Origin of the sequence: Spirillospora sp. NPDC048824, assembly GCF_043198455.1 — a bacterium.
GTDB lineage: Bacteria > Actinomycetota > Actinomycetes > Streptosporangiales > Streptosporangiaceae > Spirillospora.
The window spans coordinates 220,583-332,487 of sequence record NZ_JBICUS010000006.1; the positions used below are offsets into that span (position 1 = coordinate 220,583).

Below are 111,905 nucleotides of genomic sequence, written 5' to 3' on the forward strand. Positions count from 1 at the left end.
AACGCGGGCGTGGTGCGCATCGACGACGAGTCCGGCCTGGGCATCGCCCTTTCCCTCGACGGAAACGGCCGCTACACCCGCCTGGACCCGTACGCGGGCGCGCAGCTCGCGCTGTCCGAGGCGTACCGCAACGTCGCCGCCACCGGCGCACGGCCCCTGGCCGTCACCAACTGCCTCAACTTCGGCTCCCCGGAGGACCCGGGCGTCATGTGGCAGTTCGCCCGCGCGGTCGAGGGCCTGGCGGACGGCTGCCAGTACCTCGGCATCCCCGTCACGGGCGGCAACGTCAGCTTCTACAACCAGACCGGCGCCACGCCGATCAACCCGACCCCGGTCATCGGCGTCCTCGGCGTCCACGACGACGTCCGCCGCCGCGTGAACATGTCGCTCACCACCGACGGCGCAACGATCGCGCTGCTGGGGGAGACCCGCGAGGAGTTCGGCGGCTCGGAATGGGCCCACGTGGTCTACGGCCACCTGGGCGGTCTGCCGCCGCTGGTCGACCTGAAGGCCGAGACGGCACTGGCGTCCGTCCTGGTCAACGCCATCCGCGACGGGCTGGTGACCGTCGTCCACGACCTGTCGGACGGCGGCCTGTCCCAGACCCTCGTGGAGTCGTGCCTGCGCGGCGGCCTCGGCGCCCGGATCACCCTGCCGGGCGACCCGTTCGTGTCACTGTTCAGCGAGTCGGTGGCCCGCGCCATGGTCGCCGTCCGCCCGGGCGCCGAAGCGCGCCTGGCGGCCCTGTGCGAGTCGGCGGGCGTCCCCGTCACCCAGATCGGCGTGGCGGGCGGCGACTCCCTGAGCGTGACGGGCCGCGGCCCCGACGGCGACCAGCAGGAGCTGTTCAGCATCCCGCTGTCCGAACTCCGCGAGTCCCACGAACGCACCCTCCCCAGCTACGCCGACTGAGGACCGTCCAACAGAAGGGCGCCCTCCGCTGGGGGGCGCCCTTCGCGCTGGGTCACCCGCATCCAAAACGGTCTTCTGCTTGTTCCGAGCAGATGGTCTACTGATGTCATGGCCATTGTCCGGAGGCTGGTCCGAAACGTCCTTGGCGGACTGATCAACTAAACACCACCTCGCATCAGACGCGACATACTCGCATCTGACGCGATGTCATGCCCGGCGAACCCGGGAAACAGCAGGTAGAGCCGACCGCGGCCGCATACGACGAACTCGGCGTACGTCGCCGCTACAGGTGAATGACCCAGCTCAAACGTCTTCTTCAAGTGCGCGAATAGCCCATCAGATGCCATTCGTCCCCTTACTAGAAGACCGAGTTCTGAACCCCCCAAGATCACGACCTGCAACGATCCTCCGGACAACCGTCCTGACCTGCTGCCTGTCCCCTCGGTGGCTCTCATCGTCTCGTAGGTGATCGTGCCCTCATGTGCCCCCGATGTGCCCTGCCCGGCTATCGGGGGCGCGGTGCTGCCCTCGGCAGGGTGGAGTGACCAAGAAGACTGACCCCCACCTGACCAGCAAACGGACGGCCCCACACTGCAAAACCGGGGCCGTCCGTTCCGCGGTGGTTCCGCGGGGCGTCGATGTCACGGTGCTGGCGGGTCAGACCGGCCTTGTGCGTCATCGTCACTATCCGCTGGCGACCTACCTCTCGCGCGTGCCAAGATCGAGGTGGCTGTCTCAAGAGGAGGGCGGGATGGATGCTCTCGTAGTGTGGACGGCCGCCCTGCCCATGTTTTGGGGCGTGGCCTTCGGCCAATTGTGGCTCCAGCGAAGGTACTGTTCATGGCTGGTGTGCGTAGCGGGAAAGAGCGTTGCCGGGGCCGTCCTTCTCACGGTGGTTGTGCACCTGGGAGCCATGTCGCTGTTCGCGATCATTGCATTTTTGATCAACGATCTGGTAGTGCCAAATTTCCCGACTTGGTTCGCTGTCTTCCTGTTCGTATTGGCGGCTATGGTTTACTCGCCGCTGGTCGGCCTAGCGATCCCCGCGCGGAGCTGGCCTCCCTATGAGACCGTTCGGCCTGCTCTGGAAGAAGCCGGGGCGACACTCGGGCAGGAACGGGCGGTTGCTTGGATAGGTGGGCTGCTGACGTTTCCTGGAATGAGCGCCGTCGCGGGAGGAGCCGCGATCCTGTTCGGATGAACACACGCTTTGGCTTCCCGTCTGCCGTCGTCCCGCGTTTCACGCTGCTGGCCCTGGTCTGGTAGATCTCCGATCGGGACGGCGGCAGACGGGAAGCTCCTCCCTACCTGACCCCTCGGCGACCGTCACGGACACGCCCCGTGCTTCCCGGAGTCGGAGTGCCCCCGCCGGAGGCAAAGAAGACCTCGGCCACGTGAGACCGGATGACGGGCGGTGGCGCGACCCAGTGACTGCCGGCACCTGGCGGACGGGGCGGCGGTGGCAGGATGCGCGGTCCGGCGCGGCCGTCCGGTGACCGGCGCCCACGCCGCACGCTCCGGGCGGCCTGGCGCGGGGCCGCGCAGCGGCCTGAGCGCCGCCGCCCCTTGATCCAAAACAGCGGAATTCGGCAAGGTATCGCGTGCTTGTCCGTACTTAGCTGCGGGACTGGGCTTCGCTCGTAGTGCTGATCAGGGATCTGATGTCGTCGGCCAGTGCGGGAGTCGTAGCCACGGTGGCGGCCGAGGTAGAGGCGTGGTCGCTGCCGTCCTGGTCGGTGACCTTGGCTCCCGCTTCGCGGGCGATGATGACTCCGGCGGCCATGTCCTCGCCTCCCCGCGCTGACCTGGGCGTCGGCCCCTCGGTGACTCTCGACGTCTCGCGGCCGGTCATGAGGTCATGTGCCCTCGATGTGCCCTGAGCCTGACGCTGCCCAGCGAACGAACGGCGTCGCTGTGTGTAACCCGGGGTCGTCCAGGCTGCGATTGCTCCGCGCTACGCTTCGCCGATGGCAAGGGCGAACGCTGATCCAGGAGTCATCGCACGCTTTCGGGGCGGCCTGGAAGCCGGCTTGCTGCACGTGACCGACTCGGAGTCCCGGGAGTACTTCGATTCCGACGACTGCGCGAATGGCTTCGTTGTCGGCCGTACCTTCGTGATCGTTGGAGCGGCTTGCTTCGTTGACGATCTTGTGGATGTGCGCGTCCGTAGTGATGGCTCGCGTATTCCGTCACCACCGGTGTTCGCCGGACCTCTGGAGGTGGCGAGCGGTGCTCTGGTGGTCGGCGACCTCACGCGCGAAGAAGAACTCGGCGTCGTGGTGCCGGTCGATGCCGGAACCGTGCACGTGACGATCGTCCGCAATCACGACCAATTTGCTACTGAGGTCGATGTGACGCTGAGCCCTCCGAGGTGACGAACTGGCGTCACCCCGCGCCGCCAACCCGGCATCGCTCCGGAGTGCCCATTCGCGCGAACGGTGAGACGTTGTGACAGAGCTTGGCGCGCGAATGGGTGCTCCGGCTCCAGGAGGGGTCTGGGGAACCACGGGGTTCCCCAGTAGCGCACGCGCAACCGATCTTCCGGCTATCTTCCCCGCTGACTCCAACGGCGCTCGACCACAGTCACGCCCTGGTGCTCGTCGCCGAACGGGCTTAGAGCTTCGGTGTCGAATCGTCAGGGCGGCGGCGCGCCCTTGCGGTGAGCGGTCGGGGCGGGGCCGGCGGGCGTGGCACGACGTGCGGCCCCGCGCGGCCGTCCGGTGACCGGCGCCCACGCCGCACGCTCCGGGCGGCCTGGCGCGGGGCCGCGCAGCGGCCCGAGCGCCGCCGCCCCTTGAAGCCTGCGCTCTTGCGTGCCGATGTTTCGGCAACTCGGGACAACGGCTTTCACGCGCTGCGGCATCACTTCGCCAGCGTGCTCCTGGAGCAGGGTGTTGACATTCGGGCGCTGGCCGAGTTCCTCGGGCACGCTGACCCCGGTTTCACGCTCCGTACCTACACGCATCTCATGCCGTCCAGCCGGGATCGGATGCGCAGGGCGATTGATGACACGTGGGGAACGATTCCGGGCACGAGTGCCCTGGATGTGCCCTCTCGGGAGATCTCGTGAGCTGCGGCCCTGGTCGGAGGGCCTGCACGCCTAGAAGACCGAGATGTGGACGTGGTCGTAGTGGTTCGCGGTGTTGCCGCCTCGGTTCGACATTGAGCGCCAGCCGGGGCTGCGCATGTCGTAGATGCGCTGCCGCCAGATCACGTACTTGATGCCTAGGGCGCTCGCGTGGGAGATGGCGTACTGGGCGGCCTGGTCGCCTTGGGCTCTCGCGCTGCCGGAGGCCATCACGCCGCCGGTCGTCACCATGAAGTCGCAGGCGCGGCCGGTGCCGTGGTCCTGGGGGTCGCCGGTGCTGCGGACGCAGCCGATGGTCGGGAACGGGCCGAACTCCACGTCGATGGTGTTCTTGACCTTGAGCATGCGGGGGGTGACGCCGCCCATGCCGACGCTCGGCGACTCGGGCTTGTACTTCTTGACCAGTTGCTTGATCTTGGCCTGGCGGCTCTTCAGGTCCTTGATCTCGGCCTTGAGCTGCGTCATCTTCTCTTCGGCCTGCTTACGGGCCTTGATCTGGTCGTTGACGAGCTTCTGGATCTGCTCGACCTTCGCGGCCTGGTTCTGTGCCATGTGGCTGACGAGGCTGGCGTTGCTGAGGAGTTCGCTCGGGTCCGCGGCGGCCAGGAAGGTGACCGTGGGGTCCTCGCCGTTCGTCATGTACTTGGTCGCGGCGATCCGGGCGACGACGTTGCGGGCCTCGACGAGGTCCTTCTCCAGGACCTTCGACTTGTTGTGCGCCTTCTTCGCGGCGTACTGGGCGTCCTTGAGCTTGGCCAGGTCGCCGCCGTACTCCTTTTCGAGCTGTTCGATCTGCCCGTTCAGCTTGCGGAACTTGGCGCTGTCGCCCGGGTCGTACGGGGCGGACGCGGGTGCCGCGGCGCCGGCGGACGGTGTGGCGGTACCGAGCAGCGGCAGTGCGGTGGCGATCGCCACGAGAGCCAGGGCGGTGCGTCGTCCACTGCGCCTGCGTGTGGAGGCGGGGGTCTCCACCTGTTCTCCTCTCGTCACGGCCGTAGGTCAACGAACATTAAAAGAACCGTCTGTGCCTCGCCAAGGCTAAACCCCTGGTGTGGATGAGACGGCGCGAAGCGCGAGATGCCGGTTCCGTTGCCGGGAGCCGAGCCATCTTACGGGACACGGCTTACGGCTCCGCCTTGGGGCAAAGCCGGTTCGGCTGCAGCCGTGAGCACTTCAGGGTACGGGGTGGAGTTGTCGTTGGTTCACTGTCCGCGCTTGCGGGCACGTCGCCGACGTTCCGGGGGCGGCCGAGATCGGTATCTCGATCGCGAGAACCTTAGCGGAACTACCCAGATTTAGGGTGCAAATCGGGTGTTCCGCCCGGTCAGCTGCGGCTCAGCATGCCTCCGTAGGAGAGGTTCGTCCCGGGCCTGGTCCACGTGTACTGCAGCGTCCCGTCCGGCTGCCGGGTGATCTGGACGACCCCGGACGTGCACGGCTTGCCGATGGCCAGGGACATCTTTAGCGCGCTTTCCGTGCCCCTCGTCAGCCTGAGCGTGCCGTTGCACTTCTCCCGGGGGTAGACCGCCTGTGCGGTCGTGCCGCCCACCTCGAACGTGACCTCCACGGGGAACGACACGTTGCGGTTGGTGTTGACCACCGTCCCCTTCCATGTCCCCCCGAACGATGACGGGATCGTCGTCACCGGACGGTTGTTCGACGCGTTGGCGCTGTCGGGCGGTGGCCCTTCGTCGGCCTTGAGCTGGGGCCACAGCACCAGCGCGATGATGGCGATCCCCACGCCGACGCCTATGAACAGCGAGAGCGCCACCCCGAGCACGTGGTTGCTGGGGCGCCGCATCTTGCTCAGGGCCGCCAGCGGCGAGGAGCCCCTTCCGCCGCTTTCACGAACATCTCCCATGCCCGGGACGAGCGGGGACGGTTCCGTGGTGTTCGCGTACTCCAGGTCGATCGCGTCGAACGTGGCGGTCGGGTCGGGGCCGACCGCGTCGAACCTCGCGGTCTGGTTCGTCCGGTCGGGGCGTCGTGGCTCGAACGCGTTGAAGGTCGTGGTCTCCTCGAAGGCGCCCGGGTCGAGGTCGGCCGGGGGCGGTGCGGGCTCGGGCTGTGACCTGCGCGCGCGCGAGAGCTTGCCCAGCAAGGGCAGGGACGGCGACGGAGCGGTCTCCGCGGCAGGGGGCGAAGGGACGCCCGGGGGAGGCCCGGCAGGTGCGTTCGGGCCAGGCCCTGGCAGCCCCGGGGCGAACGTGGGCGCCACGCCGGGGTCGGGGGCCATGGGACGCGGCTGCGCACCCATGGGCGGCATCGGCGGAGGTGGCACGGCCGGGGGTGCGGGCGGCTGCGCGGCCGCGCCCGAGGCGAGTGCGAGGCCTTCGTCGACCATGGAGGACGGCATGCGGCCGGCCAGCGGGTTCGTCCCGTCCAGGAGCCGCTGGAGGAGATCCTTGGCCGTCGGACGGTTGGCCGGGTCCTTGACGAAGGCGCCGGCCAGCACCTCGCGCAGCGAATCGGGGACGCCGGTCAGGTCCACCTCGTCGTAGACGATCCGCTGCATCACCTCTGACGGTGAGCCGGTCCCGAAGGGCTGCCTGCCCGTCGCGGCGAACAGGATCGTCGACGCCCAGGCGAACACGTCCGCGGCGGGTCCGATGCCCCTGCCGCTGAGCTGCTCCGGGGCCTTGTAGGAGGGGTCCTCGGTGATGTGCCCGGAGAAGGCCACGTTCACCGCCTCCAGGGCGCGGGCGATACCGAAGTCGCTCAACCTCGGGCCGTCCCGTCCCAGGAGGACGTTCCCGGGCTTCAGATTGTGATGAAGGGCACCCGCCCGGTGGACGGCCGCGAGGGCGATCGCCATGCCGACCGCCAGACGCTCGACGACCGCGCCGCCGCGCACGCCCTCCTCGTCCACGAGCTGCTGGAGGGACGGCCCGTCCACCCATTCGCTCACCACGAAGGGGCGGTCGCCCTCCACATCGGCGTCCAGGATCGCCGCCGTGCAGAAGCCGGACACCTTCCGGGCGGCGGTGAACGCGCCGTTGAACCGTGTCCTGGCGACGGGCTCGCCGCTCAGCCGCACATGCAGGACCTTCACGGCGACCTGGCCGCCCGCAGGGTCCCTGCCGACGAAGACGGCGCCCTGCTCGCCGACGCCGAGCCGTCCCGTGATCTCGTACGAGCCGAGTCTTCGCGGGTCACCCGGCTGCAGGGGCAGCGCCTCGGGCATCTGACGAACCTCCGTGTCCTCCAGGGACCGCGTCCCTGGTCTCCCCGTTCCCTTCACTCCCCCATGCCTGGCGGGGTCCTTTTTACCGTCTGCGCGGTGTCCCGGGCGCCACCGCAGGGCGAATGGCCGTGGACCATGACCCGGTAACGTCGGTGGCGATGCCGCGAAAACCGCTTTCCCTCGCTGTCCTGAACGAGCAGCGCACCGCGCTCGGCTTGCCGGCGTACACCGGCGTGGACGAACCGGCCGCGCTTCGTCGCGCGGCCCTGGACACCGTTCTCGCCTGCATCGAGGCAGGGAACGACGAACCGTCCCGGCCGGTCGTCAAAGGAGCGGTGCGCTTCCTGCTCGACCGGCTCGCCGAGCTGGCGCCCGGCCGTTCTGTGGAGGTTCGCGTCCCCCCTTACGCCGCCGTTCAGTGCATCGACGGCCCGCACCATACCCGGGGTACACCACCGAATGTGGTGGAGATGGACGCCACCGCCTGGGTTGCCTTGGCCACAGGCCGATTGGCCTGGGCCGACGCCGTCGCGGACGGACGGGTCCGCGCCAGCGGCGCGCGCGCGGATCTGTCCGGTCATCTTCCACTGCCCATCGGCCTGCCCGTCGATCAGGGGACTCCGGAGCCCGGCTGAGAGACAGTGTCCGGGAGGACGGCCGAGCCGGGCTATTGGCCGATCGTCCAGTTCGGGTCTTGCCGAGACCGCCGGGCGCTGCCAGCGTGGTCACCACCGTCCGTTCGGGGCGCTGGAGGTGATCCCGTGCTGATCGCGCACTGGACGTTCGACGTCGGCACCGTGGACGGCCGCCGGGTGGCCGACGCGGCCGGCGCCGCACCCGCCGCCGAGCTGAACGACGACGCCGAGATCGTCCCGGGCAGGGACGGGGAGGCGCTGTCGCTCGGCGGGAGCGGCCGGGCCGTGATTCCCGCCACACCTCAGCTCGTCCTGAGCCAGGTGTTCGGGTTCAGCGTGACGTTCTTCGTCCAGGTCGCGGAGGAACCGACCGGAGAGTGGCGCAGTCTCGTCTACAAGCCGGTCGCCGAGAACGACGCGCGGGGCCTCGGGCTGTGGCTGTACCCGGACGCGATGCGGCTGCGGGTCCAGTTGTTCACCGTCAAGGGGCCGGACTACGCCGACAGCCGCGCCAGGCTGGCCCTGGGCGAGTGGGTGCACATCGCGTTCGTCGTTGACGCCGCCGGGATGTCCCTCTACATCAACGGCAGGCTGGACGTGACCGTCCCTCTGGAACATGCCGTCGTCACACCGGCCGGCCCCATCTACCTGGGCAGCGAACCCACCAAGCCTGGATTCGGCGGCCTCCTTGACGATTTCCGCGTCTACGCCTCGGCGCTCGGCGAGGAGGCCGTCCGCTCGCTCGCCGACTACCGAAGCCCCTAGGAGACCGTAGGAGCCCCGGAGCCCCCGGACCCCTTGGACCCTGCGAGCCGCCGGAGAGGCCTTAGGGAGTGGTTGTGCGCCCCGGGGGAGTGGCATCGGCCTTGGCGAAGGGGAACTCGCGCTCGACGCAGCCCCGCCGCGACGAGTCGTCCGGGTACCGCGCCTCGTCCCCGCACTCGGCCGCCTTGCTCAGCAGCCAGAAAAGAATTCCCGCACCGATGACGAGGGCGAGGGCCGAGCAGACGACGCCCACGACCGCGGGCCGCCGGTCGGCGTCGCGCCGGACGAGGGACATCGCCCCCAGAACCAGTCCGGCGAGCGCCGGGATCATCCCCGCCAGGCACAGGACAAGGCCCGCCAGGCCGACGATTCCGAGCACCTGGGAGGCCCTCGCCATGGTGCTCCGCTTGGGCGGCGCGGGCGGCGCATACGTCTGGTACCCGGGCAGCGTCATGCGTTCCTCCACGTGTCGGTCACCAGACTCCCCCGAGGTATGTGATGCCCGTGGTTCGGGGGAGTAAAGGTCCGTTAAGTACATGCCACCGATCGGAGCAGCTGAATCGGGCATCTAGACTGGCAAATGTGCCTCTCGGTGACGGACGTCTGAGCCACGACATCGACTCCTCTGACCGCCCCCCGCAGGATGCTTGCGGGGTCTTCGGCGTCTGGGTCCCCGCGGACCAGGCGTCGAGGGCGGAAGTGAGCAAGCTGACCTACTACGGCCTGTACGCGCTCCAGCACCGCGGGCAGGAGTCGGCGGGCATCGCCGTCAGCGACGGTTCACGCATCGTCGTGTTCAAGGACATGGGCCTCGTCGCCCAGGTCTTCGACGAGTCGGTGCTGAACACGCTCCGCGGCCACATCGCCGTCGGTCACTGCCGCTACTCGACGACCGGCTCGCCCACGTGGGAGAACGCGCAGCCCACGTTCCGGTCCAGCGACGCGGGAGGGCTGGCGCTCACCCACAACGGCAACCTGATCAACACCCCGGAGCTGGCCGCGCGGCTGGCGCCCGGCGTGCTGACCGCCACGACCGACACCGAGGTGCTGACGGCCCTGCTGTCGACCCACGGCGACGGCCCGCTGGCGGCGGCGCGGGAGATCCTGCCCGCCACCCGCGGCGCGTACTCCCTGGTCTTCATGGACGAGGGGACGCTGTACGCCGCCCGCGACCCGGAGGGCGTCCGGCCGCTCGTCCTCGGCGCCCTGGAGGACCGCGGCTGGGTCGTGGCGTCCGAGACGGCCGGCCTCGACATCGTCGGCGCCCGCTTCGTCCGCGAGATCGAACCGGGCGAGATGGTCGCGATCGACGCCGCCGGGGTCCGGTCGGAGCGGTTCGCCGAGGCGCGGCCGAAGGGCTGCCTGTTCGAGTACGTCTACCTGGCCCGGCCCGACACGTCGATCGCCGGACGCAGCGTCCAGGCCACCCGCGTCGAGGTCGGGCGCCGGCTGGCCCGCGAACATCCCGTCGAGGCCGACATGGTCATCCCGACCCCCGAGTCGGGCACCCCGGCCGCGATCGGCTACGCCGAGGCGTCCGGCATCCCCTACGGCCAGGGCCTGGTGAAGAACTCCTACGTCGGCCGGACGTTCATCCAGCCGTCCCAGACCATCCGCCAGCTCGGCATCCGGCTCAAGCTCAACCCGCTGCGCGAGGCGATCGAGGGCAAGCGGCTGGTCGTGGTGGACGACTCGATCGTGCGCGGCAACACCCAGCGCGCCATCGTGGGGATGCTGCGGGACTCGGGCGCCGCCGAGGTGCACGTGCGGATCTCCAGCCCGCCCGTGTCCTGGCCGTGCTTCTACGGCATCGACTTCGCGACGCGTGCCGAGCTGATCGCGGGGAACCTGTCGGTCGAGGAGATCCGCGACTCGATCGGCGCCGACTCGCTGGGCTTCATCTCCCTGGACGAACTGATCTCGGCGTCCCAGATCGCCAAGGACAACCTGTGCCGGGCGTGCTTCGACGGCGTCTACCCCATCCCGGTGGACGAGGCGGCCCGCGGCAAGCACCTGCTGGAGGTCACCTGATGGCCGGTCGCCCCACGCCGGTCTCGTACGAGGCCGCCGGGGTCGACATCGCGGCGGGCGAGCGCGCCGTCGAGCTGATGAAGTCCCGGGTGGCCCGGGCGCGGCGTCCGGAAGTGGTCGACGACGTCAGCGGGTTCGCCGGCCTGTTCGACGCCTCGGCGCTCCTGCGCTACAAGCGCCCCCTGCTCGCCACGTCCACCGACGGCGTCGGCACCAAGGTCGACCTGGCGCGTCGTCTCGGCGTCTACGACACGGTCGGGCACGACCTGGTCGGCATGGTCATCGACGACCTGGCCGTGTGCGGCGCCGAGCCGCTGTTCATGACGGACTACATCGCCTGCGGCAAGGTCGTCCCGGAACGGATCGCCGACATCGTCGGCGGCATCGCGGACGCCTGCGCCCTGGCGGGCTGCGCCCTCGTCGGCGGCGAGACCGCCGAGCACCCGGGTCTCCTCGAAGCCGACGAGTTCGACCTCGCCGGCGCGGGGACGGGCGTAGTCGAGGCCGGCGAGATCCTCGGCCCCGACCGTGTCCGCCCTGGGGACGTCGTCATCGCCATGGCGTCGTCCGGTATCCACTCGAACGGGTACTCGCTCGTGCGCCACATCCTGGCCGCGACGGACCTGACCCTCGAATCCGAGCCGGCGGAACTCGGCCGTTCACTCGGTGAGGAACTCCTCACACCCACGCGCATCTACGCCAGGCACTGCCTGGCTCTGATCCAGGCCGGTGGGGTACGTGCTTTCGCTCACATCACGGGTGGCGGGCTGGCCGCGAACCTTGCCCGCTCGCTGCCTGCGACGGTGGACGCCGTGCTGAACCGCTCGTCCTGGGAGACACCGGCCGTGTTCCGCGTCCTGCAGGCCCACGGGGACGTCCCGCAGGCGGAGATGGACAAGACCTTCAACCTCGGCGTCGGGATGGCGGCCATCGTCAGCCCGGACAGTGCCGATGCGGCACTGCGCCTCCTGACCTCCCAGGGCGTGCCGTGCTGGCACCTGGGCGAGATCACCGAAGGCACCGGCACCGCGGCCCTGGCGTGAGGGACGGCGGCCGGATCAGAGACTCCGCGCGCGGAACGCGGCGCGGACATTGCCTGTGAGGGCTGAGAGGGACGCTGAGCGTCTCTCAGCCCTCACGGGCCACACGGGACGCGTGCGCCGCCGAACGTGCCCTGCGGGCAATCTCGGCGGCCTTCGGAGACCATGACGAACCACACCCCCATGACGTACACCTTGGCGAACATCAAGAAGTCACGACAAACGCCACCGCCCTGTGCTGCGGGCAGTGGCGTCCTGTCGGCCGATCAACCGGAGGTGCCGTCCTTGCGCTCCTCGGTGCCGTAATCATCGGCGAAATCGGCGTACTTCTCGGCGAGCTCGTCGTAGGAGTCCTCGCCGGAGTCATCGACTCCCAGTTCGCTCTTCAGGCGGTCGAGGTCCGTGTTGCCGCTGTTGTACTTGAGCTGTCGGGCAACCTTTACCTGCTTGGCCTTGGCTCGGCCGCGACCCATTGGCTCGACCCCCTCGATGGTCAGGGCTTTCGTGGGCCCATCAACGCGCGCGTGTACCACACGAACCGGTGCCTGATGAGCCATGCGTCAGTCACGGGTACAACCGTACCCGTTTTGCGCCCGGCTCGGTACATCGACGGTACGTGGCGGCGCCCCTGTTGGTGCTAACAACAGTGTATCCCGTGGTCACGGGTACGCGCCAAAGCCGTCGTGGGACGGTCGTGCGGTGCCCCACGGCGGCTCTGGCAACGGTCTTGCAACGGTCTAATCAGTACAGCGAATCGTCCCGGCGCGGCCGGCTCAGAGCAGGATTCCGCGCAACCTTCCGATCTCGGACATTCGGCGCTCGGCGAGCCGGTCGGCGGCGACCGCCGGCGGGACGCCCTCGTCGGCGGCCAACGCGAAGATCTTGCGGGTGGTGTCGTAGATGCCGGTGGCGCGGGCCTTGGCGCGGTCGAAGTTGAAACCCTCGATCTCGTCCGCGACCTGGATCAGGCCACCGGAGTTGACGACGTAGTCGGGCGTGTACAGCACGCCGCGGTCGGCGAGGCTCTTCTCGACGCCGGCGTGGGAGAGCTGGTTGTTGGCGGCCCCGCAGACCACCTTCGCCTCCAGCGCGGTCACGGTGTCGTCGTTGAGGGATCCGCCGAGCGCGCACGGCGCGTACACGTCCAGCCGGGCGCTGACCATGGCGTCGGCGTCCGCGAGGACCTCGACCTCCGGGTGGATCGAGCGGACCCGGTCGACGGCGGCCTCGTTCACGTCGCAGATCACGACGTCCGCGCCGTCCTCGCGCAGGTGCTCCACCAGCCGGTGGCCGACCTTCCCGACGCCCTCCACTCCGACTCGCCTGCCCTGGAGCGTGGGAGAGCCCCACATGGTCTCCGCCGCGGCGCGCATGCCTTGGAACACGCCGAACGCGGTGAGGATGGACGAGTCTCCGGCTCCGCCGTGGGCGACCGTCCGGCCGGTGACGTACCGGCACTCGCGCGCCACGACGTCCATGTCCTCGCTGAACGTGCCGACATCGCACGCCGTGTAGTAGCGGCCGTTGAGCGATTGGACGAACCGTCCGTAGGCCCTCAGCATCGCCTCGGACTTGTCGATGGACGGGTCGCCGATGATGACGGCCTTGCCGCCGCCCAGGTCCAGCCCGGCCATGGCGCTCTTGTACGCCATGCCCCGGGACAGGTTGAGCACGTCGGCGAGCGCCTCGTCCTCGGACCCGTAGGGGTAGAAGCGTGTACCTCCCAGTGCCGGGCCGAGCGCGGTCGAGTAGATCGCGATGATGGCGCGCAGGCCGCTCGCCTCGTCCTGGCAGAAGACGACCTGCTCGTGACTTCCGAAGCGCGAAGCGCCGGAGGGTACAGGGGGGTTGGCCCCCTGTGTGACGGGGTCGGTGCCCTTGTGGGGCGCCCCGAAGACATTAGGCACGGTAGTGCCCTCCTCTCTGTCTCTAAGATCAGCGTAGGACGCCGGATGCCGCCACGCAGGGCCGGATCTCGTGTAACGATGCGATCGTGCTTCCGTACGCCGCGTACCTACGGGTTTATGAACCGGTGACCGCCTTCCCGGAGCCCGCACGGACCTTGTGGACGGTCTACGCCGACTCCAGGCGGCGCCCCCGGCGGATCCATGCGCTCGGGGTGGAGCACCGCGACGCCGCGCTGAGGGTGACGGGTTCGCCGCCGGAGGTCGCGCCGGAGCGGGAGAGCAGGGACGCCTACGTCAGGCGCGTGGAGGACATGATCTACGTGTGCCCGTGGGAGACGAGGCTGCGCTCCTGGCTGGCCCTTGAGCGCTTCAGGAACGAGCACGCCGCCGGTGTGGCGGCGGCGTTCGTCCCGCCGCCGCTGTCGGAGCGGGTCATGGGCGACTTCGAGCAGTGGAAGCGCAAGGGACGGCCGCTGCGTCCCCACATCCTGACGAGCACCTGGCATGTGCCGCTGGACTGGTTCGTGCCGTTCGCGCGGGGTGAGCGGTGCCTGATGCTGGGCACCCCCGGGACGGGGTACTGCAAGCCGGACGACGCGTCCGAGGACCAGGGAGGCAATGGCCCGGCGACGGCGGCGCCCGTCCGTACGCTGATCTACGTCACCTCCATGGGTGAGGCGCGCCGGCGGGTGTCGGCCGCGCTCCCCGTGGTGCGTGAGAACCTCGGTGACGGGACGGGCGACGTCTATCTCCTGTCGGCGGGACGCCTGGAGACGCTCGGCCGGTGGCTGGACGGCTTCCACCCGCGCGCGCTTGTGGAGCTCGACTACGGAGGGCTCGTCCATCTGCTGGACGACCGGGCGCTCCGGGCGGACGAGTCGGTGGCCGAGATGGCCGTGGCGCTCACCGGGATGGAGCGGGGCGAGGCCGAGCTGACCGTGGCGATGTACAAGCGGCTCCTCGCCCGCTGGCGGCCCGTCCGGGCACTTGAGACGGCGAACTAAAACAAATTTCCCGAATCCGCGCGCGATACGACTATACGTGTCGCTAGAATCACGCAGCGTGACTCAGTCGCCACCGTACAGCCACGGCACCCCGCATCCGCGGGGATGTTTGCACGCAACTACCGCCAGGAACTTGCTTGTTGCGCTGAGTGGTGGCAAGGTTACACGTTGTGATGTCATAGTGGCTCTTTCGGGCCATAGGGGACATCAGTGACCGCGCGAGGATCAATCGCAGGATCGCTGTCATCGGTCCACGGAGGAGAGGCCGCAAACATGTCAGCACGTACGCCAGAGGCCGAGCCCCTGCTGACGCCGGCGGAGGTGGCGACGATGTTCCGCGTCGACCCCAAGACCGTCACACGGTGGGCGAAAGCGGGAAAGCTCACGTCCATCCGGACACTGGGGGGGCACCGCCGCTATCGCGAGGCGGAGGTGCGGGCGCTGCTCGCGGGTATCCCGCAGCAGCGGTCGGAGTAACCGTGTTCGCTGCGCTGCCCTCGGCGCCGGGCGCCGAGCCGCCCGGGGCCGGGGGCAGCGCACGGCACCGTTCTGACGTGCGCGGAATTTGGGACACATGAGACCTTGTGTCCACATGAGGACACCGCCCGCTCAAGGGGACATTTAGTTCACGTTTGGACAAAGTGTCCAGCGATCGTCTTCCCTGGATGACGACCCGGTCCAAGAAGGCACGGCCCGGGGCTAGGAGTTCATCTCCTCCTGGGAGAGGCGGTCGAAGAGGTTCGCGGTGCCGGGGTCGTGGCGTCCGGCCGCGTGGAGCATGACGACCAGGTGGTCGACCAGCAGGCTTTCCAGCCCGGCGCGGGTCACGTCGCGGTTCTCCAGCCAGTCCAGGCCGGCGGTCTCCACGGCCGCCATCCAGGAGCGCAGCGTGATGCGCAGGATGGGCTGCGGGGTCTCGACGTCCAGCGAATGCAGGATCCGGTCCAGCAGCAGCCGCCGGATGCCGTCGACGATCTCGCCGACCTCGCCCGAGCGGTCGGCGGGCCCGCCGCGCAGCAGGGCCGTGTAGCCCGCCGCGTGGCGTTCCACGAAGTCGAAGTAGCGCCGCAGCGAGATTCGCAGGCGGTCCAGCGGCTTGCCCTCGGTGGGCGGTTCGAGCAGCACCGACAGCTGCTTGGCGGCGCTGCCGAGTGCGGCGATGTACAGCTCGTACTTGCCGCCGAAGTAGTGGTAGACGAGTGCGCGTGAGGCGCCTGCCGCGGCCGCGACATCGTCGATGGAGATGTCCTCGGGCGAGCGTGTGCTGAACAGCTGCAGCGCCGCAGCGATCAGTTCCTCCCGCCGTTCGTCGACGCTGAGCCTGCGGCGGCCTCGCCCGCCGCGCTGCCCGCCACCCTGCTGGCCGGCTTGCCGGCTCCGCGCCTTCCCACCGGCCACCGCACGATCTACCACCTGAGCAGCGTATCCGAGCGCGGGCGGCGGCAGGCCATGCCGGCGGCGGACGAGCCGGGCTTTCACCGGGTCGTGATCATCCTCCGGCACGGCTGTGATCCGGAACACCACAGGCCCGAACCACCATTGTCGGATGCCCGTTACTCCCTGTTGCGACGGTTCGGGGCGAAGGCGCGGCATCATGGCATCTCCTCCCGAGCGGAGGCCGGCGCGCCGATCCCCCAGCGGCGCGCCGCCGCGGCAGGTCCTGCAGGTCCCCCTGGACGGAGTGCCATGTCAGCTGAGCAAGCAAATCCCCCGCACAACGGGCGGGAGGAGGGTGCGGTCCCCCGGCCGCGCAACGAGCCCTCTCCCGCCGCCCGCGGTGAAGGGAGGGCCGTCCCCTCGCCGAAACCGACGATCCGCAACGTCGCCGAGCGCGCCGGCGTCTCCAAATCGCTCGTCTCCCTGGTGATGCGGGGGTCACCGCATGTGAGCGAACGCCGCAGGCAGGCCGTCCTGCAGGCCGCCCGCGAACTCGGCTACCGGCCGAACGCCGTGGCCAGGAGCCTGGTCGAGGGACGCACCAGGCTGATCGGCGCCATCGTCGCCGACCTGCACAATCCCTTCTTCGCCGAGTTCCTCGACGGGCTGCAGGAGAGCCTGCACGGCGCGGGCCTGCGGATGCTCGTCGGCAGCGGCCGCTGGGACCCGCTGTTCGAGGCCGAGGCCGTCGAGGCGTTCCTGGAGATGCGGGTGGACGGGCTCGTGCTGCTCAGCGTCGTTCCCGAGTCCCTCAAGGAGGCCGCGGCGAGCGTCCCCGTGGTCGTGGTCGGTGAACGCGACGTCGTCGGCGTCGACATCGTGGTCGACGACGACGAACTGGGCGCCAGCCTCGCCGTCGACCACCTCGTCGAACTGGGCCACCGCCGGATCGCCCACATCGAGGGGGCGCGCTCCACGACCGCGCGCTACCGCCGCGCCGGCTACGAGCGGGCGATGCGCCGGCACGGGCTGGCCGGTGAGACCGTCGTCGAGCCCGGCGACTTCACCGAGGACGGCGGCTACCGGGCCGCCCGCGCGCTGCTGCGCCGCGACCCCCGTCCCACCGCGATCTTCGCGCCGAACGACCTGGTCGCGACCGGTGCGCTGTCGGCGGCCGACGAGCAGGGGATCCGGGTACCGGAGGAACTGTCGATCATCGGCTACGACAACACCCATCTCGCCGCCATCCGGCACATCTCCCTCACCAGCGTGGACCAGCCGCGCCGGGACATGGGGCGGGTGGCCGCCGAACTGCTGACCGCGCGCATCGGCGACCCGTCCCGTGCGGCCCGGCAGAACCTGGTCGTCCCGCATCTGGTGGTCCGATCGACGACGGGTCCCGCCCCCGCCGCCTGAACCCGCCCGCGTGCCGTTCCCCCGCGTGGACGTCCCCCCGCCTCTCAACGCTCCCGCCAAGTCGTTCACCCGCCGGGCCCGGTCATGTCCGGGGTACGGAGACGGTCGATCGTTCCTTGAACCGGTGTGCGCCGGGTAAGGGGCTGGCCAAGTCTGCCGCATTCGCCAGCCCGTAACCCCTCCCCGGCGGGTTAATGGGACTCACCGTTCGGCGGCAGGGTCCGGGCGGCCTCGGGGGAGGCCGCCCGGACGGGGACACCGCCGCGCGGCACGGCGAAAGGGTCATGTCCATCAGGGGGGTTGATCTCGTGCGTGATCCGGAACTGGTGTCGTGCGCGCAGCGCGCGGCAAGCGAATTGGAACGCGCCTGGACGGAGTGGCGGCACGCGCGCGGCCTGGCCGAGGAGGTCTCGGAGTCCGTGGCCAGCTACGTCGCCCATTCGATCGACCACCCGTGGGGCCGTCCCCGCGTGGTCCTGGGGCTGGACGCGGAGGAGGCGCGCGCCCTCGCCGCGCTGCTGGGCAAGGAGGATCCGCTCGGCTGATCCGCACCCTCCGGGCGGCCAGCGGCACGGGACCTGTTTCCCGGACTTCGTTTGACGTACCCCCATCGGTGTGCAGACTGTGTGGGTCGTAACGAACTCATCACGGAGGAATCGGTCAGTGCGCATCCATCGAGGCGGCCCGCTGGCCGTCGGTATCGCGCTGTGTCTCGGCGCACTCACCGCGTGCGGGGGCTCCTCCGGGACGTCCCCCGGCGGGGGTGAGACCGCGATTCCGCCGAAAGCGGGCGCCCCGACGCCCGCGGGCAAGACGCCCGCGGCGGCGAAGGGCGACGCGTCCGCGCTGGACGGCAAGGTGATCGTCATCGATCCCGGGCACAACGGCGGAAACGCCGACCACCCGGACGCGATCAACAAGCAGGTCAAGATCGGCAACGGCAGCAAGGCGTGCGACACGACCGGGACCGAGTCCAACGCCGGCTACCCCGAGCACGCCTTCACCTGGGACGTCTCCAAGCGGCTCGCGAAGCTGCTGCGCGCCGAAGGCGCCGAGGTCGCGCTGACGCGCAAGAACGACAAGGGCGTCGGCCCGTGCATCACCGAACGCGCCGGGATCGGCAACAAGCTGAAGGCGGACGCCGCCGTGTCGATCCACGCCGACGGCGCCCGCGCGTCCGCATATGGCTTCCACATCATCGAGCCCGTCTCGGTCGGCAGGAACGCCGAGATGGTGCCCGGTTCCCACAAGCTCGGCAAGGCCCTCCGCGACGCCTACCACGAGGGCACCGGCATGGCCTACTCCAACTATCTCGGTGAAGAGGGCCGCGACCGGCGCGATGACCTCGGCGGCCTGAACATGTCGAACGTCCCCAAGGTCTTCATCGAGTGCGGCAACATGCGCAACAAGGACGACGCGGCCAAGCTCTCCAGCGCGTCCTTCCGTCAGCGCATAGCCGAGTCCCTCTCCCAGGGCTTCAAGACGTACCTGCAGTGACGCGCACCGTCCGCATCCTGGCGGAGGACCCCGTGACCCTCGGGCAGGGGGCAGGATGGGGGAGTGTCTGATCTTCGGGAGCCTCTTCTTCGCGTCCGCGACGTCCTGCTGGGGGCGGGTTACACCGTCGCCGGGGTGCGGGAGCTGCTCGGGCCGGTCGCGGGCGGGGCGCTGGCGCGGGACGAGATCACGCCGGCGCTGCGGGCGACCGGCGGCGGCTCGCCGGTGGAGGTCCTGACGCGGCTGTTCTGGCTGCAGGTGCCCGTGGACGCGGCGGCGATCGCGGCGGACGATCTGGTGGCCGCCGGCCTCGCCGAGGTGTCGGGCGGAGAACTGCGGGCCCGGCTGCGCGTCGAGCCCGCTGGAGGCGGTGAGCGGGGACGGGCTTGCCCGGGATCCCGGCCATGCCGGATATGTCGTGTCGGATCTCACGGTGCGGCCGGGGTCTGGAGCCGTCCCGGGGGCCGATCACGTGGTGGGTGCGGGCGGCGCGTCCGGCGGCCTGGCCCGGCTAGTTGTCCACAAGCCTGTGGAAAACGTGCTCGATCTCGGGACGGGCTGCGGTGTTCAGGCGGTGCATCTGGCGGGGCGTTCCCCCGCCGCGCGGATCACCGCGACGGACGTCAATCCGCGGGCTCTGGCACTGGCCGAAATGAGCTTCGCGCTGTCGGGCCTGAACGGTGCCGAACTGCTCCAGGGGTCGCTGCTGGAGCCCGTCCGCGGCCGCCGGTTCGACCTGATCGTGTCCAACCCCCCGTTCGTCGTCGCGCCGTCCGGCGGGCGGCACTTCACCTACCGGGAGTCCGGGATGCCGGGCGACGACTTCTGCCGGCGTCTCGTCGGGGACGCTCCACGGCACCTGACCGACGGCGGATACTGCCAGCTCCTGGCGAATTGGCTGCATATCGACGGTGTCCCGTGGGAGGAACGCGTCGGCTCGTGGGTGGACGGGTGCGACACGTGGATCGTCCAGCGGGACGTCCAGGACCCGGCGGAGTACGCCGAGCTGTGGCTGCGGGATTCCTGCGAGGCCGGGACCCCGGAGTACCGGGCGCGGTACGGGGCGTGGCTCGATCACTTCGAGCGCCTCGGTGTCACCGGCATCGGATTCGGGTGGATCACATTGCGTCGCAGCGAGCGCCCGGCCGTCCGGATCGAGGAACTGCGGCATGCCGTCGAGCAGCCCGTCGGCGCCTACGTGGACGACGTGCTGGACGGCCTCGCCAAGGCCGCAGAGTTTTCCACAGCCTGTGGACAGACTCTGGGGGTCGCGTCCGGCATCGTCCAGGAACAGATCGGCGCGCCCGGCGCCGAGGACCCCGAGCGGATCGTGCTGCGCCAGACCGGCAGGCTCCGCCGCGCCGCCGCCGTCGGGACGGTCGAGGCCGCCCTCGCGGGCGTCTGCGACGGCACCCTGCCCCTCGACCCGCTGCTGGGCGCGATCGCCCAGCTGACCGGCACGGACCCGGCCGAGGTACGCGCGCAAGCGGACGACGTCCTCCCGGACCTGATCGCCGACGGCTTCTTCGGTTAGCGGCGGGCGTCGTCCAGGGTGCGGAAGGTGCTTTCGCGGAGGCGGCGGGACAGGGCGCGGTTGACGCGGTGGGCCCACAGCGGCCCGCCGTAGATCATGCCGGTGTAGCCCTGGACGAGGGTGGCGCCCGCCCGGATGCGTTCCCACACGTCGTCCGCCGTCTCCACACCGCCGACGGAGATCAGCGCGATCCGGCCGCCGGTGCGGGACCGCAGCCGGTGCAGCACGTCCAGCGAACGCTCCTTCAGCGGCGCGCCGGACAGCCCCCCGGTCTCCTTCACCACGGCGGGCGGGCTGAGCAGGGCGTCCCGGCCGATGGTGGTGTTGGTCGCGATGATGCCGTCCAGGGCGAGGTCGAGGGCGAGATCGGCGACCGCGTCGATGTCGTCGTCCGCGAGATCGGGGGCGATCTTGACCAGCAGCGGGACGCGGCGGGCGGACGCGCGGTCCGCGGCCTCGCGCACCGCCGCCAGGAGCGGGCGCAGGTGCTCCACGGCCTGCAGGTTCCGCAGGCCGGGGGTGTTGGGGGAGCTGACGTTGACGACGAGGTAGTCCGCGTGCGGGGCGAGCCGCCCGGCGCTCGCCACATAGTCGGCGGCCGCCGACGCCTCCGGGACGGCCTTCGTCTTGCCGATGTTGACCCCGACGATCGTCCCGCCGCCCCGGCCGCGCAGCCGGCGCGCGGCGGCCTCCGAACCCTCGTTGTTGAAGCCCATCCGGTTGATGACCGCCCGGTCGGGGACGAGCCGGAACAGCCGCGGGCGCGGGTTGCCGGGCTGCGGACGCCCCGTCACCGTGCCGATCTCGACGTGGCCGAACCCGAACGCGCCGAGCGCCTCGTAGGCGACGGCGTCCTTGTCGAACCCGGCGGCGAGGCCCAGCGGGCTGGGAAAGTCCAGCCCGAGGGCGCGTACGGCCAGCGCCGGGTCTCGGGGCGCGAGCAGCCGCCGCAGGAGCGGCACGGCCCCCGGCGCCGACTGGATCGCGCGGAGCGCACGAAGCGTCAGGTGGTGGACGGTCTCCGCCGGGACGCGGACGATGACCAGTGAGAACAGGAGTCGATACATCGTCCGCAAGTATCTCAGCCGGGCCTGTCCGAAAACCCGTCGAGGGGGGCCGAACGTCCGGGCGGGACGAGCAGCGCGCGGTTCAGCGTCCGCGGAAGGTGCGGCGGAGCTGGAGCCGGACGTCCCGGCCCGCCTCCCGCATCGTCCGGCGGGCCGAGCTGACGGGATCACGCACGCAGACCCGCCACGTCTCCCGGACGCCCCGCCCGGCCGGACGCAGCACGCTGCTACCGACCCACCGCGCCGGAGCGACGATCAGGACCCGTCCCGGAGCGACGACGAGCGTGCGCCACAGCCACCGCAGGACGCGGGCCGCGAGCCGCCATGTCCCCGCGACCCCCGCCGCGATGGGCGCCAGGACGTACCGCCACACCGCCCGGGCGGGCAGCACGACCAGGACACGCGCGAGCCACGCCAGGCACCGGCCGATCAGCCGCCAGGACCAGGCCACGCCACCCGCGAACGCGCGCCAGCCGGCGGCGAGGACGCTCCCGACCGCACCGAGCAGGAGAAGGGCGCCGCGTGCCAGCCAGGCGAGGCCGAGCAGCGGCGGACGCAGCAGGTAGCGCCACACGAACACGGCCGGGATGACCACCAGCACGGCGATCAGCAGGCCGATGCCCTTGAACAGCAGGGTGAGCGCCTGGCCGGTGATCCCGGCGAGCCAGGCCAGCCCGCGTACCAGTGCCCGAAGCGGGCTGAGCAGAAGCAGCCCCAGAAGCCATCCCAGTCCGCGTCCGACCATGGCGAGGAACCGGCCCACCGGGACGATCAGCACACGGTAGACCCAGCGGGCCAGGTGCCCGATCCCGCCCCCCAGCCAGCGCAGCGGCCGGACGATGAGGAGGTGGAGCAGCGCGCCGATCCCTCGCGCGACGGCCGCGACCAGCCGCCCCACCGGGGCGAGCAGCCACCGGTACAGCCCGAGCCAGACCCACCGCAGCATCCGGCCGATGAGCCGGCCCAGCCGTCCCGGCGCCCGCATCAGCCCGTTCCACACCGCCCGCACACCCCGCGCGACCAGCACCACCAGGTCGTGGACGAGGCGGATCGGTACGACGACGATCAGTGCGACGACGCGCGCCGGGATCACGATCCACGCCGGGCCCGGCCGTTCCCGGACCGGCTCGTCCGGCCGCCGCTTGCTCAGATTGATCGGAGGGTCCGCGGGTGCGTCGTCGCCGGTGGTCACTGCTGTCTGCCTCGCGAAACGTCGATGTGAACAACTGTGCATAGGGACCCGGCCCGCGGCCGGTCGGTTCCGGTGGGTTCAGGTGGGTTGAACCCGTCCGGGTGCCACACCGTACTGCTCCTCGGTTCGGGAGAGCGGTGCGGCGGCTCGGACCCGGCCGACGTGCGGGAACCGGAACCGGAGCCGGGACCCTGGACGACCTGGAGGACACACGGCATGAAAATCCCACGTTGGGCGTTCCCCGCCGCGGCCGCCCTCACCGCCTCCGGGCTGGTGATCACGGCGTGCGGACAGGAGAGCGCCGGGAGCAAGCAGAACGCCGCGGGCACCCAGAAGCAGGCGCAGGCCGCCCCCTCGGCCCCGCCGGCCCCGACGCCGGCGGCCGCGCCCACCACGCTGGAGGTCGCCCGCATCGCCAGGCTCGGCACGATCGTCACCGATGGCGACGGCCGGACCCTCTACCGGTTCGACAACGACACCGCGCGTCCGTCCGCGTCCACCTGCGCGGAGGCGTGCGCGAAGGCGTGGCCGCCGGTGTGGGCGGGCCAGGCGCGGACGGAGGTCGAGGGCGTCCGGCAGTCCCTGGTCGGCAAGGTCAAGCGTCCCGACGGCCGGTGGCAGGTCACCCTCGCGGGATGGCCGCTGTACCGGTACGTCAAGGACAAGAGCCCGGGTGACGTGAACGGCCAGGGCGTCGGCGGCACCTGGTACGCCGCGTCCCCGACCGGCAGGAAGGCCGCCGCCCAGAACGCGGACGCACCCCCGAAGCGGGGCATGGTCATCAGGGCCAGGAACGACCCGAAGCTCGGCCGCATCCTGACCGACGGCCAGGGCCGCACGCTCTACCGCTTCGACAAGGACGACGACAGGCCGCCGACCACCACCTGCTTCGGCGACTGCAAGAAGGCGTGGCCACCGGTCGTCTTCAGGGGCTGGAAGGACGTCAGGCTCGAAGGCGTCAGCAAGAAGGTGGTCGACTTCATCGAGCGCAAGGACGACGGCGAGTGCCAGATCACCATTGACGGCTGGCCCGTGTACTACTACGCGAAGGACGGGCAGCCCGGCGACACGAACGGCCAGGGCGTCGGCGGCGTCTGGTGGGCCACCACCCCCACGGGCGACAGGGCCACCGCCATCGGCTCGTCCCCCGGCAACGGCAAGGGCCGAGGCAACGGCTATGGCCGGGGCAACGGCAACGGCTACGGCGGCTACGGGTCAGGCGGTGGTTACTGAAACCACGCCGCGCCACCCGCCCCACAGGCGAAGGCGCGGAGGGCTCGCGGGTCGGTCGGGGTCCGCGATCCCTCCGCGCCTTCTTCATGCCGTCCCGGGGATCTGACCGGGATCGGTCGTGGGCGTTGACACGGACTGTTGATCTTTCTGCGACGATTGGGGCATGTATGAGCGCTTTGCCGACGAGTACGCCTCCCACGCCGAGGACAGCGCCTACAACGCCCTCTACGACCGGCCGGCCGTGCTCGGTCTCGCCGGGGACGTCGACGGGCTGTCGGTCTTCGACGCGGCCTGCGGCCCCGGCCTCTACGCCCGCGAACTGCTGAGCCGCGGCGCCCATGTCACCGGCTGCGATGTGAGCCCCACCTTCGTCGAACTCGCCCGCGCCCGCTGCGAGGAACGCGCCGACCTGCGCGTCCATGATCTGTCCAGGCCGCTGACCTGGGTACCGGACGACTCCGCCGACCTGGTCGTCCTCGCGTTGGCGTTGCACTACATCGATGACCGGGTCGCCCTCCTGGAGGAGTTCCGCCGCATCCTGACGCCGCGGGGCGCTCTCGTCCTGTCGACAGAGCACCCGGTCATGGGATGGATTCGTTTCGGCGGCTCGTATTTCACCGAGGAGGCGGTGGAAGAGTCGTTGAGCCCGAAACGGAACTGGCCCATCCGGGCCTGGCGCCGCCCATTGACCGCGATCTGCGCCGAGTTCCGCGAAGCCGGGTTCCTCATCGAGGAGTTTCTCGAACCTCGTCCCGTCCCTGAAATGGCCGAACGCTACCCGCAGGACCACGCGACCCTTGAGCAGCTCCCGGCCTTCGTCGCCTTCCGGTTGGTCCCGGCGCCCGGCTGAGGGCTCAGACCCCGGCGTATCTGGCCGGGGAGACGCCGACGGTGGCGGTGAAGTCCCTGGTCAGGTGTGACTGGTCGAAGTAGCCGAGGTCGCCGGCCAATGCGGCCCAGTCGATGTGGACGCCCTGGTCGGCGCGCGACGCGGCCTCGTGGAGACGTGCCCGCCGCAGCACCCATTTGGGGCTCGCGCCCACGTACTCGGCGAACAGCCGTTGCAGGGTCCGGACGGAGACGTGCAGTGCATCGGCCGCCTGGTCGACGCGGAAGAGGGCGGGGTCGGCGATGATGGCCTCGACCATTCCAGCCACTTCCTCGGCGACGGGATCCGGGGCGGGAAGGCCGTTCAGGAGGAACTCCTCGGCCGATTCCACCATCGCGCCGATATCGGTGTGCCGGAGGACGGCGCGGCCGGCGTCCTCCACTTCCGGGCGCAGGACGTCCGCGGCGCGCACCCTGCGGTCGGCGAGGTCGATGACCGGCCCCGCCGCGAACGGCCGGAACGCGCCGGGCCGGAACTTCACGCCGAGGACCTGCCCCCGTCCTTCAAGGCGCCGGACGAACAGCGTCCGATCCACGCCATAGATCAGCGGGAAGGGTTCCTCGAAGACGAGGTGGACGTTCGGGTGGGACAGCACCTTCGTCTCGTACGGCTTCTCCGTCCGCCACTGCACGTGCCAGTAGAACTCCACGAAACGCGCCAGGGCGGGGCTGGGAGACGCCCGCTCGACGGTGGCGACGGTCGCCTGCTCGCGTGGGTACAGCACCCCTCGTCCAAGTTCGCCCACCTGACCAGGGTACTTGGCGCATTTGTCCAAGAGGTGTCCCCGCGGGCGCTCGTAGCGTGCTGCGTATGCATGAGAACCACGCCTACTTGAAGGAATGCGCCGCCGAGGCCGCACGTGTCGCCCACACCGTTCGGCAGGACCGGCTGACGGATCCGACCCCGTGCGGCGGGTTCGACCTCCGGACGCTGGTGAACCACCTGGTGCTCTACACGTCCCACGGCCTCGAACACCGTGCGCTGCGCAAGGAGCTTCCGGACGAGCTCATCGGGCACGACTTCACCGCCGATGCCGCCTGGCCGCAGGAGTACGCCGGGCAGCTCGACCGCGCGGTCGCGGCCTGGGCGGACCCGGCCGTGTGGGACGGCGACATCGCCGGCACCCCCGCCGCCGACATCGCCGCGATGATGATCCTGGAAATGGCCCTGCACGGCTGGGACGTCGCGAAGGCCACCGGCGACGAGTACAACGTCTCACCCGATACCGGCCGGTTCATCCTCCGGATCGTGGAGCAGAACGCCGAAATGTATCGCCAGTACGACGGTTTCGCCGCTCCCGCACCCGTGGACGAGGACGCGCCGCCCTTCGAGCGGGCACTGGCCGCGTCCGGTCGTGACCCCGGCTGGCGACCCGGCTCCCGCTGACCGTCACGTCTCGGCGGGCTCCTCGATCCGCCACTGCCCGACGTCGCTGTAGCCCGAGTCGTAGACGGCCGAGCCGTCACCGGGCTTCAGCGCGTAGTGGTGGAGGTTGCCGCCCCAGTACCGCAGGATGCGGCCCAGCTCGCGGGCGGCGTCCTCGCCCACCACGCCTTCGCTCATGTCGACCTCAAGGATGAACTTCACGTCCCTCAACCTTCCGATGAAGTGCCGTCCACCCTCAATTGTTTCATTGACGTTCCCTATGAAGGTTTGCCGACCTCACCCTCGGTAACGCGCGCTTCGCGTTGCGAAAGTCTCAAACCGCGGGCAAGGTCACGCGCTGCGTTTCGAGGAGCCGGCGTCCCCGCCGGATCAGGCCGGGGGGTTGCCGCCGGCGGTCGCCGGCTCTTGGTCCACGGAGGCGACGAAGGGCCGGCGTCCGCCGGGAACCCCCGTCCTGGTTTCGCCGCCGCTCTCGTACCGGAACGTGAACGGGAGCCCGGCGGCGGCCACGGGACGCGGACGGTCCATGAGGTGGAAGTGCAGGTGGGGCTCAGACGAGTTGCCGGAGTTGCCGACCTCGCCGAGCACGTCCCCGGTCCGAACCCGGTCGCCCTTCCTGACGCGGACGGACCCGCGCCGCACATGGGCGAACACCGCGTACACCCCGTCGCCGAGGTCCAGCACCACGGAGTTGCCGACGACGAACCGTCCCGCCGACAGTGTCAGGAAGGACAGCAACGCGCGGAAGACCATCCCTTCGACCATCAGGTAGAGGAACCCGGGCCACGAGTTGCGGCTCCAGTGGTCACGCTGCCACCCGCTGGCCTGGACGACGACGCCGTCGGCCGGGGCGAGGATCTCCTGCCCGAACGCGGGAAACGTCTCCGGCCGCGCCGCGAGCGGCCACCCGCGCATCGGCTGCCACCCCTCCGCCGGATCCGGCGCGTGCACGAGGTCGATCGCATACGTCTGCCCCAGCTCGTGGGTGCCGTGGCTGGGGACCTTGTCGGCGGGGCTGTTCACCGGGACCCAGCGTCCGCGCACCGGGCTGCGCACCACGACCGGCTCCCTTCCGGGTACGCCGCCCGGGATGAAGAACAGCACGAGGCCGCCGACGATCAGTGCGAGCCCGGCGTACGAGAGCGCGTCCGAGCCGTGCAGGGCTTCGCTGAACGTCAGCGCCATTCCCAGCAGGACGAACAGCGTCCGGAAGCGTGCGAGTGTCCTGTGCATCGTCCCTCCAAAGGGTTCAGCGGCGGGTCGCCGCGAGCACGGTGAGAATCGGCACCACCCGTTCACCGGGGACGCTGTACCGTCCCCGCGCCGTGGTGCGCAGCCAGCCGGCGGCCACCAGCTGGCGCAGATGGTGGTAGAGCTGCCCGGTCGTACCGACGTGGGCGCCCAGCTCGGCCGTCGTGCCGGCACCGTGCAGGATCTCCCGGAGCAGCAGCAGCCGCACCGGATGCGCCAGTGCCGACAGCGTCTCCGCCGCGCGCGACCAGTCGTCGGCCAGCAGGTCGTCCACCGGATGCCCCTGCTGCCACTCGTAGTGTTCGCCGGACGGCACCGTCACGGACCCGGTGAACAGCACGGCGCCGGGATCTTCGACGCGCCCCTTCAGGGCGTTCAGCGCCCAGAGCGCGTCCTCCGCCTTCGGCCCCTCGGCCGTCGCGTCCGCGCTCTCCAGCCGGGCCACGCGCTCCTCCAAGCGCCCGACCCGCTCCACCAGCTCGTCGTCTTCCACAACTCCAATACTACGTAACTACGTAATTTCCATCAAACGGCGCGGACGCCGCGAAGACGATCGACCCGCTGGAACGTCTCTAGGAGATGGCGCGCAGGAAGGTGTCGGCGATCCGCTGGTACCCGGCTGGTGTGGCGTGGCCGTCGTTGTGGCTGCACTGGTAGGTCCAGGCGCAGATGCGTGCCACGTTCAGCGGGATCGTCCCGTACGGGTCCATGGTGACCTGGGTGGCGAAGTCGTGGGTGGCGAACGTCGCCGCGACGTCCGCGATCCTGAACCCGCCGGCCAGGTAGACGCCTCGCTCCCAGGTGTTGAACACGTCCAGCAGCGGCACCGAGGCGATCGCCGTGGCCTGCCCGGCGGTACCGGACAGCCAGCCGGCCAGGCCGGGGTCGTAGTACGTCATCCCCGCGTAGACGGGGGAGTCGCCGCCGGCCAGCCGCAGCCTCGCGGTGATCTGCGGCAGGTTCGCGATGATCGCGCCCACGCCCTGCAAACCGCAGACGACATCGCCCTCCAGCAGGCAGCTCGTGTCGTTGGCGCCGATGTTCACGGTGACGTACCGCACCTGACCAGGATGCTTTTCGAGGAATGCGACCGCGGCGGCTATCTGGGAGCCCGTGGAGTAGGAACAGATCCCGCCGTTGAGCATCGTCGTGGTGGTCTCGCCCGGGCAGCCCATTTTCACCAGTTGAAGGTCGGGATGCTCCGCCTTCAGCGCGGCGTGAAGCCGGTCGGCATAGCCCTCGCCGGTAGGGCCCTGGCCTGGCTGGAAACCCACGGACAGCGAGTCGCCCAAGGCCAGGTAGTACTGCGGTCCAGCCGCATGGACGGGGGAACCGAGGCAGAGGACGACCATCACGGTGACGGCGAATGACGCGAATCGGGCCAGGCGCACGGGCGCTCCAGTGACTGGGGGACGAACACCAGGAAGCGTCTCGAATTATCACGACCGGACGCCGCCCTGTACATGCCGCCGCGTGAGCCTTCCCCCGCTCCACTCCTAACCCAACCCACACCAAGCGGTGAGCAAGCCTGGCACGACCTCGTCAGTCGCCCGACTCGGCCAGGTTGATGTCTTCTTTGAGCCCGTTGCCGACCTTGTATGTGAAGTGCCCCTCGTGCTGCATTCGGCCCACGACGATGCCCGGTGCGATACCGATTTCATCGGCGAATCGCTTCACATCGTCCAAGGTCTTGAGGCCAGGAAGAAGGGCTGCCTTCGCCGGTGGAATCAGGAGGTCCCGCGCGAACTCGTCCGCCTCCCGCTCGACGGGATCCTCGCGATCCGTGTCGCCCTCGATCCTGACCTCTTGCTTGCCGTGCCTGATGACGTGGCACAACTCGTGGAAGAACGTGAACCACAGTTGGTCGTTCTTCTTGTACCTGCCGCTGAGCATGACCATCGCCTTGGTGGGGGACAGCCACTTGGTGGCTCCGCAGGAGCGGGCACCGGTGATCTCGGGCACCACGACGACCGCGATTCCGTTGGCCGCACAGATGTCGCGGGTGAGCCGGAAGAACACCTCGGGCGGCTGGACGGTCAGTTGTCGCAGTCTCGGTAGAGCGGTCTCGATACCGGCCTTCGTGTACGGCTTGCATCGCACTTCCTGCGCCTTCAGTTCGCCGAGGCGAATCCACGCGGCGACGGCACCGGGGCCGGACTTGAACGCTTTGCTCTGCCGAAAGTTGACGGCGGTCGACTCGTACAGTTCCCGGTAGGTGTCCAGGTGCGCGACACCGAAGAATGTCAGAACCTGCTGGACGCGACTGCGTTCGTCCTTGGGGCCGTCCGGCAGGGCCCCCCGCTTGACCAGTTCTCGAACGGGGATCTCGTCCCTGACCCAGGAGGCGAGTTCGGCGAAGTCCTCGCGCTGACGCAGACGGCTCACGGTGGTCTGGTAGTCGGCCTCCAGCCGGTTCCACATCCGCGCGGGCATTCCGGTCACCAGTTCCAGGCGGGCCGCCACGTCCGGCGAAAGCGGAACCAGGCCCTGGATCAACTGATTGACATGCTTGGGGGTGAGGGCGAGGCGAACGGCCAGCTGCCGCTGCGTCATGTCCAGGTCGCCCAGAAACTCGCGGATCGTTTCGCCCGGCGGCGTGGCGTAGTCCGGCTCGGCGGCGGGATGCAACTCAGGGGGCGTCGCCATGGTCCTCACTCCCTTCCGAATTTCACCTGATCAACCCTGGTGGTAGTCGATGATCTCAACGACCAGCGCGGCCGTGTCATCCGGGATCTCTTGATCCTTTCTCTCCTCGTCCGTCATCAACCGGAAGACCAGCCGCAACCCGCCGTGCAAGCGGAAGGCGAAGCAGTCCCTGTAGTACTCGCCGTTGAGCGGATGGCAGTGGCCTGGTGCCCGCATGAGGTCGTCGATGGAGTCGGCAGCGTCCAGCGTTCGAAGCCGTGCCGCGATCCGTTTGGCGCACACGGCACCGTAGGTCTTGCGAAGAGCCCGGTCGGACGCGCAGAGGTCGCGCAGGTCCGGGTCCGCATACCGCACCTCCAATCGCGTCCGCCCTCCTTCAGTATTAACCAATCAGGTAAACGCTGAATCCTCGCGCGGGAAGAACTTTGCCACAGTCGGAGACGTGATCGCTTGCCGGAGGGATGTGGAGGCGCGAGTGCGCTGGGACATTGCGGTCAAGGTTCACAAACCGATGGCTGGATGTCCGGATCCGGACAGGCGACCTTCAGGAGACAGCGGGTCCGTACCGGCGGGCTCGACTGTTGCGGTGCGGGACGGTGGCAGGTCAGGTGAGTTTCTTCACCAGGAGTTCGAATTCCAGGTCGTCGCGCTTCGGGAGGCCGAATCGCTCGTCGCCGTACGGGAACGGGCTCGTCTCACCCGTCCGGGTGTAGCCGCGCCGGACGTACCAGGCGATGAGCTCCTCGCGAGCGGTGATCACCGTCATGTGCATCTCGTCCGCGCCCCATTCTTCGCGCGCCAGCCGCTCGGCCTCGGCGAGGACCCGCCTGCCGAGGCCGCCGCCCTGGAGGGTGGGGGAGACGGCGAACATGCCGAAATAGGCGTGGCCGTCGCGGTTCTCCAGCTGGCAGCAGGCGACCAGGGCGCCGTCCACCTCGGCGAGGAGCATCCGGCCGGCGGTGTCGTTCACCACGGCGGCGACGCCCTCGGGGTCGGTGCGCTGGCCGCCGAGGATGTCGGCCTCGGTCGTCCACCCGGCCCGGCTCGCGTCGCCGCGGTAGGCGCTCTCGATGAGCGTCACGAGGGCGGGGACGTCGGCCGCGGCGGCCGTCCGGAAAGTCGGCTCAATGGGATCCATCGAGACGAAACTAGCGCAGGCCGCGTGGTGCGCCGCCCGCCGGCCCGGAAGCGCGTCGAACAGGGCCGACGCGAGAGAGGGTGGATCATCGCGGTGGCCGTTACCATCGCGAGGGGCGGGGTCGCGAGGCTGCGGGGGCCCGGCTCCCGAGAGTGCGGCCGGCCGGGACCGGCCTGGTGCCGGTGCGAGAGCTGGGAGTCGGATGGCGGGCAAGGAGCAGCGGGGCGGCGCGGCGCCGGAGCGGGTGCTGTCCGCCGCCCTGAACCTGTTCTCCCGGCATGGTGTGAGCGGGACGTCCCTGCAGATGATCGCGGACGAGCTGGGAGTGACCAAGGCCGCCGTCTACCACCGGTTCCAGAGTAAAGAGGAGATCGTCTGGGCGGTGGTCGCGCCGGCGCTGGAGCGGCTCGCGGAGGTGGCGCGTGAAGCGGAAGCGCAGCCACGGCGTTCCCGGCAGGTCGGGACCGCCCTGGCGGGCGTGGTGGACCTGGTGGTGGAGCACCGGCGAGTGAGCGCCATCATCCTGACCGATCCCGCTGTCAGCAGGCTCGTTCGCGGGCATCCCGTCCTGTACGCGCTGGAGGAGCGCATCAACCGCGTTCTCGCCGGCCCGGAGCCGGACGCCGAAACGCTCGTCGGCGCCGCCATGCTCAGCGGGGGGCTGATGGCGGCCGGTCTGGATCCCCGGCTGGCCGACCTGGACGATGACACCCTGCGCCGCCATCTGCTGGACACCGCTCGCCGGCTGATGCGTCTGCGACCCCTTCCCCGCGCACGCACCGCGGCGGAGTTCTGATAGCCGATCGGCTATCGATTTACTAGCCGATCGGCTAGACGTTGGGGAGTCGGCTCGGTTACGCTCCTCCGCGTTGTGACCCGCCGGTAACCCACTGATCGGTGCCCATGTGAAGGCCTCGGGCACTGACCTTCCGCTCCCTGCCCGAACTGGAGGGCCCATGTCCGCGTTGAGCCGCCGTTCCCTGCTCGCCGGCGCCGCCGCCACCGCAGGGCTGGCCGCCGTCGGGCCGCCGCCCGTCCACGCCGCCGCGCGGCGCCGGGTGCCGGTGACGCGCGAGGAGCATCGCGTCGTGATCATCGGCTCCGGCTTCGGAGGGGGTGTGACGGCCCTCCGGTTCGCGCAGGCCGGGGTGCCGTGCCTGGTCCTGGAACGCGGCGTGTGGTGGCGCACCGGGCCGAACGCCGAGACGTTTCCGCACGCCATGTCCCCCGACCGGCGCATGTTCTGGCTGGGATCGACCCCGACGATCCTCGGTGTCCCGGTACGGCCCTTCCCGCCGTACACCGGGCTTCTCGAGCAGGTCCCCGGCAACGGAATGGACATGATCGTCGCAGCGGGCGTCGGCGGAGGATCACTGGTCTACCAGGGCATGACCCTCCAGCCCTCCGAGAGCGTGTTCAACGCCACGCTGCCCGAACAGCTCGACTACACCCGGATGGACCGCGTCCACTACCGGCGCGTCGCGCGCATGCTGCGCATCGAAACGGCGCCGGACGCCCTGGTGAACAGCGGCACCTACAAGGCGTCGCGGATCTTCGCCCGGAACGTCGAACGAGCGGGCCACCCCCTGTCGAAGATCCCGATGCCGATCGACTGGGACTTCGCACTGCGCGAGCTGAAGGGGGAGATGAAGCCGTCCTACACCAACGGCGACTGCGCCCTCGGCGTCAACAACGGCGGCAAGCACTCGGTCGACGTCACCTACATCGCCGCGGCGCTGGCCACCGGCCGGGTGACCGTCGCGACGCGGCACAACGTGACCGACGTCGCCATGACGGGGGACGGCCGCTGGCAGGTCTTCGTCGACCGCATCGGCACCGACGGGACCGTGCTCGAGAAGAAGATCATCACCACGAAGGGCCTGGTCATGGCGGCCGGTACCGCCAACACCACCAGGTTGCTGATGCGTGCGTCGGCCAAGGACCAGATCCCGGACATGCCCGACGGCCTGGGCACCGGCTGGGGCTCGAACGGCGACCGCATCTACGTCTGGACGAACTTCGCGGACGAGTTCGGCATGCCCCAGGGCGGGCCCGTCGTCTACGGCAGCAAGGAGTGGAGCGACCCCGCGTACGCCAACACGGTCATCCAGGCGTCCCTCCCGCCGCTGCCCGACATCAGGTCCACCATGATCGTCGGTTATGGCGTGAGCTCCGGCCGGGGCCGGTTCGTCTACGACTCCGCCAAGGACGACGCCGTGCTCCACTGGCCCCGCGACGCCGACGCCGCGCTGGCCGAACGCATCCACCAGCGGGTCGCGGACATCGCCGGCCCGGCGTCCCTGCTCATCGACACGACCGCGGCCTACCCCTCCACCTGGCACCCGCTGGGTGGAGCCTCGATGGGGACGGTGTGCGACCTCGCCGGCCGGGTCCGGGGACACCGCGGCCTCTACGTGCTGGACGGCGCGCTGATACCCGGCACCACCGCGGGCTGCAACCCCTCGATGACGATTGCCGCGGTGGCCGAACGCGCGACCGACGAGCTCATCGCCCGCGACGCGGGCGTGGTCTTCTGACCTGACGCCGCGGCGCGTACGACCGCGGGCAGCGGAGAAGCCGCACCGCGGAAGTCGCCGGCGGCGCTGCCGGTCATTGGCAGTGGAACGTCACCGGGTGCCGGTGGTCGGCGGAGCAGCCGAAGAAGCCGCCATGGCTGTAGCGGCCGATCTCCAGGCCGGTCGGTTCCTTGGCGGCCCAGTAGGCGTCGTCGGCGCCGCTGTCGAGGTCGGCGTCCTCGATGGGCCTCCAGCGGGGCGGGCCGCCGTCGTGGTCGGACTCGCCGCCCCATTCGGAGCTGTCGAGTTGCAGGATCAGGTGGGCGGGAGCGCCGCACTGCCCGCACGTCGGCGGGTCGCCCATGTCGGTGACTTCCCAGGACATGCCGCCGCCCAGTTTGCAGCCGGACGCGATCGACAGGCCGTACTGGTACGCGGGATAGTCCGTCCTCCAGTCTTCGAGTGCGTCCCGGAGCTCCCGGGGGAGCTCTTCGTGGTACGGGTACTCGGTGATCGGCTCAGGGTCGAGGACGCAAGGGGTCGGGACCAGCCACTCCGCTTCGACCATGTGAGGCGCCGGTGGGTCGGCGAGGACCGCGGTGACGTCGGCCGCGCGGCGCCATCGCACACTGATCGTTTCGTCCGGCCAATAGGCGTCGTGGTTGGGGCACCACAGGATCTGCAGAAGATCGCTTCCCTGCGGGAACGGGTAGGCGGTGACGTCGGCCGCGTACACCTGCGCGATCGGCACCATCGCGACCGGCGCCTGGGGGGACCCCCCACGGCCGTGCTGCTGGTCGCAAAAGGGCCAGGGCTCGTCGGCGGGCCACCGCAGCGGCCCCCCGATGCTGCTGTCGTCCGGGGTCGGGTTGCCTCGCCGAGGATGCAGGCGGACGGCGGTACGTGCGTAAGCGGCCAGCCCGGGAATGTCTTCGGTGATGTCCATGATCGGCGGACGAGTCGTGTGCGGCATGCGGACATCTTCGTACCCGGCCCCGACAGAACGGTCTGGTCCCTGAGCCTGGGTGCCGGAGTTGCGGGATACATCCTGGATGTTTAATATCCAGATTGTGCGGATGAGTGAAGGCGTCGAGTGGGCGCTCCACAGCTGCCTCAACCTGACCTGGCTGGAGCCGGGTGAGGCGGTGACGGCGGCGCGGCTGGCGAAGTTCTACGAGCTGCCCGCGGCCTACCTGAACAAGCAGCTGCAGGCGCTCGCCCGCGCCGGGATCCTCGCCTCCACGCCGGGGCCGCGGGGCGGCTTCCGGCTCGCACGAAGGGCGGAGGACATCACGATGATGGACGTGGTGACCGCGATCGAGGGATCGGACGGCGCGTTCCGCTGCGAGGAACTCGTCCGGCGGGGGCCGGGGGACCATGAGGGCGTCGACTACCGCCAGACCTGCGCCGTCTCCCAGAGCATGCGGCGGGCGGAACTCGCCTGGCGGAGGGAACTCGCCGGAGTGACCATCGCCGACCTCAAGAAGACCGTGGAGCGGCGGAACCCGGCCGTGCCCGGCAACACCCGCAACGGGTTCGCGAACCTGCGCACCTGATCTCCTGTTCTGCCCCACCCGGACCGTCGTCCATCCCAATTCTAGATATCCAACGTCCAGATCAAGGAGAGCATCATGCAAGCACGTATGAACATCGCGAAGACCGCCGCCGCCGGATACAAGGCGATGTTCGCCCTGGAGTCGTACGTCGCGGGCAGCGGCCTCCCGCAGACCACCCTGTACCTGGTCAAGCTGCGGGTCAGCCAGATCAACGGCTGCGCGTTCTGCGTGAACATGCACGCCCGTGACGCGAAGAAGGCCGGTGAGACCGACGAACGGCTCTGGTCGGTGGCGGCCTGGCGCGAGGCGCCCTTCTACACCGACGAGGAGCGGGCGGCGCTCGCGCTGGCCGAGGCGTCCACGCGGATCGCCGACAACCCGGCCGGGGTTCCGGACGACGTCTGGAACGAGGCCGCCGACCACTACGACGAGGAGTCCCTCGCCGGCCTGGTCATGGCGATCACCGCCATCAACGCCTGGAACCGCATCAGCGTCACCGTCCGCAACCCCGCCGCCTGATCCGGAACCGCCATGCCGCACTCCATCACCGGCCCCCGCCTATGATCGGGCGGCATGGTGCTACGGCTTGTTCAGGTGAACGTCAAGGCTCGCGATGACGCGGCGCTCGGCCGGTTCTGGGCGGAGGCGTTCGGCTGGGACGTCTCCAGCGAGGGACCCGGTGTGACCAACCTCGAACCAGAGGGCGTCGACTGGCCGGACCCCGCCGCCTTCTACATGGATCTCGTCTCCGTCCCGGATCCCGAAACGGTGAAGTACCGGGTGCACCTCGATCTGGCCACCACCTCGGCGGCCCATCAGGCGGAGTTGGTCGCGCGCCTGAAGGACCTCGGTGCGACGCCCGCGGATGTGGGCCAGGGCGACGTCCCGTGGACGGTTCTGGCCGACCCGGAGGGCAACGTGTTCTGCGTCCTGGAGCCGCGGGAGATGTACCGGGACACCGGGCCGATAGCCGCGGTGGTGGTCGACTGCGCCGATCCGCGTGCCATGGCCCGGTTCTGGGACCAGACGTTGAACTGGACCCTCCACGAAGTGACCGACGATCATGCGGTGCTGCGTTCCGCCGACGGTCCCGGGCCGTATCTGGAGTTCCTCCGCAAATCCGGCGCGAGGGCATGGTGGAACCGCGTCCATCTCGACCTGCTGCCGGATCCCATCGATGACAAGGAGGCGGAGGTGACCCGGCTGCGGGCTCTCGGCGCCGCCGACATCGACCTTGGCCAGGGCGACGTTCCGTGGACGGTTCTGGCCGACCCGGAGGGCAACGAGTTCTGCGTCCTCGGCCGCCACTGACCCTCTCGACCAAGGCTCCTTCGGTGGGCTATTCGTTTCGCCTCAGTTGGACGAGGAGGTCGGCGAAGGCCCGGGAGGTGAGGGTGAGGTGACCGGCGTCGGGCGCCTTGCTGTCCCTGATGGCGATGGCCTGGGGGAGTGAGGCCAGTTCCACGCAGTTGCCGTGGTCTTCTGACCGCGTGGACTTGCGCCACTTGATGATCATGAGAACGAGTCCAGTGTCTTGGCGATGAAGGCTCGGGATGCCTCGACGGTCAGTGAGGACATACCGATTTGGTCATACCGTATCGCCTGTTCCTGGATATTCGATCGGGCTTCCCGTCAACCCGGTCAGGCGCGTGACCATCTCGCTCTGCCGGGCGCTCTTCGCGGGGTTCAGCATCAGGTCGGTGCCGAACGCGATGTTCACACCGTGGTCGAGAGCCCACCGGAAGGTGCGCTCCACTCCCTTGCACACCTGGCGGTTCTTCTCGGCCGAGGCCGTTTAGAAAAACGTTTACAGGCCGCGGGAATCCTGCTGCTCGATGCGGCAGCCGTCGCCGATCGGACGGGTGATCGCCCAGAAACGGCGGAAATGGCATTTCGACATTTTCCAGCGGCCGTCCTCGACCACGTACTCGTCGTCGTACTCGCCGGTGCTGACCGTCTCGGTGCTGTCGAGCATGTTCACCTGGCGGAACTTCAGCGTCCAGCGGCCCGAGGCCCGGTCTTCGCCGTGGACGGTGATGTCCGGGTGCATTCCGTGATGCATGTCGAGGATCACGTGCTTCCCGTCGACCTGCCGCAGGGCGATCCGCTCGAACACCTCGGCGATGCCGTCCGCGTCGTCGAAGGTTCCGAGGCGGTCGAAGTCGATCGAGGCGCCGGACGCGATGAAGCAGGCCCGGAACTCCTTCGGGTCCTTGGTGTCGCAGGCCCGCAGGTAGCGATGCTTGAGGGCCTTGATCTCCTCGATGGCCTCCAACCGGGCGATGCGCGCGGCGAGGTCGGGGCTCGGTGGCTGCGGCATGGTGGCTCGACCCTCCGCCATGGGGGACGTCCCGTCCAGCGATGTCCCGGTGAACGGGAAGGCCGGCCACCGCACCGGGACCGGACGCCGATGATCGTTGCATCTGACTCCGGCGGAAGAGGTCGGCATGAGCCCTGGAGAAGGCCGCCACCACCTGGTGGACGCCGGTGACATCGCCCTTCACGTGGTCGAGCAGGGGCAGGGGCTCCCGGTGGTGATGTGCCATGGCTTCCCGGGCCTCTGGTACAGCTGGCGGCATCAGCTTCCGGCGCTGGCGGCGGCCGGGTACCGGGCCATCGCGGTCGACATGCGCGGGTACGGGCGGAGCGGCCGTCCCGCCTCGCCGGCGAGCTATGACCGGCGGCATACGGTGGCCGACATGGTCGGACTCCTGGACGGGCTGGGCATCGGCGATGCCGTCTTCGCCGGACACGACTTCGGGGCCGCCCTCGTCTGGGACCTGCCCCAGTGGGCTCCGGGACGGGTCAAAGCGCTGATGCAGCTCAGCGTCCCGCGCATGCCCGTTTCGGGGCGTCCGCCTACCGAGCTGTATGCGCGGATGGCCGAAGAGCACTTCGTCCACGTCCACTACTTCCAGGAGGAGGGGCCCGCCGATGAGGAACTGGGCTCCGACCCAGAGCGCTTCCTGGCGAACGTGTTCTGGGCGCTCAGCGGCGGATACCGGTACCTCGACATCTGGCGGCACTCAAGCGAAGGCAACGGATACCTCGACGTCTTGCCGGAAGCCCCACCCCTGCCATGGCCGTGGTTGTCGCGGGACGAGTTCGCCTACTACGTGGACGAGTTCCGCCGGACGGGCTTCACCGGCGGCCTCAACTGGTACCGCGCCTACGACCACGTCTGGAACGAGAAGCAGACGCGTCCGGACGAGCCCGTCACCGTCCCGACGATGTTCCTCGTGGGGGAGCGTGACCCCGTCCTGCAGATGATGGGTTCCGGTGCGTTGAACCAGATGGAGGAGCTGGTGCCGGGGCTCCGGCGAACCCACGTCATCGACGGAGCCGGACATTTCGTGCAGATGGAGGCCGCCGGCGAGGTCAGCGCCGCCATGATCGCTTTCCTTGCGGGCCTGGGGTAGGCCGGCGCCGAAAGGGTGGCGCGGCCCATGGCCGGCCGCGACCGGAGCCGCCGGGTCAGCAGGGGCCGTCGTTGAGTGACGTGATGATCGGATTGTTGAAGGGCTGGTCACCGCGGTGGTGCGGCTGGTTGTCGAACGTGAGGGTGAGGCAGACGGGGTTCTCGCCCTTGCGGTTCGTCAGTTCGTACTGGTCGTCGCCGACGGCACGAATCTTCACTTTGCCGTCGCCTTCGGCTTGCACGACCTCGTTGAGGTCGGATGTCGAGCCGAACGACGAGCGGAGATCGGCGATCGTGCCCTGGTCCAGGCGGGTCTCCAGGGTTTGTGCGACCACCCTCACTCGCGCGGTGGAGTAGTCGTTCGCGTTGTCGGCGGCCTTCACGATGCCCGCGATGCCCAGGAACATGATGGCGATCACGAAGAACGCGACGCGCTGCATACCGAGTGCGGTGTCGGACGGCTCGTTGGCCTCCGGATTCCGGTATCGCCAAGCGGTGGTCTTCCACCAGACCTTCTGCTGGTCCATGCATCCGAGGACGACCAAGCCGGCCGCGATGACCAGAGCGAGGATGAACAGAGCGGTCACGGCCGGCCCTCCCGTTGGTGGTTACACCGCAGGGACGCCGCGGAGCGCGATCCGGTTCCGTCAACGCGGCCTGTCCACCGGTAGCAGCCGGGGAGGAGGGCAGCCCTCGAAGGGAAGTCCGGATCTCGGCCTCGACCTCGTCGGCGGCTCCGATCGGCCGCAGGACGATGCCAGAACTGCTTCGATCGAGGAAGAGAAGCAGGGGGATCATGCCGCCGAGGTTTCCCGGCTCGCTGCAGGCTTTCCCGGATTGTCCCAGCATCGTCGCCCATGCCGAGCCTCTCGGGTACGGCGTCGAGTTCGCAACCGTCCCGGCTGCGCCGGGACGGTCCTGACCGAGTCCAGATTCCTCCCCGGCCTGAACTGAAGGCCGGAGCATCCTCCGGAGGATTAGGTGACGTGGGCTTACCTTCCCTCTCGCACGCCCAGGGCACCTGTTGAATTCAAGAAGCGGTCGACTTTGCGTCCTTATGTCGGTCCGGCTCCGGGGTCGGTCGCACAGAGGTGCGGTCTTTCCGTCAGCGGGCGGGGAGGATGTGGCCCTGGACGTCGCCGAAGCCGATGCGGGTGCCGGGCGGGCCCGGGGCGGTGGCGGAGATGGCCACCTCGTCGCCGTCCTCCAGGAATGTGCGGGGTTCGCCGTTGACCTCGACCGGTTCCTTGCCGCCCCAGGTGAGTTCGATGAAGGCGCCGCGCTGGTCTTTGGCCGGGCCGGAGACCGTCCCGGACGCGTACAGGTCACCGGTGCGGGACGAGGCGCCGTTCACCGTCATGTGCGCGAGCATCTGGGCCGGTGACCAGTACATCTCCCGGTAGGGCGGACGGGAGACGACCTGCCCGTTCCACGTGACCTCCAGGGAGAGGTCGAGGCCCCACGGGTTCTTCTCGCGCAGGTACGGGAGGGGTTCGGGGTCCTGCGGCGGGGTGGGGACCCGGGCGGCCTCCAAGGCGAGGAGGGGGACGACCCAGTGCGAGACGGATGTCGCGAAGCTCTTGCCCAGGAACGGGCCGAGCGGCACGTACTCCCATGCCTGGATGTCGCGTGCCGACCAGTCGTTGACGAGGACGACGCCGAAGACGTGTTCGGAGAAGTCGTCCGTGGTGACCGGGGTACCGAGCGGGGAGCCGGTGCCGACGACGAAGCCGACCTCGGCCTCGATGTCCAGGCGGCGCGATTCGCCGAAGTCGGGGGCGGTCTCGCCCTTGCGCTGGCCGGTGGGCCGGACGATGCCGGTCCCGGACGGCACGACCGTCCCCGCGCGGCCGTGGTAGCCGACGGGGAGGTGTTTCCAGTTCGGCATGAGCGGTTCGGCGCCGGGGCGGAAGAGGCGCCCGAGGTTGGACGCGTGGTGCTCGGACGCGTAGAAGTCGACGTAGTCGGCCACCTCGAACGGCATGTGCATGGTGACCGCGTCGACGGGGTGGGTGGCCGCGTCCGGCACGTCTTCGGAGACGAGGTCGAGGATCTGTTCGCGGACCTCGACCCAGCGCTCGTGCCCCTGCGCCATGAAGGGGTTGAGGGACGGCGCGGCGAAGACGTCGTCCAGGACGGTGAGGTCCACGACCGTGTCGGCCACGCGGACGCCTGCGCGGGGGGCCGTCCCAGGCGTGGAGAACACGCCGTAGGGGAGGTTGGCGAGCCCGAAGAGGGAGTCCTCGGGGATCGCGATGCGGGTCATCGGGAGGTCTCCTGGAGCGCGGACGCGAGCAGCCCGAGGTCCGCGAGTTCGGTGAGGGGGTCGGTGATGCTGCACGTCCCGAAGGACTGGAAGTACGCGCGGGCGGCGACCGTCCTGCGGTCGCCGAGCCGCGCCACGCGGGACGCGACGGACCGGGCGTCGCGGTCGGCGAGGATGGCGGCGAGGTCGCCCACCGGGCGGCCGTCGAGGGCGGCGTCGGTCGCGAGCAGCAGGTTGAGGAAGCCGTGCTGGTGGAAGCCGGTCTCCCGGTCGGTGTTGCGGACGGGGTGGTGGAGCCCCGCGGTCGCCTTGAACGGGACGCCGGCGTCCACCACGGCGAGGATCGCGGCGGCGAGTTCGTCGGGGCCCGGGTACAGGTTGGCCTTCACGCCTCCGGTGCGGAACTTCGCGCGGTGCCCGCGGGCGGCGATCGCGGAGATCATCGCGGGGCGGCGGGCGTCCCTCGGCACCTCGACGTAGAGGGGGACGTCGACGCGGCCGAGCACGCGGAAGAACTCGTCCGGCCCCATCCCGGTGGGGACGGCGACCTCCAGCCCGCGCAGGTCGAGGGGCAGGTCGGCGGCGGTCACGAGCGCCTTGGCCGCCTCGCACGGCCCGCCCGGCGCCGTGATCGACAGGTCGAACGGATCATTGTCGGTGAGCAGCCGGTCGAGTTCCCTCAGCGCGGTGGCCGGGAGGACGAGGGGGCCGACGAGCGCCGCGTACGGGGCCGACCGGTGGTGGCGGTGGGCCGGGACGGCTTCGGCGAGCGGCGCGAGGCCCGGCGGGAACACGGCCGCGTCGTCGCAGAGGCCGAGGGCGAACGCGGGGATCATGGCCGCCTCGCCCACGTCCAGGCGTAGGCCTCGTCTTCGCAGGCCAGGGCACCTTCGCCGAGTTCGAGTGGGTGGAACGTGTCGACCATGACGGCCAGCTCGTCGAAGAACTCGACGCCGATGCTGCGCTCGTACGCGCCGGGCTGCGGGCCGTGCGCGAGGCCGCCGGGGTGGACGGAGACGGAGCCCTGCGCGATGCCGGAGCCCTTGCGGGCCTCGTAGTCGCCGCCGCAGTAGAACATGATCTCGTCGGAGTCCACGTTGGAGTGGTAGTAGGGCACCGGGATCGACAGCGGGTGGTAGTCGACCTTGCGGGGGACGAAGTTGCACACGACGAAGTTGTGCCCCTCGAACACCTGGTGTGCGGGCGGCGGCTGGTGGACGCGGCCGGTGATGGGCTCGTAGTCGTGGACGCTGAACGTGAACGGGTACAGGCAGCCGTCCCAGCCGGCGACGTCGAACGGGTGCCGGGCGTAGGTCATGCGGGTCCCGGTGATGCCGCGTGAACCGCGGTGCTTGACCAGGACGTCGACGTCCGTGCCGTCGGACTGGAGGGGTTCGCCTGGGCCGTGCAGGTCGCGTTCGCAGTACGGGGAGTGCTCAAGGAACTGGCCGTAGCGCGACAGGTAGCGCTTCGGCGGCGCGATGTGCCCCACGGCCTCGATCGCGTAGGCGCGGAGGGGCTGGTCTCCGGTGGGCAGCCAGCGGTGGGTCGTGGACGTCGGGATGATGACGTAGTCGCCCTGCTTGGCCGACAGCGTCCCGAAGACGGTCTCGACCGTGGCGGTCCCGGACTCGATGTAGACGATCTCGTCGCCGGTCGCGTTGCGGTACAGCGGCGAGTCGGCGGCGGACACGACGTACGACAGGCGGACGTCGCTGTTGCCGAGGATGAGACGCCGCCCCGTGACCGCGTCGGTCTCGGCCCACGTCTCCTTGGGGAAGAGCTCGTGCAGCTTGAGGTGGCGGGGCTTGAGCGGATGATTCGGTGTCGTGGAGGCGTCCGGTATCTCCCATGCCTGCGAGTCGACGATCGCTGACGGGATCTCCCGGTGGTACAGGAGGGACGAATCGGACGAGAAGCCCTCCTCGCCCATCAGTTCCTCGAAGTAGAGCCGCTCGCCGCCGTCCCCATCGCTGTGGCGATGCTGGGTGTGGCGTTTCGGCGGGACGTGGCCGACCCGGCGGTAGTGGGCCATGCTCCTTCGCCTCCGATGATTAACGCATTAACTACTTTGTGCCGACACTACGACTCTTCTTCCGTCCAGGGAAGGGCCCAACCACTCGCCGGCCCCGGAGTCAGCTCCGTTCGCGGACGTCGAACCGGTCCCGGCCGGCGATGAGCTTGTCCAGCAGCATGATCAGCATCTGCCGCTCGGTCTCGGTGAGCACCCCGGCCCACTGCCGCTCCCGCTCGTTCTGCGCGGCGAAGATCTCCAGCATCGCCTCCCGGCCCCGCTCGGTCAGCGACAGGATCACCGAACGGCCGTCGCGCTCCCCCGGCGTGCGGACCATCATCCCGTCCGCGATCAGCGTCTTCGCCAGGTTGGACACCGCGGCCCGGCTCATCCCCGCCAGCGTGGCGGCCCGTCCCGGCTCCAGCGGTCCCGCGAGCCAGGTGACGAACAGCAGCCGGAACCCCGCCCACGAATGCCCGCGCGGCCGGTGCACCGTGGACTCCAGGTCGTAGGTGACGATCGCCGACGCCCGGTTGAGGGTCAGCAGCAGCCGGGTCGCGAGCGGATGCGGGAACCCGAACTCCTCCGAAAGCCGGCGACCCGCGAGATCGACGAACGACCAGAAGTCCAACCCCTCGCTCTCACCCTCCGTGGCCGTCACCGCGGACCTCCCGAATCTGGTTCATGGATTGACCATTTAACCCCGGCGGGGATTCGCGTGTCAGGGGGAGATCACCGGGCATCTCCCGGGGCGGGAAGCGGAACGTGCTCGGGAGGGACGATGGCGACCGTCGCCGACCAGTTCATCGAGGTGCTGCGGCAGGCCGGCGTGCGGCGCATCTACGGGGTCGTGGGCGACAGCCTCAACCCGGTCGTGGACGCCGTTCGCCGGACGGGCGGCATCGACTGGGTGCACGTCCGCAACGAGGAGGCCGGGGCGTTCGCCGCCGCGGCGGAGGCGCAGGCCACGGGGAGGCTCGCGGTGTGCGCGGGAAGCTGCGGCCCCGGCAACACGCACCTCGTCCAGGGCCTGTACGACGCGCACCGGTCGGGGGCGCCGGTGCTGGCGCTGGCGTCGCAGATCCCCAGCGTGCAGATCGGCAGCGGCTACTTCCAGGAGACGCATCCGGAGCGCCTCTTCACCGAATGCAGCCACTACTGCGAGGCGATCAGCACCCCGGAGCAGATGCCGCGCGTCCTGCGGACCGCGATCCAGCACGCGGTGGGGCTCGGCGGCGTCGCGGTGCTGACGCTCCCCGGCGACACGGCGAGCAAGGACGCGGCGGTCCCCACCGGCGAGCACGACTTCCTCGTCCGCAAGGGGATCGTCCACCCGCCGGCCGACCAGGTGGCGCAGCTCGCGGGGGCGCTGAACAGGGCGCGCAAGGTGATGCTGTTCTGCGGCGCCGGAGTCCAGGGCGCCCACGCTGAAGTGATGCAGCTCGCGCACAGACTGCTCTCGCCGATCGGTCACGCGCTGCGCGGCAAGGAGTGGATCCAGTACGACAACCCGTTCGACGTGGGCATGAGCGGTCTCCTCGGCTACGGCGCATGCTACGAGGCGACACAGGAGGCCGACCTCGTCCTCCTCCTGGGCACCGACTTCCCGTACGACCAGTTCCTGCCGGGCAAGAACACCATCCAGGTGGACGACGACCCATCGAAGCTGGGCCGCCGCACACCGCTCGACCTCGCCGTCCACGGTGACGTGGGGGAGACGCTCCGGCTCGTCCTCGACAAGGTCGAGCAGAAGCGCGACCAGTCGTACCTGGACGAGATGCTGAACCGCCACACACGCGCGCTGGAGAACGTCGTCTCCGCCTACACGCGCGACATCGAGAAGCACACCCCGATCCACCCCGAGTACGTCGCGAGCGTCCTGGACGACCTCGCCGCCGACGACGCGATCTTCACCGTGGACACCGGCATGTGCAACGTCTGGGTCGCCCGCTACATCACCCCCAACGGACGCCGCCGCGTGATGGGCTCGTTCTCCCACGGCTCCATGGCGAACGCGCTCCCGCACGCGATCGGCGCCCAGTACGGCGCACCCGGACGGCAGGTCGTCTCCGTCTCCGGCGACGGCGGCCTCGCGATGCTGCTCGGCGAACTCCTCACGGTCAGGCTCCACCGGCTCCCGGTGAAGATCGTCGTGTTCAACAACGCGTCCCTCGGCATGGTGCGCCTCGAAATGATGGTGGACGGCTTCCCCGCCTACGAGACCGACCACGAGGCCGTCGACTACGCCGCGATCGCCGAGGCCATGGGTATCGACTCGGCCCGCGTGGAACGTCCGTCCGACGTGCGCACCGTGATGGAACGCGCCCTCGCCGCCCCCGGCCCCTACCTCCTGGACGTCGTCACCGACCCGAACGCCCTGTCCCTCCCGCCGCGCATCACCGCGCAGCAGGTGAAGGGCTTCGCGCTGTCCGCCGGCAAGACCGTCCTGACCGGCGGCGTCGGCAAGATGCTCGACCTGGCCCGCAGCAACCTCCGCAACATCCCCCGCCCGTGACCGCCGTCACGCGGGGCCGCGCCGTACCCCGCGGTCCGGCGTTGCAGGTCATGTTCCGCGTCTCGGGGAGGTGTCCAGCCGGTACGTGCGGGTGATGGCGGTGAGGTCGCCGTCCTCGCGGGTGGAGGGGATGATGCCGTCCGGCCGGGGCGTCCCGTGCAGGCCGGGGAGGCCAGGGGTCTCGGCGATCGCGGTGACGCGGCCGCCGCCGGGCACCCGCACGGTGATGACCGCCCCGGTGCGGGGCAGGCCGCGGAAGCGGACCTCGCCGGGCCAGGTCCGCCGGCGGGTTCCGCGCACGGTGGCCTTCGCGCTCCCCGCGCGCGGGACGGCCGCCGTCGCCTCGGTGATCGGGCGCTCGAACCGCAGCGTCACCGAACGTGCCCCCTTTCCCGCGGCGACGTGGAGCTTGTAGGTGTCGCCCGCGTGTCCGAGGACGGTCACGTCCGGGGCGGCGGCGGTCACCAGTGGCGCCGGGCCGGTCCAGAGTGGGCCACGGGCGTAGCCCGGCGGGAGTTCCCCGGTGTCGCGGACGGGCACGAGCTTCCGCGTCCAGGACGGCGGGGCGCTGTCGCCGCTGACCCAGTGCGCGGCCTGGGTATCGGCATCACGCACGTAAGCCAGGTGGGTACGGCGCGGGTGGGTTCGGTCGAAGGTGTCGAAGGCGAGGCCGGCGACGATGAGCGCCGCGGACGTGGCGAGCGCCGCCGCCGGGACGACCAGGGTGGTGCGGAGCCTCGGAGCAGGGAGGACGAGCTCGACGATCGGGAGCAGCGTAAGGCCGAGCAGGGCGATCGCCAGCGCGGGCACCCCGGCCAGGGCCAGACCCATCCCGTCGAAGACCGCTTGGGCCCAGACGGGGAGCAGCAGCGCCGGGACGGCGACGCCCGCACCCAGCGCGATGCCCCGGCCGCGCGGGAGGAGGACGGCGCCGAGCCCGCCGAGTGCGGCTCCGAGCGCGGGCAGCGTGCACAGGAACGCCGCACCGGGCGCGACGACGGCGAGCAGAACGCCGAGGCCGGTCGGCCAGGCGAGCGCGCCGACCGCGAGCGCGGCCGGGCCGAGGCGGCGCCGCAGTGGCAGGTACCACAGCAGCAGCGCGAACCCGGTGATTGCGGCGACGGCGCAGCGGTACGGGACGGGACGGTGCACGAGCCCGCCCATCTGGTCGTAGGCGGGACGCACACCCGCCAGGACCAGCCACACCACCTCCGCCAGCACGATCGCCACGATCAGCGGCACGATCGCGGAGAACGCGGCGAGCGCCGTGCGCGGGAGGCTGAGCAGCCGCCGCGAGCGGGCGGCGGCGACCAGCCCGGCGAGCGCCAGGACCGACGCGCCGGCCAGGACGCCGGCCAGCGCGCCCGGGTACACGACCATGAGGCCGGGCAGCCTGAAGTAGGTCACGTCGTTGCCGGTGTCCAGCTTCGGGATGTCGGCCTTCCCGAATGTCCGGGCGAGGCCGAGCATGGTGGCGCCGTGGTGCTGGAGGCTCCCGCGATCGAGGTTGGCGATCGAGTCGGTGGCCGTGTGGTAGTGCGAGCCGTGCTGGATGTAGGCGAAGTTCATTCCCCGGTACCCCGCCTTGGACAGCGGGGTGAAGTCGGTGTTGTTCGGCAGTGCCCGGTAGATCTCGACCATCGAGGAGTCGCCGTGGGGACGTGGCGCCGCGTCCGCGAACGCCCGCACCAGGCCCGCGTTGTCGCGGGAGGTCTCGAACATCAGCGAAGGACCGCCGGTGCCGCGCGCCTCGAAGTTCAGCAGCACGCTGTGCCGGGGCGTCGGATGCCGCCGCACGTACGCCTCGGCGCCGAGGACGCCGTCCTCCTCGCCGTCGGTCAGCAGCACGACCACGTCGTTGCGCAGAGGGCCGGAGGCCCGCAAAGCCCGCGCGGTCTCCAAGGCCGCCGCGACGGCCGCGCCGTCATCGGACGCGCCCGGCCCCATCGCCGCGGAGTCGTAGTGCGCGGCCAGCAGCACCGTGCCGGTGGAGGCGGTGCCCGGCAGGGTCGCCACCACGTTGTCCACCCTCCCGAACGTCGCGAGGCCGGGCGCCGATCTGGCGCCCACCGCGCGCTGCACGCGCACGTCGAAACCCTCGGCGCGCAGCCGCTCGACTGCGTAGTCGCGGGTACGGGCGGCGGCCGGGCTGCCCAGCGGCCTCGGCTCGGTGGCGAACCGGACCAGGTGCTGCATCGCGCGGTCGGCGCTGAACTGCTCCGCCGGGGTGGACGCGGGCCGGGGAGGCGGCGGCCCGCCGGCCGTCATCGCCACCGTGATGACCGCACCGACGGCCAGCGCCAGGAGCGCACCGGCCAGAGCCCGGCGCGGAAGATCGATCAACTTATCCGTCACGGCGACGACGCTAGGAGCGTGCCGACCGCGTCCGGAATGCGGCGGACCGCCTTTCCGGCCTGTGGTGATCCACACCTCGCCTGGACCGGCAGCGAAACCCCCTCCCACGCCGAGGCACCCGATCCGATCCGTTCTCCGGGCGGAGGCGGATTGTTGTCAGGCGCGTGACAACCGCGTGACCGAATAGGTGAGTCAGCGTAGAAGAGGGGGGAATGCGGTTATCCGTACGGTTGAGATCCATCCCCTCGCACCTACGGCCGGAGGCGGCAGATGAGCGGACGATCGTCGGGTATCGGGCGCCGCACGGCGTTGGTCGCGCGGGCGGGCGGCATGTTCGTCCGGAGCGGGATGTCGCGTCCCGGACCGCCGCTGAAGGTCGCCCGCCAGCTCGGCGCGCTGCGCCGCTGGGGGACGCTCCTCGGCGGGACGGTCGTGTCCGCGGCGGCCCGCGACCCCGACGTCGTCGCGATCGTCGACGAGGAGGGGGAGCTGACCTACGGCGAGGTCGATGCCCGCACCGACCGGCTGGCCGCCGCCCTCGGGCGGCCCGGGACCGCACCCCGCGTCGCCGTGCTCTGCCGCAACCACCGGGGCATGATCGAGACTCTCGTCGCGGCCAGCAAACGCGGCTCCGACACCCTTCTGCTGAACACGGGCATGAGCACGGAGCAGCTCGTGACCGTCGTGCGCGAGCAGGACGTCGAGATCGTCATCGCCGACACCGAGTTCGCCGACTTCCTCGCGGCCGTGCCGAAGACCGTCCGCGTCATCAAGGCGGGCGGGACGGGCTCGGAGCTGGAGAACCTCATCGTCACCTCGCCCGCGGTGACGGTCGAGCCGCCGTCGAAGGCGGGCCGGACGATCGTCCTCAGCTCCGGCACGACCGGCCGGCCCAAGGGCGCCAACCGGCATTCACGGCCGGGCCTGTCGCCGATGGTGTCGGTCCTGTCCCGCATCCCGTACCGGGTGCACGAGCGGATGTTCATCGAGGCGCCGCTGTTCCACACCTGGGGATACGCGATGCTCCAGGCGGCGATCCCGCTGCGCGGCACGATCGTGCTGCGGTCCCGCTTCGACCCCGAGCAGACGCTCCGGACGATCGAGTCGACCAAGGCGACCGCGCTGGTCGCCGTGCCCGTGATGCTCCAGCGCATGCTGGACGTCCCGGAGTCCGTGCGGAGCAAGCACGACACGTCCTCGATGCGGATCGCGGCCGTCAGCGGCTCGGCGCTGCCCGCGACGCTCGCCACGGCGTTCATGGACGAGTTCGGCGACGTCCTCTACAACATGTACGGGTCGACGGAGGCGTCGTGGGTCACCATCGCCACGCCCGCCGACCTGCGCGCCCGTCCCGACACGGCGGGCACGCCGCCGCCGGGGACGAAGGTCGCGATCCTGGACGACGCCGGCGAACGCGTCCCGACCGGCACCACCGGACGGATCTTCGCCGCGAACGAGCTGCCGTTCGACGGCTACACCGGCGGCGGCACCAAGGAGATGCGGGACGGCCTGATGAGCCTCGGTGACGTCGGGCACCTCGACGAGGAGGGCCGGCTCTTCGTGGAGGGCCGCGACGACGACATGATCGTCTCGGGTGGCGAGAACGTGTTCCCGAGCGCGATCGAGGAGGTCCTGACCGCTCTTCCGCAGATACGGGAGGTCTCGGTGATCGGGGTACCGGACGAGAAGTTCGGGCAGCGGGCCGCCGCGTTCATCGCCCTGCGCGACGGCGAGTCGCTCGACGCCGACGCCGTCCGCGCCCATGTCCGCGACCATCTCGCGCGCTTCGCCGTCCCACGCGAGGTGCACTTCGTCGACGCGCTGCCGCGCAACGCCACCGGCAAGGTCGCCCGCCGCGAACTGCAGTCCCGCGTGGGCGACGAGTCGCGCTAGGCGCCGGCCGGCGGGCGGGCGGAGTCCACGACGAACCAGAGGCGGGTGCGGCGCGGGGACTGGTCGAGGCCCCACTCGTCGGCGAGCGCGTCGACGACGGTGAGGCCGCGCCCGTGGTCGAGGCGCCGTTCGTCGTGGCGGGGCTGCCGGGCGGGCCCGTCGTCGGCGATGTCGACGCGGATCCGCCGGCCGTCGGTGAAGACCGTCACGCTGACGAGCCCGGTGCCGTGCAGGACGGCGTTGGCGACGGCCTCGGCGGCCATCAGTTCTACGTCGTCCAGGAGCGTCTCGTCCGCGACGACCTTCGCGGCGCGCTCGCGGACGGTGCGGCGGGCCCGGCGGCCGCCGTCGCCGTCGCCGGTGAACTCGAACGGTTCACCGAGCCGTTCCATCCCCACGGTCACTCATTCACCACACAGTCGAGTCGGAAGCGCACCGCAATCATTCACCTCCGGTGAGTGATCGGGCAATGTCATGGACGTATTGATCTCGGCCTTCCGGGGGCGTCGTCAGCGCTAGACGCGGAGCCTACGGTACGAGTTACCGCAGCATCCGCGCATTGCGAAAATATGAAACAACGTCCACGTTCTTACTCACTCCAGCAATAACCGGGCGGTCGCGACGGGCCTGGACGCACGCCTCCGGGCACACTTCCGGGTTATTGCTCACCTAGACGTACAAAACGGGCACTTTCTCCGTCTCTCGACCTGGATCGCCGGACGCCTTCCCCGTGTCACGATCCGAATCATCAGCGTTTTCGCCGGGCGGCGGAGATGGGGTGCCGCCGGCCGGTGACACCCCGGGCTCCGGCCGGAGCCCCACCCCCGGAGGTGCGCCCATGCAAGCGGTCGTCCTCGCCTGCGCCGCGCAGGCCGTCTACATCGCCGCGTACGTCCTGTTCAAGACCGCCACCGGGCGGATGCGCCCGATCGGCGGCCGGCATCCGCTGCACGCCGCCGGACGGCTGGTGCGCGGCCCCCTCTGGTGGACCGGCGTCGTGGTGATGCTGGCGGGCTTCGCGCTCTCGGCCACCGCGCTCGTCACGCTCCCGGTCATCGCCACCCTCCCCGCCTTCGGGCTCAGCCTCGTCCTCCTGCTGGTCGTGGGGATGAGCGGGTTCGGCGAGCGGCCCACCTCGCGCGAGTGGCTCGCCGCGCTCATCACCGTGGCCGCGATGGTCGCCGCCGCGCTGTCGGTCATGCCGGGCCCCGGGGAGTCGCTCCCCGAAGCGCTGCACCGGACGGGCGGCGCCGAGGCGGCCGCCGCGCTCCCGCTGTGGAAGGCCGCCCTCGTCTGCGTGCCCTCGCTGGCCCTGCCGCTCTGGATGCTCTGCGTGCGCGACCGCCAGACCAGCGGCCGGCACGCGAGGCCCCTGACCGGCATCGCCTACGGGCTCGGCGCCGGTGTCCTGCTCGGCGCCACCGAGGTCTTCGGCATGGGCATGGCGACGATGCTCGCCGGGGACCACCGGGCGGACGTGCCGACCTCGCCGCACCCGTACCTGTTCCTGCTCGCCGGCGTCCTCGGGCTCGGGCTGCTGTCGATCGGGCTGCAGCGCTGCCGCCTCACCATCATCGTCACGGTCGTCACGGTGACCGCGAAGACGCATCTGCTGCTGTCGGCGACGCTGCTGTACGGGGAGCCGTGGCCGCGCGATTCGGGGCTGTTCCTGCTGAGGGGCGCGGGGGTCGGGCTGGCCGTCCTCGCGCTGATGGCGTTCCCCCGCCACGAGCGCCGCCCCCGGGCCGTCCGGGACGCCGCGGCGCCGCGGCACCCGGCCGCGCCGCGCGCCCTGCCCCCGGCGCCGTCACGGCTGGTCTGATCCTGGTCAAGGTCCTGGAGAGCGGCCTCCTGCCCGCACAGAACACCTTGGGCATAGGCCGCGTCTAGCGTTGGCGGGCCGAGGTGAGGGCCGGTGCGGCCGGGGGAGGCTGCGGGGGGCGGCGGAGGTGCGCGGCGCGGAGGGCCACCTCGATCCCGAACCGCAGCTCCGGGTCGTCCAGATCGTCGCCGAAGGTCTGCTCGATCTTGCGCATCCGGTACCGGACGGTCTGCGGGTGGATGTGCAGCAGCTCGGCGATCTCGGCGGCGGTGCCGCGGGTCACGAGCCAGGTCCGGAGCGTCTCGGTCAGCCGGTCCTGCTGGCCTGGCGTCATACCGTCCAGGACGCCGAGGCGCCGCCGGGTCAGCTGCTCGACCAGCGCCGGGTCCGACAGCAGCCACAGCGGGACGAGGTGGTCCTCGCACAACGTCACCGGGCCGTCGCCCAGGGCGCCGTCGAGCGCCAGGCCGAGCGCCCGGCGGGCCCAGCGCAGCGAGTCCGCCGCCTGGCCGGGCGGCATGGGGAGGCCGACCGCGACGCGGCGGCCGGGGATCGCCTCGTCCAGCATCGTGCGGCGGCCGTCCGTGAACGGGCCGGGCAGCAGAAGGAGCGGTTCGGCGCATTCCAGGTCGGCGAGGACGTCCTCGTCCAGGGCGGTCCACACGCAGCGGGCCTCCGGCTCGACGGCGACCAGCGTGACCTCGTCCGGGACGGGCCACCCGGACGCCCCGGCCAGTTCGGCGACCACGGCGTCCCCGGGCTCCGGGCCGTCCAGGAGGAGGTGGAGCAACCGCCGGCGCCGCTCGTCCAGCGCCGGGATCGGACGCTCCCTGGCCCGCCGGTAGCCGTCGAGGGAGTGCGCCGCGAGATCGTCCAGGTAGACGAACAGGGCCTCGGCCAGCCGCGACATGACGGACGAGGAGATGTCGTAGCGCGGCGCGACCTTCATGACACGCCGCCACGCGACCTGGCCGCCGATCCGGTAGGCGGCCTGCAGGCAGTCCATGCTGCGGCCCTCGTGCGCCTCGTACTGGCCGAGCATCCGGGCCGTCCCGGCGGAGTCCTCGCTGACCGCGGACATGCCGGGGAGCGCGGCGACGCGGTCGACGAACGCGGCCAGGTTGTGCTCCACGCTCAGCCGCAGCACATGGCCGTAGGGCCCGTCGAGCGGCCGGGCGTACTCGGGAATGGCGCGGCGGATCTCGGCGACGATCTCTTCGGCGAGGGTCGGCAGCTCCGGCCGCATCAGCCGGGCGAGCCGCGGCGGGAGCCGGCCGTCGCGATCGAAGGGATCACCGGATTCGAGGGCTGCTCTGGTCATCGACACTGACACACCTCCGTATGGCCCGGTGTGATGCGGGGCACGCCGACGGTACGCAGGACCAGTGCGCCACTTCTCTAGAGCTGAAGAACAAATCCTTGAGGCCAGTGCTCACCCGCTTATAGGAACCGCGGCCGTACCCGGACGACGCCGCCTATTCGAGTACTCGGAACATGAATAATCTTCTTATCCAGCCCATCTCACAACCATGGCGCCGGGCCGGAGGTGGTCACGCGGCAGGGTGGCGGCTGCCGGTTCCCGACAAAATTAAATGTGCGGCCTAATGAAAGTTATCATTTGATGATAATGATTGATTCGGGTCGGTGGCCGGCCGTGGCAATGCCTTAGTCAACTGAGTGAATCGCGCCCTCTTCTTCGTCGCGGACTCGATTTATTCGGAGCCGGACGTTCATTACGTTCCATGACTCTGGACCGCGACGACCGAGGGGGTGGAGTGCGTTGGCCGCCTCCTCCTCGGTAGCGGTGGACAGGCCCGAGCCCGAGACGGACGCCCCGGCACGCTGCCGATGCTGCCGTTCGCGATCCTCGCCATCGTCCTGCTCTACGAGGGGATCGCCGTTGGCTTCCCGGCTGGACGTGACCTGTGAACCCCGATGACCCGTCCCCGTGACCCGTGACCCGTGACCGGTGAGTCCGCATCAGCTCAGCTTCAGGAGAGGTGACCGACGATGAGAATCCGGGCCCGCTGGGCGCTGGGGGCGGTGACGGCGATCGGGCTCGGCACGGTCGTGTCCGGGTCGCTGCCCGGCGGTACCGCGACGGCGCAGGAGGCCGACGCCGCGCTGAGCTACACGTGCCGGTTCCCGTCCGGGGCGTCCCACGAGGTCGGTGTCCGGGTGCGGGGGACGTTCCCCGAGTCGGGGACGGCCGGCGAACCGGTCCGCCCCGGGCGGATCACGGCGACGATGACGATCCCGAAGGCGGCGCTCCCCGAGGTGACGGCGCTCGGCGGCGTCTCCGTCGCGGGCACCGCGCGGCTGGCGGCGACCGCGACCCAGAACGGCACGTCGGCGCCGGTGGCGTGGGACGGGCTGACCACGCCGTCCACGCCGCTGCCGGAGGACGCCGACCTGGAACTGGCCGCGTCCGGCGACGTCCCGCCGGTGACGCCCGCCGGAACCGGTGACCTGACGTTCGCGGCCGGGGATCTGGCGCTGACGCTCGACCCGCGCGACGAGAAGGGCGGCACCCCCGAGGACGCGAAGCCGCTGGCGGCCACCTGCTCGCCGTCCGGGGAACAGGACGCCACGCTCGCCACCGTCCCGGTGCTGGCGGGGGAGGCCCCGGCGCCGAGGACGGCCACCGCGCCCAAGGCCGGGCCGCCGCCCGCCGCCGAGGCCCCCGGCGGGACGCCCACGGAGTGCGGAACGTACGCCGGGCCCACCGACGACTGGATGCCGGGCTGCGTCTACCTGTCCGGGTTCGCGAACGTCGCGAAGCTCAAGGGCGCGACGATGCTGAACGACCCGGAGCTCGCCGAACCGGCGCTCACCAACATGATTTACATGATCACGAAGCCGGGCGCCTCGGTACGGCAGCGGTTCGTCGCGCCGCTGCGGTCGACGTCCACCTTCCTGACGTTCGGCCTCATGCCCACGACCGCGACGATGGAGATGACGCAGCGGCCGCTGAAACCCGGTGACCCCGACGACCCCCGGGACTACGGGACGTTCGAGGCGGTCAGCGACCTGCAGACCGGGATCCAGTCGGTCAGCGCGCACATGCGGATGTCGATCCGGATCCGCGACGTGAAGGTCAACGGCACCCCGCTGGACGTGGGCGCGAACTGCCGGACCGCCACCGACGCCGACCTCACGCTCAAAGGGCGAATGCCCAACATCCTGCAGGGCGGGGTGGTCGAAGGGGCCTTCACCATCCCGGCGTTCCGCGGATGCGGCACCGGCGAGGACCTCGACCCGCTGCTCAACGGCTCGGTCGCCGGCCCCGGGAACCTGCTGCGCGTGACGCTCGGGTCGACCTGCATCCCGTTCGCCGACATCAGCTGCCCGCCCGTACTTCCGCAGCCGTCCCGCAATCCGGGCTGAGCGCTCCGCCGAGCCGAGCCGCCCGCCGAAGAGAGGAGCAATGCCGTGACCACACGCCCGAAGGACGACTGGCGCCGCTGGATCGCCGAGAACCTGCTGCTCGGCAATCCGCCGGAGGCGATCCGCCCGGTACTGGCCAAGAACGGGTTCACCGAGGAGGAGGCGGCCCGCGAGGTGTCCGGGGCGCTCGCCAGCCCTTACGTGCAGGGCGCTTCCCGGATCGCGAACCGGCTCCGCAAGCGCGAGTGGACCCTCACCGTCTACGGCCGGCTCGCCCGGATGCGCGCCGGCGGCGGCGAGATCGAACGCCGGGAACGGCTCTCGCGGGACGAGTTCTTCGAGGAGTACTACTTCCAGAACCGCCCGGTCATCATCACCGGGATGCTCAAGTCGTGGCCGGCCTGCACGAAATGGGACCTCGGCTACCTCCGCGACACCTGCGGCGACCAGGAGGTCGAGGTGCAGTTCGGGCGCGAGTCCGACGAGAACTACGAGATCAACGGGCCGCAGCACAAGAAGCTCATGCCGTTCCGCGAGTACGTCGACATGGTGGAGACCGCCGGGACGACGAACGACTTCTACATGACGGCCAACAACACGTCCCGCAACCAGGAGGCCCTGGACGTCCTGTGGGACGACATCGACCCGCTCGGCGAGTATCTCGACGGTGACGCGCGGGGCAGGAGCTTCTTCTGGCTCGGCCCTGCCGGGACGAAGACGCCGTTCCACCACGACCTCACCAACAACTTCATGGCGCAGGTCATGGGCCGCAAGAAGATCAAAATGGTGCCGCTGCACGACACCGCGTTCATCTACAACACCGTCCACTGCTATTCGGAGGTGGACGCGAGCGCGGTCGACTACGAGCGGTTCCCCTCGATGCGGAAGGCGCAGGTGCTGGAGTGCACGCTCGCGCCCGGCGAGCTGCTGTTCATCCCGATCGGCTGGTGGCACTACGTCGAGGGCCTGGACGCCACGATCACGATGAGCTTCACCAACTTCCGGCGCTACAACGACTTCGCCTCGGACTACACGACGTACAAGCACCTCTGAGCGTCCGGACGTCGACCGCGAACGATCGCTGGATGACAAATTCTGAGCCGGTGAACCGGCGCTCGATCCACCGCTGAGCAATTGTTGTCATCCGGCGAGCGCCGGTCGCCCGAGCGCCTTGAAAAGATGTCATTTTCTGCGTGTTTCCGGATTTTGAAAATGACCATGGATTCGTGTTGAGCCGGTGAGTGTAACTGCTTCCGATTTTGTCAGTGGACCGTAAAGACACCCACCGTACCGGTCGGTAGTTTTCGGTTCGCAGTTTCGCCACTCGGTCCCTCCCGACGAAAGGCAGAAAATGGAAGAGAAGCACAGCAGGCGCGGCCGGCGCTCGGCCAGGGGCCTCGCGGTCGCGGCCATCGGCGGACTCGGCCTGTCGACGCTCGGCGTCATCGCCGCCACCCCCGCCGCGGCGGTGCCGGTCCACCAGACGATCAACTACCACTGCGTCTTCCCGCTGATCGGCAACCAGCCGCTCACGGTCGACGTCCGGTCGGACATCCCGGCGGAGATCCCCGTCGGGGAGATGACCCCGGCGTTCCAGATCGAGGCGACCGCGCACATCACCGGGACCATCACCAACGGTCTCCGCGCGGTGAAGGCCACCTCCATCGAGGGGACGGCGACGGCCGACGCGACGCTGTCGGTGCCCGAGATGTCCAACCTCCCGGTGGCCGTCGACGCGGTCATCGCGCAGACGGACATCCCGCAGGAGGCGGGCGCGGAGTGGGACCTGATCGCCACGGGCAGTGCCCCGCAGCTGGTCTTCACCCAGACCGGCCACGGCGAGATCTTCGTCGGGGACATGGTCCAGCGCATCAACCCGAAGAAGGCCGACGGCACCCCGGTGTGGGAGGGCGGCCAGAACGTCCAGTGCACCAAGGACCCGGGCCAGGACGACCCGTTCGCCACCTTCGAGATCACGGATGGGACGCCCACCCCGACCCCGACCCCCACCCCCACGCCGACCCCCACCCCGACGCCTACCCCCACCCCCACGCCTACCCCGACTCCCACTCCCACCCCGACTCCCACCCCCACCCCGACTCCGACGCCTACCCCCACCCCGACCCCCACCCCCACGCCGACTCCCACGCCCACCCCCACGCCCACCCCGACTCCCCCCGGCGGTGAGCACTACGAGTTCACCCTCGCCGGTGAGACCTTCGTGAAGGCGGCGAACGGCAAGGCGCCGCTGACGGGCTCCGTCGGCGCGGACCTCAACCTCAACACCGGCGAGGTCGCCGCGGACCTGCAGCTCGCCCCGACCAAGGGCAACTTCCAGGTCCTCGGGTTCCTGCCGGTGACCGCCGACATCGGGCTCGTCACCCAGGGCCCGACGACCGGCCTCTACAAGGACGGCCAGCTGACCACCAACAGCACGGTCATCACCAAGCTGTCGTCGTTCAGCGTGTTCGGCGCGATCCCGATCGGCGGCGGCGAGGAGTGCCAGACGGCCGAGCCGTCCAACATCCAGCTGCAGTCGGCCGCGGGTGAGTTCTTCGACCCGAACGCCGGCGGCGACATGAGCGGCACGTACTCGCTGTCCGACATCGAGAACTGCGGGCCGCTCACCGGCATCCTCAACCTCTTCACCGCCGGTGACGGCAACACCATCGACCTGACCCTCACGCCCAAGGCGTGACGGCGGCGATGAGCTGACGGTCAAAGAAACGCGGCCCCCGCCGTACCGCACATGCGGCGGGGGTCCGTCTCGCCCCTGGCAGCCCCGAGAGGTCGACACGTGAGAACGAAGAAGAGAACGGGCAGGGCCGGCGCGGCCCTCGCCGCGGGCGCCGCCATGCTGGCGTCGAGCCTCGCCGGCGTGGCGGGCGCGGGCCCGGCCGCCGCGGAGCCGGCAACCCTGGGGCTGGACTACCACTGCACGTTCCCGCTGCTCGGGCCGCAGCCGGTCCATGTGGAGCTGAGCGCGGACGTTCCCGGCGAGGTCGTCGTCGGCGAGTCGATGCCCGGGATCGTCGTCGACTCGGTGTCGACGGTGAACGCCGAGTCCGCTCGCGGCCTCACGGCGCTGTACGCGGTGACGCTGGAGGGGAACGCGCTCGCCGACGCGACCCTGACCGTGCCCGAGATGCCGGACGGCCTGCCCGTCGCGGTCGACTCCGTCCTGGAGAAGACGCCGATCCCCGCGTCCGGCGCGTTCGCGGTGAAGGGCAGGGGCCAGGCGCCCGGCCTGGTCTTCACCCAGGTGGGTCCCGCCGAGATCACCGTCGGGAACCTCGTGCTCACCCTGACCCCGAGGACGTCCGACGGCGGCGCGTCCGGACTCGGCACCTTCGAGTCCGAGTGCACCCAGGACCCCGGGCAGGACAACGTCCTCGCCGCCTGGGACATCGTGCCGGCCGGCGGGCCGGAGCCCACCGGGTACGCGTTCGCGCTGAAGGGCGCGTCCACGATCAAGGCTTCCGGCGGAGCCGTCCCGCTGACCGGGGCCCTGGACGCCGAACTCAGCGGAAACTCGATCACCGCCGACCTCACGCTCGACCCCTCCACCACCCAGATGCAGGTCTTCGGCTTCCTGCCCGTGACGGCCGACGTCGCGTTCGCCCCCGAAGGCGGGACGACCGGAACCTACGAGGACGGCGTGCTCACCACCACGTCCAAGGTGACCACCAGGCTGCCGGCGTTCAACGTGTTCGGCGTCATCCCGATCGGCGGCGGCGACGAATGCCGGACGTCCGAGCCGTCCGGCATCACGCTGACCTCCGCGCCCGGCTTCGACCCGGACACGGGCGGCACGCTCAGCGGCACCTATGACCTCTCGGCCCTCACCGGCTGCGGCGCGCTCACCGGCCTCCTCGGCGACTCCATCACGGGCCCGGACAACGAGATCAACGTGACGCTCACCAAGAAGGAGCAAGTGCGGTGACCCTCCACCTCCGCCGAGCCGTCAGTCGTCACCTCGCGGCGTGCCGCCCTCACCGGAGGCGGCATGAGGGCGACACGCCGCGACTCAACGGCGGGTTCCTCCTGTGCGTCGTCGCGGTCCTGCTGTCGCTGACCGCCGCACCCGCCTCCGCCGCGACGCCCGCCGGGGCGCCGGTCAGTGATCCCGGTCCCGCCGGGGACGCGTTCTACACTCCGCCGTCGCCGCTGCCCGCCGGGGCGCCCGGCGACGTCATCCGGGCGCGTCCGGCGAAGGCGGGGCCGCCCACCGCGCGGTCGCTCGCGAACGCGTGGCAGGTCATGTACCTGTCGACGAACGCGCTCGGCGAGCCCGTCGCGGTGACCGGGATCGTCCTCGTGCCGAAGAAGGCGGACGCGGCGCAGGCGCCGATCGTCGGCTTCGGGCCCGGGACCAGCGGGCCCGCGTTCCGCTGCGCGCCGTCCAGGTTCATCGACCAGGGCGCGTTCTACGAGCAGGCCGCGCTGAACGAGATGCTCGCGAAGGGCTACGCGGTCGCCGTCACCGACTACGAGGGCTACCACGAGAACCCCGCGACGACGTACGTGGTCGACTCGATGGGGTACGCGGTCATCGACGCCGTCCGCGCGGCGCAGCGGCTCCCCGACGCGGGCCTTTCGCAGGACGCGCGGGTCGCGTTCCGCGGCTACTCGCAGGGCGGCGCCGCCGCGATGTGGGCGGGCCAGAAGCAGCCCGGGTACGCGCCGGAGCTGAAGCTCGCCGGGGTCGTCGGCGGCGGGGTGCCGGCCGACCTCGCGTCCGTGGGCCTCCCGCTGGAGGGCCAGGATCCCTTCGGGTTCCTCCTCAACTCGATGATCGGCATGGACAACGCCTACCCCGAGCTGAACCTGGAGTCCCATCTCAACGACGCCGGCCGCGCCATGGTGAGCGACCTCGAGGGGAACGGCTGCACGCTGGAACTCCTGCTCGACCACCAGGGCAAGACGATCCCGGACTACTTCACCACCAGCCCGTTCGCGACGGAGGCGTGGCTGAACCGGGTCGCCCAGAACCAGCTCGGCACCGGCCCCGTCGCGGTCCCGGTGCTGCAGTACCACTCGACCGCCGACGAGATCGTCGCGTTCGGGCAGGCCGAGGATCTGCGCGAGAGCTACTGCGCGCTCGGTGTCCCCGTCACCTGGAAGACCTGGGACGGGATCGGCCACATCACGCTCGTCTACCGCGGCAACGAGGACGCGATGGCCTTCCTCTCGGACCGGTTCGCCGGGAAGCCCGCCGCCTCGAACTGCTGACCACCCCGTCGAAAAGGAGAAAAGAATGGTTCGGCGATTCATTGCCGGAGTGGCCCTCGCCTCGGTGGCCGCGTGCTCCGTGGCCGGATGCGGTTCGGAGGAGAAGAAGGAAAGCCCGGAGGTCGCGTGGGCGGGGAAGGCGTGCGGTGTCCTGACGAAGGGCGCCCCGCTGCAGGCGCCGAAGCTGGACAACGCCAGCGTGCTGAAGTCCAAGGCGTCCCTCCTCAAGCTCCTCGAAGGCATCTCGGATCGGATGCGGAAGCTCGAAATGGGGCTGACGGGGCTCGGCGCGCCGCCCGTCGACAATGGCGAGGCGGTGTTCAAGACCGCCATGAGCAATCTGATGAGCACGCATTCGACGGTCACCACCGCGTCCAGGAACCTGGAACGGGCGAAGGTGACCGACAAGAAGACGCTGCAGCGGGCGGTCGGCCAGATCGGGCAGGCGTTCGGGAAGTACAACACCTATCAGGGGCCCGAGCAGGACTTCCGCAAGAGCCCGGAGTTGAACGCGGCGTTCGACAAGGCCCCGGCATGCAAGTAGCGGGGGAGCCGGGCCCGCGGTCAGGACGAGGGCGCGCCGGAACGCCCGATGCAGGCCATGAGGGCCTTCTGCGTGCGCTCGTCCTGCGGGTCCGGCTTCCACGTGCGGACATCGTCGGGGACCTCGACGCCCTGCTTGCGCATGCAGGCGACGAAAGCGTTCACGACCTTGGACGGAACGGCCGAGGGCGTTCCGGGCGCCTCGCCGGGGCCCTCGCCGGTGGGCGGGGCGACGGGCGTGCTGCTCGCCGGCAGCGGAGCCGCCGTCGGCTCGGCGCCGCCGTCGCCGCCGCAGGCGGTGAGCGCCAACGCCGGGACGAGCAGCACGGCCGCCAGATGACGTCGGTTCATTGGGGGGCCTCCAGTGGTCGCGGGGGCCTCGACGATATCCAATGACCGCCCGCCGCGTCCCCCCTCTCGGGCTTTCCAGCGCGCACAATAATTGCGCGCGCCGGCCGAGAACATGTCATCGGCGGATAGAAAACGGCGCACCGTGCAATTAGCGGTGTCCCGCTTCTTGCGGCCAGAATTTACCGACCAGTAGCTTCGTGAATGGGAAGGGAGGTCAATCATGGTGGGTTCCGTTATCGGATATCCGCTTGGCGCGCTGCGCGAAACCGGCCGGATGTTCGCGCTCGGCGCCACCGTGCTCGGCATGATGTTCCGGCGGCCGGTCCAGTTCCGCGAGTTCGTCCAGCAGTTCTGGTTCATCGCCAGCGTGACGATCCTGCCGACCGCGCTCGTGTCGATCCCGTTCGGCGCGGTGACCTCGCTGCAGGTCGGCTCCCTCACCCAGCAGTTCGGCGCGCAGTCGTTCACCGGCGCCGCCAGCGTCCTGGTGGTGATCCAGCAGGCCAGCCCGATGATCGTGGCGCTGCTGGTGTCCGGGGTGGCGGGCTCCACGATCTGCGCCGACATCGGCGCCCGGACGATCCGCGAGGAACTGGACGCGATGGAGGTCCTCGGCGTCTCGCCGATCCAGCGGCTCGTCGTCCCCCGCGTCCTCGCCTGCGTCGCCGTCGCGGTCCTGCTGAACGGCCTGGTGTCGGTCGTCGGGGTCGCGGGCGGCTACTTCTTCAACGTCCTGCTGCAGGGCGGCACGCCCGGCGCGTACGTGGCGAGCTTCTCCGCCCTCGCCCAGCTCCCCGACATCTACGTCGGTGAGGCGAAGGCGCTGCTGTTCGGGTTCGTCGCCGGCGTCGTCGCCGCCCACCGGGGCCTGAACCCCAAGGGCGGGCCGAAGGGCGTCGGGGACGTGGTGAACCAGTCGGTCGTCATCACGTTCCTGCTGCTGTTCCTGCTCAACCTCGTGATCACCGGGATCTACCTCCAGGTCGTCCCGCCGAAGGGAGGCTGAGCGATGGCCGTGTTGCGTGCCGGGCCGAACCGCTGGTTCGCGTGGCTGGACCAGCCCGGCGACCAGGGCACCTTCTACGTCAAGGCGCTGCTGTGGACGCCGCGCGCCGCCCGCCGCTACCGCAAGGAGGTGCAGCGGCTGCTGGCCGAGGTCGCGTTCGGCAGCGGCGGCCTCGGCGTGATCGGCGGGACGATCGGGGTGATGGTCGCGATGACCCTCGCCACCGGCGTCGTCGTCGGCATGCAGGGCTACTCGGCGCTCCAGCAGATCGGGACGTCGGCGTTCACCGGGTTCGCGTCCGCCTACATCAACACCCGCGAGATCGCGCCGGTCGTGTCGGGGCTCGCGCTGTCGGCGACGGTCGGGGCCGGGTTCACCGCGCAACTCGGCGCGATGCGCATCAGCGACGAGGTGGACGCCCTGGAGGTGATGGGCATCCCGTCGCTGCCGTACCTGGTGACGACGCGGATCATCGCGGGCGCGGTCGCCATCGTCCCGCTGTACGCGATCGGGCTGCTGTGCGCGTACCTGGCGTCCCGGACGGTCACGGTCGTGGTCAACGGGCAGTCCGCCGGCACCTACGACCACTACTTCGCGCTGTTCCTGTCGCCCGTGGACGTCGTCCTGTCGTTCTTCAAGGTGCTGGTGTTCAGCGTGCTGGTGATCCTGTCGCACTGCTACTACGGCTACCGCGCGGCCGGCGGGCCGGCCGGGGTGGGCCAGGCCGTCGGCCGCGCGGTCCGCACGTCGATCGTGCTGATCAGCGTCAGCGACTTCTTCTTCAGCCTCGCCGTGTGGGGCACGAACACGACGGTGAAGGTGGCGGGATGAGCGCCCGGGACGGGATGCTGCGCAGGCGGCTCGCCGGGGTGGCGTTCCTGCTCGTCCCGGCGCTGCTGGTGTGGCTGTCGGTCGCCGTCTACAACAAGAGGTTCACCGAGGTCACCCGGGTGACGCTGGAGGCGGCGAGCGCGGGCGGCGAAATGCATCCGCACGCCGACGTGAAGCTGCGCGGTGTGGTGGTCGGCGAGGTCCGCGAGATCTCGTCCGACGGCGGTGTCGCGACGCTGGAGCTGGCGATCCAGCCGGACAAGGTGCGGCTCCTCCCGCGGAACGTGTCGGCGCAGCTCCTCCCGACGACGCTGTTCGGGCAGCGGTTCGTCGCGCTGATCCCGCCCGAGCGCCCGGCGGAGGCGCGGCTCACCGCCGGGAGCGTGATCAGCCAGGACCGGTCGGCCAACGCGATCGAACTCCAGCAGGTGATGGACAACCTGTATCCGCTGCTCACCGCCGTCCAGCCTGCCGAGCTTGCGGCCACCCTCACCGCCATGTCGCAGGCGCTGGACGGGCGCGGCACCGAACTCGGGCAGACGATGGTGGAGCTGGACGCCTACCTCAAGAAGATCAACCCGCACATGCCGGCGCTCAACCGCGACATCAAGCGGTTCGTGGAGGTCACCCGGCACTACGACGAGGCCGCGCCCGACATCATCCAGGCGCTGAACGACTTCGGCTACACCAGCCGGTCGATCGCCGCCCAGAAGAACGACCTCGCGATGCTGTACGCGTCGGTCACGGGCGCCTCGCAGAACCTGTCCGACTTCCTCCACGAGAACTCCGGCAACTTCATCCGGCTGACGGCGCGGTCACGCCCGACGCTCGAACTGCTGCAGAAGTACTCGCCGGAGTTTCCGTGCACGTTCCGCATGCTGACCGACTTCGTCCCGGTGATGGACGAGGTCCTCGGCAAGGGCACGAAGCGGCCCGGCCTGCACGTGAACGTGACCACGCTGCCGTCCAAGGGCCGGTACGTGCCCGGCCGGGACCGGCCGCGATACACCGACAAGAGCGGCCCGCACTGCTACCCGGCGGGCGGGGCCGCGGGTTTCGGCGAGCAGGCCGTGAGATCGGCGCCGCCGGACGCGGACACACCCGTCGCGGTCGCCCCGGGCGCGCTCGGCCTGCCCAACTCGCCGGAGGAGAACCGCCTCGTCAACGAGCTGCTCGCACCCGGCCTGCAGGAGGTCCCCGAGGCGCTGCCCGACTGGAGCGCCGTCCTCGCCGGCCCGGTCTTCCGGGGCACGGAGGTGAGGGTCGAATGAACCAGAAGGGCCTTACGGCGCCGCTCGTCAAGTCGGCCGCGTTCGTGGTGGTGACCGTGGTCGCCACCGCGATGCTGGCGCTCAGCATCACGCGGACGGGCGGCGGCGACACCGTCCCGTACAAGGCGCGGTTCACCGACGCGTCCGGGCTCCGCGAGGGCGACAGCGTCCGGATCGCGGGCGCCGAGGTCGGCCGGATCGCCGGCATCGAGGTCGTCGAGCACCGGGTCGCGCTCGTGTCGTTCTCCGTCGGACGCGGTCACCGCCTGCCCGCCACGTCCACCGCCACGATCAAGTACCTGAACCTGATCGGGCAGCGGTACGTCGAGCTGGAGCGCGGCACCGGCGCGACAGGGACGCTGAAGCCCGGCTCGACGATCCCCGTCGAGCGGACGACCCCCGCGCTCAACCTGACGCAGCTGTTCAACGGTTTCCAGCCGCTCTTCCAGGCGCTGTCGCCGAAGGACGTCAACCGGCTGGCCGGGTCGATCATCCAGGTGCTGCAGGGCGAGGGCGGCACGGTCGAGGGGCTGCTGTCCACGGTCGGGTCGCTCACCAGCGGGATCGCGGACAAGGACAAGGTCATCGGGCAGGTCATCGAGAACCTGAACGTCGTCCTGGACACCGTCAACGGGCGCGGCGACAACCTCGGAAACCTGATCTCCACGCTGCGCCGGCTCGTGTCCGGCCTGGCCGCCGACCGCACCGCGATCGGTTCGGCGATCGGGGCGCTGGACGATCTCGCCCGCACCACCACCGACCTGCTCAAGGACGGCCGCGAACCGCTCAAACGCGACATCGAGCAGCTCGGGCGGCTGTCGGAGAACCTGGCGGACGAGTCCCCGACGGTCGACTCGTTCCTGCGGCTGCTGCCCGTGAAGATGGCGGCGATCGGACGGATCGGCTCCTACGGGTCGTGGCTGAACCTCTACCTCTGCGAGGCCGACCTCAGCGGCGTCACCTACAAGCAGTACCCGGGCGAGAACAACCCGCCGCCCACCGGCATCCCCCTGACGGCGAAGAGGTGCGGCGAATGAGCAAGAACGCGCGAAGCGGTCCGGGGGGTGCCGGGAGGCGGCCCTCGACCGTCAGACGGCCCTCGACCGTCAGACGGCCGCGGCTGAAACCCGTGCGGGAACGGAACCCGGTCGCCGTCGCGGTCGTGTCGCTCACGCTGGTCATCACGGCGGGGCTGCTGGCGTTCAACGCCAAGAGCCTGCCGGTCATCGGCGGCGGCACCCGCTACACCGCCGACTTCAGCGAGGCCGCCGGGCTGCGTCCCGGCAACGAGGTCCGCGTCGCCGGGGTGAAGGTCGGCGAGGTCACCGGCGTCCGGCTGAACGGCGCGAAGGTCACCGTCGCGTTCCGCGTCCGCGACACCTGGATCGGGAACGCCAGCACGGCCGCGATCGCGATCAAGACGCTGCTCGGCGACAAGTTCCTCGCCGTCGACCCGCTCGGCGCGCACGACCAGGACCCGGACCGGCGGATCCCCCTCGACCGGACGACGTCCCCCTACGACGTGACGGAGGCGTTCCAGGACCTCGCCGGGACGGTCGGGCGGATCGACTCCGCGAAGCTCGCCGCGTCGCTCGACGCGATCTCCACGACGTTCTCCGGTACGGCGCCGAGGGTCCGCAAGGCCCTCGACGGCATCTCCGCGCTGTCGAAGACGGTCTCGTCGCGGGACGCGGAGCTGGCGCGGCTGCTCGCGGGCACCCGGCAGGTCAGCGGGACGATGGCGGACCAGAGCGCGAACGTCGAGGCGCTGCTGCGGGACGGGAACCTGCTGCTCGGCGAGATCCGGCGCCGCCGCGAGGCCGTCCACGCGCTGCTGACCGGGACGCAGGCGCTGTCCCGGCAGATCGTCGGGCTCGTCGACGACAACCAGGAGCAGCTCGACCCGACGCTCCGCGCGCTCGGCCGCGTCACCGACCTGCTGCAGAAGAACCAGGACAACCTCGACAGGGCGCTGAAGACGGCCGGCCCGTACACGCGGCTGCTGGGCAACGCGCTCGGCAACGGCCGCTGGATGGACGGGTACCTGTGCGGGCTCGTCCCGAAGGAGTACCTGCCGAAGGGCAGCACGCCGCCTGAGAAGGGCTGCATGCCGCAGAAGAAGGGCGGGCAGTGATGTTGCGCAGGCTGGGCGTGCCCCTCATCGCGGCCGGGGTCGCCGTCGTCGTGGCGGCCGCCGTCGCGCTGGTCGTGGCGCAGCGGCCGGACGGCACCCGGATCACCGTCTACTTCACCACCGCGGTCGGCGTCTACGCGGGCTCGGACGTGCGCGTCCTCGGCGTGAAGGTCGGCACGGTCGACTCCGTCCGCGCCGAGGGAACCCAGGTCAGGACGGTCATGACCGTCGACCACGGCGTGGATCTCCCGATCGGCGCGAAGGCGGTCGCGGTCGCGCCGAGCCTGGTCGCCGACCGGTACGTCCAGCTCACGCCCCCCTACACCGGCGGCCCGGCGATGACGAGCGGCACCGTGATCCCGGCCGAGCGGACGGCCACGCCGATCGAGCTGGACCAGGTCTACGACAGCGTCAAGAAGCTCGCGGCCGAACTCGGCCCGGACGGGCTCAACAAGGACGGTGCGCTGTCGCGCCTCCTCGAAACGGGGGCGGAGAACCTGCGGGGCAACGGCCGCGACATCCGCACCACGACGGAGCGGATGGCGCAGGCGGCGAAGACGCTGTCGGGTTCGCAGCAGGACCTGTTCGCCACGGTCCGCGGCCTGCAGACGTTCACGACCATGCTCAAGACCAACGACGGGCAGGTCAGGCTGGCGGAGCGGCAGCTCGCCGACGTGGCGGGGTTCCTCGCCGCAGACCGGCACGAACTGGACGCGGCGCTGAAGGCCCTCACCGTCGCGCTCGCGCGGGTCAGGGTCTTCATCCACGACAACCGGGCGCGGGTCTCCGCCAACGTCGGGAAACTCGCCGAGATCACCCAGCTGCTGGTGAAGCAGCGCCGGTCGCTGGCGGAGGCGCTGGACGTCCAGCCGCTCAACGCCACCAACATCCTGAACGCCTACGACCCGGAGACGCGGACGCTGATGGGACGGCAGAACCTCGGTGAACTGCGCCCGCCGCTGCCGGTCGCGGGCGCGCGAAGGGCGGCGCCATGATCGGCCGGCACCTGGCCTGTGCGGCGCTCGCCGGCGCGACCCTCGCCGGCTGCGGATTCTCCGGCGTCCAGAACCTTCCGCTGCCCGGCGGCGCCGACCTCGGCGACCACCCGTACACGGTGAAGGCGCGGTTCGCGAACGTGCTGAACCTCGTCCCGCAGTCGGCGGTGAAGGTCAACGACGTCGCCGTCGGGCGGGTCGTGGAGGTCGCGCTGCCGGAGGGCGGCTGGACGGCCGAGGTCACGATGAAGGTCAACGGCGACGTGAGGCTGCCCGCGGACGCCTACGCCGAACTCCGCCAGTCGAGCCTGCTGGGGGAGAAGTTCGTGCAGCTCAGCGACGGCCCGTCGACCGTCCCGCCGGGCGGTACCGAGCCGGGCGGAACAGGGCCGGGTGGAACAGGGCCGGGTGGAACCGGGCCGGGCGGTTCGCAGCCGCCCGCGAGCACCGGCACGCTCGCGGACGGCGCGGTGATCCCGCTGTCGCGGACGAACCGGAACCCGGAGGTCGAGGAGGTGTTCGGGGCGCTGTCGATGCTGCTGAACGGCGGCGGCGTCGCGCAGCTGCGCACCATCACCGTCGAGCTGAACCGGGCGCTGGGCGGCAACGAACCGGAGGTCCGGTCGCTGCTGGAGCAGGCACGGAAACTCATCGGCGACCTCGACGCGAACAAGAAGGGCATCACGGACGCGATCGACGGCCTGAACCGGCTGTCGGCGACGCTGCGCGGACGCAAGGAGCAGATCGGCATCGCGCTCGACGACCTCGAACCCGGCCTCGCGGTGCTGGCGGAGCAGCGGGGCGCGCTCGTCCGGATGCTGAACTCGCTGGACGATCTGTCGCGCGTCGCGGTCAGCACCGTCCAGAAGAGCAAGGACGACCTGATCGCCGACCTCCGCGCCCTCGAACCGACACTCCGGAAACTCTCCGACGCCGGAACCGACCTCCCGGACGCGCTGCAGGTGCTGCTGACGTATCCGTTCACCGATGCCGTCCTGCCCGCCGTGAAGGGCGACTACCTGAACGTGTACCTCCAGGTCACCGCACGTCCCGGCACCGAGATCATCCCGCCGATCGCGCCGCTGCCCCCGGCGGGCCCGGCCCGGACCCAGGAGGACTGATGCTCACCGTCGGCACCCGGATCAAGAACCTCGTCTTCGTCGTCATCGGCGCCCTCGCCATGGGCTACGTGGGGCTCAACTACGCCGACCTCGGCGGATACGTCGGATACCGCGACCACTACGTCGTCCAGGCCGACCTCGCCGAGGCCGGCGGGCTGGCGGAGAACGCCGACGTCACCTACCGGGGCACGTCGGTCGGACGCGTCGGGGAGCTGCGTCTCGCCGGCGACGGCGTCATCGCCGACCTGAAGATCAAGAAGTCGGCGCCGAGGGTCCCGGCGGCCACGCGGGCCGTCGTGGCGAACCGGTCGGCGCTCGGCGAGCAGTACATCGACCTGCGGCCCGCGACGAGCTCCGGCCCGTACCTGGCGGCCGGGTCGGTCATCCCGCGCGCCTCCACGACGACCCCGGCACCCGTGACGGACCTGCTGACCAGCGTCAACGACCTCGCCGCGTCCGTCCCGACCGACGCGCTGCGGGCCGTCATCGGCGAACTGGGGCAGGCGTTCGCCGGGCAGGGACCGAACCTGCAGGTCCTCCTGGACAGCACGCGGAGCCTCACCCGCGCCGCGAACGAGAACGCCGGCCCGACCACGTCGCTCATCGTCGACGCCGAGACCGTCCTGCGCACGCAGAACGAGGAGGCCGCCGCGCTGAAGTCGTTCGGACGGGACGCGCGGCTGTTGTCCGAGCAACTCCGGAAATCCGACCCGGCGTTCCGGGAACTGGTATCCACCGCGCCGGGCGCGGCGGGAGAGTTCCGGGCGCTGATACGCGACCTGGACCCGTCCCTCAGCGTGCTCATCGCCAACCTGCTGACGACGTCCGAGCTCATGGCGCCCCGGTCGGACGGGCTGGAGCAGCTCCTCGCCAAGCTGCCGGAGGCGGTCGCGGCAGGCCGGTCGGTCGTGCAGGACGGGAAGCTCGACTTCGGGATGGTCACCACGTTCTTCGAACCGACGAACTGCACGTCCGGTTACGGCGGGACGACGTACCGCAACGGCCTCGACACCTCGCCCGGCCCCGCGCTCAACACGGCCGCCCGCTGCGCGCTGCCGCCGTCCAGCGGCGTCAACGTGCGCGGCGCGGGCAACGCTCCGCGCGGCCCCGTCCCGGTTCCGGCGCGCCCCGGATCTGTGCTCGGCGGCGGCCCGTCCGTAACCGGGGCGGCCGACGCCGGGCTGCCCGGTGCGCTCGCCTTGCCGGATTTGCCGCCGGGCCCGTCCACCATGAGCGGGCTGCTCGGCGTCCAGGGAGGACGCTGATGGCCACGACCACTGAACGGGAAACACACCCGGCCGCCCGCGCGAAGCACCGGCGTCGTCCGCTGTTCGCCCGCTGGGGCCTGGTCGGGTGGGCCGCGATCCTCGCCGCCGTGCTGTTCCTCGGCTGGTCCGCCTGGACGGTGTGGCAGGACGACCCGTCCGCGCGGATGGTGCCCGAACAGACGCGCGACCTCGTCCTGCGGAGCGCCGGGCAGCAGATCGCGGCGCTCAACACGATGAACCCCGCCGAGGTGGACGCCGGTCTCCGCGCCTGGCTCGACGCGTCCACCGGCCCCCTGCACGACCAGCTCAAGCGGGACGAACCGCAGAACCGGACCACGATCGGAAAATCGCGCACCACCGCCGCGGCGACCGTGACCGGCGCCGCCGTCACGTCCCTCGACGTCCGCGCCGGGAAGGCGAAGGTCATCGCGTCCGTGCAGGTCGAGCTGACTCTCCACGGGGGCTCGCCCACCCTCCAGCGCAAGCGGTTCGAGGCCGGGACGACCCGCACCCCGTCCGGCTGGAGACTCGAGTCGCTCACCGCGATCCCGGTCGGTGCCCGATGAAGCGGCTGCTGATGCTCTACCGCCCGTTCACGGTCGCGCTCGCCCTCGCCTTGTCCGCGGCGGCACTGGGGCCGGCGGCGGAGGCGTTGCGCGACGACGAGAACCCGCGCGACCGCGCCGTCCTGGACGAGGTGGCCACCACCGAGGTGACCGGCGACGTGTCCACGGCCCTCGCGAAGGTGTTCACCTACGGGCCCGGCGGCCTCGCCGCCACCGAGCAGGCCGCCTCGCGGGAACTGTCCGGCTCCGCCCTCAGGCAGTACCGGCAGATCTTCGGGCAGGTGAAGAAGCAGGTCCCGGCCCAGCGCGTCACGCTGGCGACCCGCGTCGTCCGCGCCGGGGTGATCTCCCTGACCGGGGAGAAGGCCCGCCTCCTGGTGTTCCTCGACCAGACCGCCACCCGCGCCGGCGAGCCCGCCGGGACGCCCGCCGCCGCCCAGCTGATGGTGACCGCCCGCCGCGACCACGGCCACTGGACGATCACCGACCTGAAGTCCGTCTGACGCCGGAGGCCCGCCCATGACCGACGACACCGTCCAGCGGACGGCGACCGTGCTGCTCGTCCTCGCCGCGCTGTTCGCCGCGTGGGCCGGATGGTCCTGGTACACGGCCGCCCACGACGACGCCCACGCCTACTCGCGGACGCGCGACACGGTCCTGCAGGCCGGGGAGCAGGCCGTCCAGAACCTCAACACCCTCGACTACCGGAACCTCGGCCCCGGCCTGCAGACCTGGCAGGACTCCACCACCAGCGACCTCTACGAGGAGATCACCCGGGGCCGCGCCGCGTTCGAGGAGCAGGTCACGAAGGCGAAGACGGTCACCAGGGCGCGGGTCCTGGACGGCGCCGTCGCCGAACTGGACCGGCGCTCCGGCAAGGCCAGGGTGCTCGTCGCCGTCGAGATCACCCTCACCCCGCCGGAGGGCGACCCCGTCGTCAAGCAGAGCCGCCTCATCGGCGAGCTCACCCGGACCCCCGCCGGCTGGAAGCTCAGCGACCTCGGCCAGGCGCCGACCGGCACCATGTGAGGAGACGCCATGGCCGCACAGACCACACGCCGCACCGCCTGGCGGCGCGCCAACGCCGCCTGGTGGCGCGCCGGCGCCGCCCGATGGCGTGCGAACGCGGCATCTCCCATCGCGCTCGGCGTCGTCGCCGTCGTCCTCGCCACGTTCGGCGTCTGGGCGCTCCGGCAGGCGGACGCCGTGCGCGACGACCCGTCCGCCCGCAACACCGCCCTCACCGACGGCGCCGCCACCAGCGAGGTCAAGGGCGCCGTCGCCGACATGATCGGCAAGGTCTTCTCCTACAACTACACCGACCCGGCCCGTACCCGGGACGCCGCCCGCGCCGCACTGACCGGCGACGCCGTCCGCCAGTACGAGGCGATCTTCGGGAGGGTCCGCGCCGAGGCGCCCGAGGCGAAGACCGTCCTCAGCACCCGCGTCACCGACAGCGCCGTCACGTCCCTCCACGGCGGCCGCGCGGAGGTGCTCGTCTTCGCCGACCAGCGGACGACCCGCACCACCGACGGCACGAGCACGAACGCCCCCGCGATGCTCACCGTCACCGCCGTCCGCCGCGGCGGACAATGGAGGATCACCGCGCTCGACACTTTCGCCGACCGCTGACGGCACGTTGTCACATGGTTGATAAACGACTGGCCGAATCGTTGCTTGGGGCCCATGGCGCGCGACCGAAACAGAGGGCCACACTCAGGTGCTTCGCTCCCGACGAAGGTGGTGTGCGGTGAACGGTGACGCCTACGACTTCGACGTGATCGTGGTGGGCTCGGGGTTCGGCGGCAGCGTGTCGGCGCTGCGGCTGGCCGAGAAGGGCTACCGGGTCGCCGTCATCGAGGCGGGACGCCGCTTCGACGAGAAGACCCTCCCGAAGACGTCCTGGCGGCTGCGCAAGTACGTGTGGGCGCCGCGCCTGGGGATGCGCGGGATCCAGCGCGTCCACCTCGTCGGCGGCAAGGCCGGTGTGCTGGTGCTGGCCGGCGCGGGCGTCGGCGGCGGCTCCCTGGTGTACGCCAACACCCTGTACGAGCCGCCGCGGCCGTTCTTCACCGACCGCCAGTGGGGCCACATCACCGACTGGCAGGACGAGCTGAAGCCGTACTACGACCAGGCCCGCCGGATGCTCGGCGTCACCGTCAACCCGCTCGTCACCCCCGCCGACGAGGCGATGAAACGCGTCGCGGACCGCATGGGCGTCGGCGACACCTACCACGCGACCCCGGTCGGCGTGTTCTTCGGCGACAAGCCCGGCGAGGACGCCGACGACCCGTACTTCGGCGGCGCCGGCCCCCGCCGGACGACCTGCACCGCCTGCGGATCCTGCATGATCGGCTGCAAGGTCGGCGCGAAGAACATGCTCACCAAGAACTACCTGTACCTGGCCGAACGCGCGGGCGTCGAGGTCGTCCCCGACACCACCGTCACGTCGCTGACGCCCCTGCCGTCCGGCGGCTACGAGGTCGCGACCGAGCACACCTCGCCGCTGCGGAAACGCCGGAGGAAACTCACCGCCGAACACGTCGTCCTCGCCGCCGGAACCTACGGGACGCAGCGGCTCCTGCACCGGATGCGCGCCGCCGGCCGCCTCCCGGACCTGTCACCCCGGCTCGGCGAACTGACCCGCACCAACTCCGAGGCGCTCCTCGGCGTCGAGCGCATGACGGTGTGGCACCGCAAGAACGACGTCGACCACAGCACCGGCCTCGCCATCACCTCGTCCTTCCACCCGGACGAGAAGACCCACATCGAACCCACCCGCTACGGCGCCGGCAACAACGCGATGGGCGTCATCCGCACCCTCCTCGTCGACGGCGGCGGCCCACCCCGCTGGCTGAAGTTCCTCGGCCAGGCCGCCCGGCACCCCACCATCATCCTGCGCGGCCTCTCCCTCAAGGACTGGGCCAAGCGCACCGTCATCGCGCTCGTCATGCAGACCGCCGACAACTCCATCACCATCAACGAGAAGCGCGGCCGCCTCGGCCGCCGCAAGCTCGTCGCACGACAGGGCGATGGGGAACCCAACCCCACCTGGATCCCCGTCGCCCACGACGCCGTCCGGATGCTCGCCGAGGAACTCGACGCCACCCCCGGCGGCACCTGGTTCGACCTGTTCAACATCCCGACGACCGCGCATTTCATCGGCGGCTGCGTCATCGGGGAAACTCCGGAAACCGGCGTCATCGACCCGTACCACCGCGTCCACGGCCACCCGGGCCTGCACATCGTGGACGGCTCGGCGGTCACCGCGAACCTCGGCGTCAACCCGTCCCTGACCATCACCGCGCAGGCCGAACGCGCGATGGCCTACTGGCCCAACCGCGGCGAGAAGGATCTGCGCCCCGACGCCGGCTCACCGTACCTGCGCGTCGAACGGGTCATGCCCAACGCGCCCGCCGTCCCCGAGGGCGCCCCGGCCGCCCTCCGCTGACCGGGCTCAGTCCGCGTCGCCGGGTTGCTCGTCGTCCTCCTGGCGGGGACGCCGGGTGGCCTGGTGGACGCGGACGGCCAGCAGCGCACGGGCGAACCGGGCGGCCAGTTCACCGTCCATCAGCTCGGGGACCCCGCCGAGGGCGATCAGCCCGCCGGGCTTGGCGGTGACCGCGCCGGACTCGCCGACCGCGATCCCCCGGCCGTCGCCGAGTTCCTCGACGGCCGGCAGGTCCAGCGCCGACCGGATCGTGTCCTGCAGAGCGCGGACGGTGGCGGCGTCCCGGGTGATGCGGATCTCGGCGTCGTCCGCACGCGCCTCGGCCCGGTCGGCGCGGGCCCGCTCGATCTCGATGCGCGCGTCGGCCGTGTCGGCGAGCTGCTCGGCGCGGTCGGCGCGGCCGGCCTGCTCCACGGCGCGCGTCTTGGCGGTGTCGCGCTCGATCGTCAATCCCGCGATCTCACCCTGGACGACGCTCAGCTCCGCCCGCAGCCGCCGTTCGGTCTCCGCGGCGGCCTCCAGCCCGGAACGCGCCTCCGCCAGCTCGGACCGCGTCCCCGCGAGGTCGCTCCGCGCCGCGGCCAGCGCGGTCTGCTCGGCGGCCAGCCGCGCGGCCAGGTCGTCGCGTTCCTTCTCGGCGTCGGTACGCGCCTGGTGCTCACTGCTCCACGCCGCCTCGGCACGCTTGCGCAGCCCCTCGGCATGGGCGGCCTCGTTGGTCGAGGTTGCGCGGGCCTGCTGGGAGGCGCCCGCCTCCTTCCAGGCGTTCGCCTCACTCTCCTGCGCCGCCGCGATGCTCACCTTCGCGGCGGCCAGCCCCTTGTCGAGTTCCTCGCGGGCGTCGGCGGCCTCCTGGATCGCCAGGTCGGCGCGTGCCTCGGCCTTCCGCGTCCGCTCATCGGCGTCGGCGGTCTCCTGCCGTGCACCGCGCGCCTCGGCCAGTGCCTTCTCGGCGCCGTCGACGGCCTCGCGTACCTCGCCGTCCAGCCGCCCGCCCAACGCGGCGGCGGTCTCGGTGAGCTGACCCACCAGCGCGGCGAGCCGCTCGACGTCCTGCCCCAAGGCCCTGACCTTCGCGGCCCGCTCCTCGATCATGACCGCCTCCGGCGTCCCGTCGTCCTGGTCGACCGGCACCCGGAGAGGCGCCGTCATGATGTCGGCGGCAGGCTGCTGATCTTCGTGCACGGGAGCATCCTAGTGAAAACGCCCCGATTTGCACCGCTCGTCCCGTCATCGCGGCCACTCATGCACGATGCGCCCGGCACACCGCAGGAACGCCGACCGCAGCAGACCCTTCCCCCGCAGCCGCTCGAAGACCTCGAAGTAGCGGCGTTCAAGGTCGTCCCACCGGTCGAACTCCTCCCACCCCTCATCGGCCACACCGAACCCCCACCACAACTCGCCCCGCTCCGCGTCCGTCTGCCAGTTGCCCACCATCGGCCGCTTCCACCGATCCCGATGGACGGACCGGAGCAGGTCGACCGGCGCCTCCGCCGACTCCGGCACGAAGCACTGAAGACCGCCGCCGTGATCGTTGAGGTACAGCCGCCCGCACCCGGTGCACTGCCACATGGACCGGCTCCACTCCCGCAGCCGCTCCTGGACATCCCCCTCGTGGACGTCATCCCAGTCCATATCGGAGACGAAACGGGCCTTGTACGGGAGGAAGTCCGTCTGATCCAGGATGAGCTCGCCGCACGAACACCGAATCTTCACCGACTCCTCCTGTGATTACGTGCGCTGCGTCGGGGTGAATCGCACGAACGGGATGTGCGTGCCCACCTCGCGGTAGTCGTCCACGCCGCCGTCGACGGCGAAACCCATGAGCTTGCACAGCCGGCGCGCGGCGGCCGGGTGGGCCGTCGCGTACCGGGCCATGATCTCGGCGCCCTCGCCGGTCTCGATCGGCGCGGCCGCCGCCTGGACGACCTTCCCGCCGACCTGGATGGTGACGTCCGGTGTGGCCATGACGTTGCGGTACCAGTCCGCACGCGGCCCGAACCCGGAGGCCGCCACGTATCCGTGTTCGTCGTACTGGACGACCTCGATGACGACCTGTCGTCGCAGGCCCGAGACGCGGCCGGTGTGGTTGAGCAGCATGACGCGGCGTCCCAGCAGCGGTCCGAGCCCCATGCGGTAAAGCCGGATGGGGAGCCGCCACAGCCTGCGGCGCAGCCCGGTCGGCGGCTCGGCCCTCTTCACGATCTCCATGTTCATTCCTTTCCTTGCGGGGCGAGAATGCTCGTCGCGCCGAACCGGCGGCGCAGCACGGACGCGAAGACCGATCCCGCCACCGCGGATGAGAACCCTCACCGGTCGTCCTCCAGCAGCTCGCCCACCGCGGACAGCGCCTCGCCGACGGGAAGGTCACCATCGATCATGTGGTGCAGCATCAGCCCGTCGATCGACGCGGCGATCAAGGTGGCCACCCCGGTCAGCCGCTCCGGCGGCCAGCCGGGACGCACCGCCCGCAGCCGGTCCGCGAGCTGAACGCGGGCCTGGCGAAGCCCGTCGCGCAGCACCGCGCCCAGGGCGGGATCGCGCGTGGCCCCCGCGATCAGCTCCGCGGCCAGCCGGGTCGTCCGCTCGTCACCCGGCGTCTCGGCGATCATGCGCCGCACCATCACGAGCGCCGACCGCTCGTCCGGGGCACTGAGAAGCCCGTCGACCAGCGGGTTCATGATGAGGTCGGTGGCCCGCCGGAAGATCGCCGCGTGCAGCCCGGTCAGGCCGCCGAAGTGATAGTGGATCAGCCCCGGGTTGGTGCCGGCCCGTCCGGCCACGGCCCGCGTGGTGACGCCGGGCCACCCGTCCTCCCCCAGGAGCGCGACACCGGCCTCCACCAGCTCCTCGCGCCGCCGGTCTCCACGAGCAGAATTTGGTCGATCGGCCAAGTTGGTCATACGGCCAAGATATCTCAAGGCGCGCACTCCCCGGTGGTGCCGGACCAACCTGTTGTGGGGTTCTACCCGCCGGCCGATCCGCCGAGCCGCAGCCGTTCCCCCGGCCGACACCGCCCCGGTTTCCTTCGGCTGGCACGCTCGGACGCTGTTTATCGTGGTCGTGACCGGCCTGGTTCGGATTCACCTGAGTGAGGACCAGAGCGAAGCCCCAGGCATGAGGACGGGGCGGCGCGTATAGCGAACGTGGCCGATATATCAATCCGGTCGTTGCAGTTCGGCGAGGAGTAGTTCGGCGACGAGTTCAACCGTCTCGTTGTCGATCTCGCGCCCCTCGGGAATCGCTCTGATTTTGCGAAGGGTCTCGGACTTCTGTTCAACGAACCATCGATGGGCGTGCAGAGTCGCATCCCGGGCTATCTGTGGCTCCGTCGAGCCGAGCTGGGCGCGTGTGATCGGACCCGCCTGAGAGTCGAGTGTTAGTCGAACGATATCGAGAAGATCCGTTCCTTCCTTGATACTGGGCCGGTTCATGACCGCCTGTAGCTTCATCGCGACCAATGGTCCCGGTAGTGCGACCCGGACCTGCACCGCATCACTCGTTGTACCACCTGCCACGTCGACGATCTGGATTCTCATTGATGTGGCCGATTTTGCTCCCCAAGCATGGGCCATTACGTGCAGGCGATCGTTCGGATCTGCTGGCAGCGGGTCCAACTCGTGCTCGGCGACTTCTAGGATGTCAACTCTCACCTCACCCGCCGATGTGGGGATCAGGACCCCCGCAGGCGCTTGTGACTGCGCACCAGACTCGAGGAGAACCTCCAACTGGGACTTCTCGTCGCCGGAGCGCAGGTGCACCGAGTCCAGATCACTGGTGACCCGGTATGCCTGACCGAGTCGACAGATGACCGCCAAGCCGCCCACGACCGTGACAGGCCTGCAGGTGCGCGCCTCTACCTCAGGGATCGCCCGCACGATAGCTGTCATTGACGTGCCAACGAGGTTGACGTCCGGCACGCATGGACCGTCACCAGACACGGCGCCAGGGCCTCGGAGGTTCCCATGTCTGGAGAATTTCGCTGCCGCGCCCGGGGTCGCCGGCCAAGTCGAGCGCGACGAACAAAGGGTTCGTCAGCGGCCAGTGCTCATCCGCCAGATTTCGGGCAGCGGGGTCGATGCGTCGGTCGCAGACCATTGGAACTGGAGCGACTTGGATGGTGGCCTGGCGTTGCGCCGAATCCGCTGCCCTGCCCAGGAGTTGGAGAGCCCTGCCCAGCACAACCGATGTCGGGACGTAGAAATCAGGGGGGTAGTCGCTACGCACCCCGACAGGAGCACCGTAATGGGCGGCAGCGAGGGTGTCTGTCATGGCCCACCCTGAACTCGATTCCACATCGTCCAGTCCCAGACGAAGTGCTGTGTTGACGGAACCGGCGCCTGGCACTGGCAGGGACGCCAGGGCCGCCTTCTTCCTGGGCCACAGGTCGGCGACCCGCCAGAACAGGTCTCGGGCGTTGACCATGCCTTGGGCGTCAATCAGTCCATCATCGCGGAGTGCTGCGAGGATGTCCGAGACGGTACTTGCAGATCGACCCAGTTCGCGCGCCATACGTCGCACGGTCGGTCGCTTGTCGGGATCAAGCAGGATCTTGCAGGCGACTTCGAGTCCGACTACCCCGGACAAGGCGCGATGGCGCCCAGGCCGCTTCCTCAACGGAAGAACAGCGGTGTCGACAAAAACGCCAGGGCCGGTCAGGTGGAGATGTCCTCGCAGGTCGAGCCATCCCCACCCATGCTGTCTCAGTAAGGCTCGCGCACTTTCGACGATCGTGTCCGCGACCAGGACCGGGAGAACGTCGGACCGCGTCAACTGAGCCTGCCATCGTGGAAGGCGCCGCGAGAGGTCTGCGGAAGTGACCGTCCGAGCACGCTTGAGTTCGACCCTCAGCGTTCGCCCCTGAAGATCAATGAGGATGTCGGAGCGCGTATCGCCTCGCACATGCTCTTCCACCGACTCCAAGCCGACCTCCCTGAGGGCGTCCGCGAAGACGTCCACCAATTCATCGTCGCGCATAGCCGCTATCCTAGTCGTTCGCTGTTCGGTGTGAAACGAACAGCGAACACCAGGACCATGGATGAGTGGGCTGGTCCAGCTGCTCCTGAGGAGGCGGTCCCCTGGGTCTGCTCAGATCCAGCAGTCGTCGGAGGTGACGGGCACGGCGGGCGGATCGGGGACTTCGCGTAGTCCTCGTCGAACCGGGCGGCGTTGTGCGGTACGAGGCCGGCAAGGCATGCGTCGCCCCCCGCCGCCGACGAGGCGGCTCCTTCGCGCAGCGTTCTGTCGCGCGAACCCCGACACGGTGCTGGGGGCAGGTGTTATGCGCAGTGGCCCGGCAACGCATGGGTACGCGCTCGTTCCCTAGTGTTTCGTCCCGCCCGGCCTGCGCCAGGCGGGTGAATTCGTCTCAGACGTTGAGTTCGTCTCGCTTGGCCTGACGGAGGAGGGTGGTGAAGGCGTGGGGGGTGAGGGTGAGGGCGCCGGTCTTGGGTGCCTTGCTGTCTCTGATGGCAACGCCCTCGGGGAGACCTGCCACCTCTACGCAGGCACCGCCGGTCTCGTCGCTGTGACTAGATTTCCGCCAAGTGATCATGTAATCAGACCTCGCATGTGTTCCACCAGCGTCCGGGACTGGTCCTCGGGGAGCGCAAGTGCCCCAATCTCGTCGTACTTTACGCTGAACTCGCATATTTCAGGCGGGCGTTCGACGAGCCTCCCCATACGTCCGGCCTCCATGTAGACGATCTCTGTCTCACGCGTGGTCATGATGAATAGCGATCCGCTCACCCCAGGCCATCCTGCTGAGACAGGCAGGACTCGCAGGCTGATGCGGTCGAGCCCCGATACCTGCAACAGGTGATCAAGCTGGCCGCGCATCACCTCGGGGCTTCCGACCTGCCACCACAGCACCGGTTGCGCGAGCACTATCCAGAGGTGAGGTGGGTTTGGCTCATGTAGGCGCTGCTGTCGTCTCATGCGGTCCTTGACGGCGGTTTCGATGTCGTCCACGACTCCGCCGCGCCGGAACAGCGCGCGGGCGTAGTCCTCGGTCTGGAGCAGTCCGGGTATCACATCGGAGCTGTAGTTCTTGATCGATGTGGCCGTCTGCTCGTACTGCAGGAAGGAGCCGACACGCGGGCGGTCGTGGCCTTCCTTGGCGTGTTCGGCGAGGGAGGTCAACAGGTGCGCGGTGTCCCACGCCTCATCGAGCGGGGCGAGGTTCGCCACGGAGGGGCGGCGGCGCCCGGCCTCCCAGTTTGAAACATGTGAGCGGGACGCGCTGGCCACGTCACCCACCTGCTGGCACGTCCAACGGTGGTTCAGGCGGAGATTCCGCAGTTGAACTGCCACGAGGTCCCACAAAGAGGACCGTGGATCGAGCGAGTCGTGGCTTTCCATTGGTAGCTCCCGGGAGATCTCTTGTTTTCTGTGTGGTTGAAAGTGTGGCCAATGTAAAACGGCAATCGCAGTCTTGTCCCGGAAACGAGCAGGTGAAGGGGCAGGTGAGATGGGGATCAAAGCCGTTAATTCGGGCGAACTGGATATGTCATGTCTGGCGGCTGGGACGACGTCGGGGTTGGTGCGGACGTTGGTGGAGTTCCGGCTTGCCGAATGGGGGCTTCAGAAGATCGCCGGAGATGTTCTGTTGATCGCCGGGGAACTCGTTGCCAATGCGGTGGAGAGCACTCCGGATCGGGTGATGCGGGTCAGGTTCACGCGGGAGGCCGGCGCGGTCGTGCTGGCGGTGTGGGACTCGTCCGATGAGATGCCGGTTGTTCGGCCGGTGGTGGAGATGACGCTGGACGATGTCGTCCCGGACGCTCGGGCGCTCGACGCCGACTACGACGACGGGACGGGCGGTTGGGGTCTGCCTCTCGTCCAGGCGCTGTCGGCTGACTGCGGGGTGCGCAAGACCGAGCCGTCCGGCAAGTGGGTCTGGTCGGCGATCTCGTGCTGAGTGGGCGTCGGGTGGAGCGGTTCGCGCTGTGGTGGCGGACACGGCGGGGGCGTCGCGTCGCCGTCCGATACCTGGAAGTGCTTGCGCTCGCGGTCAAGGCGCGCGGGTGGCGGTGCGTGAAGTTGTACGGGCGCGAGTTCCCCAGACCGCTGCTCTGGGTCTACGCCAGTGGGGTCGCGGAGGACGTCGGGGTGGTGGTCTGTGTGCGAGCCGTCCCCGGTGAGATGTGGGCCTACCACGATGTCCAGCGCGGACGGGCCGGTTACCTCTTCCCCTGCGGCGATGCGAAGGCGGCTGCGGAGCAGGTCGATCTGCTCCTGAAGCACCGCATGTTCCCTTCCACCTGGTGACTCAGGTCATCAGGCGGCGGAGGCGGCGGGCGTTGCGGCGGATCGGGGACTCCTGCAGTGCCGTTTCCGCGAAGGCGAGCGCCGCTTCGGCGCCGGCCCGACGGTAGGTGTTTACGGAGCGGTGAGCCTGAAAAGGGCAGTGGTCATGGCTCAGGTGGTCCGCCACGTCATCGGACGAGGCCGTCCTGCTCCGGATGGCCACCGGCACCGTGTGCGTACATGGTACATACACCCCGGTTGCTCTGTACATACGTTGTGTGTACTCTGGGAACTCGATGGCTACGGAGGAGTGACCCATGTCCAGCCACGATGGCGATCCTGGGACGGATGCTCGGCACGCTCGGGAGACGCGGCTCAATCTCCGTGCGAGCGCACGGCAGGACACGCTCATCCGGATGGCCGCGCAGGCCACGAACAAGACAGTGACCGCCTTCGTCCTCGACAGTGCGAGCGCCGCAGCGGAGCAAGTGCTAGCGGACCGTCGCTGGTTCATGCTCGATGATGCGGCGTGGAACGCCTTTCAGGACGCCTTGGAGCGGCCGGCCATCGTCAAGCCGCGCCTGGCGGAACTCCTCTCCGAGGAGCCCGGCCTCTTCGAGGACTGACGGGCGACGACATGTTCTCGAAGATCAGTAAGTTGACGGCGCAGGACGACGTCGACGCTTTCGACTGCGGACAACCCGACCTTGACGACTGGCTGAAGAGGTTCGCGCTGGTCAACCAGAAGGCCGGGATGTCAACCGTGTTCGTCACCTCGTCCGAGGACGGGGTCGTGGGCTACTACGCGCTGGCGACAGGTGGTGTTGAAAGGGCGGACGCCCCAGGCCGAGTCGTCCGGGGCGTTCCGGCCCATCCCGTCCCGGTCATTCTGCTGACGCGGCTGGCCGTGCACTCCGGCGTCCAGGGCAAGGGGCTGGGCAGGGCGATGCTCAGGGACGCGCTGGTGCGAGTGGCGAACGCGGCCGAGGAGATCGGTGTGCGCGCCTTGTTGATCCATGCCAAGGACGACCGAGCCAAGGATTTCTACCTGCGGCATGCGGAGTTCGAGCCGTCGCCTACAGATCCGCTTCATCTGTTCCTGCTGTTGAAGGATCTGCGGAAGAATCTTGCTGCTCGGTGAAATGAAGGCTCGCTAGCCTTTCCATCCAGGGACCATTTTTGACGTCCTGTGACGCTTCGATGTCCGCCCCAAGGCGAATGATCCACCGGTGCATCGAGGTGGTCTCGATGTTCCAACCTTCAGCACCCCTCACCCAGAGGTAGGCCGTCCCTGTTTCGGGCTCCACATAAAGGGCCTCCGTGCACGTTTCAAGTGCTTGAGAGGTGTTTCCGAGGATGGCTTCGGCGAGCGCGAGATTGCACAGCGTCACCCGGGGGGATAGCTTTTCTCTCGCCAAGACGTCTTTGAACAGCGTTCGTGCTCTCTCGGGTTCATCCGGGAGGAGACAGAAAGCATAGTTCTGCTGCAACACAAGGTCGGATGGCTTGAGCCTGCGAGCACCATCCATGAGAGCGGCCGCCGCCCTACGCTGCCCCTCCATCAGGAGAGCCACGGCCTGGGTTGTCAGCGAACTCATCGTCGCCGGATCGATGGAGTCGCCATCGACCACGGCTCTCTCTGCGAGTTCGGCGGTGACTTCCTCTCGCGACAGCGTCCGTTCGTCCAGGACTTCGGTGGGGAGATCGGATTGCCAGGAGCCTTTGAGGAACGTGTATTCCTTCTTCAGTGACTCAAGTGACCACTGGCCGAGGTACGTTTCGGTGAACCTTTCGACGATCCACGTCCAGGACTCGGCCTCCTCGCCCACCGATGTCGGCGACGGAGCCTCCGGCCACCGCTCAGGCAGCCTCCAGCGAAGCAGGTCTTCGAGAGGGGCGGTTTCGAGCCAGGCGCTCAGACGCCGGGCACATCGCCCGAACAGGGCCGCCTCGATGTAATAGCCTGGGGAAACCGGCTCATCGCTACCGCGCTTGAAGAACGCCCGCCACTGAGTGAACTGCTCGGCGTTCCTTCGCGGCTCGTCGGAGCTTTCTAGAATCTCCAGCCAGCCGGAGATTGTCAGTTTTATGGTTTTCGCGACTCCTCGGCGCACGAGTTTTTCGGGATCGAGGCCGCGACACCCCAACGCCCCCAGGGCCGACGTGGCGTCGATGAACCGCCGCAGGTTGAAACTTCCGTCCTCGCGCAAGGGATGTGTTCGCGCGACCTTGACGACGACCTGGAGGAGTGACGAGGTGTGCCACAAGACGTCGGGTGTGAGACCGATCTCGCTGAGAAGCAGCTGACGGGCGTCGAAGGACTGGACCTTCAACTCGGAAGGGGCGCGACCGCGCCTGAGTAGGAACGCGAGCACGTCTCGGCACTCTTCTCGGCACGTGAACTCGCCGTCCCGTTCGACGGCGTATGGACAGTCGCGATGCCTGCTTGCGGGGTCACAGGCATCGATGTACCGCGCGAGTGAAACGATCTTCAGATCAGCGCTGGAGAAACCCATCGGACCATTCTGTCAAGGCGCCTATGACCTTTGGGGCAAAACGGTGCTCTCTCCGCGCGCGGGTTAGGCGGGGGTGGTTTTTGTTGGTTTGTTTAGGGCGCTGCCTTTTGCCCATTTGGTGAAGGGCAGTTGCCAGTAGCCCCAGCCGTTCGTCCAGGCCAGGTCGCGCTTGGTGCCGGTGATGGTGACGAGGTCGCCGCGGTAGGACCAGTTGAACAGCCACCTGGCGTCGTCGCCGGGGGAGCGGACGCAGCCGTGGCTGCAGTTGCGTCTGCCGAGGCAGGCGGGGTCGGCGGTGTTCTGGTGGATGTACTCGCCGCTGTTGGAGATGCGGGTCGCCCACGGGACCTTCTCGTCGTACCAGCCGGGGTCGCCCTTCTTCTTGCCGGGCGGGCGCATGCGCTCCAGGCGGACGCGGTCCATGGTGAGGTGGACGCCGCTGGTGGTGAGCAGGTGGTCGACGCCGTCGGCCTGGACGTCGCCGCCGCTGCCGAGGCTGACGCCCCAGGTGCGGATGGTGCGGCCGTTCTTCTTGGCGACGAGCCGGTGGGTCTTGGCGTTGATGTTGATCGTGTGGGAGTCGCCGATCTTGAAGGTGCGGGCGGCGTCCTTGTCGCCGAAGACGTCGTCGCCGATCTTCAGGCCCGCGTAGTGGACGGTGACGGACACCTTCTGCCGGGGCTTCCAGGGACGCTTGGGCCGGAAGACCACGGACGGGAGGCCGTTGAACGACTCGCCGGCGGCGAGCCAGCGCCACGCGCCCTCCGTGGGGGTGGTCGAGGAGATCTCGATGCTGCGCTCGATGGCGGGCTTGGCCTTCTCCGGGACGGCCTTGTTGAACTGGATGAAGACCGGCATCCCGGTTCCGACCGTCTCGTTCTCGGACGGGACGACGTTGCTGATCCGGGTGGCCGCGGTGGCGCGGCTGGTGCGGAAGGCACTGGTCGCGGTGGTGGACTTGCCCTTGGGCGACGTCGCCGTCGCCGACACCTGGTAGGCGCCGCCGGGCTGAAGCGTCCATGTGGTGTGCCACTTGGTCTTGTCGGCGGAGAGAGTGCCGGGGACGTCGGCGCCCGCCAGTTTCACCGAGACCTGGCCGAGCGTGCCGCCCGAGGCGGTGACCGTCACGCCCTCGTCGGGGCGGGCCTTGCCGCCGCCGTCCGCCGGGGTGATCGTCACCTGGGGGGTGCCCTCGCCGGCGCTCTTCGCGGTCGTCCCGCCGCCGTCTCCGCCGCCGCCGCACGCCGTCGCCAGTCCCAGGACCAGCGTCATCACCAACGCCTTACCTCGCACCGTTCTCCCTCATCAGCCCGCCGGGCCCGCGTGACACGGGACGGCAACAGGTTCGCTCACGGAAACGGGCCGTAGTGCCGTCTCGCCCGGAGGTGGGACGGCCGGTCGGCGGCGTCCGATCACGTGTGGCGTCCATCGTCCCGCGAAGGTTCGGCCCGGGTGGGCGGTTTCCCGGATCTTTGGCGGTCCATCTCGGCCCCGTGAACGGAGCCGGCCCGGACGGTGGGGGCCGCACTCCAGGACGCGGCGCAGGAAATATGACCCAATCGGGCGAAAGAGAAAAGGCTGTGATTAAAGGTCGGCGATTGCCCTGTGCTTTGGCTTTGAGCGCGCGTTCTTTGGGGCGTTCTCGCAGGTGGGGTGACCTGCCCTGATCTTCTCTTCAAGATTATGGAGGGGGCGGTTAAAAGCGGCGATCCGTGCCGGGGCGCGCTGCGATGCTGGGCCGTGGCCGCCCGCGACGGCACCGCAAAGTCACCCCCCGGCTGAAGTTCTTGTCTGTGAAGGGACGCGCGATGAGAGCCCAGGGGCTGAGTCCCTCCATCGACTCCGGTGCGGTCCCGGCCGATCTCGCGTCGGGTGAGGCGGTGGCCGTCCTCGCGCCGGTCGCCCCGCGCCGCCGGGGCGCGGCGGGGGCGCGGATCCCCGCCGTCCTGTACCCGGTGTTCCTCGCCGTGCTGGACGGCTGGGTGATGGCCGCCGCCGTCGCCGCCCTGCGGTCCGTACCGGGCGGCGTCCTGCCCGGCGCGGCGGCCGCGGCCGTGGTCGCGTGCAACGCGGCGGGCGGGCTGTACCGGACGCGCCGCAACCCGTCGCTGCTCGCCGACGCGCCGCCGCTCCTCACCCGGACGATGATCGTCGGCGCGCTCGCGGTGATGCTGCACCCCGGGCCGCCGCACGGCGCGGTGGTCGCGTGGCTGTGGATCACGGCGGCGGCCGGGACGGCGTCGCTCGGCGTCCGCGTGTTCGTGAACGCGGCGACGAGGACGTACCGCCGGCGGTCCCGGCCGCGTCCGGCGCTGGTCGTCGGGACGGGCGGGACGGCCGGGCACATGGTCGGCATCCTGCGGGAGCGGGCCGAGTTCGGGCTCGCCGCGGTCGGGCAGGTGGCCGGCGGCGCCGCGGCCGGCCGCCCGGCGGCGACGCCCGTCCTCGGGGAGACCTCCGACCTGCCCGCGCTCGTCGAGGAGCACGGCGTCCACACGCTGATCGTGGTCGCCGAGGACGTCGACCCCGGTCACCTGGACGCCGTGCTGCGCATCTCGTTCGGGCTTCCCTGCGAGACGCTGCTCGTCCAGCCGCCGTCGGACGTCGTCCCGGTGGCGGCGGCGACGCGGGAGTACCTGGCCGGGCTGCCGTGCGCGCGGGTCGACTGGCGGCTGCGGGAGCCGGCGGCCCGGTACGCCAAACGGCTGCTCGACCTCGTCGTGGGCTCCCTGATCCTGTTCCTGGTGCTGCCGGTGCTGGCGCTGTGCGCGGTGGCGGTGCGGGCGGAGGGCGGTCCGGGCGTGCTGTTCCGGCAGCGGCGGATCGGCCTCGGCGGCGAGGAGTTCGTCCTGCTGAAGTTCCGGACGCTGAAGCCCGCGGACGAGCAGGAGTCCGACACCCGCTGGACGGTCAAGGACGACGAGCGCATGGGACGCGTCGGACGGTTCCTGAGGGCGACCTCCCTGGACGAGCTTCCGCAGCTGTGGAACGTCATCCGCGGCGATATGAGCCTCGTCGGCCCGCGCCCGGAGCGCCCCCATTTCGTCGAGCAGTTCTCCCGCACCTGCCCCGGATACATGCTGCGGCACCGGGTCCCGGTCGGGATGACGGGCTGGGCGCAGATCCACGGTTTCCGGGGCGACACGTCCATCGAGCTGCGCGCCAGGCTCGACAACCACTACATCGACCACTGGTCGTTCGCCGGCGATCTGAAGATCCTGCTGCTGACCGTCCGGGCGTTGCTGTGCAAGGACGCCGGATGACCGCTGACCCGCCCCCCTTCCCGTGGCCCTCGGCGGCCAGTGCGGTGAAGGCGGCCACGGTGAGCCTCAGGCGGCCGAGCTGGCTGGTCGCCGTGGCCGTCGTGAGCATCGGGATCCCGGCGGGCTCGGAGGCGTTCGGCCACGGCGTGCGGGTCACCATCGGGGACGTCGCCAGCGTCGTGCTGATCCTGGTCGCCGTGTTCCTGCTGGTCACCGGGCATGTCGAGATGCCGCGTGCGGCGCTGTCCACGTTCGGACCGCTGGTGGCGGGGCTCGGGATCAGCACGGTGTGTTCGCCCGACATCGGGTCCAGCCTGCCCGGGTTCGTGCGGACCGCGCAGATCTTCGTGCTGGTGCCGCTGGCCGTCGTCCTGCTCGTCCGGGACCGCCGCGACCTCGCGATCGTGTGCTCGTCGTTGCTCGCGCTCGGGCTCGTGGAGGCCGTGTACGGGATCTGGCAGTCGGTCACCGGGAACGGCGCGTCCATGGGCGGGGAGAACATCCGCGCGGTCGGCACGTTCGGCGCGGTCGACGTGATGGCCATGTCGATCGTGGTCGGGATCGCGTTCCTCATCCTGACCGCGTTCGCGTTGTCGGCGCCCGGACGGGGGCTCGCCGCCCTCGCGTCCGCGCTCGCCGGGCTCTGCGTGCTGGCCGTCGCGCTGGCGCTCGCGCTCAGCCGCGGGACGTGGATCGCGCTCGGCGCCGCCGCCGTCCTCACCCTGATGATCTTCAACCGGTGGACGGCGGTGAAGGTGCTGGCCTGCTGCTGCGCGCTGCTGCTGCTGACGCTCGCCGGTGCGGGCGGCGGGGCGCAGGCCGTCGTCGAGCGCTCCAAGTCGATGGCCGCCTCGATCAGCCACCCCGACCAGTCGGTGGAGGACCGTTACAACCTGTGGGCCGCGGCCCTGCGGATCTGGCAGGACCACCCCGTCACCGGTGTCGGCGTGAAGAACTTCCCCGCCTACCGCGACGCCTACGCCGGGATCGAACTGTCGTCGGGCAGCGAGACCGCCGACCCCGTCAACGGGTACGTCCGGCAGCCGCTGCTGTCGCCGCACAACGAGTACCTGCTGTTCCTGTCCGAGCAGGGCGTCGTGGGGTTCGCCGGGTTCGCCGCCCTGTTCGCCATGATCCTCGCCGGGTTGTGGAAGCGCCGCCGCGTCCGCGACCCGTTCTGGCTCGCGAGCGTCGCGCTGACGACGTTCCTGCTGGTCAACTTCGTGTACGCCGATCTGGGCGGGCCGACCTGCGCGCTCATCGCCGTCGTCCTCGGGATCGTGGCGTGCCGGGCCTTCGAGGACGTCCCGTCCGGCCAGGCCGTGCCCGGGGACGCCGTGCCCGGGGACGCCGCTTCCGGTCGTGCCGTGCCGGAGGAGGCGCGGACATGACCTCGGTGGGACGTGCCGCCGCGCTGTCGGGCGTGCTGATCGGCGCCGGCACCGGGCTCGGCTTCGTCCGCGACCTGGTCATGGCGCACCTGTTCGGCGCGAGCGCCGGCACGGACGCGTTCCTCGTCGCGTGGACGATCCCCGAGACCGTGTCGCCGCTCCTCATCGAGGACGCCATGGCGCTGCTGATGGTCCCGGTCGTCACGCGGCTGCTCGCGCGCGGGGACGGCCCGCGCGCGCTCGTCGGAACGACCCTTCCCCGCATGCTTCTCGGCCTGTCCGCGGGCACGCTCACCCTCGTCGCCGCCGCGCCCCTCGTGGTGGACGTCCTCGCCCCCGGCCTCACCGAGCGCGGCCCCGCCATCATGTGCGTCCGGCTGACGGCGGTCACCGTCGTGACGTTCGGCGTCGCGGGGTTCATGAGCGCGACGCTGCGCGCCCACCACCGGTTCGGGCCGCCCGCCGCGATCTACCTCGCCTACAACGCGGGCATCCTCGCGCTGATCGCGGGCCTGTCCGGGGTCGTCGGCATCACCAGCGCCGCGATCGGCGTCGCCTGCGGGAGCGTCCTGATGGTCGCCGTCCAGGCCCCCGCCTTCGTCCGCTGCCTCCGCGAGTCCCCGGCCCCGCCCGCCCCCCGCGTCCGTGACGTCGACCTGCGGCTCGGGCTCGCCGCCGTCGCGCCCATCGTCGTCTACACCGTGACGCGGCAGGCGCAGGTGTTCGTCGAACGCTACTTCGGATCCGAACTCGCCGCCGGGTCGATCTCGCACCTCAACTACGCGCAGAAGGTCGCGCAGGTGCCGATGGTCCTGTCGCTGCTGATCGTGACGGTGACGTTCCCGAGGCTCGCCCGCGCGTCGGCGGACGGGGACACCGGGCAGGTCGCCCGCCGCATCCGGCAGGACCTCGCCGTCGCGAGCGCCATGGTGCTGGCCGCGACCGCGTTCCTCGTCGCGTTCGCGCCCGCCGTCATCAAGCTGCTGTTCGAGCACGGCGAGTTCACGTCCGCCGACACGCGGAGCACCGCGTCCATCCTGCGCGTCTACGCGCTCGGGCTGTGGGGGCAGTCGGCGGTCGGCCTGGCCGCCCGCGCGTTCTTCGCGCAGAAGCGGCCGACGTGGCGTCCCGCCGTCGTCCTCGCCGTGGGCCTCGCCGTCACCGCCGCGATCGGCGGCGCGTTCGCCGCGTCCGCCGGGACGCTCGCGCTGGCCGCCGCGAACGCCGCCGGGATCACGCTCGCCGCCGTCCTGCTGCTGGCGGGGCTGCGGCCGGGCGTCGCGCCCGTCGCGCTGCGGCGGATCGCCGCGGACGTCGCCCGGCTCGTGCTCGCCGCGTCCGGTGCCTGCGCGGCCGGCCTGGTCGCGGCCGGCGCGCTCGGCGCCGGGACGCCCGCGATCGTCCAGCTCGCCGCCGGCGGCGTCGTCACCGCCGCGGCCTTCGCCGTCCTGACCGTCCTGGCGGGACCCGACCTCGTCGCTTCATGGATCGCCGTGGGGCCGCTCGGCGCGTCCGGACGCCGCGGCCGTACCGAATCGGGGGAGAGCAGTGAGCCAGCCGACCGAACCGACACACCTGACCGAACCGGCCCACCCGGCCCACCCGGCGGACGCGGAGAAGGAGATCCGGCCGACGCCGCTGGTGCTGATGTACCACTCGGTCGACCACTTCCGTGAGGATCCGCACCTGGTGACGGTGTCGCCCGCGCGGTTCGAGCGCCAGATGACGTGGCTGCGGGCGCGCGGACTGCGCGGCGCCGGCATGGCCGAGCTGCTCGACGCGCACGCCGCCGGCCGCGCGGACGGCCTCGTCGGCCTGACGTTCGACGACGGGTACGCCGACTTCGCGACCAGGGCCGTCCCGGTCCTGCTGCGGTACGGGTTCGGTGCGACGGCGTTCATCGTGTCCGGGCGGATAGGCACCCACAACACGTGGGACGACGGACCGCGCAAGCCCCTCATGACGGCCGAGCAGATCAAGGCCGTCGCCGGCGCGGGCATCGAGATCGGTTCGCACGGCAGGCACCACGTGTCGCTGCCCGCAACGGACGACACCGAGCTTCGCGAGGAGCTGGAGGAAAGCCGCGCCGGCCTGGAGGACCTCGTCGGGGGCCCCGTCACCGGCTTCGCCTACCCGTACGGGCACGCCACGGCCCGCGAGATCGAGGCGGTCCGCGCCGCCGGCTACGACTACGCGTGCGACATCAAGCCCGGCGAGCCGGGACGGCACGCGCTGCCCCGCGCCTACATCGGCGACCGGGACGGGCCGCTGCGGATGCGCGCCAAGCTCCTCCGCCACGAGCTCTTCCACCACCACGGGCCCCGCCGGAGCCGCGTGTGACCCGAGTCCTGCACGTCATCACCGGGCTGGAGCACGGCGGCGCGGAACGCCAGCTCGCCCTCCTGCTGCGCCACCTGCCCGTCTCCTGCGAGGTCGCGACGCTCACCCGGACGGGAACGCTGGGCGCCCAGATCAGGGGCGCGGGCGTCCCCGTCCACGAGATCGGCATGCGCGGCAACCGGGACGTCGCGGCGCTGCCCCGCCTCGCGCGGCTGATCCGCCGGGGACGCTACGACGTCGTCCACACGCACCTGTACCGCGCGTGCGTCTACGGCCGCATCGCCGCCCGCATGGCCGGGACCCCCCGCGTCATCGCCACCGAGCACTCACTGGGCGACGGCCACATCGAGGGACGCGCCACGACGCGCGGCGTCCGGGCGCTGTACCGGGCGACCGAGCGGCTCGGGTCGGCGACCGTCGCGGTGTCGCCGACCGTCGCGGCCCGCCTGCGCGGCTGGGGTGTCCGGCCCGGCCGGATCGTCATGATCCCGAACGGCGTCGACGCCGCCGCGTTCGCGTTCGACGCCGCGCGCCGCGCCTCGACGCGCCGCCGCCTCGGCATCCTCCCGGACGAGCCGATCGTCGGCGCCGTCGGGCGGCTCGTCCCCACCAAGCGGTTCGACCTGCTGATCGAGGCGATCGCGCCGCTGGACGGCGTCCGGCTGCTGCTGGTCGGGGCGGGCCCGGAGCGGGGGCACCTCGAACGGCTGACGCGCGACCTCGGCGCCGCCGGGCGGGTGATCTTCGCCGGGGGGACGTCGGACGTCGCGGGCGCCCTCGCGGCGATGGACGTGCTCGCCGCACCGTCCGTCCAGGAGGCGTTCGGCCTCGGCGTGCTGGAGGCGCTGGCCGCCGGGCTCCCCGTCCTCTACACGACCTGCCCGGCCATCGACGACCGCCCGCCCGGCGAGGCGCCGCACGCCCTGCGGCTGCCCACCGACGCGTGGGCCTGGAGCACCGAACTCGAACGCCTCACGCGGGGAACGCGGGAGCGGACGCCGGTGCCGCCGGTCGTCGGCCACTACGCCATCGCCGAGCAGGCCGCCGAACTCGCCCGGCTCTACAAGGACGAGCCGTCCCTCTGCGGGGTCATTCCGACACGAGAAAGGGCTCATGATGCCGCAACGTGAAGCCAACCGGAGACCGAGAAGGAAACAGGTCCGGCCGCCCGGCGTGCGCGTGCGCCGCCGGCGCGGGCTACGCGGTGTGCTCGCCGCGGCCGCCGGCCGGGTGCGCCGTCCGCTCGCCGGGCTGCTCAGACGGTTCGGGCTGTCCATCGCGTTCGTCCTGGCCGGGTTCCTCGGCGGGCTCGGATACGCGATGTTCGCGCCCGCCACCTACACCGCCGCCGCGTTCGTGCTGGTCGTGGAGGAGGGGAAGGCCGGGCAGGCGGGTCCCGCGGCGGTGAGCTTCGCCCAGGCGTACGGGCGGCTCGCCCCGCTGCCGGAGACCCTCGAACACTCCACGCTCCCGCTGCCGAAGGCCGCGCCGGGCTCCACCCGCGAGCACGTCCGGGCGTCGACGTCGCCGGACACGCCGCTGATCAGGCTGGCCGGCGTCGGCCGGACGCCGCGGGACGCGGCCGCGTTCGCCAACGCCGCAGCCGACGCGCTCGTCCGGTACGGGACCGCGCACCGCGACGACACCGGGGTGCGCGTCGCGCTGATGACGCTCGCGGCGCCGCCGGCCACGCCGTCGTCGCCGAACCTGCCGCTGGGCGTCGCCGTCGGCACCGCGTCCGGTGTCCTGCTCGCCGGGCTCAGCGCCGCCGTCGTCAGCGGCCGGCGCGGCCGGGCCGACACCGCCCGGCGCCGCCCGGGCACCGCCGCCCCGGCCCCGGGCCCGGTCCCGGACGCCGCCCGACCGGTGCGCGCCGAACGTGCGGGGGTGGGGACGTGAGCCTGTCCAGCCTCGCGCGCGGGGACGTCGCGCCTCACGCGGCCGCCCCGTCCGCCGCCGAGTGGTCGGTGGAGGTGCACCGGGAGGAGCAGGCGCTCGTCGCCCTCGCCGGCGAACTGCGCGACCTGTACGACCGCAGCCCCGCCGCGACGCCCTTCCAGACGTACGAGTGGCTCAAGGCGTGGTGGGGCTGGTACGGGACGAGCGGCAGGCTCCGCCTCGCCCTGGTCCGGTGCCGCGGCCGGCTCGTCGCGGCGGCCCCGCTGATGGCGGCGGTCCGGCACGGGTTCCCGGTGCTGGTCCCGCTGGCGGCGGAGCAGAGCGACTTCACCGACTTCCTGCTCGACCCCGTGTACGCCGACGGCGCCGTCCGGCATCTCACCCGGGCCCTGCTGGACGAGCACGGATGGTGCGCGCTCGACCTCCGCGAGGTCCGTACCGGGTCGGCGGCGCACCAGGTGGCCCGGCAGTGGCCGCGCCGGACGTGGCGGATGCCGTCGTCGGTGTGCCTGGAACTGCCCGCCGCCGGCATCGACGACGTCCTCGGGCGGCTGCCGCGCCGCACCGCCGGGAAGATGCGAGCGAAACTCCGCAAGATCGACGTTCGCGGCATCACGGTCGAGTCCGTCCCGGCGGAGGGCGCCTCGGACGCCGTCCACGCCCTGCTGGAACTGCACGCCAGGCAGTGGCAGGGCCGCCCGATCAACCCCGAGCACACCCGGGAGCGGTTCCGGCGCCACCTGGCTGAGGCCGCGGCCGGGATGGTCCGCGACGGACGCGCGGCCGTCCTGCAGTACCGGTGGGACGAGCGGCTCGTCGCCAGCGACCTCGTCCTCATCGGCCACCGCCACGTCGGCGCCTACCTGTACGGGGCCATTCCCGACCTGCGCGGCTGCGTGGACGTCTCGCTGATGCTGCTGCGCGAGGACCTCGCCATCGCCCGGGACCGCCACCGGCAGGGCGTCAGCCTGCTGCGCGGCGACGAGCCGTACAAGCTGAAGTGGCGGCCGACGCCCGTCCAGAACCAGCGGATCATCCTCGGGCGGACCGCCTCCGCCGCCGCGTTCGCCGGCCTGGCCCGGACCCGCGCGCACCTGTCGGCCCGGCGGCACCGATGGCGGGGAGGCCATGACTGAGGCCGCGTCCATGGGCGAGTCCATCGGCGCGGCGGTGGGCGGGGACCTCACGCCGGTCCGGGTGCTGCACGTCAGCCAGCCGAACGCGGGCGGAGTCGCCGTCTACGTCGGGCAGGCGGCCGGTGACCAGCGCAGACGCGGCTGGGAGGTGGCGGTCGCCTGCCCACCGGGCGGTGACCTGCCCGCCCGGTGCGCGGCGGCGGGCGTGCCCTGGTTCAACTGGCCCGCCGGACGCGCTCCCGGTCCCCGGACGCTGCTGGAGTCCCTCAGCCTCCGCCGCCTGGTGCGGAGTTTCGCACCCGACGTCGTCCACCTGCACTCGTCGAAGGCGGGGCTGGCGGGACGGCTGCCGTGCCGGCCGTGCGGCACGCCCACGATCTTCCAACCGCACGGCTGGTCATGGCTCGCCGCGACCGGCAGGCAGGCCGCCGTCAGCCGCCGCTGGGAGCGGATCGCGGCCCGCTGGAGCGACGCGCTGATCTGCGTCGGGACCGGTGAGGTGCGCGAGGGGATGCGCGCCGGTGTGCGCGGCCCCTACCGGCTCGTCCGCAACGGTGTGGACCGGCGCCGGTTCAGGCCCGCCGACGGCGCCGCCCGGCTGGCCGCGCGCCTGCGCCTCGGCCTGCCCGCGGCGGTGCCCCTCGCCGTGTGCATCGGGCGCCTGACCCGGCAGAAAGGGCAGGACGTCCTGGTCGCGGCATGGCCGGGCGTCACCGAGCGGTGCCCGCCGGCCCGCCTCGCCATCGTGGGGGACGGCGAGGACCTGGACGCGCTGAGCCGCGAACCCGTGCCGGGCGTCCTGTTCGTCCCGGCCGTGCGGGATCCCCGCGACTGGCTGTCGGCGTCGGACGTCATCGTGCTGCCGTCCCGGTGGGAGGGGCTGCCGCTGACCGCGCTGGAGGCGCTCGCCACGGGACGTCCCCTCGTCGGGACGGACGTTCCCGGCATCGCCGAGGTCGTCGGTCCCGGGGTCGGCGCCCTCGTGCCGGTGGACGATCCCGCCGCGCTGGCCGAGGAGGTCGCGGGGCGGCTCCTCGTTCCCGGGACCGCCGAGCGGGAGGGACGGGAGGCGGCCGCCGCGTCCGCCGCCTACGACATCTCCCGGACGGTGGCGCTGCTGGCGGCCGTCACCCGCGCCGCCGCCGGGCTGGGCGCCACGCCCGTGGAGGCCCTGGCCGACGTGCGGGCCGTCGCCGCCGGTGGTGGGGGCGGTGGCGAGGTCGTCGGCGTCTCCGGTGTCCGCGTTGCCGGGGGCGGGGCCGCCACGCCGCCGAACAGGTCGCGGTAGACGCCGGAGGAGCGCGGGGTGCGGCCGCACGCCCAGACGCCGTGCGGGCAGTAGTCCGTGATCGACTGGTAAACGACATCGTGCGACATGATCCAGTCGTGCATTCCCTGGATATATTCCACCGCTGGAACCGCCCGACCCGGGCGACGCCCTCCGCACCAGAACCTAGAAATGCCCCCAAGGGAACATATTTCCGTGATTCCGCACCGCCTGGGGCTGCGTCCATGTCGCCAATGTCGACATGGTGAGCGCGAGTGGCAGCATGACGGACACGGCCAGAACAGGAAGGAGCGGGCAGAGCGGAATCGGCGTTTTCCGCCGGTGCCGTGACGACCGCCCGGCGGAATGGATATCGGCAGCTCGCATGCGTATCGTATGCCCTGGGCGTACGCCGCCGAACAAATATACCGGGCGGGATGACGCCAAAATTTACAATCCGCTGGAATGGGTCCGCTGAACGCATGTTCGTTGATACGAAGGTCCCGTCGAGGACTCACCTGGATTCCGGTCTTCCCGTCCTGCTGCTGCGCACCGACCGCAACGTTTTCCATCACGGGACGCTCGGCGCGATCAGAAGCCTCGGACGCGCCGGGGTCCCGGTGCACGCCATCCTGGAGGGGCGCGGCAATCCCGCGTCCCGCTCCCGCTACCTTTTCCGCGGGCATCCGTGGGCGCCGCCCGCCGAGCGGCCGGCCGCGCTGCTGAGCCACCTGCGGGTGATCGGGGAGCGGGTCGGCGGGCCGGCGCTGCTCGTCCCGCTGGACGACGCCGGAGCGATCTTCGTCGCCGAGCACGCGGACGCGCTGACGCCCCACTTCGTCTTCCCCCACCAGGACCCGGACGTCCCCCGGCGCGTCGCCGACAAGGCGCTGCTGCTGGAAGCGTGCGCCCGGTACGGCATCGCGTGCCCGCCGAGCCGGACGCCCGCGTCCGCCCACGATGTGGACGAGGCCGCCGGTGAGTTCGGCCTTCCCCTGATCGCCAAGTGGGCGCGGCCGTGGCGGCTCGGCCCCGGCATGCGGAGCACCGCGGTGGTGTACACCCTCGGCGAGTTGCACCGGCTGTTCGCCGCCACCCGCGACCGCGACCCGGACGGCGACGCGGGCCCCCTCATCCTGCAGCGGCGCATCGCGACCTCCGACGGCGACTGGTTCTTCCAGGGCTACTTCGACGAGAGCTTCCACTGCCTGTTCGGCGCGACCGGCCGCAAGCACCTCGCGCATCCGCCACAGGCCGGGCACACGGTCGCGGGGGAGTGGGTCGCCAACCCCGAACTCCACCGGCTCGCCGTCCGGATCGTCCGGCTGCTGGGCTGCCGCGGGCTCGTCGATCTCGACTTCCGGCACGACGCCGACGACGGCGTCTACCACCTGCTGGACTTCAACCCGCGGATCGGCGCGCAGTTCCGGCTGTTCGCCGACCGGGACGGCCTCGACCTCGCCCACGTCCTGCACCTGCACCAGTCGGGCCGCCGCGTCCCGGACGCGCGTCCCGCGTTCGGCCGCAACCTGCTGGTGGAGAACCACTACCTCCAGGGGTCCGCAGGCCGGCGAATGCGCGCGGGAACCCTCCGCCCGCTGCGCGCGGCACCGCGCCCGCTCCGCGAGACGCTCCGCCCGCTCCGCGAGACGCTCCGCCCGCTCCGCGAGGCCGACGAGTTCGCGTGGTACGCCGGCGACGATCTGCCGCCGTTCCTCGCGATGGGACGGCAGAGCGTGCTCCGCGCGGTCGAGCGGCTCCGCACCAGGTAACACGACACTCACAGGGGGGAACGAACAATGAGCGACTCGGCCAGTGACGTCGTCATCGCCGGCGCCGGGCCCTACGGCCTGTCGACGGCCGCCCATCTGCAGAACCTCGGGCTCAACGTCAGGATCATCGGAGAACCGATGCGGTTCTGGGCGGAGAACATGCCGGAGGGCATGTTCCTGAAGTCCGAGCCGTTCGCCTCCGGCCTGGGGGCGCCGATCAGGGGCATGTCCTTCACCGAACGCCACCCGGACTGGCGGGTGGGGCAGCCGATCCCGCTGGAGACGTTCGTGACCTACGGGCGCTGGTTCGCCTCCGTCGCGATCCCGGGCACCGAGGAAGCGCAGGTCGTGAGCGTCGACCGGGCCGGCCCCGGCGGGTACCTCGTCACGCTGTCCACGGGCGAGACGATCACGGCGCGCACGGTCGTCGTCGCCGTCGGCGTCGGGCCGTTCGCGCACATCCCGGACGAACTGGCGGGCCTGCCGTCCTGGCTCGTCTCGCACAGCAGCGCCCACCGCGACCTCGGCCTGTTCGCCGGCAAGGAGGTCGCCGTGGTCGGCGCCGGGCAGTCCGCGCTGGAGACCGCGGTGCTGCTGGCCGACGCGGGCGCGTCGCCGCACGTCCTCGCCCGCACCCGCGAACTCGACTGGAACACGGTGCCCGAGGAGCGGCGGTCCCTGTGGACGAGGGCGCGCGGCGGCCCCCGGTCCGGGCTCGGCACCGGCTACCGGACGTGGCTGTGGGCCGAATGCCCCGGGCTCGTCCGCCACCTGCCGGAGAAGACGCGGCTGCGGATCGTCCGCGAGACGCTCCCGCCCGCCGGCGCGTGGTGGCTGCGCGACCGGCTGGACGAGCGCGTCCGCGTCTCGACGGGCCGGCACCTCGGCAAGGTCGCCGAGCGGGACGACGGCGTCGCCCTCACCACCACCGACCGCACCGGCCGCCGCCTGGTGACGGAGGTGGAGCACGTCATCGCCGCGACCGGGTTCGTCCCGGACGTGGAGCGGCTCACGATGCTCTCGCCCGACCTGCGCGCCCGCGTCACCACCCGGCTGGGGGCGCCGGTGCTCAGCCGGGACTTCGAGGCGTCGGCGCCGGGCCTGTACTTCGCGGGCCTCGCCGCGGCGCCCACGTTCGGCCCGGTCATGCGGTTCGTGCACGGCGCGGACTTCGCGGCGCGGCGGATCGCGCACCACATCATCCGGCGGACGCCCCGCGTGCGGCCGCCCTCCGGCCGCCTGGAGACCGTCCCGGAGCCGGACATGCGCACGCGGTGAAGGATCCTCCTCCGGCCGGCGGGCGCACCGACGGTGCCCGCCGGTCTCCTCGGCTCGGCGCCCTGACGGGACGTCAACGCCAGGGCGGGTGCGCCCTGCGGCGTGCGCGTTCGGCGCGGGCTTGGGCGGACGTCCACTCCCAGCGGGAGTACAGCGTCCAGGCACCGGCCAGGACCCGCCTCGAACGAGTGCCCTGAGCAGCGGGAACGCTGGGGACGACGATGAGGCGGACGTCGGTGCGGGTGACGAGCCGGCGGCTGCGGCGGCTGCGGCGATGGCGCGCCGGCCACAGGTGCGCGAGCACGGGCGAGTGGTCGGGCATCGGCACGCTCCTCGGGCGGGCGGCCGCTGTGACCGTCCGCTCACCGAATGTAGCGTACGGGATACCGTTCGCCATGCTTCTCCCGAACTCCGCATGAATGCCGACCGCCCGCGCCCGCGCCCGGCGGTCCGGAACCGGGCAGAACTTCAAAGCCCGACAAAGGAGTCATCGTGCGGCCGGAATCCCGCCCGCGGTAAAACGGGAATTCATGCGCCGGTAAATGATCCGAAGACACGCCGGACGACAGAACAATGGCTTCTTGATCACGTGTTTCACGGTGCTACGTTCGAGCCCGGCCGGACCAGATCCGGACGCCGACGCGAGGAGAGAACCGGCAGTGCAGCCCGCACCGATCCAGCGCGGGGCGATAAGCCCCCAGGGTCGGCCGCGGCGTGCCCTCGTCCCGGTTCTCGTGCGCCTGATGGCCATCGCCGGATTCGCGTTCGCGGGCTGGCTCGCCCTGTCCGCACTGAGCGAATCCGCATCCGCGTCCGCGGCACAGCGGCCGACGCATCCGGACAGCACGATCCGGACCGGCTTCTGGGAGCACGATCTTCGCGATGTGCCCGGGCGTGTGCGCGAGATCGGCGACCGTCCGCTGCGGCATGCCGGCTCCTGGGAGGGTGACCTCCGTGACGTGCCGGACCGTGTGCAGGAGATCGGGGATCACCCCGTGCGGTTCCTTCAGGCGCGGCGGCATGACGTGTTCGAGCGCAAGGACCGGACCGTCCGGCAGGTGAGGGAGCTGGCCGACGCGGCCGGCGTCCCGCGCGTGCGGCTGCCCCGCGTCCGGCAGGACGCACCCCTCGTGGAGGGTCTCGTCCACGACATCGCGGGGTCGCGGCCGGTCCTGGACAAGGGGCTGCTGCCCGACGCCGGGGAGCAGCCGGCGGCGGAGGACGAGGCGCAGGCGGGCAACGAGGCACAGGCAGACGACGAGGCGGCGGCGCCCGGCTCCGGCACGGCCGCCCGCAGCGGTCATTCGCCGCCCACGCCCGACGCCTTCGCGGGGGACCGGAAGCCGGGCCACTGCCGGGGATGCCAGGGGAACGGGCACCTTCCCGGTCCCGTGCTGCCCTCGGGGCAGGACAACCCGCGGAGCGGCGGCAACGGCGGCCATCCGTTCTCACCGGTCGCCGACCTTCGCGGCGGCCGGTACCCGGCGGCGCCGTCCGCCGTGGAGTCCGGCACCTTCCACCGCACGGCGCTGACCGACCTGTCCGCGCCCGGCGGCCCGTCGGTCGTCCCGGACTAGCAACCCCCGGCCGGCCGGATCGGCCGGTCCCCGGACGGCCCGCGCGATTTGAGGCGCGCCGCCCGTCCCCGATCACCGAAGTGATCGCTTCCCATCTGACCTTCTCCATCGGCAACGGCCTCGCCCGGCCGCTGCGAGCTGCGCTCACCCGGACGGTGCCGCGCAGCGATCACCACCGATTCACCGAATCGCGAAACAGGACAGGAGCAACACAAATGCGCATGTGGGCAAGGAACACCGGCCGCGCCGCCCTGGTGGCCGCGGGCGCCGTCGCCGTCGGAGCCGCCTTCGGCTCCGGCGCGGTCGCGAGCGCCGACACGACGTCCGGCAACTTCAGCGTGCTGGGCGGCAACCAGCTGGAGACCCCGATCTCCATCCCGATCGAGGCGAGCGGCAACGCCGCCGCCGCGCTGGGGGCGTCGCAGGCCCAGTCGAAGGGCGGGGCCGCGGTCGAGGGCGCCCGGCACGGCGGCGGCGACGGCATGCAGACCTCCGGCAACTTCTCGATCGGCGGCGGCAACCAGATCAAGGCGCCGATCAGCATTCCGGTGGACGTCTGCGGCAACGCCATCGCGATCATCGGGCTCAGCAAGGCCCAGTGCAAGGGCGGTGCCAGCGTCTCGTCCGGTGGGAAGGGCTCCCACTACGACTCGGGCCCGGGCTACCGGAGCTACGGCTGGGGTGACGACGGCGGCTGGGGCGGCAACGGCGGCGGCGGGGGCATGCAGACCTCCGGCAACTTCAGCATCCTGGGCGGAAACCAGCTGTACGCGCCGATCAGCGTCCCCGTGAACGTGTGCGGCAACGCCGCCTCGGTGCTCGGGGCCGCGCAGGCGCAGTGCAAGGGCGGCGCGTCCGTCGAGCGCAGTGCCACCAGGGACCCGAAGATGAAGACCTCCGGGAACTTCAGCATCCTGGGCGGAAACCAGGTGTACGCGCCGATCAGCATCCCGGTGAACGTGTGCGGCAACGCCGTCGCCGTCCTGGGCCTGGCGCAGGCGCAGTGCAAGGGCGGCGCATCGGTCGGGGACGGGCCCGACGAGTTGCCGCCCACCATGCGGACACCGAAGAAGGAGAAGGTCTACAAGCCGTCCAAGAAGAGGCCCGCCGCCGGGAAGAAGAAGCTGCCGTCGACGATGCGGGCCAACGGCTCCCGCATGGCGCGGTCGGCCCCCGACTACCGGAGCGCGGACGGCCTGCCCGCCGTGCAGGGATTCGTGGACTCGCTCAAGCGGTCCGCGCCGGTGACGGTGCCGGGCGTGGACGTCAAGCCGGGGCACATCGGCCCGAAGCTGCCGACGGACGGGGGCCTGCCGGTCAAGGTCGGCTCCCCGGTCCTGAACTCCTGAAGACATCGAATCGGCGCGGGTGACGATCCGCGGCCGATGAGGTGAGGCAAAGGGGGCGGCAGACGTGCCGCCCCCTTTGCCGTCAGCGGGGATTTCCCGCCGGCCGGACTTCCCGCCGGCGGAATTCAGACCGATGGAGGTGAACCATGCTCGATCGCAAGTCCCTCGCCGCCGCGGCCCTGGCCGCGTGCTGCGGCCTGCCGGTCCTCGGCGTCCCGCAGGCGCAGGCGGAGACGCACGCGCAGGCGGAGACGGCGGCCGTGTCCGCTCGGGCCGCCGCTCCCGCCCGGCCGAAGAAGGGTGCGGTGATCGCGCGCATCCGGATCAAGCGGATGGGCTTGAAGGTGAAGGTCAGGGAAGGCGTCGGCGGCTCGGTGCTGCGGCGTGCCGTCGGGCACTATCCGAGGACGGCCCTGCCGGGACACGAGGGCAACACGGTGCTGCTCGGCCACCGGACGACCCATCTCGCCCCGTTCAACCAGCTCGACAGGATGCGGCGCGGCGACCGGATCGTCCTGCGGGTCGGCAGGACGGCCTATGTCTACAAGGCGCGGAGCATGCACGTCATCAAGCCGAGGGACCGGAGCGTCCTGGAGCCGGTGCCCTTCAAGCGGCGCAGCGCGCCCGACGGCGAGTACATCACGCTGATCACCTGCACCCCGAAGGGGTCGGACCGGCGCCGGCTCGTCGTCATCGGCACGCTTCACCACAAGAAGCGCATCCGCTGACCCTGATCGTGATGGCCGGACGCTGGACGGCGCGCGCCGACCGCCGCCGCTCAGCGTCCGCCGTAGAGGGCGATCAGACCGTCGTAGTCGCCCTTGCCGAGGGTGGCGGGGCCGTTGTCGCACGACCCGATGGACGGCGCCATCGTGAGGCCGGAGTGGTCGGCCCCTTCGACGTGGGCGAGGCCGAGGACATGCCCCGCCTCATGCGTCGCGACCGCCTCGACCGAGTAGCTTCCGGGTGAGCACGTCCCGCCCGACCACCACTTCTTTCCTTCCTCCTGCAGGGCCATGTCGGTCTCGACCGTCGTCCTGTCCCGGAACCAGATGCAGGTCGCCGCGAGGACGTTGGTCTCCGTGCCGGTCATGGGAAGCCAGCCGAACGTGTTGACCCGGTTCCGGGTCCCGCAGGCGGCCTTCCCGGTGATGTTCGGGGCGCTGCCCGATCGTCCCGCGTAGCCCTGGCCGATGTCCGGCCGCGGCGTGAACCGGCCGCCGCCGCATTCGGTGCGGGCGTCGACCATGTTGGAGATGCCCCGGGTGATGCCGGTCATGGGCAGCCCGTTCGTCCCCGGGTGGTAGCGCCACTGGACCGTGGAGCCCTTCGGCCACCTGCTGGGTTCGAGGCGGTGCACGCCGTCCTCGCAGGGATCCAGCGGCGCACGGGATCCTCGCGGCCTGCCCTCGGGCACCCGCCCGCCCCGCGTGGTGATGGTGATCTCGCCCGCGCGTCCGTCGACCTCGATGCGCAGTTCGGCGCCGCCGGTGGTGCGCAGCGCGTGCGCGACCAGCGAGGTCCCGTCGGCCGGGACGGTCGCGGTGAGCCCGTTCGCGCCGCGCACGGCCCGGCCGCGCAGGTCGCAGTCGGCGATCTTGACCCGCTGCGGCATCGCGCGGGCGGACAGGGTGCCGCCGGGCTTGCACCAGGCGGGAGAGCGCCCGGCCGCCACGGCGGTCCCGGTCCCGGCCCCGGCCGTGCACGCGAGGGCTGAGGCGACCGCCACCGCCGCCACCGCCGCCGGCCGGGACGCGCGTGAGAATCCGTGCATAGCAGTTCTCCGATGTGTGGGAACGTCCTTTCGCAGTGTTGCGCGATCCGCGGAAAAGGAAACCGCCGCTTTCTAAAATGATCACCATCATGGGCCTTGCGTCGTCCGCAAATGGGGTGCGACGGATATGTGCCGCTGGAAAATGCCGGAGATGTCTCGCGGAGGCGGGGGTAAGTCTTCGGTAAATCGTTCACCACAATCGTGTAAACGGGTTTATCGACACCCTATTCGGAAACTCAGCAGGTAATCCGGCAACTCGGGATCAACAGAACAAGGACGTCGGTGTCGCCGACGTCCGACCGAGATTCACCGCTACCGAGTGGCGGGCTCCCCCGCCTCCCCCAACTCCTCGCCGTCCGGCAGCGTTTCACGGAAGCGGAGGTGTTCAACGTGCAGGCGCAGACGCAGGTGCGGGAACTGATGGGCATGAGCGTGACCGACACCAACGGGACGAAGGTCGGCACGATCAAGCAGGTGTACCTCAACGACGACTCCGGGGCGCCGGAGTGGGTGACGGTGCACACCGGATGGTTCGGGATGAGGGAGAGCTTCGTCCCCCTGTCCGGGGGACGCAAGAACCAGGACATGCTGCAGGTCCCGTACGACAAGGAGACCATCAAGGGCGCTCCGAACGTGGACGCGGACGAGCACCTGTCGCATGCCCAGATCGTGGACCTGTACCGGCACTACGGCGTCCGTCCCCCGGGCGGCCGCCGCACGGGCGAGACGGGCACCGCAGAGCAGGGGACGACGGGCGACCGCCGCTTGACCGGCACCGAGGCCAAGGCCGAGCGCAAGGACGAGGGCAAGGCGGGCACGCAGGGCGCCGCAGGGAAGGCCGGCGCGGCCGGCGCCGCGGGCGCCGCCGGGATGGCCGTACGTCCCGAGAAGGGCAAGCAGGAGCGGCAGGCCATGCCGCCGCAGTCGGCGCGCGAGGGCGCGGAGGCCCCGATGACCGAGATCACGCGGTCGGAGGAGCGGATGCGCATCGGCACCGAACGGCACGAGGCGGGCCACGTCCGTGTGCACAAGTGGGTCGAGACCGAGATGGTCGAGCGCACGATCCCCGTCTCGCACGAGGAGCTCAGGATCGACCGCGAGCCGATCACGGGCGGCGAGCCGAGCCCGGAGGTGTCGCTCTCCGAGGACGACCTGGAGATCATCCTCTACGAGGAGCGCCCGGTCATCGCCAAGGAGACCGTCCCGGTCGAGCGCATCCGGGTCCGCACCGAGCAGGTGCAGGACGAGCAGACGGTCCGCGGCGAACTCCGCAAGGAGCGCGTCGAGGTCACGCGCGACGAGGAGACCGGGACCGGGCGGGAGACCGGCCGCGGAGGCCGCGGCGACCTGCCGAAGTAGCCTCTCGCCGCACCGGAGACGCACCGGATCACGACGCGCCCGGCCGAGTCGCCCACCCGCCGACCGGCCGGGCGCCCGGCCGCCCGATGCCGGGCGCGGCCGGGAACGCGGCCGAGTGTGGCCACGGTGCCGGATGGTGCCGGACGGGGCCGCCGCCCGCCCGCGTGCGGGGCGCCCCGGCGGGCGGCCGGAAAAGGCTGGATGATCTTCCACCCCGTCTGACCAGCGCCGTCCGCGGAACTGACGGAACGTGTGGAGTCGATCACCGTCAACCCCCCTTTTCACGGTTTCCACGGGCCGCGGGCATCAATATTTAGGTTTCTTGACAGATAAGCGGGAGCAGTAGAGGTTCCTGGGTGACGACGTCACCGGTGCAGGGGTCATGGCCGTCCGGGCGAGCCATGACCCCGGGCCCCGGCGCGCGGTCCGCCGGTCCGCGCGGCGTCCTCGAAGAGACCCAGGAGGGACGACTTGCGACACCCCCACAGACGCGTCATCAGCTCCCGGATCGGGCGGTCACTGGTCGCGCTCGCGACCATCGCCGCCCTCCCGTCGGCCATCGCGGCGCAACCCGCGCTGGCCGCCGCTCCCCAGGCACCCCCGGACGACGCCCCCTACCTGAACCAGCGGCTCCCCGTCTCCAAGCGGGTCGGCGACCTGCTCGGCCGCATGACCCTGGAGGAGAAGGTCGGCCAGATGACGCAGGCCGAACGCGGCGCCATCGACGGGGACCGCGACCAGATCACGGAACTGGCGCTCGGCTCCGTGCTGTCGGGCGGCGGTTCCGTGCCGGCCGACAACACCCCCGAGGGCTGGGCGGACATGGTGGACGCCTACCAGTCGAAGGCGCTCGCCACCCGGTTGAAGATCCCGCTGCTGTACGGGATCGACTCCGTGCACGGCCACAACAACCTCGTCGGCGCGACCGTGTTCCCGCACAACATCGCGATGGGCGCGACCCGCAACCCCGACCTGGTCCGCCGGCAGCAGCAGATCACGGCCACGGAGACCAGGGCGACCGGGCCGCAATGGATATTCGGGCCGTGCATCTGCGTCGTCCGTGACATGCGCTGGGGCCGTGCCTACGAGGCCTACGGCGAGGACCCGAGGCTCGTCATCGAGATGGAGACCGGCATCGAGGGTTTCCAAGGCCGCCACAAGCGGGACCTGAAGAGCCCCAGGCACGTCCTGGCGACGGCCAAGCACTACGCCGGTGACGGCGACACGGTGTTCGGCTCGTCCACCACCGGGACCTACACCATCGACCAGGGCGTCACGGTCACCGACCGCCGGGCGTTCGCGAAGATCGACCTGTCGCCGTACGCCGTGGCCGTGCAGAAGTACGACGTCGGCAGCATCATGCCGTCGTTCTCCAGCGTGGACTGGAAGGAGGACGGCGTCGGCAACCCCGTCAAGATGCACGCGCACAAGGAGCTGCTGACCGACGTCCTCAAGAAGAAGATCGGCTTCGACGGCTTCCTCATCAGCGACTGGGCGGCCATCCAGCAGATCCCCGGCGACTACGCCACCCAGGTCCGGACGTCCGTCAACGCCGGCGTCGACATGTTCATGGAGCCCTACAGCGCCCCGCAGTTCGTCGAGACGCTGCTCGCCGAGGTCCGCGCGGGACGCGTGCGGGAGTCGCGCGTCGACGACGCCGTCAGCCGCATCCTGACAGCCAAGTTCGAACTCGGCCTGTTCGAGAAGCCGTACACCGACCGCAGGCACGCCGGCACGATCGGCTCCCCGGCGCACCGCGCGGTCGCCCGGCAGGCCGTCGCCGAGTCGCAGGTCCTGCTGAAGAACTCCGGCCGCGCGCTGCCGCTGAGGCGCAACGAGGAGATCTACGTCGCGGGCACCAACGCCGACGACATCGGCAACCAGGCCGGCGGCTGGACGGTCACGTGGCAGGGGCAGTCCGGCGACATCATCCCCGGCACGACGATCCTGGAGGGCATCAAGCAGAACTCCGGGCACGTCACCTACAGCGAGGACGCGTCCGCGCCGATGTCGGGCAGTGACGTCGGCATCGTCGTGATCGGCGAGACGCCCTACGCCGAGGGCGTCGGCGATGTCGGCAACGGGCACACGCTGAACCTGTCCGACGCCGACAAGGCCAACATCGACAAGGTGTGCGGCGCGATCGAGACCTGCGTCGTCCTCGACGTCGCGGGCCGGCCGCAGATCGTCACCGACCGGCTTCCGGCCATGGACGCGTTCGTCATGTCCTGGCTGCCCGGCAGTGAGGGCGCGGGCGTCTCCGACGTCCTGTTCGGCAAGCGTCCGTTCAAGGGCCGCCTCCCGGTGAGCTGGCCCCGCAGCGAGGACCAGGAACCCGTCAACGTCGGCGACCGGAACTACGACCCGCTGTTCCCCTACGGCCACGGTCTGCGGACCCGCCGCGGCCACCACCGCCACTGAGCCACGCCCATCCGGATGACGGGCCGGCCGCCCACCACCCAAGGCGGCCGGCCCGCTTCCTTCGCCGGATCACGCAGATCACGTGGAAACGCCGGGTTCACGCCGTTTACCGCCGGTTTCGCTGGAGAGGCTGCCCTCAGCGTTCGAAGGAGGGCGGGTGGATCGTGAGCCGCGGGTCGCGTTCGTGCTCGGAGGCGGTGGCGTGCTCGGCGCGCACGAGGTCGGCATGTTGCGGGCGCTGCAGGAGCACGGCGTCCACCCCGACGTCGTCGTGGGGACGTCGATCGGTGCGCTGAACGGCGCGTTCGTCGCCGCCGACCCGGGCACGGCGGTCGAGCGGCTCACCGGCCTGTGGGCGGACGACTCCGTCCGCGACGTGTTCGGCGCCCGCGTCTGGGCGCGGCTGTGGACGCTCGCCCGCTCCGGTACCCACCTGCACTCGAACGAGCCGCTGCGCCGGATGCTCGGCGAACTGCTGCCCGTCGAGACGTTCGAGGAACTGGCCGTCCCGTTCCAGTGCGTCGCCGCCGGGATCGAGACGGCGATGGCGCACTGGTTCACCGGCGGGCCGCTCATCCCGGCGGTGCTGGCCTCGTCCGCCGCGCCGGGGCTGCTCCCGCCCGTCCGGATCGGGGACCGGCACTACTTCGACGGCGGTCTCGTGCACAGCATCCCGGTCGGCCGCGCCGTCATGCTCGGCGCCACCACCATCTACGTCCTGCACGTCGGGCGCATCGAGCGCGACCTGGCGCCGCCGCGCCGGCCGTGGGAGGTCGGCATGGTCGCGTTCGAGATCGCGCGGCGGCACCGCTTCTTCGAGGAGATGTCGAGCCTGCCGGACGGTCTGGACGTGCACGTCCTCCCCGCGGGCGGCAGACCGCGGAAGGCCGGGGTCGACCTCGCCCAGATGCGGTACCGGAACCTGTCGGGAATCCGCGCTCACATCGAGCGCGCCTACCAGGCATCCTTGGAGTACCTCGAAGAACGAGCGTGAGATGCTTCCTCCCCCCTTCGTCCGCCGCCTCCTCCTCACTCCGCTGCTGTTCGTCCTCACCGTGCTGGTCGTCGTGGTGTTCCCGGTCGCCTACCCGCTGGCGATCGTCCTGGGACGCGACCGCAGACGCGTCGCCCGGCTGCTGTGGTTCACGCTGGCGTGGGGGACGCGGGAGTCGGTCGCCGTCGTGGAATGCGGATGGCTGTGGTGCCGGCGCCGGGCCCGCGACGACCGGCACTACGACATCATCCGCCGCTACGTCGCCGGCCTGTACGCGGTCGCGGAGCGGCGCCTGGGCCTCCGCGTGGAGATCGAGGGCGAAACCGAGACCGGGACGGCGGGCGAGGACCGCCCGCTGATCGTCCTCAGCCGGCACGCGGGCCCAGGCGACGCGCTCCTCCTCGTCCACCATCTGCTCGCCGACTACCGGCGGCGGCCCCGCGTGGTCATGAAGGCGCAGCTCCAACTCGACCCCTGCATCGACATCGCGGCGAACCGCATGCCGAACGTGTTCGTCACGCCCGGCGGCCGCGCCATCGACGACATCGGCCGCCTCGCCTCCGGCCTCGGCCCCCGCGACGCCCTCGTCATCTTCCCCGAGGGCGGCAACTTCACCCCGGAACGGCGGCGGCGCGCGATCCGGCGGCTGGCCCGGCTCCGCCGCGCCGACGAGGCGGAACGCGCGACCCGGATGCGGAACCTGATGCCGCCGCGGCCCGGCGGGGTACTGGCCGCCCTCGACTCCGCCCCGTCCGCCGACGTCGTGTTCGTCGCGCACATCGGCCTCGACCACATGACCACCGCGGGCGACATCTGGCGGCGCGTCCCGCTCACCGGCGTCGTCCACGCCCACTGGTGGCGGATCCCCGCCGAGGACGTCCCCGCCGACCGCGACGCCCGCACCGACTGGCTGTACACGCAGTGGGAACGCGCCGACGCCTGGATCACCGCCAACCGGGCACCCGCGCCGGAGTGACATCATGGAACACATGGGCGACGAGGGGACGGTGCGGGTCGATCTGTGGCTCTGGTCCGTGCGCCTGCTGAAGACCCGCTCAATGGCGACCACCGCCTGCCGCGCGGGCCACGTCCGCGTGAACGACGAGCGGGCCAAACCGTCCACCGCGGTGAAGCCCGGTGACGAGATCCGGCTCCGCCACGACGGACGGGAGCGGATCGTCGTCGTCCAGAAGATCATCCGCAAGCGGGTCGGGGCGCCCGCCGCCGCCGAATGCCTCATCGACAAGAGCCCGCCCCCGCCGCCGCGCGAGGCGCTGATCCCGGTCGGCCGCCGCGAACGCGGAGCGGGCCGTCCCACCAAACGCGACCGGCGCGAGCTGGAACGCGTCCTGGACCGCTACCGCACCCTCAACAACCCGCCCGAAACGGACTGACCGCGCGGCCCAGAGCGGCTCACCGCAGACCTCGGCCACGCCCCGCCGGGCGGACCCGCAGATCACGACCGCAGACGACACGGGACGGCCCTGTCCGGCGGGTCAGCTCGTCCCGGACGGGGCCTTGCTCAGGTCCACGACGCAGAAGACGTTGCCCGGCGAGCCGGACCGGGCCTTCCGGGCCGACCGCGGCGCGGAGGGCGACCCGTCAAGGCGGAGGAGGCCCGCTCCGCGGGCGCGCCGGTCGCGGCCGCCGCCAGTCGCGACTTGCCGGCCCCGCCGGGGCCGAGGAGCGTCACCAGCCGCGCCCGGCCGGCGGCGGACTCGATCTCCGCCAGCTCCGCGCCACGTCCGACGAACGAGGTGCGCGCGGCGGGCACCCCGGCCACCGTCCCGGCCTCCCCGTCAGCATCCGCCAATGATTCCGCACCCCGCGCGGAGCCCGGACGGATCCACAGGACTCCGAAGCAGCATCGCCGCGCGAGGCCCCGTTCGGCCCACCCCCTGGTGGCCGGCCGCCGTGACCCGCGGCCTGGTGCACCTTTATGGCACCCGGCGCGCGAAACCCTGACCCCTGGCCCTTTCGAGGCCGACGACGAGAATCGCCACGAACACGCTCCAGGTATTAATGGTAACGGAATGTATCCAAAGATGGTGTGGCTGCTCGGCAGAGCCGATTTCAGCGAAGTTGAGCAGATTTCTTTGGCCCACTTCTCGCGGCCGATTGACCGCGAAAGCCAATACCATTCGACTCGCGGGTGCAAGCCTCCTTCTTTAGACAGCGTCAGACGCCGGCGACGTGTCACACTCCCGAGCACGACATGACTCTGACCTCGGATTATGTGCGATCCCCTAAGGGGGGAGCTGTAGCGGCGGTGGTCCGCGCCGATGGCCGGAGCCCGCGTTTCCGGCGGACGAATCTGTTAATGTCCTCGCCATCGTTTTCCGGGGGGAAAATTTTAGTCGGGCATCGTTGGAGGTTTTGTCGTGTTCGGAAGTACCCGGGGCCGCGTGGCCGTGCTGTCCACCGCGGGGGCGGTGGCCGTGGCGGGGGCCGTGACCTACGGAATGGCGCGTCCCGCGGAAACATCGTCCTCACCCGCCTCGAACATGGCGCCCGTCAAGGGCGAAGTGCGCACCATCGCACTGCACGGGCAGGGAAAGGCCCCCTGGGCGAAAGGACGTCCGGCCGCGGGGATTCCCGGCACCGGGACCGAGTCGTTCAGCATGCTCGGCATCACCTGGGAAGCGGTACGCGCCGACCTGAAGGGCGCGGTGGCGATCAGGACCCGCTCCGCCGGCACCGGTGCCTGGTCGCCGTGGCAGAAGCTGGAAACGGACGGCGGTGACGCCCCCGACTCCCGTTCGCCGGAGAGTTCCGGATCGCGCGGCGGCACCACGCCGCTATGGGTCGGGCCGTCCGACGGCGTCGAAGTGCGGGTTTTGGGCCGCGCCGGCAGCGAGCTCCCCGACGGGTTGCGGGTCGACCTGGTCGACCCGGGAGGCAAGGGGCGCGGCCGTCCTACGCACGCCGGCCCGAAGAAGACCCACACCAAGGGCCCGCACGGCCCGACGGGCACCGCGACGCCCACCGCGACGCCCGACGACCCGTCGCCCACCGGCTCCGAGACGCCCACCGCCTCGCCGAGCCCGACGTCCAGCCCCTCCGCTCCGAGCGAGACGCCCACTCCCACGCCGACCGCCTCCGAGCCCACCGCATCCGCGTCGCCCGCTCCGGAGACCCCCACGCCGAGCCGGACACCCAGCCCGACACCGACCGCCGCGGAACCCACCGCCTCGGCCACACCGACGGCGTCGCAGTCCCCGAGCCCGACGACGTCTCCGAGCGCGCCCGCGCCCCCGTCGCCCAGCCCGACCGAGACCACCGCGGACCCGGCTCCGCGTCCGGCGATCACCTCCCGTGCCCACTGGGGTGCGGACGAGTCGCTGGTGAAGGAGGCGCCCGACTACGACCAGTCCGTCAAGGCCGTGTTCGTCCACCACACCGACACCGGCAACGCCTACACCTGCGACCAGTCACCGCAGGTGATCCGGTCGATCTTCACCTACCACGTCACGAGCCTCGGCTGGAACGACATCGGGTACAACTTCCTGGTCGACAAGTGCGGCACCCTGTTCGAGGGACGGGCCGGCGGGGTGGAGCGGCCCGTGCACGGCGCCCACACTTACGGGTTCAACACCGACACCACCGGCGTGGCCGTGCTCGGCACCCACATCAGCGTGGCCCCCGCCCAAGCGGTCCTGGACACCGTCGCCAAGGTCTCGGCATGGAAGCTCGGCATCGTCGGCCAGAACCCGGCCGGCAAGGTCACCCTGACCTCCCAGGCACCGGACGGCGCCGGCAAGTACCCCTACGGCAGCCAGGTCGCCTTCAACGCCATCTCCGGACACCGCGACGGCTTCGCCACCGAATGCCCCGGCGAGGCCCTGTACGCCAAATTGCCCACGATCCGCACCGCGGCATCCGGCCTGTAACGGGCTCTCATCTGCCGGGCGAGCCCGGTCGCCTCGTCTGCCCAGGCAAGCGCGAGACGACCGGGCGGTGCCATGGCCCGACGCGCCGGTGGATCTCCAGGCCCGCGGCAGGCGGTGCCGCCCGGGGCCTTCGGGGGAGCGTTCACGGCCGGGCGGTGGTGTCGGCGTAGAAGCCGTTCCGCAGCGCCGTGAACGGTGTGCCCGCTTTCGACAGGTGGCGCGCGCCCTGCTGGCCGAATGGCTGGATCGAACCGGCCCCACCCGGGCCGCCCCCGGCTGAGACCGCGATCGGGTGCCGTCCGACGGCGTCCGCGTCAGTCGGGGGTGCCGGCTTTGCGCGCGAGGATGAGACGGCCGCGCGGACTGCCGTCCTCGCGTCGCCCCAGGGCCTTCAAGGGGACCGTCGTCACGGTGAATCCGGCTGCCGCCAGGTCGTCGCGGACCGCGTTGAGCGGGCAGGTGCGGTAGTACATGACGAACGGGGGACGCCACACCGCGTTCCTGACCCGCATGGCCAGGTCGAATCCGAGCAGCGCCCAGTACCAGGCGGACGTGGGGGGCGGCGGCGCCCCGATCGGGAAGGCGAAGAGCCCGCCGGGACGCAGCGCGCGGTGCACCCCGGCGAAGAGCGCGGGCCGTTCGGCGGGCAGCAGGTGCCCGAGCGCCCCGAAGCTGACGGCGAGGTCGAAGGCCTCGGTGAAGGGCAGCGCCCGGACGTCGGCCCGTAC

The 111,905-nt window shown here is 70.8% G+C and carries 110 protein-coding genes and 1 pseudogene (2 of these 111 running past the window's edge); 68 read left to right on the top strand and 43 right to left on the bottom strand.

The features are described 5' to 3' along the window. Nucleotides 1-912 carry the end of a phosphoribosylformylglycinamidine synthase subunit PurL gene (gene purL / locus ACGFIS_RS14255; protein WP_392911191.1) on the top strand. 2,550 nt of this gene lie to the left of the window's left edge, so only the last 912 of its 3,462 coding nucleotides appear in the window; its start codon lies beyond the left edge, outside the window; the stop codon is at nt 910-912. Between the two features lie 751 nt (nt 913-1,663). Continuing rightward, nucleotides 1,664-2,113 (top strand): hypothetical protein, encoded by a 450-nt coding sequence (locus tag ACGFIS_RS14260; protein WP_392911193.1) that lies wholly within the window; start codon nt 1,664-1,666, stop codon nt 2,111-2,113. Nucleotides 2,114-2,527: 414 nt separating this feature from the next. Here the strand turns inward: ACGFIS_RS14260 and ACGFIS_RS14265 are convergent, their stop codons facing one another. Then, nucleotides 2,528-2,764 (bottom strand): hypothetical protein, encoded by a 237-nt coding sequence (locus tag ACGFIS_RS14265; RefSeq protein WP_392911195.1) that lies wholly within the window; start codon nt 2,762-2,764, stop codon nt 2,528-2,530. 115 nt (nt 2,765-2,879) lie between these two features. Here ACGFIS_RS14265 and ACGFIS_RS14270 point away from each other — a divergent pair, with 115 nt between their 5' ends. Together ACGFIS_RS14270 and ACGFIS_RS14275 are read left to right on the top strand one after the other, a co-directional pair. Next, entirely contained in the window at nt 2,880-3,287 is a 408-nt protein-coding gene (locus tag ACGFIS_RS14270; protein ID WP_392911197.1) for a hypothetical protein, read from the top strand. Between the two features lie 284 nt (nt 3,288-3,571). Beyond that, a complete protein-coding gene (locus tag ACGFIS_RS14275) occupies nt 3,572-3,982 on the top strand; it encodes a tyrosine-type recombinase/integrase (RefSeq protein ID WP_392911199.1) in 411 nt (136 codons plus the stop codon). Between the two features lie 30 nt (nt 3,983-4,012). Here ACGFIS_RS14275 and ACGFIS_RS14280 read toward each other — a convergent pair whose 3' ends face one another. Together ACGFIS_RS14280 and ACGFIS_RS14285 are read right to left on the bottom strand one after the other, a co-directional pair. After that, complete coding sequence (locus tag ACGFIS_RS14280) at nt 4,013-4,972, bottom strand: coiled-coil domain-containing protein (RefSeq protein WP_392911200.1); 960 nt, start codon at nt 4,970-4,972, stop codon at nt 4,013-4,015. Nucleotides 4,973-5,324: 352 nt separating this feature from the next. After that, nucleotides 5,325-7,184 (bottom strand): serine/threonine protein kinase, encoded by a 1,860-nt coding sequence (locus ACGFIS_RS14285; protein ID WP_392970992.1) that lies wholly within the window; start codon nt 7,182-7,184, stop codon nt 5,325-5,327. Between the two features lie 122 nt (nt 7,185-7,306). Here ACGFIS_RS14285 and ACGFIS_RS14290 point away from each other — a divergent pair, with 122 nt between their 5' ends. Next, a complete protein-coding gene (locus ACGFIS_RS14290) occupies nt 7,307-7,819 on the top strand; it encodes a sterol carrier family protein (protein WP_392970995.1) in 513 nt (170 codons plus the stop codon). Between the two features lie 126 nt (nt 7,820-7,945). Beyond that, on the top strand, nt 7,946-8,584 hold the full coding sequence (locus ACGFIS_RS14295; protein ID WP_392970998.1) for a LamG domain-containing protein: 639 nt from the start codon (nt 7,946-7,948) through the stop codon (nt 8,582-8,584). A 61-nt stretch (nt 8,585-8,645) separates the two neighbouring features. On the opposite strand, the gene ACGFIS_RS14300 is transcribed toward ACGFIS_RS14295, so the two are convergent. Next, the gene (locus tag ACGFIS_RS14300; RefSeq protein WP_392911206.1) at nt 8,646-9,038 is read right to left on the bottom strand and encodes a hypothetical protein; all 393 of its coding nucleotides are present in this window, start codon (nt 9,036-9,038) and stop codon (nt 8,646-8,648) included. A 128-nt stretch (nt 9,039-9,166) separates the two neighbouring features. Here ACGFIS_RS14300 and purF point away from each other — a divergent pair, with 128 nt between their 5' ends. Together purF and purM are read left to right on the top strand one after the other, a co-directional pair. Then, nucleotides 9,167-10,615 carry an amidophosphoribosyltransferase gene (purF, locus tag ACGFIS_RS14305; RefSeq protein WP_392911208.1) on the top strand — a complete coding sequence of 483 codons (1,449 nt, stop codon included), beginning with the start codon at nt 9,167-9,169 and terminating at the stop codon, nt 10,613-10,615. Further along, the gene (gene purM, locus ACGFIS_RS14310; RefSeq protein WP_392911210.1) at nt 10,615-11,658 is read left to right on the top strand and encodes a phosphoribosylformylglycinamidine cyclo-ligase; all 1,044 of its coding nucleotides are present in this window, start codon (nt 10,615-10,617) and stop codon (nt 11,656-11,658) included. Before purF ends, purM begins: the two co-directional genes overlap by 1 nt. Before the next feature lie 263 nt (nt 11,659-11,921). Here purM and ACGFIS_RS14315 read toward each other — a convergent pair whose 3' ends face one another. Beyond that, nucleotides 11,922-12,128: a DUF3073 domain-containing protein gene (locus ACGFIS_RS14315; RefSeq protein ID WP_392911449.1), complete on the bottom strand. Its 207-nt coding sequence runs from the start codon at nt 12,126-12,128 to the stop codon at nt 11,922-11,924. Between the two features lie 300 nt (nt 12,129-12,428). Next, a complete protein-coding gene (locus tag ACGFIS_RS14320) occupies nt 12,429-13,562 on the bottom strand; it encodes a Leu/Phe/Val dehydrogenase (protein ID WP_392911212.1) in 1,134 nt (377 codons plus the stop codon). Nucleotides 13,563-13,687: 125 nt separating this feature from the next. Here ACGFIS_RS14320 and ACGFIS_RS14325 point away from each other — a divergent pair, with 125 nt between their 5' ends. After that, nucleotides 13,688-14,566 (top strand): hypothetical protein, encoded by an 879-nt coding sequence (locus tag ACGFIS_RS14325; RefSeq protein WP_392911214.1) that lies wholly within the window; start codon nt 13,688-13,690, stop codon nt 14,564-14,566. A 273-nt stretch (nt 14,567-14,839) separates the two neighbouring features. After that, a complete protein-coding gene (gene bldC, locus ACGFIS_RS14330) occupies nt 14,840-15,043 on the top strand; it encodes a developmental transcriptional regulator BldC (protein ID WP_012850682.1) in 204 nt (67 codons plus the stop codon). A 222-nt stretch (nt 15,044-15,265) separates the two neighbouring features. Here bldC and ACGFIS_RS14335 read toward each other — a convergent pair whose 3' ends face one another. Next, nucleotides 15,266-16,069, bottom strand: a complete 804-nt coding sequence (locus ACGFIS_RS14335; RefSeq protein WP_392911216.1) for a TetR/AcrR family transcriptional regulator — start codon at nt 16,067-16,069, stop codon at nt 15,266-15,268. A gap of 183 nt (nt 16,070-16,252) precedes the next feature. Between ACGFIS_RS14335 and ACGFIS_RS14340 the strand changes: the two genes are divergently transcribed. The 4 genes and pseudogenes from ACGFIS_RS14340 to ACGFIS_RS14355 all read left to right on the top strand — a co-directional run bounded on the left by ACGFIS_RS14340 (nt 16,253) and on the right by ACGFIS_RS14355 (nt 20,390). Further along, the gene (locus tag ACGFIS_RS14340; protein WP_392911218.1) at nt 16,253-17,359 is read left to right on the top strand and encodes a LacI family DNA-binding transcriptional regulator; all 1,107 of its coding nucleotides are present in this window, start codon (nt 16,253-16,255) and stop codon (nt 17,357-17,359) included. 308 nt (nt 17,360-17,667) lie between these two features. Then, nucleotides 17,668-17,904 (top strand): hypothetical protein, encoded by a 237-nt coding sequence (locus ACGFIS_RS14345; RefSeq protein WP_392911220.1) that lies wholly within the window; start codon nt 17,668-17,670, stop codon nt 17,902-17,904. A 118-nt stretch (nt 17,905-18,022) separates the two neighbouring features. Beyond that, nucleotides 18,023-18,856: an N-acetylmuramoyl-L-alanine amidase gene (locus ACGFIS_RS14350; protein WP_392911222.1), complete on the top strand. Its 834-nt coding sequence runs from the start codon at nt 18,023-18,025 to the stop codon at nt 18,854-18,856. Nucleotides 18,857-18,919: 63 nt separating this feature from the next. Then, nucleotides 18,920-20,390, top strand: a pseudogene (locus ACGFIS_RS14355) (methyltransferase). Here the strand turns inward: ACGFIS_RS14355 and ACGFIS_RS14360 are convergent. Next, nucleotides 20,387-21,457 carry a quinone-dependent dihydroorotate dehydrogenase gene (locus ACGFIS_RS14360; protein WP_392911226.1) on the bottom strand — a complete coding sequence of 357 codons (1,071 nt, stop codon included), beginning with the start codon at nt 21,455-21,457 and terminating at the stop codon, nt 20,387-20,389. The pseudogene ACGFIS_RS14355 and the gene ACGFIS_RS14360 overlap by 4 nt on opposite strands. Before the next feature lie 82 nt (nt 21,458-21,539). Further along, nucleotides 21,540-22,649, bottom strand: a complete 1,110-nt coding sequence (locus tag ACGFIS_RS14365) for a hypothetical protein (RefSeq protein ID WP_392971001.1) — start codon at nt 22,647-22,649, stop codon at nt 21,540-21,542. A 216-nt stretch (nt 22,650-22,865) separates the two neighbouring features. On the opposite strand from ACGFIS_RS14365, the gene ACGFIS_RS14370 reads away from it, so the two are divergent. Then, nucleotides 22,866-23,882, top strand: a complete 1,017-nt coding sequence (locus tag ACGFIS_RS14370) for an SCO0930 family lipoprotein (RefSeq protein ID WP_392911230.1) — start codon at nt 22,866-22,868, stop codon at nt 23,880-23,882. A 163-nt stretch (nt 23,883-24,045) separates the two neighbouring features. After that, nucleotides 24,046-24,732, top strand: coding sequence for a class I SAM-dependent methyltransferase (locus ACGFIS_RS14375; RefSeq protein ID WP_392911232.1), 687 nt, complete (start codon nt 24,046-24,048; stop codon nt 24,730-24,732). Nucleotides 24,733-24,736: 4 nt separating this feature from the next. Here the strand turns inward: ACGFIS_RS14375 and ACGFIS_RS14380 are convergent, their stop codons facing one another. Beyond that, complete coding sequence (locus tag ACGFIS_RS14380; RefSeq protein WP_392911234.1) at nt 24,737-25,516, bottom strand: DUF6597 domain-containing transcriptional factor; 780 nt, start codon at nt 25,514-25,516, stop codon at nt 24,737-24,739. 65 nt (nt 25,517-25,581) lie between these two features. On the opposite strand from ACGFIS_RS14380, the gene ACGFIS_RS14385 reads away from it, so the two are divergent. Further along, nucleotides 25,582-26,157 carry a TIGR03086 family metal-binding protein gene (locus ACGFIS_RS14385; RefSeq protein WP_392911236.1) on the top strand — a complete coding sequence of 192 codons (576 nt, stop codon included), beginning with the start codon at nt 25,582-25,584 and terminating at the stop codon, nt 26,155-26,157. 3 nt (nt 26,158-26,160) lie between these two features. On the opposite strand, the gene ACGFIS_RS14390 is transcribed toward ACGFIS_RS14385, so the two are convergent. The 7 genes from ACGFIS_RS14390 to ACGFIS_RS14420 all read right to left on the bottom strand — a co-directional run bounded on the left by ACGFIS_RS14390 (nt 26,161) and on the right by ACGFIS_RS14420 (nt 31,192). Further along, nucleotides 26,161-26,358, bottom strand: coding sequence for a hypothetical protein (locus ACGFIS_RS14390; protein WP_392911238.1), 198 nt, complete (start codon nt 26,356-26,358; stop codon nt 26,161-26,163). A 168-nt stretch (nt 26,359-26,526) separates the two neighbouring features. Continuing rightward, nucleotides 26,527-27,390: a M23 family metallopeptidase gene (locus ACGFIS_RS14395; protein ID WP_392971004.1), complete on the bottom strand. Its 864-nt coding sequence runs from the start codon at nt 27,388-27,390 to the stop codon at nt 26,527-26,529. A gap of 16 nt (nt 27,391-27,406) precedes the next feature. Beyond that, complete coding sequence (locus ACGFIS_RS14400) at nt 27,407-27,901, bottom strand: ArsR/SmtB family transcription factor (protein ID WP_392911242.1); 495 nt, start codon at nt 27,899-27,901, stop codon at nt 27,407-27,409. A 79-nt stretch (nt 27,902-27,980) separates the two neighbouring features. Beyond that, the gene (locus ACGFIS_RS14405; RefSeq protein WP_392911244.1) at nt 27,981-28,799 is read right to left on the bottom strand and encodes an SGNH/GDSL hydrolase family protein; all 819 of its coding nucleotides are present in this window, start codon (nt 28,797-28,799) and stop codon (nt 27,981-27,983) included. 151 nt (nt 28,800-28,950) lie between these two features. Further along, entirely contained in the window at nt 28,951-30,054 is a 1,104-nt protein-coding gene (locus ACGFIS_RS14410; RefSeq protein ID WP_392971257.1) for an ImmA/IrrE family metallo-endopeptidase, read from the bottom strand. Between the two features lie 30 nt (nt 30,055-30,084). Continuing rightward, nucleotides 30,085-30,414, bottom strand: coding sequence for a type II toxin-antitoxin system RelE/ParE family toxin (locus ACGFIS_RS14415; protein WP_392911248.1), 330 nt, complete (start codon nt 30,412-30,414; stop codon nt 30,085-30,087). A 244-nt stretch (nt 30,415-30,658) separates the two neighbouring features. Next, nucleotides 30,659-31,192, bottom strand: coding sequence for a GNAT family N-acetyltransferase (locus ACGFIS_RS14420; protein ID WP_392911250.1), 534 nt, complete (start codon nt 31,190-31,192; stop codon nt 30,659-30,661). Between the two features lie 202 nt (nt 31,193-31,394). On the opposite strand from ACGFIS_RS14420, the gene ACGFIS_RS14425 reads away from it, so the two are divergent. Together ACGFIS_RS14425 and ACGFIS_RS14430 are read left to right on the top strand one after the other, a co-directional pair. Next, nucleotides 31,395-31,988, top strand: a complete 594-nt coding sequence (locus tag ACGFIS_RS14425) for a TetR/AcrR family transcriptional regulator (protein WP_392971007.1) — start codon at nt 31,395-31,397, stop codon at nt 31,986-31,988. Nucleotides 31,989-32,148: 160 nt separating this feature from the next. Continuing rightward, on the top strand, nt 32,149-33,729 hold the full coding sequence (locus ACGFIS_RS14430) for a GMC oxidoreductase (protein ID WP_392971010.1): 1,581 nt from the start codon (nt 32,149-32,151) through the stop codon (nt 33,727-33,729). A 73-nt stretch (nt 33,730-33,802) separates the two neighbouring features. On the opposite strand, the gene ACGFIS_RS14435 is transcribed toward ACGFIS_RS14430, so the two are convergent. Next, the gene (locus ACGFIS_RS14435; RefSeq protein ID WP_392911258.1) at nt 33,803-34,681 is read right to left on the bottom strand and encodes a hypothetical protein; all 879 of its coding nucleotides are present in this window, start codon (nt 34,679-34,681) and stop codon (nt 33,803-33,805) included. A 103-nt stretch (nt 34,682-34,784) separates the two neighbouring features. Between ACGFIS_RS14435 and ACGFIS_RS14440 the strand changes: the two genes are divergently transcribed. The 3 genes from ACGFIS_RS14440 to ACGFIS_RS14450 all read left to right on the top strand — a co-directional run bounded on the left by ACGFIS_RS14440 (nt 34,785) and on the right by ACGFIS_RS14450 (nt 36,575). Continuing rightward, a complete protein-coding gene (locus ACGFIS_RS14440; protein ID WP_392911260.1) occupies nt 34,785-35,264 on the top strand; it encodes an RrF2 family transcriptional regulator in 480 nt (159 codons plus the stop codon). A gap of 75 nt (nt 35,265-35,339) precedes the next feature. Continuing rightward, nucleotides 35,340-35,783 (top strand): carboxymuconolactone decarboxylase family protein, encoded by a 444-nt coding sequence (locus tag ACGFIS_RS14445; protein ID WP_392911262.1) that lies wholly within the window; start codon nt 35,340-35,342, stop codon nt 35,781-35,783. A 54-nt stretch (nt 35,784-35,837) separates the two neighbouring features. Continuing rightward, on the top strand, nt 35,838-36,575 hold the full coding sequence (locus ACGFIS_RS14450; protein WP_392971013.1) for a VOC family protein: 738 nt from the start codon (nt 35,838-35,840) through the stop codon (nt 36,573-36,575). A gap of 28 nt (nt 36,576-36,603) precedes the next feature. Here ACGFIS_RS14450 and ACGFIS_RS14455 read toward each other — a convergent pair whose 3' ends face one another. The 3 genes from ACGFIS_RS14455 to ACGFIS_RS14465 all read right to left on the bottom strand — a co-directional run bounded on the left by ACGFIS_RS14455 (nt 36,604) and on the right by ACGFIS_RS14465 (nt 37,605). Then, complete coding sequence (locus ACGFIS_RS14455; RefSeq protein WP_392971016.1) at nt 36,604-36,780, bottom strand: DUF397 domain-containing protein; 177 nt, start codon at nt 36,778-36,780, stop codon at nt 36,604-36,606. Between the two features lie 72 nt (nt 36,781-36,852). Beyond that, complete coding sequence (locus ACGFIS_RS14460; protein ID WP_392911266.1) at nt 36,853-37,020, bottom strand: hypothetical protein; 168 nt, start codon at nt 37,018-37,020, stop codon at nt 36,853-36,855. A gap of 51 nt (nt 37,021-37,071) precedes the next feature. Further along, nucleotides 37,072-37,605, bottom strand: a complete 534-nt coding sequence (locus ACGFIS_RS14465; RefSeq protein WP_392911268.1) for a nuclear transport factor 2 family protein — start codon at nt 37,603-37,605, stop codon at nt 37,072-37,074. 106 nt (nt 37,606-37,711) lie between these two features. Here ACGFIS_RS14465 and ACGFIS_RS14470 point away from each other — a divergent pair, with 106 nt between their 5' ends. Continuing rightward, nucleotides 37,712-38,683, top strand: a complete 972-nt coding sequence (locus ACGFIS_RS14470; RefSeq protein ID WP_392911270.1) for an alpha/beta fold hydrolase — start codon at nt 37,712-37,714, stop codon at nt 38,681-38,683. Nucleotides 38,684-38,738: 55 nt separating this feature from the next. Here the strand turns inward: ACGFIS_RS14470 and ACGFIS_RS14475 are convergent, their stop codons facing one another. From ACGFIS_RS14475 to ACGFIS_RS14495, 5 genes are all read right to left on the bottom strand, one after another. Beyond that, on the bottom strand, nt 38,739-39,209 hold the full coding sequence (locus ACGFIS_RS14475) for a hypothetical protein (protein ID WP_392911272.1): 471 nt from the start codon (nt 39,207-39,209) through the stop codon (nt 38,739-38,741). Nucleotides 39,210-39,787: 578 nt separating this feature from the next. Then, entirely contained in the window at nt 39,788-40,948 is a 1,161-nt protein-coding gene (fahA, locus tag ACGFIS_RS14480) for a fumarylacetoacetase (protein WP_392911274.1), read from the bottom strand. Then, a complete protein-coding gene (locus tag ACGFIS_RS14485) occupies nt 40,945-41,784 on the bottom strand; it encodes a hypothetical protein (RefSeq protein WP_392971019.1) in 840 nt (279 codons plus the stop codon). The genes fahA and ACGFIS_RS14485 overlap by 4 nt, the downstream gene beginning before the upstream one ends. Beyond that, nucleotides 41,781-42,983 (bottom strand): homogentisate 1,2-dioxygenase, encoded by a 1,203-nt coding sequence (locus ACGFIS_RS14490; protein ID WP_392971022.1) that lies wholly within the window; start codon nt 42,981-42,983, stop codon nt 41,781-41,783. The genes ACGFIS_RS14485 and ACGFIS_RS14490 overlap by 4 nt, the downstream gene beginning before the upstream one ends. Before the next feature lie 100 nt (nt 42,984-43,083). Beyond that, the gene (locus ACGFIS_RS14495; protein WP_392911280.1) at nt 43,084-43,623 is read right to left on the bottom strand and encodes a MarR family winged helix-turn-helix transcriptional regulator; all 540 of its coding nucleotides are present in this window, start codon (nt 43,621-43,623) and stop codon (nt 43,084-43,086) included. A gap of 120 nt (nt 43,624-43,743) precedes the next feature. Between ACGFIS_RS14495 and ACGFIS_RS14500 the strand changes: the two genes are divergently transcribed. After that, nucleotides 43,744-45,477 (top strand): pyruvate dehydrogenase, encoded by a 1,734-nt coding sequence (locus tag ACGFIS_RS14500; protein ID WP_392911282.1) that lies wholly within the window; start codon nt 43,744-43,746, stop codon nt 45,475-45,477. A gap of 48 nt (nt 45,478-45,525) precedes the next feature. Here ACGFIS_RS14500 and ACGFIS_RS14505 read toward each other — a convergent pair whose 3' ends face one another. Next, nucleotides 45,526-47,832 (bottom strand): M20/M25/M40 family metallo-hydrolase, encoded by a 2,307-nt coding sequence (locus tag ACGFIS_RS14505; protein WP_392971025.1) that lies wholly within the window; start codon nt 47,830-47,832, stop codon nt 45,526-45,528. 270 nt (nt 47,833-48,102) lie between these two features. Between ACGFIS_RS14505 and ACGFIS_RS14510 the strand changes: the two genes are divergently transcribed. Beyond that, complete coding sequence (locus tag ACGFIS_RS14510; RefSeq protein ID WP_392911286.1) at nt 48,103-49,725, top strand: AMP-binding protein; 1,623 nt, start codon at nt 48,103-48,105, stop codon at nt 49,723-49,725. On the opposite strand, the gene ACGFIS_RS14515 is transcribed toward ACGFIS_RS14510, so the two are convergent. Continuing rightward, nucleotides 49,722-50,129: an ATP-binding protein gene (locus ACGFIS_RS14515; protein WP_392911288.1), complete on the bottom strand. Its 408-nt coding sequence runs from the start codon at nt 50,127-50,129 to the stop codon at nt 49,722-49,724. The genes ACGFIS_RS14510 and ACGFIS_RS14515 overlap by 4 nt on opposite strands. Before the next feature lie 434 nt (nt 50,130-50,563). Between ACGFIS_RS14515 and ACGFIS_RS14520 the strand changes: the two genes are divergently transcribed. Further along, nucleotides 50,564-51,547, top strand: a complete 984-nt coding sequence (locus ACGFIS_RS14520; RefSeq protein WP_392911290.1) for a hypothetical protein — start codon at nt 50,564-50,566, stop codon at nt 51,545-51,547. A 64-nt stretch (nt 51,548-51,611) separates the two neighbouring features. On the opposite strand, the gene ACGFIS_RS14525 is transcribed toward ACGFIS_RS14520, so the two are convergent. Next, on the bottom strand, nt 51,612-52,868 hold the full coding sequence (locus tag ACGFIS_RS14525) for a helix-turn-helix domain-containing protein (RefSeq protein WP_392911293.1): 1,257 nt from the start codon (nt 52,866-52,868) through the stop codon (nt 51,612-51,614). A gap of 689 nt (nt 52,869-53,557) precedes the next feature. Here ACGFIS_RS14525 and ACGFIS_RS14530 point away from each other — a divergent pair. From ACGFIS_RS14530 to ACGFIS_RS14555, 6 genes are all read left to right on the top strand, one after another. Then, the gene (locus ACGFIS_RS14530; protein WP_392971028.1) at nt 53,558-54,934 is read left to right on the top strand and encodes a DUF6801 domain-containing protein; all 1,377 of its coding nucleotides are present in this window, start codon (nt 53,558-53,560) and stop codon (nt 54,932-54,934) included. A 45-nt stretch (nt 54,935-54,979) separates the two neighbouring features. Then, the gene (locus ACGFIS_RS14535) at nt 54,980-55,987 is read left to right on the top strand and encodes a cupin-like domain-containing protein (protein ID WP_392971031.1); all 1,008 of its coding nucleotides are present in this window, start codon (nt 54,980-54,982) and stop codon (nt 55,985-55,987) included. A gap of 298 nt (nt 55,988-56,285) precedes the next feature. Further along, nucleotides 56,286-57,632, top strand: coding sequence for a DUF6801 domain-containing protein (locus ACGFIS_RS14540; protein ID WP_392911299.1), 1,347 nt, complete (start codon nt 56,286-56,288; stop codon nt 57,630-57,632). Between the two features lie 99 nt (nt 57,633-57,731). After that, on the top strand, nt 57,732-58,877 hold the full coding sequence (locus tag ACGFIS_RS14545; protein ID WP_392911301.1) for a DUF6801 domain-containing protein: 1,146 nt from the start codon (nt 57,732-57,734) through the stop codon (nt 58,875-58,877). Next, nucleotides 58,874-60,166, top strand: coding sequence for a lipase family protein (locus tag ACGFIS_RS14550; RefSeq protein WP_392911304.1), 1,293 nt, complete (start codon nt 58,874-58,876; stop codon nt 60,164-60,166). The genes ACGFIS_RS14545 and ACGFIS_RS14550 overlap by 4 nt, the downstream gene beginning before the upstream one ends. Before the next feature lie 25 nt (nt 60,167-60,191). Continuing rightward, nucleotides 60,192-60,710, top strand: coding sequence for a hypothetical protein (locus ACGFIS_RS14555; RefSeq protein ID WP_392911306.1), 519 nt, complete (start codon nt 60,192-60,194; stop codon nt 60,708-60,710). Between the two features lie 20 nt (nt 60,711-60,730). On the opposite strand, the gene ACGFIS_RS14560 is transcribed toward ACGFIS_RS14555, so the two are convergent. Continuing rightward, a complete protein-coding gene (locus ACGFIS_RS14560; protein ID WP_392911308.1) occupies nt 60,731-61,060 on the bottom strand; it encodes a hypothetical protein in 330 nt (109 codons plus the stop codon). A gap of 220 nt (nt 61,061-61,280) precedes the next feature. Here ACGFIS_RS14560 and ACGFIS_RS14565 point away from each other — a divergent pair, with 220 nt between their 5' ends. From ACGFIS_RS14565 to ACGFIS_RS14625, 13 genes are all read left to right on the top strand, one after another. After that, nucleotides 61,281-62,066, top strand: coding sequence for an MlaE family ABC transporter permease (locus ACGFIS_RS14565; RefSeq protein ID WP_392911310.1), 786 nt, complete (start codon nt 61,281-61,283; stop codon nt 62,064-62,066). 3 nt (nt 62,067-62,069) lie between these two features. After that, on the top strand, nt 62,070-62,897 hold the full coding sequence (locus tag ACGFIS_RS14570) for an MlaE family ABC transporter permease (RefSeq protein WP_392911312.1): 828 nt from the start codon (nt 62,070-62,072) through the stop codon (nt 62,895-62,897). After that, nucleotides 62,894-64,168, top strand: a complete 1,275-nt coding sequence (locus tag ACGFIS_RS14575; protein ID WP_392911314.1) for an MCE family protein — start codon at nt 62,894-62,896, stop codon at nt 64,166-64,168. The genes ACGFIS_RS14570 and ACGFIS_RS14575 overlap by 4 nt, the downstream gene beginning before the upstream one ends. Then, nucleotides 64,165-65,205: an MCE family protein gene (locus ACGFIS_RS14580; protein WP_392911316.1), complete on the top strand. Its 1,041-nt coding sequence runs from the start codon at nt 64,165-64,167 to the stop codon at nt 65,203-65,205. The genes ACGFIS_RS14575 and ACGFIS_RS14580 overlap by 4 nt, the downstream gene beginning before the upstream one ends. A 92-nt stretch (nt 65,206-65,297) precedes the next feature. Further along, nucleotides 65,298-66,302, top strand: coding sequence for an MCE family protein (locus tag ACGFIS_RS14585; RefSeq protein WP_392911318.1), 1,005 nt, complete (start codon nt 65,298-65,300; stop codon nt 66,300-66,302). Next, on the top strand, nt 66,302-67,297 hold the full coding sequence (locus ACGFIS_RS14590) for an MCE family protein (RefSeq protein ID WP_392911320.1): 996 nt from the start codon (nt 66,302-66,304) through the stop codon (nt 67,295-67,297). The genes ACGFIS_RS14585 and ACGFIS_RS14590 overlap by 1 nt, the downstream gene beginning before the upstream one ends. Continuing rightward, nucleotides 67,294-68,418 (top strand): MlaD family protein, encoded by a 1,125-nt coding sequence (locus ACGFIS_RS14595; protein ID WP_392911323.1) that lies wholly within the window; start codon nt 67,294-67,296, stop codon nt 68,416-68,418. Before ACGFIS_RS14590 ends, ACGFIS_RS14595 begins: the two co-directional genes overlap by 4 nt. Beyond that, on the top strand, nt 68,418-69,683 hold the full coding sequence (locus ACGFIS_RS14600) for an MCE family protein (protein ID WP_392911325.1): 1,266 nt from the start codon (nt 68,418-68,420) through the stop codon (nt 69,681-69,683). The genes ACGFIS_RS14595 and ACGFIS_RS14600 overlap by 1 nt, the downstream gene beginning before the upstream one ends. Beyond that, entirely contained in the window at nt 69,683-70,252 is a 570-nt protein-coding gene (locus ACGFIS_RS14605; RefSeq protein ID WP_392911327.1) for a hypothetical protein, read from the top strand. The genes ACGFIS_RS14600 and ACGFIS_RS14605 overlap by 1 nt, the downstream gene beginning before the upstream one ends. Further along, the gene (locus tag ACGFIS_RS14610; protein WP_392911329.1) at nt 70,249-70,755 is read left to right on the top strand and encodes a hypothetical protein; all 507 of its coding nucleotides are present in this window, start codon (nt 70,249-70,251) and stop codon (nt 70,753-70,755) included. Before ACGFIS_RS14605 ends, ACGFIS_RS14610 begins: the two co-directional genes overlap by 4 nt. Before the next feature lie 16 nt (nt 70,756-70,771). Further along, nucleotides 70,772-71,281, top strand: coding sequence for a hypothetical protein (locus ACGFIS_RS14615; RefSeq protein WP_392911331.1), 510 nt, complete (start codon nt 70,772-70,774; stop codon nt 71,279-71,281). Nucleotides 71,282-71,290: 9 nt separating this feature from the next. Then, the gene (locus ACGFIS_RS14620) at nt 71,291-71,884 is read left to right on the top strand and encodes a hypothetical protein (protein ID WP_392911333.1); all 594 of its coding nucleotides are present in this window, start codon (nt 71,291-71,293) and stop codon (nt 71,882-71,884) included. Between the two features lie 118 nt (nt 71,885-72,002). Continuing rightward, nucleotides 72,003-73,703: a GMC oxidoreductase gene (locus ACGFIS_RS14625; RefSeq protein WP_392971035.1), complete on the top strand. Its 1,701-nt coding sequence runs from the start codon at nt 72,003-72,005 to the stop codon at nt 73,701-73,703. A gap of 6 nt (nt 73,704-73,709) precedes the next feature. Here the strand turns inward: ACGFIS_RS14625 and ACGFIS_RS14630 are convergent, their stop codons facing one another. The 8 genes from ACGFIS_RS14630 to ACGFIS_RS14665 form a co-directional block, all read right to left on the bottom strand. Continuing rightward, a complete protein-coding gene (locus ACGFIS_RS14630) occupies nt 73,710-74,888 on the bottom strand; it encodes a hypothetical protein (protein WP_392971038.1) in 1,179 nt (392 codons plus the stop codon). 45 nt (nt 74,889-74,933) lie between these two features. Next, nucleotides 74,934-75,419, bottom strand: a complete 486-nt coding sequence (locus ACGFIS_RS14635; protein ID WP_392971041.1) for a hypothetical protein — start codon at nt 75,417-75,419, stop codon at nt 74,934-74,936. A 15-nt stretch (nt 75,420-75,434) separates the two neighbouring features. Continuing rightward, nucleotides 75,435-75,914, bottom strand: coding sequence for a nitroreductase family deazaflavin-dependent oxidoreductase (locus ACGFIS_RS14640; RefSeq protein WP_392911342.1), 480 nt, complete (start codon nt 75,912-75,914; stop codon nt 75,435-75,437). Between the two features lie 98 nt (nt 75,915-76,012). After that, nucleotides 76,013-76,606, bottom strand: coding sequence for a TetR/AcrR family transcriptional regulator (locus ACGFIS_RS14645; protein ID WP_392971044.1), 594 nt, complete (start codon nt 76,604-76,606; stop codon nt 76,013-76,015). Nucleotides 76,607-76,861: 255 nt separating this feature from the next. Further along, complete coding sequence (locus ACGFIS_RS14650; RefSeq protein ID WP_392911347.1) at nt 76,862-77,623, bottom strand: hypothetical protein; 762 nt, start codon at nt 77,621-77,623, stop codon at nt 76,862-76,864. Between the two features lie 10 nt (nt 77,624-77,633). Further along, nucleotides 77,634-78,680, bottom strand: a complete 1,047-nt coding sequence (locus tag ACGFIS_RS14655) for a hypothetical protein (protein ID WP_392911350.1) — start codon at nt 78,678-78,680, stop codon at nt 77,634-77,636. A 391-nt stretch (nt 78,681-79,071) separates the two neighbouring features. Beyond that, complete coding sequence (locus tag ACGFIS_RS14660; protein WP_392971047.1) at nt 79,072-79,257, bottom strand: DUF397 domain-containing protein; 186 nt, start codon at nt 79,255-79,257, stop codon at nt 79,072-79,074. After that, entirely contained in the window at nt 79,254-80,063 is an 810-nt protein-coding gene (locus ACGFIS_RS14665) for a helix-turn-helix domain-containing protein (RefSeq protein ID WP_392971050.1), read from the bottom strand. The genes ACGFIS_RS14660 and ACGFIS_RS14665 overlap by 4 nt, the downstream gene beginning before the upstream one ends. Before the next feature lie 109 nt (nt 80,064-80,172). On the opposite strand from ACGFIS_RS14665, the gene ACGFIS_RS14670 reads away from it, so the two are divergent. From ACGFIS_RS14670 to ACGFIS_RS14685, 4 genes are all read left to right on the top strand, one after another. Beyond that, nucleotides 80,173-80,622 (top strand): ATP-binding protein, encoded by a 450-nt coding sequence (locus ACGFIS_RS14670; RefSeq protein WP_392971053.1) that lies wholly within the window; start codon nt 80,173-80,175, stop codon nt 80,620-80,622. Nucleotides 80,623-80,738: 116 nt separating this feature from the next. Further along, on the top strand, nt 80,739-80,972 hold the full coding sequence (locus tag ACGFIS_RS14675) for a hypothetical protein (RefSeq protein ID WP_392971056.1): 234 nt from the start codon (nt 80,739-80,741) through the stop codon (nt 80,970-80,972). Nucleotides 80,973-81,268: 296 nt separating this feature from the next. Continuing rightward, nucleotides 81,269-81,577, top strand: a complete 309-nt coding sequence (locus ACGFIS_RS14680; RefSeq protein ID WP_392911361.1) for a DUF1778 domain-containing protein — start codon at nt 81,269-81,271, stop codon at nt 81,575-81,577. 11 nt (nt 81,578-81,588) lie between these two features. Next, nucleotides 81,589-82,092, top strand: coding sequence for a GNAT family N-acetyltransferase (locus ACGFIS_RS14685; protein ID WP_392911363.1), 504 nt, complete (start codon nt 81,589-81,591; stop codon nt 82,090-82,092). On the opposite strand, the gene ACGFIS_RS14690 is transcribed toward ACGFIS_RS14685, so the two are convergent. Further along, complete coding sequence (locus tag ACGFIS_RS14690; RefSeq protein WP_392971059.1) at nt 82,028-83,467, bottom strand: hypothetical protein; 1,440 nt, start codon at nt 83,465-83,467, stop codon at nt 82,028-82,030. The two genes, ACGFIS_RS14685 and ACGFIS_RS14690, sit on opposite strands and share 65 nt — an antisense overlap. Before the next feature lie 63 nt (nt 83,468-83,530). Further along, nucleotides 83,531-84,739, bottom strand: coding sequence for an Ig-like domain-containing protein (locus ACGFIS_RS14695; protein WP_392971062.1), 1,209 nt, complete (start codon nt 84,737-84,739; stop codon nt 83,531-83,533). Between the two features lie 536 nt (nt 84,740-85,275). Between ACGFIS_RS14695 and ACGFIS_RS14700 the strand changes: the two genes are divergently transcribed. From ACGFIS_RS14700 to ACGFIS_RS14745, 10 genes are all read left to right on the top strand, one after another. Further along, nucleotides 85,276-86,730 (top strand): sugar transferase, encoded by a 1,455-nt coding sequence (locus ACGFIS_RS14700; RefSeq protein ID WP_392911369.1) that lies wholly within the window; start codon nt 85,276-85,278, stop codon nt 86,728-86,730. Then, on the top strand, nt 86,727-88,121 hold the full coding sequence (locus ACGFIS_RS14705) for an O-antigen ligase family protein (protein ID WP_392971065.1): 1,395 nt from the start codon (nt 86,727-86,729) through the stop codon (nt 88,119-88,121). Before ACGFIS_RS14700 ends, ACGFIS_RS14705 begins: the two co-directional genes overlap by 4 nt. After that, nucleotides 88,118-89,797, top strand: coding sequence for a lipid II flippase MurJ (locus tag ACGFIS_RS14710; protein ID WP_392971068.1), 1,680 nt, complete (start codon nt 88,118-88,120; stop codon nt 89,795-89,797). The genes ACGFIS_RS14705 and ACGFIS_RS14710 overlap by 4 nt, the downstream gene beginning before the upstream one ends. Nucleotides 89,798-89,810: 13 nt before the next feature. Then, the gene (locus ACGFIS_RS14715) at nt 89,811-90,461 is read left to right on the top strand and encodes a polysaccharide deacetylase family protein (RefSeq protein ID WP_392971071.1); all 651 of its coding nucleotides are present in this window, start codon (nt 89,811-89,813) and stop codon (nt 90,459-90,461) included. Further along, nucleotides 90,458-91,591 (top strand): glycosyltransferase, encoded by a 1,134-nt coding sequence (locus ACGFIS_RS14720; protein WP_392971074.1) that lies wholly within the window; start codon nt 90,458-90,460, stop codon nt 91,589-91,591. Before ACGFIS_RS14715 ends, ACGFIS_RS14720 begins: the two co-directional genes overlap by 4 nt. A gap of 43 nt (nt 91,592-91,634) precedes the next feature. Continuing rightward, the gene (locus ACGFIS_RS14725) at nt 91,635-92,360 is read left to right on the top strand and encodes a Wzz/FepE/Etk N-terminal domain-containing protein (protein WP_392971077.1); all 726 of its coding nucleotides are present in this window, start codon (nt 91,635-91,637) and stop codon (nt 92,358-92,360) included. Next, nucleotides 92,357-93,496 carry a GNAT family N-acetyltransferase gene (locus ACGFIS_RS14730; protein WP_392971080.1) on the top strand — a complete coding sequence of 380 codons (1,140 nt, stop codon included), beginning with the start codon at nt 92,357-92,359 and terminating at the stop codon, nt 93,494-93,496. Before ACGFIS_RS14725 ends, ACGFIS_RS14730 begins: the two co-directional genes overlap by 4 nt. After that, nucleotides 93,489-94,784, top strand: a complete 1,296-nt coding sequence (locus ACGFIS_RS14735) for a glycosyltransferase (protein WP_392971083.1) — start codon at nt 93,489-93,491, stop codon at nt 94,782-94,784. Before ACGFIS_RS14730 ends, ACGFIS_RS14735 begins: the two co-directional genes overlap by 8 nt. 461 nt (nt 94,785-95,245) lie before the next feature. Next, nucleotides 95,246-96,535 (top strand): ATP-grasp domain-containing protein, encoded by a 1,290-nt coding sequence (locus ACGFIS_RS14740; protein WP_392971086.1) that lies wholly within the window; start codon nt 95,246-95,248, stop codon nt 96,533-96,535. Between the two features lie 27 nt (nt 96,536-96,562). Beyond that, nucleotides 96,563-97,813 (top strand): NAD(P)-binding domain-containing protein, encoded by a 1,251-nt coding sequence (locus ACGFIS_RS14745; RefSeq protein ID WP_392971089.1) that lies wholly within the window; start codon nt 96,563-96,565, stop codon nt 97,811-97,813. A gap of 73 nt (nt 97,814-97,886) precedes the next feature. On the opposite strand, the gene ACGFIS_RS14750 is transcribed toward ACGFIS_RS14745, so the two are convergent. Then, complete coding sequence (locus ACGFIS_RS14750) at nt 97,887-98,135, bottom strand: hypothetical protein (RefSeq protein WP_392911389.1); 249 nt, start codon at nt 98,133-98,135, stop codon at nt 97,887-97,889. Nucleotides 98,136-98,556: 421 nt separating this feature from the next. On the opposite strand from ACGFIS_RS14750, the gene ACGFIS_RS14755 reads away from it, so the two are divergent. The 3 genes from ACGFIS_RS14755 (at nt 98,557) to ACGFIS_RS14765 (ending at nt 101,467) form a co-directional block, all read left to right on the top strand. Further along, the gene (locus tag ACGFIS_RS14755; RefSeq protein ID WP_392971092.1) at nt 98,557-99,390 is read left to right on the top strand and encodes a hypothetical protein; all 834 of its coding nucleotides are present in this window, start codon (nt 98,557-98,559) and stop codon (nt 99,388-99,390) included. Between the two features lie 215 nt (nt 99,391-99,605). Then, nucleotides 99,606-100,739 (top strand): chaplin family protein, encoded by a 1,134-nt coding sequence (locus ACGFIS_RS14760; protein ID WP_392971095.1) that lies wholly within the window; start codon nt 99,606-99,608, stop codon nt 100,737-100,739. Nucleotides 100,740-100,885: 146 nt separating this feature from the next. Continuing rightward, nucleotides 100,886-101,467: a class E sortase gene (locus ACGFIS_RS14765; RefSeq protein ID WP_392971098.1), complete on the top strand. Its 582-nt coding sequence runs from the start codon at nt 100,886-100,888 to the stop codon at nt 101,465-101,467. Nucleotides 101,468-101,517: 50 nt separating this feature from the next. On the opposite strand, the gene ACGFIS_RS14770 is transcribed toward ACGFIS_RS14765, so the two are convergent. After that, on the bottom strand, nt 101,518-102,513 hold the full coding sequence (locus ACGFIS_RS14770) for a matrixin family metalloprotease (RefSeq protein ID WP_392911398.1): 996 nt from the start codon (nt 102,511-102,513) through the stop codon (nt 101,518-101,520). A 381-nt stretch (nt 102,514-102,894) separates the two neighbouring features. Here ACGFIS_RS14770 and ACGFIS_RS14775 point away from each other — a divergent pair, with 381 nt between their 5' ends. The 6 genes from ACGFIS_RS14775 to ACGFIS_RS14800 all read left to right on the top strand — a co-directional run bounded on the left by ACGFIS_RS14775 (nt 102,895) and on the right by ACGFIS_RS14800 (nt 111,177). Continuing rightward, nucleotides 102,895-103,872 carry a PRC and DUF2382 domain-containing protein gene (locus ACGFIS_RS14775; RefSeq protein ID WP_392971101.1) on the top strand — a complete coding sequence of 326 codons (978 nt, stop codon included), beginning with the start codon at nt 102,895-102,897 and terminating at the stop codon, nt 103,870-103,872. A gap of 471 nt (nt 103,873-104,343) precedes the next feature. Further along, nucleotides 104,344-106,293, top strand: a complete 1,950-nt coding sequence (locus tag ACGFIS_RS14780; RefSeq protein ID WP_392971104.1) for a glycoside hydrolase family 3 protein — start codon at nt 104,344-104,346, stop codon at nt 106,291-106,293. A gap of 157 nt (nt 106,294-106,450) precedes the next feature. Further along, nucleotides 106,451-107,287 carry a patatin-like phospholipase family protein gene (locus tag ACGFIS_RS14785; protein ID WP_392971107.1) on the top strand — a complete coding sequence of 279 codons (837 nt, stop codon included), beginning with the start codon at nt 106,451-106,453 and terminating at the stop codon, nt 107,285-107,287. Between the two features lies 1 nt (nt 107,288). Next, the gene (locus ACGFIS_RS14790; protein WP_392971110.1) at nt 107,289-108,263 is read left to right on the top strand and encodes a 1-acyl-sn-glycerol-3-phosphate acyltransferase; all 975 of its coding nucleotides are present in this window, start codon (nt 107,289-107,291) and stop codon (nt 108,261-108,263) included. 4 nt (nt 108,264-108,267) lie between these two features. Continuing rightward, the gene (locus tag ACGFIS_RS14795) at nt 108,268-108,681 is read left to right on the top strand and encodes an RNA-binding S4 domain-containing protein (protein ID WP_392911408.1); all 414 of its coding nucleotides are present in this window, start codon (nt 108,268-108,270) and stop codon (nt 108,679-108,681) included. Between the two features lie 987 nt (nt 108,682-109,668). Further along, nucleotides 109,669-111,177 (top strand): peptidoglycan recognition protein, encoded by a 1,509-nt coding sequence (locus ACGFIS_RS14800; protein WP_392971113.1) that lies wholly within the window; start codon nt 109,669-109,671, stop codon nt 111,175-111,177. 314 nt (nt 111,178-111,491) lie between these two features. Here ACGFIS_RS14800 and ACGFIS_RS14805 read toward each other — a convergent pair whose 3' ends face one another. After that, a protein-coding gene (locus tag ACGFIS_RS14805; RefSeq protein WP_392911413.1) for a class I SAM-dependent DNA methyltransferase crosses the window boundary here: on the bottom strand, nt 111,492-111,905 show its 3' portion. 309 nt of this gene lie beyond the right edge of the window; only the last 414 of its 723 coding nucleotides appear in the window; its start codon lies off the right edge, out of view — the gene reads right to left on this strand; the stop codon is at nt 111,492-111,494.

Excerpts from the sequence above, each read along its gene's own strand:
- ACGFIS_RS14525 (WP_392911293.1), bottom strand. The coding sequence starts at position 52,868 with ATGACCAGAGCAGCCCTCGAATCCGGTGATCCCTTCGATCGCGACGGC.
- ACGFIS_RS14265 (WP_392911195.1), bottom strand. The coding sequence starts at position 2,764 with ATGACCGGCCGCGAGACGTCGAGAGTCACCGAGGGGCCGACGCCCAGG.
- ACGFIS_RS14610 (WP_392911329.1), top strand. The coding sequence starts at position 70,249 with ATGAAGCGGCTGCTGATGCTCTACCGCCCGTTCACGGTCGCGCTCGCC.
- ACGFIS_RS14560 (WP_392911308.1), bottom strand. The coding sequence starts at position 61,060 with ATGAACCGACGTCATCTGGCGGCCGTGCTGCTCGTCCCGGCGTTGGCG.
- ACGFIS_RS14340 (WP_392911218.1), top strand. The coding sequence starts at position 16,253 with ATGTCAGCTGAGCAAGCAAATCCCCCGCACAACGGGCGGGAGGAGGGT.
- ACGFIS_RS14475 (WP_392911272.1), bottom strand. The coding sequence starts at position 39,209 with ATGGACCAGCAGAAGGTCTGGTGGAAGACCACCGCTTGGCGATACCGG.
- ACGFIS_RS14370 (WP_392911230.1), top strand. The coding sequence starts at position 22,866 with ATGAAAATCCCACGTTGGGCGTTCCCCGCCGCGGCCGCCCTCACCGCC.
- ACGFIS_RS14760 (WP_392971095.1), top strand. The coding sequence starts at position 99,606 with ATGCGCATGTGGGCAAGGAACACCGGCCGCGCCGCCCTGGTGGCCGCG.
- ACGFIS_RS14600 (WP_392911325.1), top strand. The coding sequence starts at position 68,418 with ATGCTCACCGTCGGCACCCGGATCAAGAACCTCGTCTTCGTCGTCATC.
- ACGFIS_RS14670 (WP_392971053.1), top strand. The coding sequence starts at position 80,173 with ATGGGGATCAAAGCCGTTAATTCGGGCGAACTGGATATGTCATGTCTG.
- ACGFIS_RS14485 (WP_392971019.1), bottom strand. The coding sequence starts at position 41,784 with ATGATCCCCGCGTTCGCCCTCGGCCTCTGCGACGACGCGGCCGTGTTC.
- ACGFIS_RS14595 (WP_392911323.1), top strand. The coding sequence starts at position 67,294 with ATGATCGGCCGGCACCTGGCCTGTGCGGCGCTCGCCGGCGCGACCCTC.
- ACGFIS_RS14695 (WP_392971062.1), bottom strand. The coding sequence starts at position 84,739 with ATGACGCTGGTCCTGGGACTGGCGACGGCGTGCGGCGGCGGCGGAGAC.
- ACGFIS_RS14665 (WP_392971050.1), bottom strand. The coding sequence starts at position 80,063 with ATGGAAAGCCACGACTCGCTCGATCCACGGTCCTCTTTGTGGGACCTC.
- ACGFIS_RS14385 (WP_392911236.1), top strand. The coding sequence starts at position 25,582 with ATGCATGAGAACCACGCCTACTTGAAGGAATGCGCCGCCGAGGCCGCA.
- ACGFIS_RS14260 (WP_392911193.1), top strand. The coding sequence starts at position 1,664 with ATGGATGCTCTCGTAGTGTGGACGGCCGCCCTGCCCATGTTTTGGGGC.
- ACGFIS_RS14580 (WP_392911316.1), top strand. The coding sequence starts at position 64,165 with ATGAACCAGAAGGGCCTTACGGCGCCGCTCGTCAAGTCGGCCGCGTTC.
- ACGFIS_RS14705 (WP_392971065.1), top strand. The coding sequence starts at position 86,727 with ATGACCGCTGACCCGCCCCCCTTCCCGTGGCCCTCGGCGGCCAGTGCG.
- ACGFIS_RS14605 (WP_392911327.1), top strand. The coding sequence starts at position 69,683 with ATGGCCACGACCACTGAACGGGAAACACACCCGGCCGCCCGCGCGAAG.
- ACGFIS_RS14555 (WP_392911306.1), top strand. The coding sequence starts at position 60,192 with ATGGTTCGGCGATTCATTGCCGGAGTGGCCCTCGCCTCGGTGGCCGCG.
- ACGFIS_RS14700 (WP_392911369.1), top strand. The coding sequence starts at position 85,276 with ATGAGAGCCCAGGGGCTGAGTCCCTCCATCGACTCCGGTGCGGTCCCG.
- ACGFIS_RS14450 (WP_392971013.1), top strand. The coding sequence starts at position 35,838 with ATGGTGCTACGGCTTGTTCAGGTGAACGTCAAGGCTCGCGATGACGCG.
- ACGFIS_RS14270 (WP_392911197.1), top strand. The coding sequence starts at position 2,880 with ATGGCAAGGGCGAACGCTGATCCAGGAGTCATCGCACGCTTTCGGGGC.
- ACGFIS_RS14445 (WP_392911262.1), top strand. The coding sequence starts at position 35,340 with ATGCAAGCACGTATGAACATCGCGAAGACCGCCGCCGCCGGATACAAG.
- ACGFIS_RS14660 (WP_392971047.1), bottom strand. The coding sequence starts at position 79,257 with ATGATCACTTGGCGGAAATCTAGTCACAGCGACGAGACCGGCGGTGCC.
- ACGFIS_RS14375 (WP_392911232.1), top strand. The coding sequence starts at position 24,046 with ATGTATGAGCGCTTTGCCGACGAGTACGCCTCCCACGCCGAGGACAGC.
- ACGFIS_RS14575 (WP_392911314.1), top strand. The coding sequence starts at position 62,894 with ATGAGCGCCCGGGACGGGATGCTGCGCAGGCGGCTCGCCGGGGTGGCG.
- ACGFIS_RS14680 (WP_392911361.1), top strand. The coding sequence starts at position 81,269 with ATGTCCAGCCACGATGGCGATCCTGGGACGGATGCTCGGCACGCTCGG.
- ACGFIS_RS14290 (WP_392970995.1), top strand. The coding sequence starts at position 7,307 with ATGGCCGTGGACCATGACCCGGTAACGTCGGTGGCGATGCCGCGAAAA.
- ACGFIS_RS14795 (WP_392911408.1), top strand. The coding sequence starts at position 108,268 with ATGGAACACATGGGCGACGAGGGGACGGTGCGGGTCGATCTGTGGCTC.
- ACGFIS_RS14315 (WP_392911449.1), bottom strand. The coding sequence starts at position 12,128 with ATGGGTCGCGGCCGAGCCAAGGCCAAGCAGGTAAAGGTTGCCCGACAG.
- ACGFIS_RS14510 (WP_392911286.1), top strand. The coding sequence starts at position 48,103 with ATGAGCGGACGATCGTCGGGTATCGGGCGCCGCACGGCGTTGGTCGCG.
- ACGFIS_RS14430 (WP_392971010.1), top strand. The coding sequence starts at position 32,149 with ATGTCCGCGTTGAGCCGCCGTTCCCTGCTCGCCGGCGCCGCCGCCACC.
- ACGFIS_RS14620 (WP_392911333.1), top strand. The coding sequence starts at position 71,291 with ATGGCCGCACAGACCACACGCCGCACCGCCTGGCGGCGCGCCAACGCC.
- ACGFIS_RS14770 (WP_392911398.1), bottom strand. The coding sequence starts at position 102,513 with ATGCACGGATTCTCACGCGCGTCCCGGCCGGCGGCGGTGGCGGCGGTG.
- ACGFIS_RS14425 (WP_392971007.1), top strand. The coding sequence starts at position 31,395 with ATGGCGGGCAAGGAGCAGCGGGGCGGCGCGGCGCCGGAGCGGGTGCTG.
- ACGFIS_RS14740 (WP_392971086.1), top strand. The coding sequence starts at position 95,246 with ATGTTCGTTGATACGAAGGTCCCGTCGAGGACTCACCTGGATTCCGGT.
- ACGFIS_RS14755 (WP_392971092.1), top strand. The coding sequence starts at position 98,557 with ATGGCCATCGCCGGATTCGCGTTCGCGGGCTGGCTCGCCCTGTCCGCA.
- ACGFIS_RS14640 (WP_392911342.1), bottom strand. The coding sequence starts at position 75,914 with ATGGAGATCGTGAAGAGGGCCGAGCCGCCGACCGGGCTGCGCCGCAGG.
- purM (WP_392911210.1), top strand. The coding sequence starts at position 10,615 with ATGGCCGGTCGCCCCACGCCGGTCTCGTACGAGGCCGCCGGGGTCGAC.
- ACGFIS_RS14765 (WP_392971098.1), top strand. The coding sequence starts at position 100,886 with ATGCTCGATCGCAAGTCCCTCGCCGCCGCGGCCCTGGCCGCGTGCTGC.
- ACGFIS_RS14500 (WP_392911282.1), top strand. The coding sequence starts at position 43,744 with ATGGCGACCGTCGCCGACCAGTTCATCGAGGTGCTGCGGCAGGCCGGC.
- fahA (WP_392911274.1), bottom strand. The coding sequence starts at position 40,948 with ATGACCCGCATCGCGATCCCCGAGGACTCCCTCTTCGGGCTCGCCAAC.
- ACGFIS_RS14520 (WP_392911290.1), top strand. The coding sequence starts at position 50,564 with ATGCAAGCGGTCGTCCTCGCCTGCGCCGCGCAGGCCGTCTACATCGCC.
- ACGFIS_RS14440 (WP_392911260.1), top strand. The coding sequence starts at position 34,785 with ATGAGTGAAGGCGTCGAGTGGGCGCTCCACAGCTGCCTCAACCTGACC.
- ACGFIS_RS14710 (WP_392971068.1), top strand. The coding sequence starts at position 88,118 with ATGACCTCGGTGGGACGTGCCGCCGCGCTGTCGGGCGTGCTGATCGGC.
- ACGFIS_RS14790 (WP_392971110.1), top strand. The coding sequence starts at position 107,289 with ATGCTTCCTCCCCCCTTCGTCCGCCGCCTCCTCCTCACTCCGCTGCTG.
- ACGFIS_RS14530 (WP_392971028.1), top strand. The coding sequence starts at position 53,558 with ATGAGAATCCGGGCCCGCTGGGCGCTGGGGGCGGTGACGGCGATCGGG.
- ACGFIS_RS14690 (WP_392971059.1), bottom strand. The coding sequence starts at position 83,467 with ATGGGTTTCTCCAGCGCTGATCTGAAGATCGTTTCACTCGCGCGGTAC.
- ACGFIS_RS14570 (WP_392911312.1), top strand. The coding sequence starts at position 62,070 with ATGGCCGTGTTGCGTGCCGGGCCGAACCGCTGGTTCGCGTGGCTGGAC.
- ACGFIS_RS14745 (WP_392971089.1), top strand. The coding sequence starts at position 96,563 with ATGAGCGACTCGGCCAGTGACGTCGTCATCGCCGGCGCCGGGCCCTAC.
- ACGFIS_RS14490 (WP_392971022.1), bottom strand. The coding sequence starts at position 42,983 with ATGGCCCACTACCGCCGGGTCGGCCACGTCCCGCCGAAACGCCACACC.
- ACGFIS_RS14360 (WP_392911226.1), bottom strand. The coding sequence starts at position 21,457 with ATGTATCGACTCCTGTTCTCACTGGTCATCGTCCGCGTCCCGGCGGAG.
- ACGFIS_RS14470 (WP_392911270.1), top strand. The coding sequence starts at position 37,712 with ATGAGCCCTGGAGAAGGCCGCCACCACCTGGTGGACGCCGGTGACATC.
- ACGFIS_RS14685 (WP_392911363.1), top strand. The coding sequence starts at position 81,589 with ATGTTCTCGAAGATCAGTAAGTTGACGGCGCAGGACGACGTCGACGCT.
- ACGFIS_RS14300 (WP_392911206.1), bottom strand. The coding sequence starts at position 9,038 with ATGACGCTGCCCGGGTACCAGACGTATGCGCCGCCCGCGCCGCCCAAG.
- ACGFIS_RS14590 (WP_392911320.1), top strand. The coding sequence starts at position 66,302 with ATGTTGCGCAGGCTGGGCGTGCCCCTCATCGCGGCCGGGGTCGCCGTC.
- ACGFIS_RS14645 (WP_392971044.1), bottom strand. The coding sequence starts at position 76,606 with ATGACCAACTTGGCCGATCGACCAAATTCTGCTCGTGGAGACCGGCGG.
- ACGFIS_RS14420 (WP_392911250.1), bottom strand. The coding sequence starts at position 31,192 with ATGGATCCCATTGAGCCGACTTTCCGGACGGCCGCCGCGGCCGACGTC.
- ACGFIS_RS14540 (WP_392911299.1), top strand. The coding sequence starts at position 56,286 with ATGGAAGAGAAGCACAGCAGGCGCGGCCGGCGCTCGGCCAGGGGCCTC.
- ACGFIS_RS14655 (WP_392911350.1), bottom strand. The coding sequence starts at position 78,680 with ATGCGCGACGATGAATTGGTGGACGTCTTCGCGGACGCCCTCAGGGAG.
- ACGFIS_RS14435 (WP_392911258.1), bottom strand. The coding sequence starts at position 34,681 with ATGCCGCACACGACTCGTCCGCCGATCATGGACATCACCGAAGACATT.
- ACGFIS_RS14735 (WP_392971083.1), top strand. The coding sequence starts at position 93,489 with ATGACTGAGGCCGCGTCCATGGGCGAGTCCATCGGCGCGGCGGTGGGC.
- ACGFIS_RS14410 (WP_392971257.1), bottom strand. The coding sequence starts at position 30,054 with ATGGCGACGCCCCCTGAGTTGCATCCCGCCGCCGAGCCGGACTACGCC.
- ACGFIS_RS14750 (WP_392911389.1), bottom strand. The coding sequence starts at position 98,135 with ATGCCCGACCACTCGCCCGTGCTCGCGCACCTGTGGCCGGCGCGCCAT.
- ACGFIS_RS14455 (WP_392971016.1), bottom strand. The coding sequence starts at position 36,780 with ATGATCATCAAGTGGCGCAAGTCCACGCGGTCAGAAGACCACGGCAAC.
- ACGFIS_RS14285 (WP_392970992.1), bottom strand. The coding sequence starts at position 7,184 with ATGCCCGAGGCGCTGCCCCTGCAGCCGGGTGACCCGCGAAGACTCGGC.
- ACGFIS_RS14395 (WP_392971004.1), bottom strand. The coding sequence starts at position 27,390 with ATGCACAGGACACTCGCACGCTTCCGGACGCTGTTCGTCCTGCTGGGA.
- ACGFIS_RS14615 (WP_392911331.1), top strand. The coding sequence starts at position 70,772 with ATGACCGACGACACCGTCCAGCGGACGGCGACCGTGCTGCTCGTCCTC.
- ACGFIS_RS14465 (WP_392911268.1), bottom strand. The coding sequence starts at position 37,605 with ATGGCGGAGGGTCGAGCCACCATGCCGCAGCCACCGAGCCCCGACCTC.
- bldC (WP_012850682.1), top strand. The coding sequence starts at position 14,840 with ATGTCAGCACGTACGCCAGAGGCCGAGCCCCTGCTGACGCCGGCGGAG.
- ACGFIS_RS14565 (WP_392911310.1), top strand. The coding sequence starts at position 61,281 with ATGGTGGGTTCCGTTATCGGATATCCGCTTGGCGCGCTGCGCGAAACC.